The following is a 115,343-nucleotide window of genomic DNA, read 5'->3' on the forward strand; positions in this document are numbered from 1 at the left end:
TATTTCTACTGTGTTGTTACATGCTTATGTAGAATAACTACACCACACATGTGCCGCCTTGTATAAATCCGCTACAAACGGCTGCAGAAACAAACAACAAAGGTCAACAGACCCTAACAATAACTAGGATAAGAACAATGAAATTAACAGGTTTGCTTTTAGCTATTTTTTTATTGAGCCCTTGGGCTTACGCTGAACAAGCAAACCCTGTTATTCAAGACTTTGGTTACTTTTATCAGGTACCAGAGCATGCCACCATCGCTGCGGATACCCGCTTTAAAATCGCCTTCGATGTGGCCCCTGCGGCCAAAGCCGGTGAGCAGAACAACTACATTAACTCCCTGGCCCGCTTTATCAACATGCATGTGGCGCACGGAGTTAAGCCAGAAAACATTGAATTAGCCCTGGTTGTTCACGGCGGCGCCTCGGTCGATGTATTGAGCAATAAATACTACCAAGAGCGTTTTGGGGTGGATAACAAAAATCAGGCCTTGATCAAACAATTACTGAATAACAATACCCAGGTCTTTGTGTGCGGTCAGTCGGCAACCCATTATAAAATCAGTGCCGAACAGTTGATCCCCGGCGTGCAAATGGCGCTTTCCGCCATGACCGCCCATGCGCAACTGCAGCAGCAAGGCTACACAGTAAATCCATTTTAAGGCTGCCCCCTTTGGCGGCCATCAAACAACAAGATTATTTTAACTTTCGCGGGGCATCTGCCTTCGCACAACAACAAGTGAAAGGATAGGTAAAATAACTATGCGCAAGCTAACACTTATCGCCGCAGCCATCAGCGCCACACTGCTGGCCGGTTGTCAAAATACTCAAAACACCAATACTGCGGCCGCAGCGCCGGCACAGGTACAAGAGGTTGCTCAAAGCGAAGTAGAAAAAGCCAATGCTTTTTTTGAAGAGGTCTTTAACCGCAACATCATGCGTAGCCCTACATTCCAAACTTATATGGGTATTAAAAAAGACTATGATAAGTGGGATGACCAAAGCGAAGAGCGCGCCCTAGAAGACCTGGCTTTGGCCAAGGCAGATCTGGAAATGCTCAAAACCATCGACCGCAGCAAGCTTGATGCCACGACACAGGTCAGCTACGACCTAATGCAACAGAATCTGGAAGAAAGCATTAATGATTTCCAATGGCGCTACCACACCTACCCGGTGAACCAGATGTATGGTACTCACTCCATGGTGGCGGCGTTTTTAATTAACCAGCACAGCATCGCCAATGTAGAAGAAGCAAAGGCGTATATCGCCCGTTTAAATGGCGTGCCTAAATTGTTTGCCCAGCTTGAAAAAAACCTGGAAACCCGTGCCAGCAAGGGGATCATTGCGCCTAAGTTTGTGTTCCCTCACGTGATTGAAGCAAGCCAAAACATCATTACCGGCGCGCCGTTTGGTGGCGAGCAGGACTCAACTCTGCTGGCCGACTTTAAACGCAAAATCGACAAGCTAGAGATCGACACAGAGCAAAAACAAGCACTTATCGATGAGGCCATCGAAGCCCTTAAGGTCTCGGTGAAACCGGCCTACGCCAGCCTTATCGGCTACCTGCAACAGCTTGAAAAGCGTGCCGATGAGCGCGACGGTGCCTGGAAATTCCCAGACGGTAAAACTTTCTACAACACCATGCTTGAGCGCACCACCACCACAGACCTAACGGCGGATGAAATTCATGCCATCGGCCTTGCCGAGGTGCAGCGTATCCATGATGAAATGCGTGCGATCAAGGAAAAGGTGGGTTTCGAGGGCGATCTCAAAGCCTTTATGGAATTTATGAAAACCGACAAGCAGTTCTACTACCCGGATACCCAAGAAGGTCGCGATGCTTACTTGGCCGAAGCGGTACGCGTAATCGATGATATGAAGAGTCGTTTGGACGAGCTGTTTATCGTGAAGCCTAAGGCAGATTTGACCGTGAAGGCAGTAGAAGCTTTCCGTGAAAAGTCTGCGGGCAAAGCCTTCTATCAGCAGCCTGCGCCGGATGGATCACGCCCGGGCGTTTACTACGCCAACCTGTACGATATGGAAGCCATGCCGACCTATCAGTTGGAAGCCCTGGCGTATCACGAAGGGATCCCAGGTCACCATATGCAAATCGCCATTGCCCAAGAGCTTGAAGGCGTACCTAGTTTCCGTAAGTTTGGCCGCTTCACCGCCTACACCGAGGGCTGGGGACTGTACTCTGAGCTACTGCCAAAAGAAATGGGCCTATACCAAGACCCTTACTCGGACTTCGGTCGCCTGGCCATGGAATTATGGCGCGCCTGTCGCTTGGTTGTTGATACCGGCATCCACGCCAAACGTTGGACGCGTCAGCAAGGCATCGACTTCTACGTAAACAACACACCGAATGCCACCTCGGATGCGGTGAAAATGGTTGAGCGTCATATCGTAATGCCATCACAAGCCACAGCCTACAAGGTCGGCATGCTCAAGATCGTTGAGCTGCGTGAGCAAGCGAAAAAGGCTCTGGGTGACAAGTTCGATATTCGTCAATTCCACGACGTGGTATTGAAAAACGGCCCGGTACCGTTAAACCTGCTTGAAGAAATGGTGGCCGAATGGGTTGCTAAGAAGCAAGCCGCCTAATCTTACCATTGAGATTGGAATGAACAACGCCGGTTACTGACCGGCGTTTTTTATTTTCGGCCCCGCCACATCACCAGCCCGGAAACCACAAAGAATACCGGTAATAGGCTCAGCAACAACCAGAGCACCTGCACTAGGGGCCCGGCAAAATCACCGATATGAAACTTGTATTTAAAATTCCATACCTGAGTCGGCAGATTGGCGGCGGCGCCATCGAAACTATTAATCACTTGCGCGCTGTAAGGATTCACCCAGACCCAGGAATAGGCATGGCTTTCACCAGGCTGTTTGAGACGCAGCGCCAAAGGCTTTTCCGGGCTTTTGGGGAAATAAATGCGAAACAAGGCAGCTTCCGGAAACACGGCCAGGCCCTTTTTAAATGCCTCTTGGAAGTGCGTTTGCGCCATGGGGGTAATGTCATCAACCCGAGGGCGAGATTCAACCTGCCCCGGCAGCACGGCGTTGACCACGGCCTGTGTCGGCGCCTGCCAATTAAAGGCAATGCCGGAGAAGGCAATAAGAACCAAGGGCAAGCAGGTATACACGCCGAGCACATGATGCACCTGGCGGTTAATGACCCGGGCCTTGGCGCGTCGATTTATCTTTAGCCGTTTTAGTCGCTGCTTGGGTTTAACCCAGAGGTAAAAGCCGACCAAGAGCACCAGCATAAAGCCCAGCGCCATGGTCGACACCCAATTACGCAGCGGCATCTTGCCCTTATCATCGCGCCATAATAACCAGCGGTGCAAACCCATGGTAAAGCCGTACAAGGTGTCGTAATAATCGTAGCGATACAGTACCTCACCCGTGCCTGGCTCCAGGCTCGCATAACTGCCATCGGCCAGCCGTGCCTGCCAGGCCCAGCGGCTATCTTCCTCTATGCTGATAAACTCTATCTTCTGCCCGCTCTGCTCCTGTACTTTTTGATACAGGGTATCCAGATCCAAGGGCGCCTCAGAGGTGGCGCGCTGCCACAGCTCGGGATTCACCGCCAGTTGGATATCCTTGGCATAGATCAAAAGCGCCCCGGTGAGTGACAAGAGCACTAAAAAAGCGCTGCTCACCAGCGCCAGGGTCAAATGAATTTTTCGTGCTACGCGTTTCAAACTGCAATTCCATTAGCTAACAACCTAGTTATTCTAAATGATAACTAGTATCATTTAAATATTTTGTTTTTCTTCGGTGTTGCAGTGGGGGGAAAGCCAAGAGCATGCTCTCCCCATGGCAAGTTTTAGGGCTTGTGTTTAACCTAAGCGAACCTTAGTGTATATCCAGGCGCGACAGAGCATTACATGCAAGTACTAGTCAGAACCTTGTGCTTGCTGGCGGATTTCCTTGCAGTGCGCTTTATACGTTTGATAATTAGCGGATTCTGAGCCGCTATAACGCACGCTCATTTCACAGTGGGAAAGCGCTTTGTCTAATTGCCCATCGGCCTTATAAATCTGTGCCAAACCATCGTGTACCCTGTCGGATGAAGGATTTAAATTAACAAGGTAGTTTAATATCTCGATGCCTTTACTCAAATCACCATTCGACCACATATGATACATACCGGCATTAGATAATCTCCCCAAAGTCGGGTTGATTTTGATGCCAACTTCCTCCGATAACTCTTGGTAATGCTGATTGATTGCCGTCAGTCCTTGCTTAACTATTGCCGTGGGTAAAGGGTACTTTCGATACAAGGAACGCAATGCGTAAAAGGTTCCGATAACCACGGTAGACGCGTGATATTCCTCCTCCATGTGTTTAGAGACAAACCTAAATTTTTCAGGGGCGTTGTGCTCAATAAATGTCACTAAATCCATGTAGCCATCGCGCATTGCTATGGAGTTATCATAGGGGTCATCCAGGCCCTCGTTACCCATATTCATATACAAAAAGTTATGGTATTGCGTTTTAGATGTTAGCAGTGCTTTCACAGATTTAACCGTTGTTTGCTTGTCCCAATACAAGGAAGGGCTGAAAGCAAAATAGGCGTTAAAAAGATCCGGCTTGGCTTGCATAGCATGAAGCGTAAACAATCCGCCAAAGGAATGCCCAGCTAAAATTTGAAAACCGTTGGTTTGATAACCCTTATCAATACGAGGGATCAGTTCCTGTTCAATAAACTGTAAGAACTTATCGGCGCCGCCGGTACCGGGATGGCTTTCGATACCCGTTGGGGTGAGATCCCGTATTCTTTGTTTATGTTCAACACCGACGAGAATAAATTCGGGTGTTAAGCCCCCCCCTGACAGTGCGTCTGACACATTAAAAAAGTGCTGCACATAAGCGTCGCCATCGAGAAGGTAAATTACCGGGTAGGTGTGTTTTGAGCCTTCTTTGTATGTCGTTGGCAGTTTGACGAAAAAGTTTCGATCAACGCCATAGATGCTCGATTTAATGCTGTGCTTGGTAATGCCCGTGTCGGCAGACCAAGCCTTACCAGCACACAAGACAAATAAAAAAGTTGAGATAACGAAAAGACTTGTACGGCGCATAATTTAATTCCCTCTGTTATTAATTTAGTCCGTTTGCTTTGTACAGTATCCGAGCGACCAGTAAAAAGAAATCTATTTTGTTCAAGACGTTAAGTTATTGCCGGAGCACCGGCTTCGGTTTTACCTTGTTGATTTGTCGCGGTGGCGACTTTGAGGAAATAGAGATAATGGCGCTCACAATTCATCAATGAAGCTGGGTTCCTGTTCGTGACGAAGTTACGGTATCCCCGTTCCTCACAGAGCTCGTCACCTTCAAGCGGCGAGAGTGAAACTATTCACTCTCTTTTTTCCGCTTTCAGCCATGCCTCCACCTTCGAGCATTGCGAAGCGGTGCTTCGGTCACTCGTCGCCCAGACCCCATTAGTCCACCAAATAATACTCGACTGTACTCACCACCCTTACCTTCTTCAGGTGCGGCGAGCTTGAATCTCGATCGCTGATACTAAACTGCCCTTGGCGCGCCGATTTAATTTTGCCGAGCGTCGAGTCCGAGTCGCGGGCAAATTTAAGCGCCACTTCGCGGGCGTTGCGGGTAGCCTGCTCTATCATCTGCGGCTTTATATCGTTTAGGCCGGTAAACAGGTATTCGATACGATTGGTATAGCGATCACCGCCAATTGCGATACCCTGCTTAGCCAGTTCGCTGATCTGACTACTGGCATGACGCCACCTGATTAGGGCTTTGGCTATACACAGACATATTGGCACTTACCAGATAGCGCAGGCCGACTTGCTCCGGGCCATATTGCTGCGCCTTTTTATCGATTACGGTCACCTGGCCGAAGGAGATTTCCTCATCACTAAAGCCATGCAGCTTTAAAAACGCCACCACCGCGTCTTGTTTTTGCTCCACCGCGGCGGTGACCTGCTCAAGCTGATCACCGGCCTCGGTAAAAACAATGGGCCAAATGGCAGTGTCCGCCTGCACCTGCTGCTCTGCTAATCCCTTCACCACCACGGTGCGGTCCATGGCCTTAAACGCGACGATGGCATTACCGAGTAAAATGCCAATAGAGGCAAGCCCCAAGGCCAGGAGAAAAGCGGGTAAAATATTGATGTGCGTTATACTTTTGTGCATTGAAGCTTCCTTTTTGCAGCAAGTATGAGACTATATTTTGGTATCCAATGTACCAAAAAGAGTAAGCTATGAGCGTAAAACGCATTAGTCAGTTCTTCAACCCTAAATCCATAGCTGTTGTCGGCGCCTCGAACAATCCCATGCGCCCTGGCTACATTGTGATGCGCAACCTGCTTCAGGGCGGCTTTAACGGCCCCATTATGCCGGTCACCCCAAAATATGACGCGGTACACGGGGTGCTGGCCTACGCCGATATCGCAGCGCTACCGCAAACACCGGACATTGCCATTATCTGTACCAACAAGGCCACCCTGTTGCCGCTGATCAGCGATCTTGCCAAACAAGGCTGTCGCAACGTTATCGTGGTCGCGGCCGGCCTCAGCGAAGAGCAAAAAATCGAGTTACAACAGCATTGTAAAACCCTGCAAGTGAATTTAATGGGGCCCAATTGTTTGGGTCTGATGATCCCCCATCTCGGCGTTAATGCCAGTTTCTCCCATACCGTAACCCGGCCCGGTAAGGTTGCCTTTATTTCTCAGTCGGCGGCGGTGTGCTCAACCATTTTGGACTGGGCGCAGCATAAGGACATCGGCTTTTCTTATTTTATCTCCGTGGGCGACTGTCTGGATATCGACTTTGGTGAGCTGTTAGATTTTCTTGGCCGCGACGCCCGAACCAAAGCGGTGCTCTTATACATAGATAACCTAAAAGATATTCGTGGCTTTATTTCCGCAGCCCGAGCCGCCGCCTTCAGTAAACCTGTGATCGTCATTAAAACAGGACGTACCGACGCCGGTGCCCAGGCCGCCTTGGCACACACCGGCGGCGCCAGCGGCTGCGATGCGGTGTACGATGCGCTTATTCAGCGTGCTGGTATGCTTAGGGTAAATGATTTACGCGAGTTGTTTGCCGCCACACAAACGCTGGCGCTGCACCCAAAATTGCTCAAAGTGGAACCCCTGTGCATTCTTACCAATGGCGGTGGTCCGGCGGTGATGGCCGTCGACAGCCTGGTACAAAGCTCGGGCAAACTCTGTGAGCTTAGCGAGGCCACGTTGCAGGCGTTAAACGAGGTGATCCCCCAGGCCGACAGCACCCATAATCCGGTGGATATTTTCGGTGACTCAGACCCAATGCGTTATCAACGGGCGCTGAAAATACTGCTTGAGGCCAAGGAAGTGGAAAATCTGCTGATCATTCACACCCCGTCGGCCTTGGCGCCGAGTGCCGACTATGCCCGCATCATAGTGGACACTCTGGCGCAAATCGACGCCCGCAAGCGTCCCTTTGTGATGACCAACTTTATGGGTGAAGACGCCGCCTATGAGGCCAGGCGCATTTGCGCCCAGGGCGGCATCCCCACCTATCGCACCCCGGAGGGCGCGGTCGGTGCCTATATGCATTTAATTAATTACCGCCGTAACCAAAAACACCTGACGCAAACCCCTGAGTCCATCGTCGATGAACTGGATATCCAGGTCGAAGCGGCGCAGGCGGCAATCAGCGCCCATCTGGATCGCAACGAGCACTACCTGAGCACTCATCAGGCGGCGCCGCTGTTGGCCTATTACGGCATAGATACGGTGACCACATATATCGCCACCACCCCGAGTGAAGCGGCGGAAGTCGCCGCCGAATGCGGCTTCCCCGTAGTGCTCAAGCTGATCAGCCCGGATATCGCCAGTAAATCCGAGGTTGGCGGCGTGGTGCTTAACCTCAGCGACGAACAAGAGGTCGAGCAAGCGGCGTTTGCCATTTTGCTGCGTATAAACCAGGTGTACCCCGAAGCCCGCATCGATGGCTTTGCCATTCAGCCCATGGCACCCCGTGCCGGGGCCCACGAACTGCGCATCGCCATAAAAACCGATCCGCAGTTTGGCCCGGTGATTTTACTCGGTGAGGCCGGCAGTGCCCTGGATTATTCTCAGGCTGCGGTGGCCTTGCCGCCGCTGAATATGAATCTGGCCAAGTATCTAATTGCCAATGCTCAGGATAAGGGGGTGCTCAAAGAGCGCACCTTACCGGAGAAGGTCGACAAGTATCGCTTATGTGCCCTGCTCACCCGGGTTTCGCAGTTAATAGTCGATCAACCCGACATCCACAGCCTGGAGCTCAATCCCCTGCTGGCCACCCAGGGACAGTTTTTAGTGCTCGATGCCAGCATAGGGATCAGCCGCTACCAACGTCTGGCCCATCGTAAGCGCCTGGCCATTCGCCCCTACCCTAAAGAACTGGAGCGCTGGGTGACGCTAAAAGATGGCTCTAGCGCCTTATTGCGCCCCATCCGCCCGGAAGATGAGCAGGCTCACCGTCGCTTCGACGAGTCGCTGAGTAAGGAAGACAGATACCGGCGCTTTTTCGGCGAAATGCCGCACTTTAGCCATGAGCAATTGGCAAAGATGACGCAGATAGACTATGACAGAGAAATGGCCTTTATTGTCACCCGTAAACAGGGCGCGGAAGATGTCACCCTGGGGGTCTCCCGGGTGTTGATGGACCCGGATAACCTGGTCGGAGAATTTGCCATCGTGGTCAGCTCTCAATCACAGGGGCTGGGGCTTGGACGCATTCTTCTTGGTGCCGCCATCGATTATTGTCAGCAACAGGGCGTCGGCAGCATTGAGGGTATGACGCTGTGGGAGAACTCAGGCATGATAGAACTGGCGCGTAAGTTAGGGTTTACTATCGCCCGTGACTTTGAAGAAGGAACCATTCATATGCGTCGTGTACTCAATGAAAGAACACAAGATGACTGAAAAAATAAGAACGACACTGGCCGATGTGTTTGAAGCACGCGGTAAATCGAAGCGCTACGGTTATGCCTTCGATGCCTTTTTGATGACCTTAATTTTTGCCAATGTGCTCGCCATAGTGATGGAGTCGGTGCCCAGCATGGCGCATAAACATACACAGTTTTTTACCTACTTTGAGCTGGTGTCTGTGCTTATCTTCACCGTTGAATATCTGGCTCGGGTATGGACCAGCGTCGATTTAAACCGTTTTGCCGACAGCCCATTAAGCCCAACCAAACGTCGTCTGCGCTATTTGGTTTCACCCATGGCCATCATCGACTTAATCGCCATCTTGCCGTCGTTACTGATGTTTATAGCGCCCTTCGACCTGCGCTTCTTGCGGGTGCTGCGGTTGCTGCGTATTTTCAAACTCACCCGCTACTCGCGCGCCATGCAACTGATGCTCACCACCATACAGGAAGAAGCGAGCTCCTTACTGGCTGCGTTTTTTATTATGACGGTGATCCTAATTATCGCCGCCAGTGGTATTTATCTGCTCGAACATGATGTGCAGCCAGATAAGTTTGGCTCTATTCCCGCCGCCATGTGGTGGGCCATTATCACGTTAACCACGGTGGGTTATGGCGATACCGTGCCGGTTACCCTGGTAGGGAAAATCTTCGGTGGCATTATTACCATATTAAGCATGGGCATGGTTGCCATACCCACAGGTATTTTAGCCTCAAGCTTTTCGGAACAATTGCGCAAGCGACGCAGAACCTACAGCGAGATGGCGCACCAGTTGATGGAAGACGGCATTATCTGCCATCCTGAGCGGATCAAGCTCAATGAATTGCGTCTTGAGCTTGGATTAAGTGTACAAGAGGCCGCGCACATAGAGGAGCAGGTGCGCGAGCAGCATCCCTTGCTTAAGCGCTTTTGTCCCCAGTGCGGTCATCATCTGGAATAATACAGGTCTTACCGAGTAAATCGACCACCCCATCACCATGGCAGGGCTGCTGCAGAGCATCGCTTTGCATCAGGGTGCAGCCGAGGCTTAACAGCTGGCGTTGCTGTTTGTCATCGGCCACGCCAAGGGCAAGTACCTCGATATTCATAGCGCTGAAAATGGACATGTAACGGCTTACCTTGTTATAGGCCTTATAGTCCACACACAACAGGGCGCAGAGATCGGCACCAAACTTCACCTGTTGAAATAACTCGTCAACTAATTCAGGCACGCTAAAATCGTCCAACGCCTTAATATGCAAAGACAGGTGCACCCCTTCAACCACCAGCTCCTGCAGCACTTGTCTGGCTTCGCCATCGAGGCGCTGCCAATCATGCACCGATATCTCTAGCACCAAACAAGCAATTGGGAAGTCGTAGCTGTGCAGCAGATGGATAATATCGCCCATGCTGCCCGGCTGGCTAAATTCGCGACCATTGATCGCCAATGACAACCGCAAATGCGGCTGTTGCCTATGCCATAGACGACATTCGAGCACGGCTCGCTCCAGGGTTTGCAATAAGAGTTTTGACCACAGTCGGGTTTGGCGGATATGGGGGAAATAGTCGTGCGGCGCTAACAGCTGGTCATCATATTGCCAGTAGGGCAAGACCTCAAAACCGTGCAAGTGTCCGCTTTGCATCCCGTAGATTCCCTGATAGTGGTTGATAAACTGGCATTGCTCGGCGGCGACCATCAAGGCTTGTTCGGTAGCCAAACTGCGTTGCACCTGGGCATTGATCTCCGGCTGGAAGAAATGGAACTGGTTGCGACCACTGCGCTTGGCCTGGTACAGCGCCAATTCGGCGCCCTTAAGCAGGGCCTCTCCCTGGTGACCATCCTCGGGAAACAGTGCCACGCCAACACTGGCGTTGGCGGCACCCAGCATGCCCTGACAGGGTCGCATCAGCACTTCCTGCACCTTGCGGCACACTGCCAACACTTGTTCCAGCTCATCAATGTCTTCGAGTAGCAGGGCAAATTGCTCCGGCTCGATACGCCCCAAACTGTCTTGCGAGCGCACCGCCCGTTGCAGACGATAAACCAGGCTCAGCAGTTGCTGTTCGCCGGCGATATCCTCTGTCCCCCCGACAACCGGCAAGGGCACATGGATCAACAACAACGCACAGCCGCGGTTGTCCCGCTGCGCTTGTTCAAGGGCATGTTCGACTCGGTCCATAAACAAAGGACGATTAGGAAAGCCGGTCAGGCTATCGTAGTGCGCCTGCTGTTGCTGGGTCACCAGGGTATTTTTCGCTTCGCTGATGTCGGTCAACATAACTATATAACAGGTACTGTGCTGCTCACTGTCGGCAACGGCGCTCATTTTTAACAGCACGGGAACCTGCTCGCCGGTTTTAAGTACCACCTGCTCTTCGCACTGGTAATGCTCACCAACGCGCAATCCCTTAAGAATACGCAGATAGTTGATGCGCACATTTTTCGATAGACCCAGGTTGAGGCGTCTCGAGGACGGACTGCTGGTACTGTAATCGAAGTTATCCCGCAATGCCTGGTTGGTCGCGACGATGCGCAGCTTGGAGTCGAAAATAATCAGCCAGTCGCTGGCCTGCTCAAAGGCGGCACCAAACATGCGAGCGTTTTCTTCCAGCACCAGCTCCCGGGTCATATTGGTGTAGGTGCCCGCAACCTGGACCGGATGGGCACCATCCCATTGCATCACCTTGCCAAAGTCTTTGTACCAACGCCACTGTCCACTGTTATGACGCAGGCGATAAACACAGTTAAAGTAGCCCTTGTCGGTGGATAAGAACTCCAGCCATTCAATGCGGAATTTTTGCCGCTCATCCGGGTGGATCAACGCCAGATATTGGTCAAGCTGACAATGCTCATAGTCATAGCCCAGTTCCTCACGCAGCCGCGGCTGGTAAATCTTACTCTCATGCTGGTGCCAATCCCACACCCCCGAGTGACTGCCTTCGAGTGCCAGCTTAAGGCGCGCCGCCGATTCCTTACTTTGCTTATGGGCGGCCATCAGCATTTTTTGAATGCGATTACGGCGATAGATCCACATGGCTATCAAGCTCAGGGTAACCACCCCGTACAAAGTGATAAATCCGGGTGAACTCCACGGTGGGTAAGCAACACTAATGCTCAGTTTCGCCGGCTTGGTAGACTCGCCGGTAAACGGGTCACGTGCCCACACCTGTAACAGGTGATCACCGGGGTTAAGCTTAGGGAACACCACGCGATTATTGTCCCGGGTGAAGCTTTTTTGGCTGCCATCGAGCTGGTACTCGTAAATAACCCGGTCCTGATAATTAAAAGCCATGGCACTGAAGGTGATCTCTAACCCGATATCGTCATGAGCCAGATGAACCTGGGTTAAGGGCCCCATGGTCGGTAAGGCTAGCTCACGATACATCAACTCGGCCGAGGTAAAGTTTACCCCTTGCAGCAGGGCACGCTGTGGCATATTTAGCTCTGGGTAGAAGAGTGTTGCGCCCTTGACCGAGCCAAAAACCAGGCGACCATCGTTACGACGACTCACCGAGCCAAGGTTAAATTCGTTGGTGGCCAGGCCTTCCTCGGTGGTGTATTGAAAAAAGTGCTCATTTTGCGGGTTAAAACGCCACAACCCCTTGTGGCTACTCATCCACACCATGCCCGTTTCATCGAGCATGAGATCATACATCAGGTTACCCAGGCCGCGGCGCTGCAGATCAATGCGCTTAATAAAACTAAAGTTGCTGGCGTTTAAGGCCACCAGCCCATAATTAGAAAACGACAGCCAGAGGATATTGTTATTGTCCACCACATAACCGTTGAGATTGATGGCCAAGCTACCTTGGGATCGCGGTACCTGATAAAGCAGTTGCAGGGTTTGCGTTTGAGCATTAAAACGTAACAACTGGCCACCGGAGAAAAACAATGGCTGCAGCGGCTGATCCGCTAACGGCGCGCTGAACCCCAGGGCCAAAAAGGGGTCATGGTTATCCAAGTCGCCACCTAAGGGCTGCACCCGTAGCTCAGCCAAGTCAAAGTAGAAAAAGCCCTGATTTTGATTAACCGCATACAAACGACCGTCTTCGGTCAGGTGCAGGCCATGCAAGTAGCCCTCAAGATAGGCCTGAGAATCTGGCTCTTTGGCCTGCAATTTCGTGACTTGCTGCGTGTCTTTGTTAAAGCTGAACAAGCCGCGGGTGGTGTTCATCAGCAACTGCTGACGATAAGGGATCAGGGTATAAATGCTAAAGACATTGTCGAGTTCGTCGCTGAGATAACTTTTAAATTTCACCTCGCTTTGCATTGTCGCCAGATCCACTATGGTCAAACCATTATGGGTCCCCAAATACAGGGTGTCGCCACTTTGTGCCGAGCTCCAGATATTATGATGGGATAGGCCGTCGCCGCCAAGGGTGTCGGCAGTGATATTTTGAAAATCAAAACGCTTATTAGGCAGGAAAAAGGCGCCATCGCTTTTGGTGCCCAGCCACATATCGCCCTGCTCCGTTTCCACCAATTTGATAATACTGGGATCCGACAAACTGTAGGGACTCTCGGCGAGCCGTTGTTGCTTACGCAGACGGTTTACTTGCCAGTCATATTCAAATAAGCCCTTATCCGTGGCCAATAGCAGTGTTTGCTGGTCCAAGGGTTTGATCTGCCAAATATTCAGATCCGGCAGTAACACCTTGCTTTGAAATGGCCGCTGTGGCTCGTTAAACAAGGCATCGAGCTCGGCGATATCTGTGATATACAGGCCCTTCACCGTTCCTATCAACAACTTGCTGTTGTCGAGCAAGGCGAAGGACTTTACATTCTCGGTGTGTATGCCACTGCTGCCCGACGGAAATGCTGCAAAGGCCTCATCCGAAGGCTATTGAGGTCATAAACAAAGGCACCGTTGGTGGTGCCGATGAAAATATAATGCTGATATTGAAAAAACACCCGAACCAAGGCGCGGTTTTCATCATCACTTACCTTAAATAAGCTGGTGATAGCACCGCTTTTCGGGTTAAGGACGGCAACATCGCCGCCTCGGCCAAGCAGCATATTATTCTCGTCCAGGGAGTGCATGGAAAATACGGCGGTGGCAAAATCTGGGTCCAGTTCTTTTGGCGGCGCCACCACCCGTTCAAGCACCCCCTTGCCGCTATCATAGCGATACAGGCCGCTAAGAATTGAGGAGGTCCAAATTTGCCCTTGTTTATCCATATGCAGGGCATCGATCATGGCATCATCAAGTTCGCCCTTGCTGTCGCTGATAATTTTTACCTGATAGCCATCGTATTTATTTAAGCCACTCTCGGTGGCCAGCCACAGATACCCTTGGTGGTCGATGACCATATTGCCGACATAGCTTTGAGACAGCCCCTCACTGGGTGACAAACGCTGCACCTTGGCTCCCGCGGTAGCGACCAGGAACAAGCTCAATAACAACAGCCAGCAATTACGCATCGGCGGATTCCTTATAGCAATAAGGCAACACATCCCGCCCCTGACGTCGATAGCTGTGCAAACGCGACGCCAGATGCTCGGGCAGGGTCGCCACGGCGGCAAAGCCTAATTGTTCATACAAGGGACTGAGGTGCTGATAAATAAAACTATAGATGGGCCCGTTTAACTCGGTACATACCTGGCGAATTAAGGTGCCGGCCAACCCCTGACGGCGATGACTGGCGGCGACAAACACGCCGCACAGGAATTGCTGCTCTTCGAGGCGACTGACTCTGGCCGCCGCCACGATTTCATTGTCGCAACGCACCACCCAAAGCTGGTCTTGCTTGTTGGCGCGACCCCGGGCACCGACCCGATCATAAAACTTGTTCACCAAGGGCGTAGCCAGGGCGGGTAAGCGTTGCGCCAAAGGGGGGCTCATCGCGAGGCACTCATCATCGCCAAGAAATGTTCAAACTGCTGCTTAAGATAGCTTTGCTCCGAGACAGGACGCATGTTGATGGCTTCATAGACCTTATCCCGGGCATTTTTACCACGAATAATTTGATACGCCCAAAATGACGCCTCGTAATCCAATTGAATTCTGTACTTCTCTTCTCGTGGAAGTCGACAAAGATTGACACTCATCGCTGCAACACTATTTAATAACTGATACGACCTATACTATAACAGATAGTACCCAGGGTGTATGGAACCCAGCCTAAGCTAAAGCTGGTATTTCTACCCTAGTTTACCTAAAATAGAAAAATACATCACATAAATTTAACAATGTGATTAATGAAAATAATGATAACCACTGCCCCCTTATTCCGCTAATTTTTTCTTCAAGGTCGCAGTGTTACGCCAGCAGGTATTTATGCATCACATCTTTGCCTTAGTGCTGCCGCGATTGCTGCTAATGGCTCTCTGTTGCACCCTAGGTAACGCCTACGGGGCAAGCAACAGCACTAAGATGACCTTTAACAGGCCTATGGACACGGCCCAGGCGCGCTTTGTCATCGACCTGATGTCACATGCTTATGCCCAACTCGGCTATGAGCTGGAGATCATTGATTTTGATCACCCGCTGGCCTTAGCGGCGGCAGACAAGGGGGAGTTAGACGGTCAGTTGGGGCGGATTGCCAATATCGAATCGCGCTACGAGAATCTGTTGCGGGTGGATTTCCCCTTGTTTAAGTTTGAGCTCTTTATGCTTACCCGCTGTCACTATTGCAACCTGCAGGAGCTTTCACGGGTCGCTATTCGCAATGGTTATCCGGTCACCGAGCAATACCTGCATAGCAATAACTTCACTGGACAAATCATTAAACTGGAAAGTGTCGCGGCGCAGTTGAATCTCTTGGCTCAAAATCAGGTGGATGCGGTGGTGCTCCTCGATTTCCACCTGCAGCGACGCTTCCAATATCGCGCCGAGCAACCCTTTGCCCGCCATCATCTGCAAGATTATTACAGCTATCATTATGTGCATAAGCGCCATAAGGATAAAATTCCCAAGCTCTTGGCCGTCTTGCAGGGCTTAGAGGCAAGTGGTGTGGTGGCGCAATTGCGCAAAAAACACGGCTTATAAGTCTAATTCGCCCTGCTCCATGGGCGGTGGCTGCTGTCCTTGCTCCTGCTGGCGCGCTAAGAAACGTTTATAACGCTGCTGGCACAGCATATTGACATGGCGCTTTTGCGCATCGGTTAACTGATTCCAATGAAAGCGCTCTTCTCGCGACCGATAACAACCACGACAATAGCCGCGACTATTGACCTGGCAGATCCCCTTGCAGGGGCTATCGATGGAGAATATTTCAAGCTGTTGCATAGGCACATCATTGCATTAACCCTATCTCTAACGTTAATGCCTGACGCGCCTAATTGCCAGTGAAACTTACCTGTCCATTTCTTCTTTGCGTAATACCGGCTTGGCGTAAATGGCGGTAACCAGATCACGCAGATGCTCAGGGATCGCCTCCATACGCTCGGCAAAGGCCTTCACATCCTTGGATTCTGAGTCGACCACCGCATTGGCATGCTTAGCAGCAATGTAGTTGCCCGGATGCAGGTAGAAGGACTCCACGATCTGCTTATCTATGGTTTTTGCCAGGTCTTCCGGGGTGCTGCAATCACAGCTAATGGGCTGACCAAAGGCAAGATGCACATGGCCCTTATCGCTGGTAAAGCCTTCCACTATGCTTTCGATGTCTTCACCGGCCGACTTTACATATTCGCCATGATGCTTTTTATGATACAACTCCTTGGCTTTTGACAGGGCACAGGGTTCGTACTGGTAGGAGATAGACACAGGCACAATTTTGAGCTCGCGCACGTACTCGGCAAAGTCTTTCTTTTGCTTGCGGCCATTGAGCTGCAGCATTTTCAATAGCGCCGGATCGGTTTGGTCGAAACCGTCTTTGGTGCGCCCTTCACGCTGGGCAATCCAGATGCTATGCCCCTCGCTCAGAGAGTCATAAATATAGGCCGACAACTGGGTCAGGGCCTTAAGCATTTCTTTTGGTGCCTTGGCCGAGCGCTTTACGATAAAGCTCTTATTTAAGCGCATTAATTCGGTGATATAAGGGATTTGCAGCAGGTTATCGCCGATGGCAATGCGCACCGTATTCATGTCGTGCTGATGCAAACCAAAGTTCACCAAGGCCGGGTCCAGAACGATATCGCGGTGATTGGAGATAAATAAATAAGCCTGGTTTTTATCCAACTCATCAAGGCCGGAAAAGGTCACCTTGGCCGTAGTGTTATTCACTATCTGCTCCAGGTAGTGCACCACTTCAAGCTGCACCTGCTCTACGGAGCTAACCTGACCCCATTTGCGCTGTAACTGCCTACGTACCAGCGGTCGCGAAATAAGACGCAACGACGCCAACCAAGCGGGCAAGTTGTGCTTAGCAATGAGATCAACAAAGGCATTATCGGCAATCAGCCGAGCTACGGCTGCCGCCACTTCGTCATCGTTGTAAGGTCTTATATCTGCATACTTATCCACGGTGCTCACCTTATTACTGCAGGCAAAAAAACGGCGCCTATTGTATCGCGCCCTTTATTTATTCGCTAAGTTTATCAACTCTTACCAGTGAGAGCGACTGAATTTTAGCCACAGTAAACGTAGCAGTAAAAGGCTCAAGATAACCGCGGAGCCTTGCTCCAACCAGGGCGGCAACACCTCATGATACTGCCCACCCAGTGGCGTCACCTCAAAGCCGAATTCGTAAACCAGGTAATCGGTGATTAAGCCAAACAACAAGGCCACGCCTATCACCCCGGTTAAATAAGCGGCAACGGCGCGACGGCCCAGCTCCTTACCAACTACCCCTAAGGTGGCGATATTGGTAGCCGGTCCGGCCAACATAAAGACCAGCACCGCTCCGGGCGACACTCCAGCCAACAGTAAACCGGCGGCAATCGGCGTAGAAGCGGTGGCACAAATATACATGGGGATGCTGATCAGCACCATCACAGTCATGGCCAAAATACCATTGCCCCATTGGCTTAAATAAGAGGTGGGTACATAGGTTTGCACCAGGGCCGCGAAAAACAGACCAATCATCAACCATAAGGCTGTGTCGCTCAAAAGCTTGGTGGCGCTAAAGTGCAGCGCTTGCTTGAACTTGGTGAAAGCAGCTGCTTGAGCAGGTTTTGTCGGTGCTAAAGCCTCTGCATCGGCGCGACAACAAGCGGGTTCTTCTCGTGTAGGCTGAGCTTGAGAGGGGCAACAGCTGACTGCTTGCTCATCGGGCTGAACCCGGACGGCGCTGCAACTCGCAGGGCTCTCGACAAACGTCGCCTTGGCCGTGGAAGCACAGCACGCACTTTCCTTAGGTGTCGAACTTTCAGTTACGCTTTGCTCCGAGCTGCCCTCACGCCCCACCAGTAAACCGGCGGTAATAGCGCTAAAAACGGCGGCGATCGGCCGGATCATCGCCATAAACGGGCCCAATAACGCATAGGAAACGGACACCGAGTCGACCCCGGTTTCCGGCGTCGAGACTAAAAAGGATGTAGTCGCACTTTTTGACGCTCCCGCCCTTCTGAGTCCGACTGCCGCCGGGATAACCCCGCAGGAGCAGAGCGGCATGGGCGCTCCGATCAGCGCCGCCTTAACCGTGGTCCAGAGGCCCTCTTTGCCGAGGTGACGATTAAGAAAGTTAGCGGGCAAATACACATTGATTAATCCGGCAAGCAGCAACCCCAGCATCAGCCAAGGCGCCGACAGTACAAACAGTTGCCAGAAATTACTGAGTAAGTCCATCTATGTCCTCCAGGGCAGTAAGAATCGAACAATGTTGTGCCGGTGCGCTACTGCCGCAGCATTGCTCTGCGAGTTGCGACAGCGAGGCATGGAAACGTTGTAACTCGGCGATGCGCTCGGCCACCAACTCACGCTTTTTCAGGGTTAAATCTTTCACTTCCTGACAGCTGTGCTGTTCCTTTTCGAAGTTTATCTTTAACAGCTCGGCAATTTCCTCCAAACTAAAACCAACATCCTTGGCACGACGAATAAAACGCAATTGCGCCATATGCTTGCGCCCGTATTGACGGTAGCCACTGGCATTACGCAGAGGCGCGCTCAATAGCCCTTGCTGCTCATAGTAACGCAGCGCGTCCGTACTCATATCCACCTGCTTGGCCAATTCACCTATGCGCATCTAGACTCTCCCCCTGTGCTGTTCAATTAGTGGCCATTATAAACCTTAGAGTTAACACTAAGGTCAAGGATTAATTTTGCGCTAATCGCCGGTCCATGAAAAACTAGCGCCAATAGCCTATTTGGAGAGCACAAATGAACATCGTCATGTTAGACGCCGACACCTTAGGAGCAAACTCACTGGCACCGATTGCCGCTTTAGGTGAATTTCACAGCCATGCACTCACATCGACACGGGATGTCGTTGCGCGCTGCGCCGACGCCGAGGTGGTGATCACCAACAAGGTGCAGCTTGGCGCCGAGCAGCTAAAGGCACTGCCAAAACTAAAACTCATTTGCGTCGCCGCTACCGGTACCAACAACATAGATATTGCCGCCGCCAAAGAACAAGGCATTGTGGTGTGCAATGTCGCCGGCTACTCCACCGCCAGCGTGGTGCAGCATACCTTTACCCTTATCTCTTTGCTGCTTAATAACCTGCATAGGTATATTGACGATTGTCGTCGCGGTGCATGGCAACAAAGCGAGATGTTCTGCCGCCTTGATTATGATATCGCCGAGCTCGCGGGTAAAAAAATCGCCATTATTGGTCATGGTGAACTGGGTCAGGCCGTGGCCAGGGTGGCCAACGCCTTTGATATGCATGTGCTCATTGCCGAGCGCCGCGGTCACGCCCCTCGTCCCGGTCGCATCGCCTTTGAAGAAGCTCTGGCGCAGGCGGACATCGTCAGTATTCACTGCCCACTCAATAGCGAGACCGAGCAATTAATCAACCGCGACACCCTGGCCTTAATGCAGCCCAGTGCCGTGCTGGTCAATACCGCTCGTGGCGCCATTATTAACGAAGCCGATCTGGCGGCGGCCTTGGCCGACGGAACCCTGGGCGGCGCGGCCTTAGACGTGCTCAGTGAAGAACCGGCCAACCCGGCAAACCCTTTGGTACGCTATCAGGGTGACAACCTGCTACTGACGCCACATATTGCCTGGGCCTCGGCACAAGCCAGAGACCGGCTTATCCATCAGTTGGCCTTAAATATTCGTGCCTTTGCCAATGGTGAAGTTCGTAACCGCGTTGGTTAAATTCACTAACTCTTTAGTAATAGCACCAAGCAGACTAGAGCGAAAAAATTCAACCCATTGAAAAATATAGAAATAAAAATCTGGCACTGTATTTGATTAGTCACTGCCTACCAGATAATAAAAAATTGGATAACACAATGAAAAAAGCACTTCTTTGCGCCCTTGTCAGCCTACCTCTGCTAGGAGGTTGTATCGTTTCCGTGAATGACGGTGAAGCAGACGCCCATTGGGCATCAAGCGACTGGCAAAAACAACAGCGACAAAATCGCGATTATATTGCCCATCTTGATCTAGGTAACAGCGCCATGGTAGTCAAAGAAACTCTGGGCACACCGGATTTCAGTGAGTCCTTTGCCCATCAGGGAGAAGAATATCAGGTGCTGTTTTATGCCACGCAAAGCGTTAAATCCGATGGCAAGATCGGCAAAAACGAATGCACGCCCTTAGTATTTAAAGCCGGCCGTTTGATCAGTGTTGGCGAAAGCGCTTATCAGGCTTTGGTCGGTAAGCTGTAAAGAAAGGAACCAGGCCGCCGTATATAACCCGGCGGCCTTTTTTTTTAACCGTAGAAAGCAGCGCCATTGCGCCCTTGTTGCTTGGCCTGATACATGCCCTTATCGGCATTTTCGATCAAGGCCATTTCGCAGCTGTCGCTGTTGTCGCCATTAAAAGTGGTGGCGCCAATGCTGATGGTGATGTGCTCGGCAATGGGTGAGTCAATATGAGGAATATTCAGCTCGCTGATAACCCGGCATAGCTTATTGGCTAATGCCATGGCGGTATGCTCCTCACTGCCGGGCAAAACAGCCACAAACTCTTCACCGCCGTAACGGGCGATGAAATCACTGCCACGCTGACAATTGTTGACCAAGGCGGAGGCCACCTTCTTCAAACACTCATCCCCCTTTTGATGGCCATAACTGTCGTTGTAACGCTTAAAGTAATCGATGTCGATCAAAAGCACAGACAGGGGCAAACCGGCACGCACGCTGCGGCGCCATTCTCGGGCAAAGTGCTCATCAAAATAACGGCGATTAGGGATTTCCGTTAAACCATCGATACTGGCCAGCATTTCCAACAGGTCATTTTTTTGTTTGATGGTAAGTTGGTTTTTCACCCGGGCACGCACAATGGCGCTGCCAAAGGGCTTAGTAATATAGTCCATGGCGCCCAATTCAAGACCCTTGGCTTCATCGCCGCAGGAATCATTTGCGGAGATAATAATGACGGGAATGGGCTGCGTTTTATCATCGTGTTTTAACTGCCTCAGTGCCTCGTAGCCATCCATGCCCGGCATCATGATATCCAGCAAGATTAAATCGGCGGTGTTTTCCTCGAGCCAAGCAAACATGGCCTCGGCATCATTCACGCAATGCACCTGATATTGAGGGGTGAGGGTTTTGGTTAAAATCACTTGGTTTAATTCGTCATCGTCGACAATGAGAATTTTTGCTGACTTCATGAGCCTTCCTGTTTGCTATACCTTGCCCAACAATCCGTCCCGTGCAGGCCTACCGCTGAGCTGTATTTGTTATTTGTTTAGCGCACCTTTGCTACCAGTTTAGACCGAGTTAGTGATCTTTACTTGGTATTTTTACGGTAGTTTTTGTTACCAAGGTGGTTTTTTGCTTAATCTAGCATGCCAATAAGTCACTGGCATGGTACCGCTGTGGAGCTAACCATACCTTATTAATGGACAAAAGCAATGCGTACACCGCCTATAATAGACGGTGTACTGTACTGATAGCTATAGGTTTTCTTCTGCAAAGGAGGCTAAACGACTGCGCACCACGCCATTAAGGTTAACCGTCGCACTGCCCTCAAAGTCCTTAAAGCGCTCAACAATGTAGGTTAAACCCGAAGTCAGCGGGGTTAAATAGCTGCTGTCGATTTGCGCCAGGTTGCCGGAACAAATCAGTTTGGTGCCGGCGCCACAGCGGGTAATAATGGTTTTTAACTGTGAGGCGGTAAGGTTTTGGCTCTCATCCAACAGCACCACGGCATTCTGAATACTGCGCCCACGCATAAAGTTCACCGACTTAAACTGAATGTTGGCCTTTTCCATAATGTAATTACGGCTGGATATGGGGTTTTCATCACTTTTGTGTAACACCTCCAAAGAGTCGGTGATCGCCGCCAGCCAGGGCGCCATTTTTTCTTCCTCTGTACCCGGCAGGAAACCGATGGACTCGGCTATTTCCGGAGTGTTACGAGTTACAATCAGTTTATCGTACACGCCTTTTTCGATGATCATTTCCAGTGCACAGGCCAATGCTAAAATGGTTTTACCACAGCCAGCCGGGCCGGTCAGCAGCACCAACTCAACATCGGGGTCGAGTAAGGCATCCATGGCCATGCCCTGGTAGATGTTCTTCGGCTTAACGCCCCAGGCATTACGCGACATTAAGCGTTCCACGCCGAGATCTTTTAAGGTGATATGGGTATCGTTATACTCCACCACTCGAGCGGCAAAGTGCCCGGTTTCATCAAGTAGATATTCATTGGCAAAGACATCCGGCACCAACTCACGAGACACATGATGCAAGGCATCGCGCCCTTGCTGCTCGGTCTCACACTCGCCAACTCGCTGCCAAAAATCCCCTTCCATCTTTTTATAGCCTGAGGTCAACAAGGCCACATCGTCGATCAACTGATCGGTGCGGTAGTCCTCAACATAATGCAGCCCGGCACCCTTGGCCTTTAAGCGCATATTGATGTCCTTGGTGACCAATACCACCTTGGCATCGCTGTATTGTTTTTGCAGATAGACCGCACAGTTAATAATCCGATGGTCATTTTCATTGCCCGGCAAACCGGAAATGCTGTCGGCAAACAGGTGGTCGTTAACTATGATCAGCTTGCCGCGCGGCTGCTCCGGCGCCCGCTTGTCGTCCGGCAATAACACCCCCTTGAGCATTTGCTCCGGAGTGGCATCACGCAACACTTCGTCGAGGGAGCGAATGGCAACACGGGCATCGCGGCTGACATCGCGTTTTCGGTCCTTAATATGGTCGAGCTCTTCGAGTACCGTCATAGGAATGACGACGGCGTGTTCTTTGAAACAGAGGAATGCAAGGGGGTCGTGAAGTAGTACGTTGGTGTCGAGCACATACATTTTACTGCTTTTAACGAGGCGGTCTTTATCCATAGCGCGTTCCTAATTTGTCTTTATTATAACTGCACCTTTACAGCTACACTAACAAGGTGGTTATGCCTTAGTGGCATACTTCAAGTTTAGTCTATGGTCACAAAAAGACGCTTTGATGACGGCAAAAAAGTAGAGAAAAAGTGCCGTTTTGCATTTGCAAAAAGCGCCGTCTTTTGCTGCTGTATGTTTTCTAAACAAGCACCACACTATTTATCAGTTTTCAGGTGATAATCACCAAGTTGCACGCTAATATAGCCGCCTTTTTTTGCTCGGGCCGCCACGGCCCAAGCCTAGATAACCCATAGTCGAGATTGAGCACGAAATGAATTTTTCCTTAGGTCAACGTTGGATCAGTGATACCGAGTCGGATTTAGGATTAGGTACCGTAGTTGCATTGGAAGGACGCCAAGTTAACATCTTATTCCCCGCCAGCGGCGAGAGCCGAGTTTATGCCCAGGCCGAAGCGCCGGTCACCCGAGTGCTATTTAACCCCGGCGATGTGATCCGCAGTGCCGACGAGTGGGAACTCACGGTCAGCGAGGTGATCGAGCAAGATGGTCTGTATACCTATAAAGGCACGCGCGTTGACAATGAAGAGCCGACCGAGCTTAAGGAAACTTTTCTTGACCACTTTATTAAGTTCAATAAGCCGCAGGACCGCCTTTTTGCCGGCCAAATTGACCGCTTTGACCGCTATACCCTGCGTTACAACACCTGGCAGCATAGGTTTCACCGCGACCAGTCGCCTCTAAAGGGCCTGATCGGCCAACGCGCCAGCCTAATTGAACACCAGTTGCACATTGCCCGTGAAGTCGGCCAACGTTTCGCCCCTCGGGTTTTACTCAGCGACGAGGTGGGGCTAGGTAAAACCATCGAAGCGGGGATGATCTTACATCAGCAATTGCTGACCGGTCGTGCCAGCCGAGTACTGATCGTGGTGCCGGAAAACCTGCAACACCAGTGGTTGGTAGAAATGCTGCGCCGCTTCAATCTGAAATTTGCCATTTTCGATGAAGAGCGCTGCGCCGAGGCCTTTGCCGACAGTGCCAATGTATTTGAGACCGAGCAGTTGGTGCTGACCAGCCTGGAGTTTCTGACCAAGAAAAAACGCTGGTTCGAACAGGCCACCCTGGCCGATTGGGATCTGCTTGTGGTTGACGAAGCGCACCACCTAAGCTGGTCGGTGGATAAACCCAGCACCGAATACCTCCGCATCGAGGAACTTAGCCGAGATATTGCCGGCCTCATCCTGTTGACGGCCACCCCGGATCAGCTCGGTCATCAAAGCCATTTTGCCCGTTTGAAATTACTCGACCCGGATCGCTTCTACGACTACGACGCCTTCGTTGAGCAAGAACGTCACTATAAAGACATAGCCGATGCCGCCAATGGTATATTACAAGAGCAAGCGCTTAACTCAGAACAACAGCAAGTACTTACCAACTTGCTTGGCAGCCAGGGTGAAAAACTATTGGCGCAATTTAACGAGGGCGATAGCCAAGCCAAGGAACAGATACTCGAGCAACTGCTGGATAGACACGGCACCGGACGTATTTTGTTCCGCAACAGCCGCAGTGGTATCAGCGGCTATCCGCAGCGCATCCTGCACAGCTATCCCATGACCATGCCGAGCCAATATAAAACCGCAATGAACGTGATGGGCAGTCTAGGCAATAACGGCCCCATCGAACTCAGTGCCATTCGTGCCCTATTCCCGGAAAAGATCTTCCAGGAATTCGAAGGCGCCAATGCCAGCTGGACACAATTTGACCCGCGGGTGCAATGGCTGATCGATACCCTCAACAGCAACAAGCCCGAGAAGATGCTGGTGATCTGTGCCAAGGCCGAAACGGCACTGAGCCTCGAGCAAGCACTGCGCGAGCGCGAGGGCATCAAAGCGGCGGTCTTCCATGAAGGCATGAGCATCATTGAGCGCGATCGTGCGGCGGCTTTCTTTGCCGACATAGAAGACAGCGCTCAGGTGTTGATCTGTTCTGAAATCGGCTCCGAGGGTCGTAACTTCCAGTTTGCCCACCATTTAGCGCTGTTCGATCTGCCGCTTAACCCGGACTTGCTGGAACAACGCATCGGTCGTCTTGACCGTATCGGTCAAACCCAGGACATTAAAATTCATGTGCCTTACTTCGAGCACAGCGCCCAGCACACCCTGCTACGCTGGTATCACGAAGGGTTGCATGCCTTCGAGCACACCTCAACCACGGGCCATATGCTTAACCAGGAATTTGGCGATGAGTTGCTGCAGTTGCTTGCCCACAATAGCTATCAGGATGAGGTGTTAAGCGAGTTGGTTGAACGCGTTGATGGCCGTTATGGTGAGCTGAAGGCGCAAATGGAGTCCGGTCGTGATCGCCTGCTGGAGCTACACTCCAGTGGTCAGGGTAAGTCCGAGCATCTGGTAGAAGATATTAAGGTGGTCGATAACAGTTTTGAGCTGCCCACCTATATGATCAATGTGTTTGATACCTGGGGCGTCAACCAGGAAGACAAGGGCGAGAACAGTATTGTGCTCAAACCCACCGAGCACATGCTCGGGGCTAATTTCCCAAGCCTGAAGGATGAGGGCATGAGTATCACCTTTGACCGTGATACCGCCCTGGCTCAGGAAGATTTGCATTTTATCAGCTGGGATCACCCCATGGTTGAAGGGGCGATGGAAATGATCTGCGACGACGATTTCGGAACCGCGTCTGTGGCCTTGCTGAAAAACAAGAAGCTGCCGGCGGGCACCTATTTTGTCGAGCTGATTTATATCGCCGAGGCCATGGCGCCGAAATCACTGCAACTGGGGCGTTACCTGCCACCAACTCCGGTGCGCGTACTGCTTGATAAAGGCGGTAATAACCTGGCGGAAAATGTGGCCTTCGATGCCTTTAATCAACAGCTCAATGCGGTTGGCAGACAAACCGCCTCTAAGCTGGTGAATGCCCTGCAAAGCGCCATTCACCCGCTTATTGAGCAAGGTAACACCCTGGCGCAAACGCAAATGGAGCAATTACGTGCGACCGCCAAAACCGCCATGCATCAGGCCGTTGATAGCGAGCTGGAGCGCTTAACTAGCCTCAAAGAGATCAACCCCAATATTCGCGATGAAGAGCTTAAACATTTTCAGCGCAGCCGCGCCGAGATGGATGACTATATCGATAAAGCCAAGGTAAAACTCGACGCCATTCGCTTAATCGTTGTCAGTCACTAGGCATTTCTTTAAAATGGCCGGCCAAGGGTCTGTTGACCCTAGCTAGAGGTCGGCCATGCTTTTAAACTACAATCCCCCACGTTTCCCCTATCTGCAGATCATCTATCAGGATGACGACCTGCTGATCCTGGATAAGCCCAGCGGCCTGCTCACGGTGCCGGGAAAAGACCCTAAACATGCCGATAGCCTGATTCGACGAGCCAATGTCGTCTTTCCCAGCGCCAAAATCGTGCACCGTTTGGATATGGCAACCTCGGGGGTAATTTGCCTGGCGCTCAATAAAGAAGCGCACCGCAACCTCAGCATGCAGTTTCAAGATAGACAAACGGCCAAGGAATACATCGCCATTGTCGATGGCCATCTTAAAGAACAGGCGGGTTCGGTGGATTTGCCGCTGATCTGCGATTGGCCTAATCGCCCCAAGCAGATGGTCGATATGGAAAAGGGCAAGCCATCGCTAACCCATTATGAGGTGCTCGAATACGGTGAGAACAACAGCCGGGTCCGTCTAACCCCCATAACCGGTCGCAGCCACCAGCTGAGGGTGCATATGCTCTCCCTTGGCCATGTGATCCTTGGCGATCGCCTCTACGCCTATCCCGAAGCCAAAGCCCGCGCACCGCGTTTGCAATTACATGCCCACTGGCTGACCCTGAATCATCCCATTAGCGGCGAAAGCATGACCTTTACCGCCCCCTGCCCCTTCTAACCGCAACGGGGAATCCTTCACTAGACCTAAACTATTTCCGGGTACGGTCGATAACGGGCGTATGGATTTTCTTGGGATTGAATTATGCTCCAATGCTTACTTCTGTTATGCCTATCTATGACGGCGCCGTTGTTTGCCAATGAGGTCGCCAGCAATGAGCAATCGGTTACGCTGTTGGCTCAGGGTGAAGAGTTTCAAATAATACATCGTCCGGCCATGGCGGCAGAGCACCGCGGTGCGGTGATCCTCATCCCTTCCCTGCATGACCCCTACGGTAATCGCCAGGGCTTCGCGCGCTTACGTCTGGCACTTAGCGAACAGGGGTACAGCAGCTATTTGGTAGTTAACACGCGCATGGAACAAAAGGAAATCGAGCCACTCGGCACGGTTGAGTCTACAAGAAAGATACCCGAACAGGAGACTCTGCCTAAAAACCAAAGCCCAGCCCATGGCAATAAGCCCACCTATGTTCCGCCCTATCAACAAGCCATCACGGAAAAAGCACTCAATACCCATCGGCGCCTACTTGAGGCCCGCCTCGAAGCCACCTTTGCCCATGCTCAAGCCAGCGGTCGCCCCATTAGTCTTATCGCCGTGGGGCAAAATGCCGGTCTGTTAAGTGAATTCCTGAGCGATTATCCGGATATGCAACTCCAGGCCTTTATCAGTATCGGAGCTTATTTAAGCGATCCACAGCGCCACCAGCATATTGGTGCTAATTTATCAGTGTTGGCCACGGCGGTGTTGGATGTGCACAACCCGGGGCAACATCCTTGGGCCTTGGCACAAAGAGCTCAGCGCCAGCAATGGGCACAAAAGAATCATAAGCTGGACTATCGCCAGATCTGGTTTTCCGCAGATCTGATTGATGCGCAGCAAACAGAGCGCTTAAGCCGCGAGATAGACGGTTTCTTACGCCGCCTTTTTTAGGTATTCGTAAGCCGCCTGAATATCCTGGCTCTTCTTTTGTGCCAGGCGCATCATGTGCTCTGGCAAACCTTGAGAAACTAGCTTGTCCGGATGGTGTTGTGCCATCAGCTTGCGATAGGCTTTTTTCACCGTTGAGGCATCGACGCCTTCTTCCAGTCCTAAGATATGCAGTGCCTGAGCCCGGCTCATGCCACTACTGGCACCGCTGGGTGTACGCTGCTGCTGGTGTTGCCGATGAAACCTCTGCTGTTGCTGGCGAAAAGCGAACTCGGCCTGATAGCGCTTGAGAATAAAGCTAAAATGCGTTTTGCTGACGCCCAGTCCCTTAGCCACTTGCTCCAGCAACACTTTTTCCTGTGCCGCCAGGTGACCATCACTGAAGGCCATTTGAATCTGAATCTCTAAAAATAACTGGATCAGGTCGAAGCGTCCGGCAAAATGCTCACGAAACTCCCGCAAGGTGACGTTCATGGAAAAATCATCGGCTTTACCGGCGTTAAACGCCAGTTGTGCTTCGCGCTTGTCCTCACCGGTCAGGCCCATTTCTTCCATAAAGGCGGTGGCGGCGCGAATATGCAGCTCGTTCACTCGGCCATTGGACTTGGCTATATGCCCCATCACCGCAAAGCAGCTGGAGAAAAACAATGCCTGGCGCTCGGATACATCGTCGTTATTAAAGAAACCACGAAATCCACCGGCATTATCAAAATCCTGTTTCAGACTTTTATCAAACAGATGACCAATAAACAGGCCTAGGAATAAACCAAAAAAACGGCCAAACATAAAGCCAAAACAGGCACCGAGCACCTTACCCCACATTCGCGCTAACCCTTGTTATTTGAATTTGCCCCCACATAGTGACTAAAAATCATCGAACTAACAAGCACAAGCAAGCATCAATTGAGACAGATATTGACCATAAAAATGACGTATTTGTGGGTACTTGGCGGATGTAATTAGCCAAAAATTGCTTTATTATGTCATGCTTAATTCTAGGGTCTGTTTATCTTTGTGGTTTACTTTATATTCAGCCTAAACGCAGAAAAAACAATAAAGGTCAACAGACCTAATACTTCTGGCAACTAAGCTAAGGTGAGTCAATGAATAAATTATGGGGCATGATAGCTATAGCCCTATATGGAACCCAAGCCAGTGTCGCACTTGCCGCTGTGGAACAGGCGATGGATGCCAAGGTACCCGCTTCCGAACAAAAAAAGTTCACCGCGCCTGTACAGGCCTCTGGACACATCCCCCATTGCCTTGCAGTGACCCGTCCGGCCCCCTGGCAAGCGCCCGATTTACCCTTAGGGGTGATTGAAATCGTCGCCGATGATGTCGAGTTAATCGGTCAGGCCAGCGCCCAGTTTGACGGCGATGTAGACATCAGCAGCAGCACCATGATCCTTAACGCCCGCTCGGCGTTAATTGATAAACAACAGGGTCTGCTTAATGCGCAGGGGCCACTCACCTATCGCGATGGTGTCGCCATTATTACCAGCCGCGGCTTAAATGCCAGCCTGGATGACTCCAATATCAAGTTACTGGCCGCCGACTATCAGTTGACCGAACAACAAGGCCGAGGTGGCGCCGAACAATTGCAGGTGTCGCAAGAGGGACTGACCCTGAGCAATGCCAGCTTTACTACTTGCCCGGTGGATGACGAAACCTGGTCTATTAATGCCGATAAAATTATTTTGTCGCAGCAACAAGGCTGGGGTGAGACCTATGGCGCCACGCTAAAAATCTACAATACCCCGGTCCTGTATTTGCCCTATTTTACCTTCCCCATTGACGATCAGCGTAAAACCGGCTTTTTAGCGCCCCAGCTATCAAGCTCGAATCGTTATGGTGTGGAAACCATTACCCCTTATTACATTAACCTGGCGCCTAATTACGACCTTACTCTGACGCCCCGTTATATGTCGAAAAAGGGCCTGCAGATAAAATCGGATTTCCGTTATCTCACCGAGACCAGCCAGGGCCGCCTCGGCTTGGAATACCTCGACTCGGATAAGACCGAGCGTGAGCTGGGCAGTCGCTACCTTTATCACTGGCAGCAGCAAAGCTATTTTAACGACCAGTGGCGTGCCGGGGTCGATATCACTAACGTCAGTGACGATAACTATCTCACAGACTTAGGCTCTAGTTACGCCAGCAAAACCGACACCCACTTGGCACGCTCGGGCATTCTCACTCATTTAGGTGAGCGCTGGCGTACCGATATACAGATTCAGGACTATGAAGTACTCGGTGATCATCTCGAGTCCTACACCGCCCTGCCGCGTATTAATTTTGCTCAGACTCAGGCCTATCAACTGGGCTGGTTTGACGCCAGCATCAATGGCGAAATCAGCCATTTCCGTAATAGTACCCGGGTCATAGACGAAGCAACCCGTCTGCATATAGAGCCTAAGTTGCGCTTCAGTGAAGAGCGTTATGCCTGGTCTTTCTTGTCCGAGTTCAGCCTGTTGCATACCTATTATGATCAGCAAGGAGAGCTCTTAGGCAGCGAATTTGAGCAAACGGTGCATCGCACCTTGCCCAAGGTACGCCTGTACAGCCAGTTGAATTTTGAGCGCGACACCAGCTTGTTCGTTGATAACGGGATTCAGACTTTGGAACCACAAATCCAGTACCTGTATACCCCGAACAAGGATCAAAACAACATCGGCTTGTTCGACACCACCAAGCTGCAGGACGACTTTTTCGGCCTGTTCCGCGACCGTCGCTTTTCTGGGGTCGACCGAGTCGCCGCGGCAAACCAGATCACCTTGGGGGCCACCACTCGAGTGTTCGATCATCAAAACGAAGAAGTGTTTAACCTAAGCGCCGGTCAGATCTTTTATTTGTCGGACTCAGCCAAACCCACGGCCCAGGATTTTGCCGACGAAACCAGCTACGACTCGCTGTTTGCCAGCGAAGCCATGTGGCACTGGCATCGCCGTTGGTACCTGTCCGGCGGAATTCAATACGACATTGACGGCAGTCAAATGATTCAATCGCATCTGACCTTAGACTATAAGGGTGATGACAATGAGCTGGTGCAATTGAACCATCGCTATGCAAACGATGTCTCAGGGAATACAATTGAGCAAGTCGGCATGTTTACCAGTGTGCCCATCGATAATAATTGGCAATTAGTTGCCAGCTACCACCGCGATATCGAATCCGGGCGTAGCATCGAGGTATACACTGGAGTACAGTACGAGTCGTGTTGTTGGGCGGTACAGATCACCGGACGCAGACAAATCGAAACAGACTTGAATCAGAGTATTAACCAAGAGCAAGCGGTCTTCGACTCGGGGATCGGCATCAAATTTGTCCTTAAGGGACTCGGAGGCAAGAGCAGTTATGATGCACAAGAAATTCTTAAAGAAGGCATTTTTGGCTACCGTCGCCCCTACTTCCTTACTAATTAAAGCAATAACAACTATGAATTTTAGACGTTTTTTAGCAACCAGTATTCTCGCCCTTGGCCTTAGCCAAGGCGCCATTGCCAAACCGCAACTGATCGATCAGGTGGTGGGCACAGTCAATGAAGGGGTCATTTTACAAAGTGAAGTTGACGCCATTATCAACCGAGTTAAAAGCCAGGCCAAGGCCAGCGGCCAGGAGCTTCCAAGTGACGAGGCCCTGCGCGTGCAGGCCATTGAGCGCCTGATCGACCAAACCCTGCTGCTGCAAATGGGTGAGCGCATGGGCATGGAAATTTCCGATGGTCAGCTTGACCAAACCTTGGCCAATATGGCCCGCGATCAGGGTGGCACCATTGCCGATATGCGCGCCTCCGTCGAAGCTGAAGGAGAAAGCTTCCAACAGTTCCGTGAAGATATTCGTAAAGAAATCACCACTCAGCAGGTACTGCGTGCCAACGTTGACCGCCGCATTTATATCAGCTTGCAAGAAATTGACAACTTGCTGAAAATCATGGACCAGCAAGGTGGTAACGCCGAAGAATACGACATCGGCCACATTCTTATCGATATCCCAAGCGGCGCTAACGCCAAAGAAATTGCCAGCTCTCAAGAGCGCGCCACCAAGGTCATGGAGATGCTCAACGATGGCCAGGAATTTAAGCGTATCGCCATCGCCTCATCAAGCGGTTCAAAAGCCCTGGAGGGCGGCCAGTTAGGCTGGATGAGCACCAATGAAATGCCCTCTTTGTTTGCAGAAGCGGTGAAGGGCAAGAAAAAGGGCGAAATCATAGGTCCACTGCGCAGTGGCGCCGGTTTCCATATTATCAAGGTACAAGACGTACGCGGTCGTCAGGTTGTGGAAACCGTAGAGGTTCGCTCGCGTCATATCCTGTTAAAGCCATCGATTATCCTCAGCGAGGAAAAAGCGCGCTCTATGCTGGCCGGTTTTATTAAAGACCTGCGTGCGGGCGAGGCCGACTTCGCCGAATTAGCGAAAGAATATTCGGAAGACCCGGGCTCGGCGCTTAAGGGCGGCGAGTACGACTGGACCGATCCAACCACTTATGTACCGGCCTTCCGCGATACCCTGATGGCATTGGAAAAAGACGAAATCAGTGAGCCGTTTCGCACGACCTACGGTTGGCATATAGTGCAACTGCTTGATAAGCGTGTCGCCGATAAAACCGATCTGGCCAAGAAAAACCGCGCGCAGCAGTTGTTGTACAACCGCAAATTCAAAGAAGAAAGCTTTGCTTTCCAACAGGAAATTCGCGAACAAGCACACATTGATATTTTCGTAGAGGAATAAGGGCCATGACGTTGCGTATCGCTATCACCCCAGGTGAACCGGCTGGCGTGGGTCCAGACTTGCTGATTGCTCTGGCACAGCAAGATTGGGACGCACAATTAGTTGCCATTGCCGATGCGCAATTGCTACAACAGCGGGCCGCCATCTTGGGCCTGCCGCTGACCCTTATCCCTTTTGACGAGCAAGCCCAGGCGCAACCAACGGCGGCCGGGACCTTGTTTTATCATCAGGTAGACATGGCGGTCGAATCCATTCCAGGCCAGCTGGATGAACAAAATGGCGAGTATGTACTCGACACCCTGCGCATTGCCTGCGAAAAAAATATGGACGGCACCTTCGATGCCGTAGTCACGGGACCGGTGCACAAGGGCATTATCAATAAGGCGGGTATTTCCTTTAGCGGCCACACCGAATATTTCGCTCAACAATCGAATACCCCGGATGTGGTTATGATGTTGGCCACCGAGGGTCTGCGTGTGGCCCTAGTGACCACCCATATTCCGCTGGCCTATGTATCCAAAGCCATTACTCCTGAACGCCTCGCCAAGGTGATCGGTATCCTAGATCACGATTTGCGCACCAAGTTTGCCATCGAGCAGCCGCGTATTTTAGTGTGCGGATTGAATCCTCATGCGGGCGAAGGCGGACACTTGGGGCGCGAAGAAATCGAGGTGATGACCCCAACCCTTGATGCCCTTAATAACCAGGGCATGCACCTGATCGGCCCATTACCAGCAGACACCCTGTTTCAAGACAAATACCTTAATGAAGCGGACGCAGTGCTGGCTATGTATCACGATCAGGGGTTACCTGTGTTAAAATATAAGGGTTTTGGAAATTCAGTAAATATCACCCTTGGCCTTCCCTTTATTCGGACCTCCGTCGATCATGGTACAGCCTTAGATCTGGCGGCCAGCGGCCAAGCAGATGCCGGCAGTTTTCGTGTTGCCTTGAGTGAAGCGATCAAACTGGCGAGCAAAAAAGCGCAGAGACAATGACAGATAAAGTACATTTAGGACACCGAGCGAGAAAGCGCTTCGGACAAAACTTCCTCCATGATGAAACCATCATCGACAAGATCGTCACCGCGATCGATCCACGCCCAGGCGATAACCTGGTCGAGATCGGCCCAGGTTTAGGTGCGATCACCGAGCCGGTAACCGAGCTTACCGACCATCTTAACGTGGTAGAACTGGATAAAGATCTGGCCGAGCGCCTTATTCACCATCCCTTTATGGCACCGAAACTCACCGTTCACCAAGGCGATGCGATGAAGTTTGACTTCTCTAGCCTGCTTAACGACGAGCGCAAGCTGAAGATCTTCGGTAATCTGCCCTATAATGTGTCGACCCCCTTACTGTTTCACTTGTTCGAGTACGTCGACAATGTTGAGCACATGCACTTTATGCTGCAAAAAGAAGTGGTTAACCGCATGGTTGCAAGCCCGGGCTCAAAAGCCTTTGGCCGCCTTAGCGTAATGACTCAGTATTATTGTCACGCCATTCCGGTCATTGAAGTACCACCGAGCTGCTTTAAGCCGGCACCCAAAGTGGATTCGGCCGTGGTTCGCCTGGTACCTAAAGCACCAGAGCAACGCACCGCCAAAAGCACTAAGCTGCTTAATACCGTGTGCCTTGAAGCCTTCAATCAACGTCGTAAGACTCTGCGCAATAGCCTGGCAAACCTGCTTGATGCCGAGCAGTTACAAGCCTTAGGCATAGACCCGAGCGTGCGCGCAGAAAGTTTAACGCTACAGCAGTTTATCGATATCGCGAATTGGTTATATGACAACAAGCAGTAACTCAGAGTCGGCCATTAAAGTCATGGTAGAGACCTTCTATGTTGAGGGTCAATCCGAGCCGGAGCATGACAAATATGTGTTTGCCTATAACATCACCATCAAAAACCACAGCCTGAGCAGTGCTAAACTGCTTAGCCGCTACTGGCTGATCACCGACGCCAACGGCAAGGAAGTCGAGGTCGAAGGCGAAGGCGTGGTTGGCGAGCAACCGACCATAGGACCAGGCGAAAGCTACAGCTATACCAGTGGCGCGGTGTTAGACACGCCGGTGGGCACCATGCAGGGCTATTATGTGATGCGCAGCGAATTCGGTAACGAATTCCAGGCACCTATCGATGTATTCCGTCTTAGTTGCCCGAATATTCTGCACTAAGCCATGGCCCAGTATGCACTTGGCGACATCCAGGGTTGCTATCAAGAATTAGATGCGCTGCTAAAGCGCATCGACTTCAATCCAAGTAAAGATCACCTTTATTGCGTCGGCGATATCGTTGCTCGCGGCCCGGACTCCCTCGCCTGCTTGCGACGTCTGCATGCCATGGAACACGCCGTGAGCATTACCTTAGGCAATCACGACCTGCATCTGCTCGCCACCGTGGCGCTGGGCAAAAAAGCCAACCCCAAGGATAGACTCGCTCCCCTGTTAGCGGCTCCAGACTGCCCACAATTGTTAGCCTTCTTACAACGCCAACCCCTGGCCATCTGGCTGGAAAAACGCCGTATCCTGCTAAGCCATGCCGGCCTCTCGCCACAATGGTCGCTGGCCCAGGCGCTGCAGCAAGCCCGTTTTGCCGAGCAGTGCTACCAGGGTGAGGAAGCGGCTTACTACTTTGAACGCATGTATCAAAATGCGCCGAGCCAGTGGGCGGAGGCCAGCAGCCAGGTGGATAAATTTATCTACACCATCAACGCCTTTACCCGCATGCGCTTCGTTGACCAACAAGGGGCGCTGAATCTCAGTGACAAGGGCGCACCGAATCAAAGCAGCCCGCTTATACCTTGGTTTAAACATCCTAATCGTGGCCAGGAAGATTTTGATATTGTCTTTGGCCATTGGGCGGCGCTCGAAGGCCATACCGGCATCGCCCATATCCATGCCTTGGATACCGGCTGTGTCTGGGGTGGCAGCATGACGGCTATGAATTTGAAAAATAAAAACAAAGTATCGATACCAGCCTACCTTTCATCGTAATAAACAGCGCTCCATGGTAAAAATTGTTACATTTTCGCTATAAACCCCTCAACTTTTCGTGCCTGTAGCCGATAAGTTATCTAGTCCAATGTAGTTAGGAATTTGTATGCAGCTTACCGTGAGTCAACGTATCTGGGGTGGTTTCATTATCATCACCTTGTTACTGCTAACAATTGGTGGTAACTCACTGTTTCGTATAGCCAATATTGATAGCTCAACACAAAGTGTAAATCAGCTTTCACTACCGGCGCTGGAAAAAAGCTCCGAGTTACAGGTTGAATTTGCACTGATGAGCAAGGCCGCCCTGGGTGCCTATTACAGTGAAGATTTAGCACAACTTGGCGCACTCAAAAAGAACTACCAGGAACAGCAAAAAAAATTCCATGCCAGTATGGACAGCTTACAGCAGGTGGTCACCGAGCAGCCAAAACTAGCCGCCTTGGCTAAGCAGGTAAAGCAAATCTACGGCAAATCGGAAAGCCAGGTCGCTCAGCTATTTAGCGATAAGGATCGAGCCCTTACCCTAAGCACTAAGTTGCGCGAGCAATTCGACACCATAGATCTAAATGTAGAAGACGCCATTGCCGTGACCCTGGATATTGCCGATCTCGACGGCTTAGAAAAATCGGCGCCCCGTGCCTTTGAAGCGAACCGGCAAATTGAAAACCACCTAGGTTCCATAACCACCACCAGCAATGACCTATTAACTCTAAACAGCCTGCAAACCCTGGACATAGTCAAAAATGATCAGCTCTTTTATCTTACCGAGCTAGAGCGCTCCTTAACCTTGATTGAGCCTGAGGTCAGCGCCAAAGACGAGGGTTTATTCAATGACTTGAAGGGGTACCTGATGAGCATTCGTGAGCAGCTCCAGGGTGACAACTCTTTGGCTCAGAATAAGGCGGCGCTATTGCAAACCCAGGCCCAGGCCAAGGCCAATTTAGATGGTTCAGAAACCACCAATGCTAAGGCGATCGCCGCGCTGGCAGCGCTGGTTGAGCAGGTTCATGAGTTGGCCACAACACAACAACAAGGCGTTCGCAGCGATGTCACCAAGGCCAATGTCTGGACCTGGTTAGGCATGCTAATTGCCACCCTGATCGCCATAGTCGTTGCCTTTATCACCGTCAGTCGTATCACCAAGCCATTGGATGAAGTGAACCGCGTGCTCAATATCGTCGCCTCTGGCGATATGACCCAGCGCCTTGATGACAGCGGCAAAGACGAATTTGCCGAACTGGCACAAAGTTGCAATACGCTGATCGACAGCCTGCGCTCGCTGATCCAAAGCATTATTTCCCGTTCCACACAACTAGCGGCGGCCTCGGAGCAAACCTCGACCATTACCAGCGAGTCGAGCCAGGCCATCGAATCACAGCGCGCCCAGGTTGAACAAGCAGCCACAGCAACCACAGAAATGAGCAGCACCTCGCAAGCGGTGAACGACAGCGCCCAACAGGCATTGATTGAAATTAAAAATGCCGATGCCGAAGCCAATCGAGTGAAGGGAATTTCTAACCAGAATAAGCTCACCATAGAGCAACTGGCCAGTGAAGTGGATAACGCCTCTCAGGTGATCAATCAGTTGCACCAAGACAGCGCCTCCATCGGCGGCATTCTCGACGTGATCCGTGGTATCGCCGAACAGACCAACCTGCTGGCGTTAAACGCCGCCATTGAAGCGGCGCGGGCAGGTGAACAAGGCCGTGGTTTTGCCGTCGTTGCAGACGAGGTGCGCTCGCTGGCAAGCAAGACACAAGAGTCAACGCAGGAAATCCAAACCATGATCGAATCGCTCCAAAGCGGTGCGCAAGCGGCGGTTGAAGCCATGTCCAAGGGCCGCCTGCAAGCCGAGTCCTGCGTCGAGCAAAGCGAGCACGCCAACGCTGCGCTCGACTCCATTACCCATGCGGTGGCCACCGCCCATGATGTCAGCGATCAAATCTCCTCGGCGGCCATGGAGCAGCACCAGGTCTCCCAAGAGATCAGCGAACGTCTTGAGCAGATCGTTGCCATCGCCGAACAAACCGCCCAGGGCGCGAACCAAACCTCGGAATCCAGCTCAGAGGTCGCCAAACTGGCAGAAGAGCTGCGCTTATCCGTGGATGGCTTTAGGGTTTAAAACTCAACCGGAAGACCGGCCTACCCGGTCTTCCTCTCTCTCCCGATCTTCTCCTAATCACTTCTCTCCTGACAGGCATCGTGTTTGTTGTCGCTGTGGATATTTATTTGCTACAGTCATTTCTCTGCCAAGGAGGAAAATATCCATGAAAAACAAGCTTATTGCGCTAATGATAACGACGCTGATGCCCTTTAGCACCCTGGCCGGCACCACTGTGGTGTACAACGCCAAGGGCTATACCCCAACTCAGGATGGCGAGCTCGCCCACTTTAGCACCCTGGTGATTAAAGACGGTCGCGTGCTTAATCGCGGCGATCAGCAACTAGCCAAAAGCTACCCCGATGCCGAGCGCATAGATGCCAAAGGTAAGGTGTTGCTGCCAGGATTAATCGACGCTCACGGTCATGTGATTGGCCTAGGTCAAAACCTGATGCGTTTGGATTTACGCGACACCCAGTCGGTGGAGCAAATTGGTGAAAAGTTAAAAGCCTTTGCGGCGCAATCGAACCAAGAGTGGATTATTGGCCGCGGCTGGAACCAGGAGAACTGGCCCACAAAGCGCTTTGCCACGGCGACGGACTTGGACAAATATGTCAGCGACCGCCCGGTTGTCCTAACCCGCATCGATGGTCATGCCATCTGGGTCAACACCAAAGCCATGGAACTGGCCGGCTTTAAAGGCACCGAGCCAAGCCCCGAGGGCGGCGAAATCATTCGTAATGACCAAGGACAAGCTACTGGGGTCTTCATTGACAAGGCTGAAAACCTGATCACCCCCCATATTCCCAAAGCCGATGCTCGGGCTCTGTCCACTGCCTTGGACAAGGCCGGCGCCCATTTACTAAGCCTCGGCATTACCAGCACCCATGATGCCGGCATAAGCAAAGACACCTGGCAGCTATACCGCCAGCGCGCCGCACAAAATAACTTACCGCTGCGCATCTATGCCATGCTGAGCGCCGCCGAACCTCAACTGGTAAGCATGCTTAAGGCCGGTAAGGTCAGCGATGCCAACGACATGCTCTCCATTCGCAGCGTTAAAGTCTATGCCGATGGCGCCCTGGGCTCCCGCGGAGCGGCGCTGCTTGATGATTATGCCGACCGCAAAGGCCATCGCGGCCTGATGCTGGAAAGCCAGGAGCAGTTAGAAGAGATTTTCAAAACCTGTTTTGCCCATGGCTTCTCCGCGCACACCCATGCCATTGGCGATCGCGCCAACCGCGATGTGCTCAATGCCTATGAAAGCGTGTTTAAAAGCACCGGCGGCAAGTTACTGCGTAATCGTATCGAGCATGCGCAAATTGTCGCCCCAAGCGATATCCCTCGCTTTAAAGAGCTGAAAATCATTCCTTCCATGCAACCGGTGCACGCCACCTCGGATATGCATATGGCCGAGCTACGCTTAAACGAGCAACAATTAAGTGGTGCTTATGCCTGGCAGACATTTTTAGCGCAGGGCTCTAAGGTCGCCGCTGGCTCCGATTTCCCGGTGGAATTAGCCAATCCCTTCCACGGTCTTTACAGCGCCATTACCCGCCAGGACCATAACGGTCAGCCGCAAGCCGGATGGCGCCCACAGGAATTATTGACCAGAGAGCAGGCACTGCGCGCCTTTACTTTGGATGCGGCTTATAGTGCCCATCAGGAGTTTAAGCTTGGCAGTTTAGAAAAAGGCAAATGGGCGGACTTTATTATCGTCGATACCGATATTATGACCGCCCCGGTGCAGGACATTTGGCAAACCCAGGTATTACAAACCTGGCTTGGCGGTGAAAAACGCTATGAGCGCAGCGGCTCGGCTGCACCTTGAAGGCGCCTTAACTTGTAAAGGTGGTAGAGGTTAACCAGGGCCAGCACGGCATTGGTTAACGCCACCGGCCAGGCATCAATAGCCAGACCATAACAACTAAAGGCGATACATCCGGCAAGATTAAACCAACGCAGCTTATAAACATCACTCATAGCCAGAGAGGCAACGAGCAGCGCCGAGGCAAAATACCCTAAATATTCCCACGCCATTTGTCCTCTCCTTCGCTTTACGTTAGCATTGATAAACCGCTGTGAAAGCAAGGACCCGCATGCATCACAGGGCGATTACAGAGAATAAAAAGGTCAATTCACACCACCGAGTAATAAACCGAACAATAAACACGGGAATCGTTATGCTAAGGAACAACCCGGTTATAATGTGTAAATTGACATAAAATACGTTAGACCTTCATGCTAGCGTCATATGGTTGTAACAAAAAGGACAATTGTCCCAGCAGGCTTTGACAATGTTTCAGTATCATTTTTCGACGGATCTCGTTGAGCAGCTTCTTAATTATGCTGGTAGTTATTATCAGCAGGAGAAAAAAGAAGTCTTGCTGCACCAGGATCAACCACTACAAAAGTTAGTGCTGGTTCGCAGCGGTACTGTGTCTTTTAGTTATGATGTGGGTAACGGCCGCCGTCTTTTGCTTGGCCAGCTTGATTGTAACAACACCTTGATCGGTGAAATTGAGGCATTGAATAACCAGCCCTGCATCTATACCGTCACCTGCTTTAGCGATGTCAGCTATAACCTGATCGAACTAAAACATTGGCGCCAGGTATTGTTGGCTAACCCGCAGTTGAGCCTGTATACGGCGCAGACCATTGCCGCTAAGTTTCAGGAGAACCAAAAGGTTAACCTCGACAAACTGCTGTTGCCCCTGAGCTATAACATTGCCAAGGACTGCCTGATGCGGGCCCAAAACACCAACCCGACCTTGTTGCGTGCCTACCCTACGGTGAGTGCCGAAGCGGAGCGTTTTGCCACCACGGAGCGTGCCTACCGCCGGGTGGTAACCGAGCTGGTCGACCGGGGCCTGATCGTACGCTCAAAAGAGGGCTTGCAAGCCATCGACATTCCCGCCCTCTCGGCCTTTGTCGACAGCTTTATCTAATACCAATTCACTTAAATAGCTAATCATTCTAGCGGGCTAAATATCATGCTCACATATTTAACAGAATTGGTATAAGCATAAAAAAAGCAGCCTAGGCTGCTTTTTATTTCACTGTCTATTACACAAACAGATCTTTAATATTGGCAAGATCGGATTTACCTTCCTGCAACTCTTCAGGCGTCAATCCCGACAACTCGTGCGGGAACACTAACCACTCATCAGAGTCATGAATGTAGTAGTCCGGCTTCATTGGCACCTTGGTATTCTTCGGCTTGTAATAAGGACAAGCAACACGAATATCCTGAGGCAGGTTTAAACGCATCAGTTCGGCCAGCTTTTCCTTGAGTGCGTAAATGCTGCGGCCCGAATCGAATACATCGTCAACAATCAACAATGAGTTGTTGGCATTGGCATTTTCAATGATGTAGTGCAGACCATGCACCTTGATCTCTTTCGACTGCTTGCCGATACCATAGTAAGACGAGGTACGTACGGCGATATGATCCGTGTCGATACCCTTGTAGTCGTAGTACTCTTGCACGGCGATACCTATAGGTGCGCCGCCACGCCAAATACCAATGATGAAATCGGGTCGAAAGCCATCTTCATAGACTTGTGCTGCGACGCGGAATGAATCTTCCAGCAGCTGTTGCGCGGTAATATAACGCTTATCTGACATAGGAGTGCCCCTAATAATTAAATGGCGATAGTGCCTGCATATTGCACTCTGCCACCATGATCTTGAAAGACTAAAGGCGGCAGATTCTAACTTATTTATGGAACAAATGCTCTAGGCGATTAATCCTAGCCGTCATTTTGTTCCGATTCTGCCTGATGCTCGGGTAACAACAAATTTAGTAGTATGCCAAAGATGGCACATAGGCTAACCCCTTGCAGGGCAAATTCATTGCCGCCTATCTGCATGCCGCCAATTCCGAAGACCAAAATTAAGGCAATGATCACCAGATTTCGGGGTGCACTTACATCCAGATCCGCCTTCATCAGGGTCTTTAGGCCCACCACGGCAATGGAGCCGAAAAGCAAGATCATTATGCCGCCCATCACAGGCACAGGAATAGTTTGCAGTCCGGCACCCATCTTGCCGATAAAGGCCAGCACCACGGCGATAATGGCGGTCCAGGTCATCACTCTGGGGTTAAAGTTTTTCGTTAACATCACCGCCCCGGTCACTTCCGAATAGGTGGTATTGGGCGGTCCGCCGACGCTAGCCGCCAAGGTGGTGGCGACCCCATCCCCCATCAGGGTGCGATGTAGGCCAGGCTTTTTCAAAAAGTCTTTACCGGTGACATTGCTGATGGCCATCATATCGCCGATATGCTCAATGGCCGGCGCCACGGCCACCGGGATCATAAAGGCAATGGCCTGCCACTTAAACTCAGGTGCGCTAAAGGCCGGCGCTGCAAGCCAAGAAGCCTGTTGCACCGCGCTAAAGTCGACCACACCAAACGCCAGGGCACACAGATACCCAGTGATCACCCCGGCGAGAATTGGCACCAAACGCCAAATACCGCCGCCAAACACCGAAACCACCAAGGTGGCAACCAGTGCCGACATGGAGATCCACACCGCATCATGGTAGGTAACCAATTGTGCCGTACCATCGCCGCTTTTACCCATGGCCATGTTCACCGCCACCGGCGCCAAGGCCAGACCGATAACCATGATCACCGGGCCAACCACCACGGGTGGTAACACCTTGTGCAGCATGTCCGTGCCCTTTAAGCGCACCATCACAGCCAGCAACATATAGGCGCCACCGGCAGCCATCAGCGCGCCCATGGTAGCGGCACTGCCATACAACTGATTACAGGCGATAATGGGAGCGATAAAGGCAAAGGACGAGGCCAAAAATACAGGGACCTGACCGCGTGTGATCCATTGAAATGCCAAGGTGCCAAGACCGGCGGTAAAGAGCGCGACATTGGCATCTAACCCAGTTAACAAGGGCACCAAGACCAGGGCGCCAAAGGCTACAAAGAGCATTTGCGCGCCGGTGATCATGGTCTTAGGGGATAAAAATGCACTCATTAAACGGTACCGAAGATCTTATCGCCGGCATCGCCCAGTCCTGGCACTATGTATCCTTTTTCATTTAAATGGCTGTCTAATGAGGCGGTATAAATATCCACATCCGGGTGCGCTGCCACCGTTTTCTCTATGCCTTCCGGCGCCGCCACCAATACGATCACCTTGATCTGCTTACAGCCTGCCTTTTTAAGCATATCCAGCGTAGCTATCATAGAACCACCGGTGGCCAGCATAGGATCGATAACCAAGCTTAAGCGCTCATCGATATTGCCAACCAGTTTTTCAAAATACGGAACCGGCTCAAGCGTTTCTTCGTTACGCTCAAGACCAACAACGCTGACCTTGGCACCGGGGATCAGGTGCATCACACCGTCAAGCATACCTAGACCCGCACGCAAAATTGGCACCACGGTAATTTTCTTCCCTTTAATACTTTTAACGGTGAGCTCATTTCCCTGCCAACCTGTGATTGAGGTATCCGCCAGTTCAAGCGTTTTCGTTGCTTCGTAGGTCAGTAAGGTGCCGACTTCCGAAGCAAGCTCGCGAAAACTTTTAGTGCTAATGCCTTGCTGACGCATTAAACCTAGTTTGTGTTGTACTAAAGGGTGATCAATTACGTGAATTGCCATAGAAAGACCTAGTTGGAAAAATTTGCGCTATTTTAACCAGTATAGGGCGTGAACTGAATTAGATTTAAAACCAAAAACAAAAAAACCACGGTAAGAACCGTGGTTTTTGTGCTTTTTTAGCGAATTTTGCATCAATAGCAATAATTCTATCGGTATTATAAACCCGCGCGTTCTTTTAACACGGCAATAAGCGGCGAATCCCCATAGCCATTGCTTGTTGCCCAGTTAAGGTCGGCGCCATCTTCAAGTGCACTCTTAGGCAGGCTCTTGATGATGTATTCGCCGGTATCCACCGCCTGACTCGCTACGGCGTGACGTACCAGGTTATTGCCATTACATTGCACGCTGTCGCTCACATCACGAAGCTTAATACGTGCGCTACGCAAAGTTTTGCGCAGGCGGTTTTTATCATTGGCGGCAATGTATTCGCAGATGGTTACGGCGAGTCGATCATTGGCACTGGCTGGCGCCGTATAAAACGCCGAGCCGGCCAATATGGCCGTTGCGATTACCCCAGTTAATAATTTCATTAGTTGCACCCTTTTAATACTTTTTTATTACAAAGTAGACAAATAGTTTACCAATTGGGGTCATATTTAGCAATTAGCTCACACTTCCTTACTAAGCGTGACGAACTCATAATTATGTGGATTCGTCTCATCCTGACCATGCTGTTCACGCTCTATACAGTGCCACGGCCCTACGGCTTCATAGTCTGGAAAGCAAGTATCGCCGGCGACATCCAAATCGATAAAGGTTAAATAAAGGGTGTGGCACAAGGGCAAACATTGACTGTAAATATTACCGCCGCCGATAATCATCACCTCTTCAACCCCTTCTACCAGGCTTAGCGCCTGTTCAACCGAAGTTGCCGTTTCGGCGCCGGGAAATTGATAGTCGCCATTACGGCTGATCACTATATTGCGCCGTCCTGGCAGGGCTCGGCCAATAGACTCCAGGGTTTTACGCCCCATAATAACGGGTTTACCTAGGGTCACTTGTTTAAAATGCTTCAGGTCGGCGGGTAAATGCCAAGGCATATCATTGTCTTTGCCTATCACCCGGTTATGGGCCATCGCCGCTATCATGGAGATTTTCACTGCTGATTCCTTTACTTCACTCATAAAAAAGGGCGCAAGCGCCCTTATGGTAATCTATTAACGTTCGTAAATGACCTCGACATCATAGTCGTCGTCATCCCAATCGTCCCAATCATCGTCGTTGTCATTATCTTTGGTTGCGTGACGGTGATAGGTGTCCCACTTAAATTCGACTTCTTCTTGCTCTTGGTGCTGCTCGAACTTGTCTTTTGGCATAGATTCAAGCAACTGCATGATATCTTGACACAGTTCCTGCGTATTCACCTTACTCGCGGCACTGATTTTATAGATATCCTGCTCGACGCCTAACTCCTCGGCGATACGGGCACAGGTTTCCTCGACTTCATCCTCGGGAAGAAGATCGATTTTATTGAATACCAGCCAGCGCGGCTTATCGGCCAATTTCGGGCTGTACTGATGCAGCTCATTGACAATAGCAAAGGCATTATCAACTGGATCCGAGCCGTCAATTGGCATCACATCGATGATGTGCAACAACACGCGACAACGCTCAAGGTGTTTTAAGAAGCGAATACCCAAGCCAGCACCGTCGGATGCGCCTTCGATCAATCCCGGGATATCGGCGATAACAAAAGATTGCCCCGCAGCCGGACGTACCACACCCAGGTTCGGCACCAGGGTGGTAAATGGATAATCTGCAACCTTAGGTTTGGCCGCCGACACACTGCGAATAAAGGTCGACTTACCGGCATTCGGTAGACCTAGCAAGCCCACATCCGCTAGCAACATCAGTTCGAGCTTAAGATTACGCACCTCACCCGGTGTGCCTAAGGTCTTCTGCCGAGGCGCACGGTTAGTACTGGACTTAAAGCGAGTATTCCCCAAGCCATGGAAGCCACCCTTGGCGACGATCAGCTTCTGTCCATGCTTGGTTAAATCACCTAAGGATTCTTCTGTATCAACATCGGTTACGCGCGTACCAACCGGTACCTTCAGGACTAAATCAGCGCCCTTCTTACCGGTACAATTACGGCTTTGGCCATTGGTACCGCGCTCGGCGCGATGAAAGCGCTCAAATTGGTAATCGATCAGGGTATTGAGGTTTTCGTCGGCCTCTAGGTAGACACTGCCGCCGTCACCGCCGTCGCCGCCATCCGGGCCGCCATCGGGTACGTATTTTTCGCGACGAAAAGAGACTACGCCACTGCCACCGTCGCCGGCTTCTGCACGGATTTCGACTTCATCAACAAATTTCATGATTTTTCACTTAGCGGATCTGCGATTGAATGTTTCTATTATTATATCAATTGCTAATGATTAATGCTCACTAACAGTGAGATTAGACAAAAGAACTCAACCTCATTGGCAAAGCTCCAGCAATTGAAAACAAAAAACCCCGCAAGAGCGGGGTTTTTCAGTAAGTCTGTAAGCCGATTATTCAGCTACGATGCTCACGTATTTACGGTTCAAAGGACCTTTCTGTTCAAACTGAACTTTACCATTTGCAGTTGCAAATAGAGTGTGGTCTTTACCCATGCCTACGTTTGAGCCAGCGTGGAACTTAGTACCACGTTGACGAACAATGATGTTACCCGCTAGTACAGATTCACCACCGAAACGCTTAACACCTAGGCGTTTGCTTTCTGAATCACGACCGTTACGAGTACTACCAGCTGCCTTCTTATGTGCCATCTTTCTGTACCTCTAAATTAAGCGCTAATGCCAGTGATTTTAACTTCAGTGAACCACTGACGGTGGCCCATCTGCTTACGAGAATGCTTACGACGTCTAAATTTAACAATCTTCACTTTCTCGCCACGACCGTGAGAAACAACTTCAGCTGTTACCTTACCACCGTTTACGAACGGTGTACCGATCTCGATTTTCTCACCATTAGCAACTAAAAGTACTGTGTCAAATCAACTGCTGCACCAGTTTCAACGTCTAGCTTCTCTAGACGAATCGTTTGACCTTCAGTCACACGGTGCTGTTTACCACCACTTTGGAAAACCGCGTACATAATTAACTCCGTCTGTGCGCCCTCAAATCGACGCAACTAAATATTCTTCAATAGGGCGCGAAGTCTACGCTAAAACACCCTTCTTGACAAGCGTCTTTTTCAATAAATTATTTGAAAAAATGGCGCCGATGAGGACATGAAAAAATTTTCCCTATTTTATCCTTTTTTAGGCGCTTGCCAAGTTCATTACGCACTTTTTAAGCAATTAATTTGCCTTTGGTCGTTTTTTTGCTACTTAGGCAATAAAAAAGCCCCTTTATGGGGAAAGTGTCGAGCTGAAGCTAAAATTAATGTACAATTCCCCGCGCATTTCCTCGGACAAACGACGTGGCACGGAGTTAAATGGATATAAAGGCTATCCAGACGCTTATCGCTGACGATATGAACAGCGTCAACCAGTTAATATATGCGCAGATGCAATCTGATGTTGCTCTGGTCAATCAACTTGGCCTCTATATAGTCAACAGCGGTGGCAAGCGTGTTAGACCCATGCTGGCCCTGTTAGCAGCGCGCGCACTGGGCTATCAAGGTGATAAACACATCACTTTAGCAACCATAGTGGAATTTATTCACACCGCAACCCTGTTGCATGACGACGTGGTCGACGAATCGGCCCTGCGCCGAGGTGAGCCAACGGCCAATGCCGAATTTGGCAATGCCGCTAGCGTCTTGGTGGGCGACTTTATCTATACCCGCTCATTCCAGTTGATGGTCGGCCTAGGTCAAATGCGCATCATGGATATCCTCGCCGATGCCACCAATGTGATTGCCGAAGGCGAAGTGTTGCAGCTCATGAACTGCAACGATCCGGATACCACAGAGCAAAGTTATATGCAGGTGATTTACTCGAAAACGGCCAAGCTGTTCGAGGCCGCAACTCAGTTAGCAGCGGTGATCACCGAGCAAGATGCCGACGTCGAAGAGGCGTTGCGCCTATACGGTATGCACCTGGGCACCGCCTTCCAATTGGTAGACGATGTGCTTGATTATAGTGCCGATGCCGAGACTCTGGGCAAAAACATTGGTGACGATCTCGCCGAAGGAAAACCCACTCTGCCGCTTATTTATGCCATGACCCGAGCGGAACCGGCTCAGGTCGAACAAATTCGCACCGCTATCGAGCAGGGAAATGGTTTAGATCACCTTGACGACATTCTTGCCACCCTGGCACAAACCAAGGCCTTGGAATTCACCATGGAGCGCGCCCAGAAAGAAGCGGATAAAGCCATTGCCGTTCTCGACTTTATGCCCGCCAGCGAGTTTAAAGACGCCTTAGTGGCACTGGCCAATATTGCCGTTAAACGCGATCACTGAGCATAGCAATACACATATAACGAAAAAGGCCAGCAAATGCTGGCCTTTCTCATGTCTGTTACTCGCTTAAGCTTATGCCATGGCGTTTTGTAGTTTCTTCATCGCGCTTTTCTCAAGCTGACGAACACGCTCCGCAGAAACCTGATACTTTTCAGCCAGCTCTTGTAGCGTCGCCTTTTCATCGGCCAACCAACGCGATGACACTATATCTTGTGAACGTTCGTCCAGGGTTTTTAGCGCCGAGAATAATCGCGTATGCGACTGCTCTTGCCACTGCTCCTGCTCTACCGACTCGGCTAAATCCGAACTGTTGTCGGTCAGGTATTGGACCGGTGAATAGCTCTGACCAAGGCTGCTATCGTCTTCATCGTTGGTAAGATCAAAACCCATATCCTGGCCGCTCATACGCGACTCCATCTCACGGACTTCTTTTTCGCTCACACCTAGCTCATTAGCTACCGTGGTCACTTCTTCTTGATTGAACCAACCAAGACGCTTTTTATTCTTTCGCAGGTTAAAAAACAACTTACGCTGCGCTTTCGTGGTTGCAACCTTAACGATGCGCCAGTTCTTTAACACATATTCGTGAATTTCGGCCTTAATCCAATGCACCGCAAATGATACCAAGCGCACGCCGACACTCGGGTCGAAACGCTTAACCGCCTTCATCAGACCGATATTGCCTTCTTGAATCAGATCCGCCTGCGGTAAACCATAGCCGCTATAGCTTTTGGCAATGTGCGCAACAAAACGCAGATGCGACATGATCAACTGCTTTGCAGCGCTTAGGTCACCCTCATCCTGAAGCCTGGTTGCCAAACGGCGCTCTTCCTCGGCCTCGAGCATAGGGATGGTGCTAACAGCCTGCAAATATCCTTCGATGCTCGCGCTTTGTTGGCTTACCGGTAATGCTAGTGCATTTAAATTTGTGCTCATTATTCACCTCGGATGATAAATCTTCATCTAATTTAGCACTCTTTTAGCGAGAGTGCTAAAGCATTGTAACCTTTGACCGCGCGCTTATCAAGAAGTTCTCAAAGATCAATAAAACAGGCGTAACACACTGTTTTTATTGGTTTAAATTACCAATAGCACAGTTTCTAAATATGACAATTTGATAACAGCTTAAGTTCAGACGAAGAAAATGAGCGCGCTGGCAGTGAACATTAAGTGAACTTTAGCAGTCGTCAGCCAGCTTAACAACAATGGCTAACGACTGCAGAAGTGATTAAACCTTATCCGGTTCGATTTCTTTAATATAGCGACGTACAGACAGGTAAGAGCCACTGAAGCCGAGCACCACGGCCAGACCAATTAGGGTAATGAACTCATCGGCGCTGAGCCCTTGCAGTATAAAGCTGGATTGATAAATGCCGGTCACCTGCGCTACCGCTGATTCCAGCCACCACATCATCAGCAGGTTACAGATCAGTGCCACAAAGCCACCAACCACCCCATACCAGATGCCGGTCCATAAGAATGGCGCCTGGATAAACCCATTGGTGGCACCGACCAGCTTCATCACCTGGATTTCACTGCGCTTGTCCATGATAGAAAGACGGATGGTGTTGCCTATGATCAAGATCACCGAGGTCAATAACAACACGGCGATGGTGATCACACTTTCCTTGAGCAGATTAAGAATGGCGTTAAGTCGCTCCAGCCACTCAATATCGAGCTTACCGAAGTCGACCTCGCGCTCTTGCTGCAGCTTACGTAGCAGGACTTTAGCCGCCTGAGGTTGACGGTGGCGTTCGGTGGGGGTTACCAACACCACATCGGGAAGCGGGTTAGCATCAAGATAGTCCAAGGCATTCGCAAACCCCGATACCTGTTTAAACTCTTCCAAGGCCTCGGTTTTACTAATAAAGCGCACATCTTCCACTTCACTGAATAGTGCCAGGCGCTTTACCAAGGTTTGCACTTGCTGCGCCGACATATTCTGTTTTACAAACAGGGAAATTTCCGCGGCATTGTCAAAACCACTGCTCACCTTTTGCACATTTTTGACTACCAGGTATAAAGTAGAAGGTAAGGTGAGACTTAACCCTAACACTAAAATGGTCATCATAGACGCCGCCGGTGTGCGCCACATTTCCCCGAGGCTTTGAATGCCCTGGCGAATGGTATTAAAGAGGCTAAAGTACCAGCGTGTTAAAAAGGAGTGGCCCGTGCGTTGATATTCAGTTTTTCGGCCTTTAAACAATAAACTCATAGCGCTGCCTCCGGTGCTAGGGGATCGCTAAGCAGACGACCATTTTTCAACGTCAGGCTGCGGTATTTCATTCGTGCAATCAGACCCAGATCATGGGTGGCGATCAACACCGAGGTACCGTGCTTATTAAAGTCTTCAAATAGTTTAAGGATTTCCATCGACAACTCGGGGTCCAGGTTACCGGTCGGCTCATCGGCCAGCAATATGGGTGGTGAATTAACGATGGCACGGGCAATGCCGACTCGCTGCTGCTCACCACCGGACAGGGTCAGCGGATTACAACGGGCTTTATCCCCTAACCCCACTTTTTCCAGTGCCGCCGACACGCGCTTTTCAATTTGTTTACGGTGCGCGCCTTCGATCACCAGCGGCAGGGCCACGTTATCAAACACTGAATATCTGTCTAATAAGCGGTGGTTTTGAAAAATAATGCCGATATCGCGGCGCACATAGGGTATTTGCTGCTGCTTAATCGCACTGAGGTCGACGCCGTTAATGGCCACACTGCCCGCCGAGGGGCGTTCCATTAGGCTGATCAGTTTTAGCAGGGTACTTTTACCAGCACCACTGTGACCGGTTAAAAAGGCAAGCTCCCCCTTTTTAATATGAAAGCTTACCTTTTCAAGGGCTAAGTGGCCGCCGGGGTAGGTTTTACTCACATCTTGGAATTTTATCATTATTATTATGTCCCAATTTGTACTAACCGTTATTGCTCACCGCTAAAGAGTGCCTCAATAAAGTCATTGCTGTTAAAGGTACGAAGGTCATCGATACCCTCGCCCACACCTATATAACGAATCGGTGTTTTAAATTGATCGGCGATGGCAAAGATCACCCCACCCTTGGCTGTACCATCAAGCTTGGTCAGAGTAATACCGGTTAAACCCACGGCTTGGTCAAATAACTTCACCTGACTAATGGCATTTTGACCTGTACCCGCATCTATGGTCAACATCACTTCGTGTGGAGCGTCAGGATCTATCTTCTTCATAACTCGAGCAATTTTTTCCAGCTCTTGCATTAAGTTGTCTTTATTCTGTAAGCGCCCAGCGGTATCGGCGATAAGTACATCAACATTACGGGCCTTGGCGGCCTGGAAGGCATCGAATACCACTGAAGCACTGTCGGCACCAGTATGCTGAGCTATCACCGGAATCTCATTACGCTCGCCCCACACCTGCAATTGCTCAACGGCGGCGGCACGGAAGGTGTCACCGGCGGCCAGCATCACGGATTTACCCTGCTGCTGATACTGCTTCGCCAACTTACCTATGGTGGTGGTTTTACCTACACCGTTAACACCTACCATCAAGATCACGAAGGGGCCGTCTTTTTTATCAATATCTAACGGCTTCTCGGCGCTGGCCAGCAACTCCGACATTTCCTGCTTCAATAATTCATAAAGCGCGTCACCGTCCTTAAGTTGCTTGCGATCGGCGGCATCGGTCAAATTATCAATCAGTTTCACCGTGGTCTCTACGCCGACATCGGCGGTGAGCAGCTGGGTCTCTAATTCTTCAAATAGTTCGTCGTCGATTTTCTTGCCGGCAAACAGGGAAGCAAAGCCGGAGCCTATATTCAACTTGGTTTTTAATAGACCTTTCTTAAGTCGCGAGAAAAAGCCTGCTTTTTTTGGTTCCGCCGTTTCTTGCTCGGTTTGCTCTTGAGCCAGACGTTCTTGCTCAGCACGTTCTTCCACCTGCGCTTCTTCAGCTAAACGCTCTTGCTCTTGACGCGCTACTTCGGCGGCCAAACGTTCTTGCTCCGCTTTTTCTCGCGCTGCTCCTTCGGCGGCCAGACGTTCCTGCTCCGCTTTCTCACGCGCCGCTTCTTCGGCGGCCAGACGTTCCTGCTCCGCTTTCTCACGCGCCGCTTCTTCGGCGGCCACACGTTCCTGCTCCGCTTTCTCACGCGCCGCTTCTTCGGCGGCCATACGCTCCTGCTCCGCTTTCTCACGCGCTGCTTCTTCGGCGGCCAGACGTTCCTGCTCCGCTTTCTCACGCGCCGCTTCTTCGGCGGCCAGACGTTCCTGCTCCGCTTTCTCACGCGCCGCTTCTTCGGCGGCCACACGTTCCTGCTCCGCTTTCTCACGCGCTGCGGCTTCGGCGGCCAGACGTTCCTGCTCTGCTTTTTCGCGCGCCGCTTCTTCGGCAGCCAGACGTTCCTGCTCAGCTTTATCTCGCGCCGCTTCTTCGGCAGCCACTCGTTCCTGTTCTGCTTTTTCGCGCGCCGCTTCTTCGGCAGCCATACGCTCCTGCTCTGCTTTTTCGTGCGCTGCGGCTTCGGCGGCCACACGTTCCTGCTCAGCTTTATCTCGCGCCGCTTCTTCGGCAGCCACTCGTTCCTGCTCTGCTTTTTCTCGCGCTTCCTGTTCGGCGAGCTGTTCGGCACGTTCTTCGGCTAGGCGTTGTTGCTCTAGCTCTTGTTGTTCCTGCTTCTCTTTTTTACCTAAACCGAACCAAGACAGAAACTTACTTTTTTTAGCCATAATCTGAAACCGTAAACTCAATATTGACGTGGGCCATGGGTCTAATTACACAGGTCACTGCCTGCCAATATCGACCGCCTCTACTCGGGCCGCTGTTGCTGGCCACAAATATTATTTATAATTGCGCGTTATATTATCATTTTCCCCGCACATGGAAAAAGCATAAGTGAGTAAAAGCATGATCGGCCGACGAAAAACGGTAAAAAGCAGCCCTAAAAATCACTCTGGTGCCGGACAAATCCGTATTATCGGTGGTCAGCATAGAGGCCGAAAGCTACCGGTTCATGACGTGATTGGCTTACGTCCAACAACAGATCGCCTTAAAGAAACCATTTTTAACTGGTTAATGATGGATGTGCGCGATGCCCGAGTGTTAGATTGCTTTGCCGGAGCCGGAAGTCTGAGTTTTGAAGCCCTTTCACGCTTTGCCAATCAGGCAACCTTGCTTGAACTCGATGCCAAGGCGGCTAAGCAACTCGACGAAAATGCAAAGTTATTAAAACTGACTAATGTCGAAATCGTCCGTGGCGATGCTATAGCTTATTTACAACGTCCGGCCAGCAGCCAATATGATCTGGTGTTTGTTGACCCGCCCTTTCATCAGAACCTCAGTACGCCCTGCTGCGCCGCCTTGGAACAACAAAGCTGGCTGAGCGAACAGGCGCTTATTTATGTCGAAGTGGAAAGTGGTAATCAGGACTTTTGCGCCCCCGCCAACTGGCAGTTGCTAAAGGAAAAACAGGCAGGGCAAGTTTGGTGTCGACTGTATCAACGTGCTTAGCAGACCTAGCGCTAGCTAAGCCTGCTAAAGGCAATTAAATCTCTACGCCGATATTGGTTTGGCCATCGGCTACGGCCAGTTGACGCAGCGCCTTGGCACTGTCTTTATCGAGTCGTGTGATGGCCGCAACGAAGTCGATTAGCTCCCCAAGCACCTCAATTTCGTATTCCATCAATGGGTGCTGATTCACATCCTGTGCGCTGTAAGGCTGTTCTTCTAGCTCAAATTGGTATTCAATTAGGCGGGCAACGGTGCCTTGCGCTATCTTACATACGCTCACATATTCTTGTTCGTCTTTACTTTGCAGCCCCTGAAGCAAAGTCAGAAGTGCGGTGGCGGCATCTATGGCGGGATAAACGCCAAAGACATCAAAGTCGTTCACCTCGGGCACGTTTGGCTCTACCTTTTCGACCAATTTTTCTATGCTGATCTTACTCTTGGGTAGCAGGATCTTTTCCCAGCACAAGGCCAGAGCATTGCGCAGCACCTCGGGCTCACCAAACTCAAGGGCCTCACTAAAGAGCGTATAGTTAGGCAACATGCGTTCTAATAAAGCCGCCGCTAGGGCTGCCTTTTGCACCGTATTCAATTCACGAATACGCTGAAAGTTATTGGGCTTCTTCATTTTTATCTTTCATACAGGACCAGCACAAATCGAAGCTAGCGGGGTTCCACTGCTGGCAGAACTGACACTGCCACTTTGCTGCTGATGTTTTTGATTGACGGTATTCTAGCAAGATTTCTTTGGCTGCGGGCAGTTTTATATCGTATACCCAAACACTGACGGTGGCCTCGGTGAAGGGGATCTCACCGAGCGCCCCTTGCAGGGCCTCACCCTTGAGTTGACATTGAATGCCGGCATGTTCAAGCATGCCTTTAACAATGTTGGCCTCGACGCTGTGCTCAGCGTCAAAGGCCTTTACCCATTTAAAGCTCATTAGCGCAAGCCGGTTTAGGCATCGCTTTGTAACTGCTTCTGGGCGTAATCAAACTTAAGTTTATATTCCATCATTTTTTCTTGCGCCTGCTCAAGCTCGTCTTTTAGCTCAAGATGTTCAGTGCGCAAGCTGTCGAAGGCCTGACGTGCTTGTTTCGAGTCATTATCGATACGCGAGCGCAGGCTTTCATTGCGCTGCTGTTCGTCGCGATGACGCGATCCCAACTCTTCAATTTGAGCTCTTAACTGCTCGATTTCCTGGCTTTCTTGTTCGCTGCGACTTTGTATCTGCTCAAGCTCTGCACTCATGGCGCTTTTCTCTTCATCGAGTGCCTGATTTTGCTCTTCCAGCTCTGCTAAGCGCTGCTCCAGATCGGCATGCTGTTGCTGCCATTGCTCTTGCTCTTGCTGCAATAGGCTGTGCTGTTGCTCGGCTTGCTCTTGAAGCGCCTGCTCGTGCTTCTGCTCTTGCTCTTGCAATTGCTGCTGTAATTCATCGATGGCCGCAAGTTGCTCACTCAAGCTGGCAACTTCTTGCTGCGCTTGCTGATATTGTTGCTCTATTTCCTGGTGCTGTGCCTGGAATTCGGCCAATTGTTGGCTAAGCTGCTCGTTTACCGCTTTTTGCTCGGCTAATTGCTCCTGCTCGGCATTTAGCTCATTGCGCAACTCTTCACCTAAGTTCTTTAAGCGCTGCACCATTACCTTCTGGTTTTCACCTTCTTCGCTCGATTCATTCAACTGCTCGGACAAATCCGAAAGTTGTTGATTTTGGCGGCTTACCAATTGCTCGTAATGAGCAAGTTGTTCTGAAATGGCTTCATTTTCTTTCTGCAATTCAACAAGCTGCTGCGCCGCTTGCTCACTGCCTTGCTGTTGTTCAGCCATTTCCTTAAGCTTTTCTTGCCAAGCGATATTGCTCTGACGTTGACTTTCTAGCGCTTCTTTCAGTGCCTTATTATCTTTTTCAAAGGCCGCTTTTTGTTCTCTTAAGGTCGCTACCGCGCCCAGTAACTCTTCACGCTCACCTTGAGAGTTATAGTTGTCGCTTTCCAGCTCGGTTAGTTTGTGCTTAAGCGCCGCCAGCTCATGTTGTTTTTGCTTTAGCTGCACGTGTTCATCGGCATACTGAGCATTTTCTTGTTGAGCTTCGAGTAGTTGGCGATTCTGCGTAGCATAACGCTCTTTTAAGGCGGCTAGTTCACCACGCGCCTCTTCGAGTTGCCCGGCATCAACGGCATTGGCATTATTGCCTAATTGTGCGGCCACAAGAGCGATACTTAATTGTTGACTTAGTTGTGCGGCGAATTGACGCAGCTGTTGATTATCAGAAGATTCAGCCAGGGCGTTATTTAATTGCTCCGGCTCAACGTTAAATAAATCTGCACAGCGCTGTGCGAACTCCTGTGCCAATTTATCTGGTACCTCTTGCTGTTGAGGTTTACCATTGTTGATAGCCATTTTTCCCCCTTAACATAGACGTATGGTGCTGCATTTACTACTTAAACCGAACATCTATTTGCATATATATATGCTTGATTAAACTTGTCTAATGCCTTAGTTTCTAAGGCCGACAGCAAAATTGTTAATATTAAGCCTGTTATTTGTAAAAAAGTCTAGCCTATAGTTAACATTCCACTATTATAAACGTCAATAATGGAAAAAAGATGACATTAACCACTCCCGCACTACTTTTTCCTGCCATCTCTCTACTACTTTTGGCTTACACAAATAGGTTTTTAGTGCTGGCGCAATTAATCCGCGAACTTAACGCCCGTGAGGGTGAGCACATAAGGCCTTTTGTGGCTCAGCAAATCGATAATTTAAAGAAACGAATTCGCCTTATTCGTACCATGCAGGTATGGGGTGTCGCCTCTTTTTTATTATGCACTTTGGCAATGTTTGCGCTATTTGTACAGATTAATTTAGTCGGCACAGTTTTATTTGGTATCAGTTTAGTCGCTTTGATCATATCCCTGCTAACTTCCCTGTATGAAATACATATTTCCTGTGACGCCATTGCCATTGAGCTCGAATCCATCGGGCAAAAAAAGTAAGACTTTAGCATTAAAAGAAGATGAATAACTCGGCTAGACTATAAGGCCCAAAAAATCCAGTAAATATCGGCCAAATCGGAGTATAAAATACTCACTTTCGGGACGCTTATTTAGGTTTGTTACGCTCCTCGAAAAACGACTTTTTAGCAGCCCCCCTATTTATTTGGGGTACAATGTACTAATATTGAACTCGGCTACAAAGCAAAGACCTATATACTTACTTTAAGGGATTTAAAAGTGAGATTTGAACAATTAAAGCAGTTTTTAGCACTCGGCTCGTTACGCCATTTTCGTCAGGCCGCAGAACAAACCAACATCAGCACCTCAGCATTAACCCGCAGTATTCAGACATTAGAACAAGAAGTGGGTCATCAACTGGTAAAACGCTCCACTCGCTCGGTAATATTAACCGAGCAGGGAGAAATGTTCCTGCATTTTTGCAGACGCACACTGGACGAATATAACCAGATAATTCAGCGTTTAGATCATAGCCAAGGCAAGCGTGATAATCGCTTAGTGGTCGGTTACACCAACTCCGCAAGCTCCATAGTCCCCATTTCCTGTGGCCAATTTATGGCAAGGCATCCGGAAATAAAAATTGAGATGCAGTTGCAAGAAAGTGAAGCGCTTTACTCCATGCTGAAGCGTGGCGAGATAGACATTTATGTCAGCGAAGAAGACCAAGACAGCAATACCATAGATATCCATCTTCCCGATCAACTGCTGCTGTTCGCCCGTAAAGATCACCCCCTTGCCAGCCAAGATTGTATTACCTTGGAGGATCTCGCTCCCTACCCCTTATTTGGCTGTTTTTCACAGAGCCTGCATGTACAAAGCATGATAGGTGAAGCGGCGCAGCTGCTGAACAAGGGCGATGACATTCGCCTTGGTAGCCTAGGCGAAATTATTAATTGCGTGAATAACAATCACAATATTGCTATTGCCGCCATAGAACATGCTAAAGCCTTAAGCGCTCACCCTGAATTGGTACAAATTCGTTCCAATAGCAACGCCACTGAGGCCCGTTTTGTGGTTAAAACCCAACAAACCGCACAACCACACAGCCACCTTGATGAGTTACTTAAAGTCATCACGCAAACAGCCAATGCGCAAGGAATAGAGGCATAGTAGTTATACCGTTGATAAAGTACTCACTGCTTTGCTTTTTCAGCGGTATACTTAGCCACCATTAATTTCCATGTCTACTATGTGAATACGGAATCCTTATTTAGTCGTGTCCTTGATGATGTCCATCAGCAAGGCTATGCCGTCATTGAGCAGGCGCTATGCCCAAACCTTACCGCACAACTTTATGCCACCGCACAAGCGCAGCTCTCGGCTTTCTCCCCTGCGGCCATAGGCCGACAGGACGAGTTGCAACTTAATAACCAGGTAAGAAAGGATAAGACCCTGTGGTTTAGTGGCGACTGCGCTGCAGAACGCGATTACCTATCGATCATGGAATCATTGCGTTTAACCGTAAACCGGCACTTCTTTTTGGGGCTATTTGATTATGAATGTCACTTTGCCTACTACCAAGCAGGTGATTTCTATAAAAAACACTATGATGCCTTTAAGGGACGGTCGAATCGGGTGTTAACCACGGTTTTTTATCTCAATACCCCACCACAAGGCGGCGAGTTGGTGATTTATAAACCCCGCTCCAAGGAGGTTGCCGAGCAGGTGTCGCCCAAGGCCGGCACCTTGGTGGTATTCGAAAGCGAGCGCTTTATGCATGAGGTATTGGCGGCGCAGCAGCCGCGTTTTTCCATCGCCGGCTGGTTTAGGAAAAACAACTCCATTGCCGGGGTCATAGACCCGCCGCGCTAGTAAATGCTATAGGTAACGCGCCCAATAGGGGCGCTTTATCAAAACAGACTGATAGCCAGGCCGATAAAGATGGCCATACCCACATAATGATTATTCAAAAACGCCGCAAAGCAGGCATCCCGATCACGCTGACGGCTTAAATAAAGCTGTCGTATCAACAACAGCACCGCCACCAAAAGCCCAAGCCAATATGGCCAAGCTAATTGCGCCGAGTAACCTATGTACACAAGTATGGCCATAAATAGGGCATTCAGAAGCGCCACCATGGCCAAATCAAAGCGACCAAATAGAATCGCCGTGGACTTAATGCCGATTTTCACATCATCATCCCTATCCACCATGGCGTATAGGGTATCGTAGGCTACCGTCCACAGCAGATTGGCTATAAACAACAACCAGGCCTGCATAGGCACGGTTTCCAACGTAGCCATATAGGCCATTGGAATAGCCCAGCTAAAGGCTGCTCCCAGCACCACCTGAGGTAAATGGGTATAGCGCTTCATAAAGGGATAACAAGCCGCCAAAGCCAGAGCCGCAAAAGACAGGGCCAGGGTTTGCCAGTTGAGCAGCAACACCAGCATAAAGGCTATGCTCACCAGCAAGGCAAAGAGACTCAGGGCCTCACCGGCGCTGACCTTGCCAGCGGCCAGGGGCCGGGCCTGAGTTCGAGCTACGGCACCATCGACCTTACGATCGGCAAAATCGTTGATCACACAGCCGGCACTGCGCATTACAAACACCCCGGCGGAAAATATCACTATCAACTCAAGAGCCGGCCATCCTTCCGCCGCCAGCCACAGAGCCCACAAGGTAGGCCACAACAGCAATAAGGTGCCTATGGGCTTATCGGTGCGCATAAGTTGTTGGTAGTGAGGCCTGTGCGCCCAGTGCAATGCTGCTAACTTCATAGGTACGGATAGGCTCCCGGTAAAAACACTTCGCACACCATAATTTGTTGCCCGGTCAGGTTAAAACGACTGCGACGCCCCCATAAGGGCTGGGTCGGCAAATTAAAGGACAGGGTCAAGGCTTGAAGGTCGCTATTGGCGCTGAAATCGGCGACCTGCAATTGCTGACGAGACAACTGGGGATCCTGGAAAATCACTTCGCCCAAGGGCTTATCGCCAAGGTGCGTAAGGTCCACCCCCTGCTCCGCATGAGCATGACAGGGGATCCAGCTTTGGGCATAAACCATAGGCTGACTATCACAAAACAAGATTACTTCACGCACACGTAACTGCGCGGTAGTGCAGGTAAAGATGTCGCTTTGGTAAGTCTCGGCGGCAACAAGGCGCTCGCTCAGCACCTCAACGGCAAACTGTTCGGATAAAGATTTAAGCCGCTGGGTGAGCGAGTTAGGCTCGACTAACCAGTCAAGCAATTGCTCTGATACGGCGACGCGCTCGACATCTTGCCATTGCGCCTGCAACGAAAGAGGGTAAGTAGGCAAAGGACCACTCAAATGAATCAAAAAACACCGTGGGATCATACCACCGCTCAGGCAAGGGCTAAAGAGATGTGTTTACCGCCGGGTTGTTACATTTGCCCTAGACGCAAAAACGACAAGCACGTAAAGTAACGCTAATGGAATTTATAATAACGACCACACATTATGCGCTTTGCAACTAACCTGCTGTTCGCACTAATTTTATTACTTACAATTGGAGCGCCAAAAAAGGCTGCGGCCGATGTTGGCTATTATGGTTTTGAACCAGACATAGTCGCTAACTACATCAGCATATCGGGACGTAAACTCGGCTATGTGCGCGTCACCGTCGATTTAATGCTAGAAGATATCAACAACCTGGCGGTGGTGGAGCATCATATGCCCTTGCTGCGCGATGCCATAGTCGAAATTCTATCCCAGGAGCCGGAAGAAAAAATCAAAAGCCTGAGCGGGCGTGAAGAGATCCGACAAAAATGCCTTGAGCGCATTAACACCCTGCTGCAGCAGGAAACCGGCCAGGATATTATCCGCGACCTCCTCTTTACCAAGTATCTCTACCATTAGTAGAAAGTAAAAAAGCGACCCTAGGTCGCTTTTTTACTGCCGCTCAGTATTGCGACTCAATGCCATAAACACCGCAATCAGCATCCCGCTGAGCAGGCCACCTAAGTGCGCCCAATTGGCCATGGGCATAAAGAAGGTATCGGTAAAACCGAAGGCCAACCACAGCAATAAAAAGCCTATCATGCCCTTGGTCATCATCGGCCTGGTCTTTGCCAGCAAGGGATATATCCAGCAAAAGCCGACCTGGGCATACACCACCCCGGAAAGGCCACCAAAATTGGGCCCCACCATTAGATACTGTGCCCAGCTGCTGACCAAGGAGCCGATAATAAACAGGCTTACCAGTGTCAGTTTTGAGGTCTGCCGCTCAATGGCCGGGCCCAGAGTCAGCCACCATAACACATTAAAAATCAGATGAATGGCAGAGAAATGGACGATAGAGGGCGTCAACCAGGATAAGGGCTGTGCGGGGTTAAACTGCAACAGCGGGAAAATCTCGGCGAATTGACCGAGCAAGAACAAGGCGTAGATCAGCACACTCACAATACTGATACCCTTAACCAGCAGGCTTAATTGGTTAAAGCGCTGCAACAGGTTCAGCTTGGTGCCGCCGTAAACCAGGCCCGAGTCGGTACGGCCACTTTGCCAGGCGGCATCGGCATAACGAGGATGATCCGGTTGTGCCTGAAATTCTTGCCATAACGGTTGGACCTGATGAAAGTGCTCCGGGGCAACGCCAATAATCACATGGCCCTGCTCGCCTTGTCTTAGTGCGCCCACAAAGCCCTTTGTGCCGATATAATCGACAAAGCCTTGCGCCGCGCGCACATTATTGGTGCTGCCAAGCTCTATCATTTTTCAACCAGTTCCGGAAATTGTGTGGCCCAGGCCGAGAAGCCGCCATCCATGGTATAGACATCATCAAAGCCCTGCTCGGCCAGATAACCCGCCGCGCCTTGTGAGCTAATACCATGATAGCAAACAACAATAATTGGCTGGTCATACTCTTTATGAAGCATAAACTCACCGATATTACTATTGCTTAGGTGCTCGGCCTTGGGAATATGTCCGGCCGCAAAGGAGTTGGGATCGCGAATATCCGCAATCACCACATTTTCATCATTTAACAGGGCCTGGGTCTGCGCCACTGAAATATGTTTGTATGCCATAGTGCTGTAACTACTCTTCTAAAACAAAAGGCGGCCTCAGCCGCCTTATTTTTGCTCATTATGCCCAGTCTAGAATGACTTTACCAGACTGACCGCTAAGCATGGTATCGAAGCCTTCCTGGAAGTCATCGATATTAAATTCATGGGTAATGATGGGCGAAATATCCAGACCCGACTGGATCAGGCTGGCCATCTTGTACCAGGTTTCGAACATTTCTCGACCGTAAATACCCTTGATGATCAAGCCCTTGAAAATAACCTGGTTCCAATCAACGGCCATGTCCGAAGGTGGAATACCCAGCATGGCAATTTTACCGCCATGGTTCATGTTATTCAGCATAGAGTTGAAGGCCACCGGCACACCCGACATTTCCAGACCCACGTCGAAGCCTTCGGTCATACCCAGCTCTTTCATCACGTCTTCGAGCTTTTCCTGACTTACGTTAACGGCGCGGGTAGCACCCATTTTCTTAGCCAGATCAAGACGGTACTCGTTAATGTCGGTGATCACCACGTTGCGGGCACCCACGTGCTTAGCAACCGCGGCGGCCATAATACCGATAGGACCGGCACCGGTGATCAACACGTCTTCACCCACCAGGTCGAAAGACAGCGCCGTGTGCACCGCATTACCGAACGGGTCGAAGATAGACGCCAATTCATCCGGGATATTGTCTGGAATTTTAAAGGCATTGAATGCCGGAATAACCAGGTACTCTGCGAAGCTACCCTCGCGGTTTACGCCCACACCGATAGTGTTGCGGCACAGGTGTACACGACCGGCTCGGCAGTTACGGCAGTGGCCACAGGTAATATGGCCTTCGCCAGAAACACGGTCGCCAATTTCGAAGCCGCGCACTTCCTGGCCCATGTCCACCACTTCGCCCACATATTCATGCCCCACAACCATGGGCACAGGAATGGTGTTTTGCGCCCATTCATCCCAGTTGTAGATATGTACATCGGTACCACAGATGGCGGTTTTACGAATTTTGATCAGCAGATCGTTATGACCTACTTCCGGCTTAGGGGCATCCGTCATCCAGATGCCTTTTTCTGCCTTAAGTTTTGATAATGCTTTCATCGATGCGCTCCTTAAATAACGCCCAACTCTTTACCGATACGGGTAAAGGCTGCAATCGCTTTATCAAGCTGCTCTTTGGTGTGGGCAGCCGAAATCTGCGTACGAATACGCGCCTGGCCCTTAGGTACCACAGGGAAAGAGAAGCCAGTAACATAAATGCCTTCGGCAAGAAGCTTATCAGCCATTTCACCTGCCAGTTTTGCATCGCCCAGCATCACCGGAATGATGGCGTGGTCTTTACCCGCACAGGTAAAGCCTGCGGCTTCCATTTGCTCGCGGAAATAAGCGGCATTTGACCACAGAGTATCGCGCAGCTCTTTGCCGTCGGCCAGCATCTCTAATACCTTGATAGAGGCGGTGACGATCGACGGTGCCAAAGAGTTCGAGAACAAATACGGGCGCGAACGCTGACGTAACCACTCAACAATCTCTTTCTTACCCGAAGTATAGCCGCCCGAGGCGCCACCCAGTGCTTTACCTAGGGTACCCGTGATAATGTCGACACGGTCCATGACGCCACAGTATTCCGGCGTACCACGACCGTTTTCACCCACAAAACCAACGGCGTGAGAATCATCCACCATCACCAGGGCATCGTATTTGTCGGCCAGGTCACAAACGGCTTTAAGATTACAGATCACACCGTCCATCGAGAATACGCCATCGGTGGCGATCAGCTTGGTTTTAGCACCCGCTTCGTCGGCGGCGATCAATTGCTGCTCAAGGTCCGCCATGTCGTTGTTAGCATAACGGAAGCGCTTGGCTTTACACAGACGCACACCGTCGATGATGGAAGCGTGGTTTAATGAATCTGAGATAATGGCATCGTCGGCACCAAGAATGGTTTCGAACAGGCCGGCGTTGGCGTCAAAACACGACGAGTACAAAATAGTGTCTTCGGTTTGTAGAAACTCGCTGATTTTCGCTTCAAGAGTTTTATGAATGTCCTGCGTACCACAGATAAAGCGTACCGAGGCCACGCCGAAACCGTGATCGCTCAAACCTTGCTGTGCCGCTTTGATCAGCTCAGGGTGGTTAGCTAAACCCAGGTAGTTGTTGGCACAAAAGTTAATAACTTTATCGCCACTGGCTACTTGAATCTCGGCTTGCTGTTGCGAGGTGATAATACGCTCACTTTTGTACAGACCATCGGCTTTCACTTGCTCGATTTGTGCTTGCAGCTGGCTATAAAACGCAGAAGCTCTCATAAATTTCTCCAATACTTGAACCGACTCTCTTGGCCGGGCCGGTTCAGCGGTTAATAAATATTTGGGGTATTGTAAAAGGTTCGCGGCACAATTGCATCGTTTGTCGTTCATCGCAGTGCAGATAAAGATGCACCCTGTGAGCATAGATATTTACACTTGGGTTTGTGCCAGGGCTTTCGGTCAGGCCTTCAACTAAGCCGTCGGTAAAGCCTGTACTAACGCCGGCACCTCGGCAAGAGAGTCACAGACCAGATCGGCATCGGCCAACGCCTGCTCGGCAAACTCCTGACCACTGCGCACCAGAATTTTAGTACCTATACCACAGCGTTTGGCCGCCAGCATATCGCCATGCTTATCGCCGACCATGATGCAGCGACTAGGCTCTAAATCAAATGCCTCTATACCCCGTTGCAACATGCCCGGCTCGGGTTTACGACAATCGCAGTCAACACCGTACTCACCCTGACCCTTAGTGGGGTGATGGGGGCAATAATAAATGGCATCGAGCTGGACGCCGTGCTCGGCGAATTGCGCCGTCATCCACTCGCTGAGCTCGGCAAATTGTGCCTCGTTGTAATAACCCCGGCCAATGCCCGACTGGTTGGTGACCACGATTAAATGATAGCCCATCTGCTGTAAGGCCAGACAGGCAGCAAACACGCCGTCGATAAATTCAAAGTCTTCGGCCTTGTGGACATAGGCATGATCGACGTTGATCACCCCGTCCCTATCTAAAAATACCGCTTTATTGCTCATAATCGGTGCTCTCGTACTACCTTATCGAACATGGCAATCACATCGTCCACGGCAATGCGGTCCATCAGCTCACCCTTGGCACGCACGCCCCAGGGAAGCTCACTGGCCGGCTTACCGTATTGCTCTTGCACCGCCTGGTTATACACCTCAACCACATAATCCTGATACAGATAAGGCCCGGTGCGTTTTGGGTTGGAATGAGCGTAAAGGCCGATCACCGGCGTCCCCTGAGTCACGGCCATATGCGCTGGACCGGTATCCGGAGCCAACACTAAGGTCGCCAGACCCAACACACAGGTTAATTCTTTTAAGCTGGTTTTACCCACCAGGTTGAGCACCGGCTGCTGACAATGATTGATAATCTGCTCGGCCAGCTGTTGTTCCATCGCCGTGGGTCCGCCACTAATAGCGACACGAAAACCCTGCGCCATAGCATGCTCGGCCACCGCGGCATAACGCTCCGGCAACCAGTTGCGCTCGGCCTTGCTCGCCGCGGGGCTTATCACCAGCAGGGGCTCACCGTCATCGCCCACCAGCTTCATGGCGTTTTGCTTGTCGGTGTCGCTGAGCGGCAATTGCCAATGGGGCGTAAAGTCGGTGACACCCAATTGCTCGGCAAACTGCATAAAGCCTTCTAACACATGCGGCTGCTCTTTGGCATCAATACGGCGATTAATAAACCAGCTATGCAACTCTTTAGAGCGTGCCTTGTCGAAGCCGATTTTGACCTTGGCGCGAATACAGCGACTCGCCAGCCCGGCGCGAAAGGCCACCTGCATATTCAGCAGCACATCGAATTGTCGCCCGTTAAGCTGCTCACGCAGGGTTTTAAACGCCTGGCGCCCCTGCTTTTTATCAAACACCACAAACTCAACGCCGGGTAAACCGTCGAGCAACATGGCCTCGACCTTACCTATCACCCAGGTGATTTTGGCTTCGGGATGCACCCGCTGGATGGCTTGTACGGCGGCCACCGCGTGACAGACATCACCGATGGCAGATAAACGAAGAATACAGATAGATTGCACGGAATTGAGTTGCAAAACGAGCGTCCTAAAGCAAAAGTCTGAGCAAATGTTAAAGCAACGCCAGCGCATTGCAAGTTCATTAAGAAGTTTACCCAGCGAGTTTATCGTTGGGGCAAAAAAAGCTACACTGGCAAGCACCTGCAGCCAATCTGTTTATTAGGGTCTGTTTATTATGCAACTGACTCCCCTAGCCCCGAACAAAACCCTGTTTACCGCAAATGCCAATGTTGGCGAGATCACCGAACTATGGTTTTCTCCTGAACACTGGTTGGCCCAGGATAAGGTGTACGCACAAAAAACCGGACGTGCCACCGCCTACTTTTTTGCCGAGGGAGATTTACGCGCCGTGCTCCGTCATTATTGGCGCGGCGGTCTAGTTGGTAAGGTGCTGCAAGATCAGTACCTCTATACCGGTATCAAAAACACCCGAGTCTACCGCGAATTTGACCTGATGTGCGACCTGTATCAGCAAGGCCTGCCCGTGGTTGAGCCCATTGCCGCCTTGGTTAAACGTTCGGGTCTGATTTACCGCGGCGACATCATTACCCGTGCCTTAGAAGGGGCACAAAGTCTGTGTGAACGCCTTCAGGCCGACTCCTTAAGCGAACAAACGATACAGGGTATTGGCCAGACCATCGCCCGTTTCCATAACGCCGGCGTCTATCACGCCGATTTAAATATCAATAATATTCTCTTTGATACTCAGGATGATGTGTACATCATTGATTTTGACAGAGGGGAATTGCGCCAGCCAGAACCACAGTGGCAACAGCAGAATATGGCCAGATTAGCGCGCAGCTTTGCCAAGGAAGCCGGTCGTCAAAGCACCTTTCATTGGCAGGAAAAAGACTGGCGATGTTTGATGAGTGCCTATCAGCAAGCACTGGCCTGCTGATAGGGCTCGGGCTCAAGAGGTGCTACGAGCGGATTTTGCTGATCACGTTGGACGTTGAGCAGCCGTTTAGAAACTCCAGCACCTCAACCTGACCACCGTGACGCAGCACATGCTCGGCACCGGCGATCTCTTCAACCTTGTAATCCCCGCCCTTAACGAGAATATCCGGGCTTACCTGCTCGATAAGCTTGGCCGGGGTATCGTTTTCTTCCACCTTACCAAAGGGGATCACCCAGTCCACCGAGGCCAGGGCGCTAAGCACCATGGCACGCTCTTCAAGCGGGTTGATAGGGCGCTCCGGGCCCTTTAAGCGGGCAATGGAATCATCGGTATTTAATCCCACCACCAGGCGGTCACCCATGGCTTTGGCCTGGGCTAGATAACGCACATGGCCGGCATGAAGAATATCGAAACAGCCATTGGTGAAAACGATTTTCTCACCATTTTGCTTGGCAAATTCAATATGCTGCAACACGGACTCAAACGGCGCCTGATAATGCTCGCCATTTTCGCGCAGGTATTGTCCCAGCTTACGGCTGAGCTCTTCCGGCGATACCGTAGCGGCACCGAGTTTGCTCACCGCAATACCGGCGGCGATATTAGCCAGCTCCACCGCATCTGCCGGGGCCATGCCGGCACCTAGCATCACGGTCAGGGTGGCGATCACCGTATCACCGGCACCGGTGACATCGCTGACCTCGCGCACCTGGGCGGCAAAGTCATGTTTTTCGGTGGCGCTGATCAGCGACATCCCCTGCTCGGAGCGGGTTAGCAGCATAGCACCAATGCCGGCCTCGCGAATGAGCGCCCGAGCACTGGCGGTCAACGCCTGCTCGTCGCTGCTGTCACCACCGGCTAGCCTGAACTCATTGAGGTTCGGAGTGATATAATCGGCGCCACGATACAGGCTAAGCTGCGGCGATTTTGGGTCTACCAACACGGTTTTACCGGCATCCTTGGCAACGCGGATCATCGCCTCAATCAGGGTCAGTGACCCCTTGTTGTAATCGGAGAAGAGCACAAAGTCATAGTCGTCCACCACGCGCTCAAGACGCTGTAGCAACAGTTGTGAATGCTCTTTATTGAACTGCTCTTCCTGATCCAGACGCACCACCTGCTGATGGCGGCTGATCACCCGCATTTTCGCTATGGTCGGCAGCTCCACCACCTGCACCAGCTGCGAGTCGATGTGTTCTTGCGCCAAAATGCGCTGCAGGGTTTGCCCGCTTTCGTCATCGCCGATCAAACCGAGCAAGGCCACCTGGCCGTCGAGTCGGGCAATGTTTTTAGCGACGTTAGCGGCACCACCGGCCTTGTCTTCAAGGCGGTTTACCTTCACCACCGGCACCGGGGCCTCCGGTGAAATACGTCCGGAGTCGCCATGCCAGTAGCGGTCAAGCATCACATCGCCAACCACCAACACCTTGGCTTTATTCAGATTTTTAAGTAATCCCAGATCCATGCTTACTCCGCTACCAGCATATCGAGCGCTTCACACAGCCAGTGGCCGATAAACATATGCGCTTCTTGAATGCGAGCGGTTTCATCGTTGGCGATGATAATCGGCAACTTGGCGATGTTTTTCACCTCGCCCCCGTCTCTGCCGGTTAAGGCCACGGTGTAAGCACCGATTTCATTGGCGGCCTGTAACGCCAGATTGATATTGGCACTGGTGCCCGACGTGGTCAGGCCGATCACCAGGTCTTCCGGCTTACACAAAGCCTGCACCTGGCGCGCAAACACGGTATCGAAGTGATAGTCGTTAGAGTGAGCAGTGAGGATCGAAGTGTCCGTGGTCAGGGCGATCGACGCCAAGGGGCCACGCTCTTTTTTATAGCGCACTACAAATTCAGCGGCCAAATGCTGGGCATCGGCGGCACTGCCACCATTACCAAACCAGATCACTTTGCCGCCGGCTTGCAATGCCTGATGACAGGCGGCCAGTAATTCGGTTGCTTGCTGTTGATACGTATCCATGACTTCAAAAAGCGCACGATGGCGGGCAAGGCTATCCTGGTAGGAAGCCGCTAGATTGTCGGTATTGACCATTTTCGATCCTCATTCACGAGTTTTAACGGCATTATTCCAAAGAGTATTTAGAATTGCACGTTTTTGTCTTAGATTGACGGCCAGCGCTGGGCATTCATCCTGTGGCTGCCCACACGCAAAATGAGTTAATAAAGCTTAACTGTTAACTTAAATGCCACATTTGGGTACTGCCATTGCCACCCCGGCTTTGTTATTATTGGCCGGTATTGAATTAAATCAGGCTTAATTAAGTGACCCAGCACGGAAGTAATCCCTTAATCGGCGCAGCCCAATTACAACAAGCGAAGCGCATATTATATATGAGCCATCTGGCGCTGGGTGATTACGTCTATCAAGGGGTGTTTTTGCAGCAGCTGGCCGCCACTTACCCGCATTTAGAGATAGATGTGTGGTTCGATGACTGCCGCGAGCAACGTAAAAGCTGGCACGGCGGGCGCAATCAAATTTTAGGCCAGTGGCTCGAAAGTGAGCCCAATATCAGCCATATCTACGCCAACCCAGATTCCGAGCAACAGCGCCAACAACAAATACAAGATGCACAGCAGCGCCACTATGATCTGGTGTTTTTTATCGCCACCACGCGCAGCGAGCGCTTCTGTCATTATGCCCGACTGATAGCCGGCGACGGCTGCGCAGTGGGGGCCTATGCGCTCAATGCGGTGCAACGCTGGCAGCACAAAGAGGCCATTGCTGCCCTCGATGCCAGTATAAAGGTCAGTAAAAGCACCCGCTTCGATCATATTAGCGAGTTTTACCGCCATCACTTTCACGCCCTGGTTGCCATGGACTCCCCGGCACGGGCATTTCAGCAATTACGCGTACCACAACTTTATTTGGATGCGCTGCAAAATAGCGACGAGCTGGATAATTTCGTTTTTATCAATCATCTGTCGACCACGGAAAAGCGTGACTGGCAACTGGCCCAGGTGTTTGAATGCATCGCCACCTTACACCAGGCGCAACCGACCTTACGCTTTGTGATCAACGCCACCAATGAGCAGGTAACGCAGTTGCAACATCAGGTGCAAAGCAACAACCAGCTTAGGGATATTAATATCAGTACCTTCAGCGCTAAGCGTCATTTTTACGAGTTACCGGCGATGATCAGCCGCGCTCGTTTAGTGATCAGTGTGGAAACGGCGATTATGCATTTAGCCGCCGCCTTAAACGTGCCGGCGCTGGCGCTGATCCGTGCCAAAGCGCATCAATGGCGCCCCTTGGGTCCGGGTGAAATCCTGGTCGGCGGTAAGCGCGTCGACAGCATCAGCGCGCAAACCGTGGCCGATAAGGCCCTGGCGCTATTAGCCAAGGCCCAGGCTGAGCCTCACCGACCGCTCAATTACCAGTAAAGCGAGATAGAGGCGTGGCCGTAACTTTCGTCAAACACGTCGTTGCCATAGGTCACCTGAGTTTCCACTCGATACCCATCAATCATGCTGCTGTTAAGTAGCTGAAGTTCCTGAGCACCGCTGTACTGGGTCGAATCATTATCCTGCAGGGTCAGCTTAAGCTGCCATAATGAGTCCATATCCTGCTGATAATCCAGCACCAGGGCATGCACTTCGGCGGGCACACCGTCGCCAAAGATACGTCTGTCGCCGGCATAGTGACCAAACACGAAGCCATCGTTGGTGTTACCAAACTTATACAAGCCATTGGTATACCAGGATGTTTTCCATTTGTTGTATTCGTAACGCAAGGCAACATCCGAGGTCAACTGAGGCAGATAGGCACCAAAGGAAGTAACCTGATTGCCCAGGCTAAAGTTGCTGCCACCCTGAGTGTCTTCGCCGCCGTACTCAAAGTAGATTTCGGTGGGCATGCCCCAATCGAAATAGAAGGTAGAGGTTACCGAGGCCAATTGGTCACCCAATTCGGTGTCTTTTTCTTCTGCGCTATAGCTGTTATCGCTGCCGGCAGGGTCGAAAAAGGCATCCAGCACATCGCCAAAGTCCACATCGCGGGGACCACCACCAAATTGCATAATACGGTTAAAGCCCAGTTTCCAGCCACTTAGCGGTTCAAGGCTGATATGGGTACCGGCTACACGCGGCTTACCATCGTACCATTCGCCCTGATATTGAATGCCCTCTTTAACCTCTTCCAGCTCGGTGTAAAAGAGTTCAAAATCAAAATTCCACCAGTTATGCGCCGGCGCCACCATACCCAATGAGATGGAAGGCGAGGCTTTGGCATTAGTCGAGATCATCTGAGCGCTTGTTTTAAACGGAGAAAACCAATGCTCCTTGTAGCCAATATTAAGCTGGAGATCTTCACCGGCAATAGCCACAAAAGTGTTATAAGGCACCAGGTCGCCAGCTTCGGCACGGTATTCCAGACCGACTTGCATCAACATCATATTGTTCGGGCGCCAAATGCCCTCGAACATCACCTGGCCCCACTCATCCGTGGTTAAACCCCGTTGATTGGCCAAAGGTGTGGTTTGGTCATGCTCATAACGCAGGGTCACACCGGCACGGGTGATGTTGTCATCGCCGCGATAACGCGCGAGTTTGTCACTGATGGAGCGAAAGAGCGCCGGGTTTTGCTCTTTTAGCTGGGCTAAAGCCTTATCGATATCACTAAAGCGATAGGGCTTGCTCATGGGCGTACCCGTGGTTTGCACAAACATGCGATCCAATTGCTGTTCTAAATTTACGTCATAGCCTACCGGCAGGTATGCCGTGGGCTTGGCCGCGGCCGCACCACTGAATGCCAATAGCAGTGCCGCACCTGCCACAGAGGTGGCGAGTTTATGTCCTTTCATGCGATTTCCTAACGCCTTTAAATAATGCGAAATATTACCAAATTCATGGCCATTACTCAGCAGTTAAATTGTAAAGTTTTGGCACCGGGGTGAACTCGGGTTACACTAACGCTTTGCAATTTCTGGCCAGTGATTCTTTTGTTTGCACGCTTTTTATATTCCCTTATTCTGCTGATTCTTATGCCCTTGGCCTGCTTTTATTTGTATGTACTACGTGGGCGCAAAAACCCGGGCTACAGACAAGACTTTGGCGAACGCTTCGGCTTTACCGACGCCAGCGGCGACATCATCTTGCATTGCGCCTCCGTCGGCGAGGTGCTGGCCACACTGCCATTAATTAAGGCGCTGCTGGCCGATAAACATCAATACCGCTTGGTGATCAGCACCAACACGCCGACCGGACGAGAGCAAATTAACCAGCTGCTGGCCAAAGACATTGCCGCCGCCCGAGTGCAGGTCTGTTACCTGCCCTTTGACTTGCCCCTGGCTCAGCGCCGCTTTATTCGCCGCTCTGGGGCGCGCCTGCTGGCGGTGATTGAAACCGAACTCTGGCCTAACCTCTTGCACCGAGCCAAACGAGCCGGACTCAACACCTTGATTATCAACGCCCGTCTGTCAGAGAAATCAGCACAAGGTTATGCCCGGGTCGCGCCGCTTACACGCAGCATTTTGAGCGATATAGACAGGCTCGCCTGCCACCATCAGGCCGATGGTGAGCGCTTTATTAACCTAGGTTTGGATAAAGATAGGCTTGAGGTGACCGGTTCAATCAAGTTCGATATCGACGTCAGCGAACAACAGGCAACGCAGGCCAAGCAACTTAAGGCCAGCCTGGGGCAAACGCCAATCTGGATAGCCGGCTCTACACACCCGGGCGAGCCCGAGCTGCTGCTTGGTGCTCATGAGCAAGTGAGAAAAAGTTACCCCGATGCCTTACTTATTATCGCCCCGCGTCATCCGGAGCAATTCGACAAGGTCGCCGAGCAACTCACAGCTCAAGGCATGAACTTTTCCCGTCGCAGGAAGGGCGAACATCAAGGTGAGGCAGTACTGCTGGCCGACACCCTGGGCGAGCTCACCATGCTCTATGGCGCCGCCGATGTCGCCTTTATTGGCGGCAGCCTGATTGAGCGCGGTGGCCACAACCCGCTCGAGGCCTGTGCCCACGGCATACCTGTGCTTAGCGGTCAGCATACCTTTAACTTTGACCATGTCTATCCTGCCTTGATTGACCAAGGCGGCGCCCTCTGGGTTGATGAGCACAACCTGGTCGACACCCTAAACAGCCTGTTTAGCGAGCCGCAAAAACGTGCCGACATGGGTGCCTGTGGCCTTAAGGTGGTACAGCAAAATCAGGGCGCTATTAATAAAACCCTGGCGCTAATCGAGGAGCAAATTAATGCATAAATGTGAAGCGGCCATGCGCCAATGGGTGAGCTCGGTCATAGTCAAATACAACTTCTGCCCCTTTGCCCGCCAGGAAGTGGAAAATAACGCCATTCGCTATTATCTAAGCGAGGCCACCGAGCTCGAAGAGGCGGTGCTCGACACCTTAGAGCAATGCCGAGAGCTGGATAATCACCCGGAAATTGAAACCACCTTGGTATGCTTTACCCAGGGTTTTAGCGATTTCGACCAGTTCTTAGATCTGATCGATTTAGCCAATGCGCTGTTAGTCGCCCAGGGCTTTGAAGGCACCTATCAGCTCGCCCACTTTCACCCCGATTATGTGTTCGCCGATGCCGATGAGGACGACGCCGCCAATTACACCAACCGCGCCCCCGCTCCCTGTTTGCATATTATCCGCGAAGAAAGCATGGAACAGGCTCTGGCCAACTATGACGAACCGGAAAGCATCCCCGAGCACAATATGCGTTTGGCGCGCCGCAAAGGCGCGGACTTTTGGCAAGCACTACTTGAGAAGTGTGGGCACAAAACACAAAAGTAACCAACACTATTAGTTTCAAATTAGGCTTAATTTGACAGGTTAGATAAGCCTTCAAATTTAGATCTTGTCGGGTCGCCGACTTCGACTTAGAGGAAATGCTAAGTTCAGTGTTAATAATTCATCCCTGAAGCTGGGTTCCTGTTCGTGACGAAGTTACGGCATCAATGCCTCCACCTCCTCGTGCTGCGAAGCCATGCTTCGGTCACTCGTCGCCCCTAAGAACCCCGAGGCGCCCCAACATTGCATTATTTCCTCAACGCGCTGCGAGAAATGAACGTAACCAACATGCACAGCCCAATCCCCCTCCTCGTAGAACTCGTCGCCTTCAAGCGGCGGGAGTGAAATTATTCACTCCCTTGTTTCCGCTTTCAGCCATTTCCTGAGCATGTTTTCGCCCGCAGTCCCCCTCCTCACAGAGCTCGTCGCCTTCAAGCGGCGAGAGTGAAACTGTTCACTCTCTAATTTCCGCTTTCAGCCAACGGGCGATTACTCTTCTCGCACCCCGTTTTGGATGCAATGTAAGGGGATTAGGCTGGTACACCTGCGTTCTACAGAAAGTCTAATAAAATCTGTAATTCCGAAAAGAGCGACATCTAGTCTTCCACCCAAATCACTGTGTATACATCCATAATCGTTGAGTTTCTCCCATAGTCAGGAAAACGACCCAATCGCTCGATATTAAATTGTTATGCTACAAGGAGAGTTCAGTGTATAAATTAATCTCTACTATAATTTCGTTGTTATTTGTGACTTCGTGCGCATCAACTACCCCACAGCTTAACTCAGGTACTCCTGTTAATATTTATGGTGTTTCTTCGTTATCACCTAAAAATGGCAGTTGGTCTGTCATTACTTCAACGGGGTATCAGCTTGCTCTCGGAACTAAGCTGACTGATGACAGTAGTGGCATTATTAATTTGTCACTCTATCAAATTCCCGAATTCCCCTCGGATGAAGAGTTTCTTTCTCATGTTGTTAAACATAGAGCAGCCTCACCGGATATTGGCAGGTTTGACCTTGTGGAAAACTCAGAAGAGCTGGTAGAACTTAATGGTGCAACATGCGTAAAGCACAGAACTATTTCTCAAGATAACAGTGCTAAAGTCAGTGGCAATAAAACAGCCGTAATGCAAATAGAGTATCTTGGATATAATTGTATACATCCATTTAAAAAATCAATTGGTGTGCATACGGAATACTCTCTGCGTCACTACAAGGGTAAAGAATATCCTGAGTTAGCTCGAAATGCAGAAGAGTTTTTTAGTGACATACAGTTTAAAGCGTTTTAGTAGCATAACAAGCGCATAAAGTGGTGGGACTGCTAACGCTTGGCTCGGTTCCGCTTCGCTTCACAAGTATAGCCAAGCATTATCAGCCCCTTATGCGGGCGTTAGGTGACTATGGGTACTGAGATATTATCAATTTTTATTTTAGCTCCACTTGTTGTTGGCTTAGTTGATTTGATAAAAGTAATAAGTGATAAAAACCGCTTAAAGCACTCTATATTATTGGTGGCTTCTCTCAGCTTAATTGGCTACCTTTCTCTGGATTCATATTTAAGTGGCTTTAATCCAATACAAGGTGTTCTTATAGGTAGTTTATTTTATATTCCTGGCTACTTAATATTGTATTTCGCGTTAACCGCTTATTTTAGAAAAGTGGAAATTGAGAAAAACGTCACCTAACAAGCGCCTCATATTACTCGTAAACTCGATGGGACAAATTTTCGCGGTCTGTTTGCTTCGCTCAAGTTTAGTCCACTCAATTTGCCCCATAGGCGGGCGTTAGCCAACTGGAGGTAATTTGAAGTTTCAAGTTAGATACAACCCACATTCAGATCTGGCGAATTTAGCTCAATATCAACTTGATTGCATTGAGACAAAAAGTAGTTCTGGTCATTCCAATGGTCTCAGTATGGATATGCAAGCATGTTTAATCTCACATGCATTTCTGGCTGAGGCGTTAATAAATATGGCGGGTTTTGGCTTGTTCCAAGAAAGTTTCAAGGAAAAGAAACCGTATCATTGGAAACGAAAAAAAGTTTTCTCAATTTTAAATGTCGAGCATATCGAAGGACTACATGAAGTCCTTGATGCACTTCAAAATGCCAGAAACAGCTTGGCACATGCAAAGCCCGATAGATATGAATACGATCTGGGTGACAGTGAAGACGAATTTGCAGTGTTTAAGCGACCTTATGAAGAACTCTTGACGATTGAATTTCTCAAGCATGCAAACTCAGCTCTCGATGAGCTCTGGTATGTAATGGGAAACAATGAGGATATAGAGGACTACGGGTTAATTACTTCTGCGGTAGAAGTTGGCTAACAAATTGTTTAAGAGTGATTCGGCACGCGTGGCATTTTTACTATGCGTTAGATTTAGTGGTTAAGGTGGTATGCGGAGGCTTAGGTATTGCGTGCCTCACACCTTAACAAAGCGTTACCATCGTCCGCAATTGGCTTAGCGGCCTATCGGATATCTCAAAACTAACAGGTATCGATCCCCCCGTTTAGATTCGCGCTAGAGAAATCGGCTTTTGTTGTGGAGTGTGCTTGAAACAACGGAGCATGGATGCGCAGTTAGGTTTACCGAGGTAGGACACCTCGTTAAACCGCGTTTGAAGCTAAACGCAGCGTTTAACAAAACGCTGAGTTCGTAAGCGTTAGCGAATCACGGGCGCCTTGGGGTTCCAAGGGGCGGTTGGCGCAAACCGCCCTTTGGTTGGAGTCTCCGGCCCCTCGCTGGCTCAAGGCGTTCGCTTGCTAAAAATAGTCCACCGGACTATTTTCTTAACGCGCTCACCCAACGCGACAAGATCTATCAACAAACGCCATTTTAGGTGGCTCGACAATATCAATCTATTGGCATCTTTGTCGGCGCAAAGCACCGACCTACAAAAAAGCGCTTGTTGGCGCCCCAACAAACAAAAAAGGCCAATGCTTTCACATTGACCCTTTAAAACCGCATTAGTCGGCGTTCCCACGAACGATAACGCCGCGGTCGGCGTCTCGACGAACCAAAAGCGCCCTGTCGGCGCCCCGACCCGAATTACGCAGGTTTCAGCGCTGCCTTCTTCTCATTGTAGCCACGGATCAACTCATCCACGGTATCCTGACAGTATTCGCGAATACCCGAGACCAGCATGTGCTTCTCACCACGGCCAATTACTTCGCCATTTTCAATCAGGTCAAAGCGCAAGATGATCTTGCCGCGCTTGCCTTCATAGCTGAACTCGTGCTCTCCTTCGCGCAACTCGGGAGCGTGAGCATCAAGGGTGTCCATATGAATGCTCATGGACTCATAGATGATCATCGGGCGCGCCGGGTTAATCATCACATCTTGCTTACCCATCAGCGGGATCACCACGTGTGGGAAGGCCTTACCCGAGAATTCCACATAGTTCTTGATCAGCGCGTTGGTCAGGGTCTTACAGGCACTGTTAGCGCCTTCACGAGCCACGCTCAAATAGCATTTTTCGCCATCTTTAATATCGAACTGGTCGCTGCCCTCTGGCATGCCCAGTTTAACGCCTTCGTCGACCATGTTGGCGAAGGTGAAGCGCATCTGCTCATTAATTCCGTACTTATCAAGCACTACTGAAAACAGTAAATCTCCTGGCACACAGAATTTTTTCGCTTCAACGTCATGAAGTGGATTGAAATCATCGGCCACGGCTTTGGCAAAACGACTGCCCTGTTCACGGGTGATACACACGTGGGTGCCAAAATCTTGATAATACTGCTCTAACATAGCTGCTCTACTTGAGTACAAAAAAACTGCGGCAGTGTAACAAAATTTACGCACTGAGAGGTCGTATCTGTTGCTTTTTCCTTTAAAAAGGCACAAAAAAGGCCACTTTGCGGGGCAAGGCAGCCTTTTTTCTTAGAGTGCGACCTAGTTAAAGTCGCGGTAGGCTTTTTCTAGCTTTTTCGCCTGCTTTTTCGACACACCAAGGTGCTCTAACGCCAAACGCAGGCGTGCACGGGACATGTCCGAACCCAGGATTTCCATGGCATCTAGCACAGAAGTTGACGACTTCTTGCCGGTAATTGCCACGAAAATAGGCTCAAGGAAGTCTTTAATCTTCAGCTCGTGGAAGGTCGCAACCTTTTTAGCAATGGCGAAGATTTCCGATTTTTCCCAATGGCGCAGCGTTTCCAGCTCCCAGATAAAGAATTGCAATGCCTGACGCACCACATCTTCTTCAACCTTACCATCGGTTAGCAGCGCCGGATCATAGTGCGGCATACCGGCAACAAAGTGCCCGGCCAGGTCAACCAGATCAGAAAGCGTATCGATACGGGCTTTCGCTTCCGGCAAAATGCGGCGCAGCATGTCGCCATTGTATTTCCAGTCAACGAAGCGCTGAATTAGTTGCTCGTCGCTGAAGTCTTCACGTAACCAGGTGCCATTCAGCCATTTCAGCTTCTCGATATCGAATACCGGGCCGCCCAGAGAAACGCGTTTCATATCGAAGTGCTCGATCATCTCTGCCAGGGTGAACTTTTCACGCTCGTCCGGCATCGACCAGCCCATGCGGCCCAGGTAGTTCAGCACCGCTTCCGGCAAGAAGCCCATTTCTTTGTAGTAGTTGATAGAGGTCGGGTTCTTACGCTTGGACAGCTTAGACTTATCCGGGTTACGCAGTAACGGCAGGTGACCCAGTACCGGCGCTTGCCAGCCAAAGTCTTCGTATAGCTTAAGCAGTTTTGGCGCCGAGTTGATCCACTCTTCACCACGGAAGATGTGGCTGATCTGCATATGGTGGTCGTCCACCACATTGGCTAGGAAGTAAGTCGGGAAGCCGTCTTGCTTCAACAGCACCTGCATATCAACGTTTTCCCATGGGATCTCAATCTCACCGCGCAGGTAGTCGTTAAATTTAAAGCTGCCTTCGGCAGGGATTTTCATACGGATAACGTAGGGTTTGCCCGCTTCCAGGTTTGCCTTCACTTCGTCGTCGCTTAGCAACAAGCCACGGCCATCGTATTTAGGGCGCAGGCCCTCGGCCATTTGCTGCTCACGCATTTCGTCCAGCTCTTCGGCGGTGGCGAAACAGTAAAACGCCTTGCCCTCTTCAACCAACTGGTGCGCATATTTTTTATATAGATCAGAGCGCTCAGACTGACGATAGGGGCCGAACTCGCCGCCCACATCCGGACCATGATCCCACTGCAGACCTAACCACTGCAGGCTGTCCATAATGGCTTGTTCCGACTCCGGCGTACTGCGCACCTGATCCGTATCTTCGATACGTAAAACAAACTCACCGCCTTGCTGCTTGGCAAAACAATAGTTAAATAGGGCGATATAGGCAGTGCCTAGGTGCGGATCACCGGTCGGTGACGGGGCAACACGGGTACGAACAGTCGTGCTCTGGGTCATGCTAGCGTCTCTTTCAATTAGCAACTAAAAATTTGCTGCAAATGCTAGCACAATGGCGGGTAATTTCGTAGAGGAAAACGCCGCGACAGGGCACCTGAGTGCGAGAAATTTCAGCACCCAGGGGAAATATTGGAATCTTAAGGTTAAGCGGCAATTTTATCCAGATAGGCGACGATATCCGAAGATTCGTACATCCACTGCACCTGACCATCTTCTTCAATGCGCAAACAAGGCACTTTCACCTTGCCACCCTGCTCCGCCAGCTCCTGACGGTAGGCGTTATCGCCTTTGGCATCGCGGGTTTCAATGTTCAGACCGTTACGCTTAATAGAGCGGCGCACCTTTACGCAAAACGGACAGGCATGGAATTGATACAGTGCCATGTTGGCGGTCTGCGTATCCAGCTGTTGCTGCGCTTGCGGGTCGCGCTTTTTGCTGCGCGGGGTAAAGATAAAATTAAAGAATAAAATAATGCGGCCTAACAACCAGCGAATGACTTTCATAACAACTCTCATCACGACAAAATCAAAGGCGCGAGTGTATCACGCGGTTAAAATTGCGCCAAGGGAAGTGCACGCCCCTGGCTCCTGTCGAAAGTTATTACCGAAAACGGCTGCTGTAAGCTGTCGCTAAGAGCTAATCCCGAAAGCTGACAAAGTCATCGCGATGGATCAGCATAGCGCCATTGTCATAGCCCAACACCTGCGCCTTAGACTGCTCCGGGTTCGCCAGCGCTGCTGCAACTCCTCACTGTGATAACGGGCCACGCCCTTACCCACACTGCAGCCCTGACTGTCGAATACCTGCACCAGATCGCCGCGGCTAAACTCGCCGGCAAAACGGGCAATACCAACGATCAGCAAACTGGCGCCTTGCTGTCTGAGCGCCTTCGCCGCACCATCATCCACATAAATGGCTGCCTTGCTGATGGGGCCGGCCAACAGCCAACGTTTGCGGGTGTCTTTGGGTGCCGTCAGGCTGACAAAGCGGGTGCCCAGCTGCTGAGTCAAACAGTTGCTGATCACGTCCTCGCCATGACCGGCACTGATGATCACATCGACCCCGGCATGGCGGGCAATGCTCGCCGCCTCGATTTTCGTAGCCATGCCGCCGGTGCCCACCGCCGTGCCACTGCCGCCGGCCAAGGCCTTAATGGAGTCATCGATATGACGAATTTCCGGGATAAGCTCGGCATCCGGGTTGGTGCGCGGATCGGCGCTAAAAAGCCCGGGCTGATCGGTCAACAGCAGCAGTTTATCCGCATCCGCCAACACCGCCACGCGGGCCGATAGGTTGTCGTTATCGCCCACCTTGATCTGCGCCGTCGCCACCGCATCGTTTTCATTGATAATGGGCACCGCCCCTTCTTTAAGCAGTGCCATCAGGGTATCGCGGGCATTGAGATAGCGTTCGCGATCATCAAGATCGGCACGGGTTAACAGCAACTGCCCCACCGGCACATTATAAAGAGCAAACAGGGTTTGCCAGGTGTGAACCAGCTGGCTTTGGCCTATGGCCGCCAGCATCTGCTTTTGTGCCAATGTTTCATTACCGGCGCTGCGCCCCAGTAATTCACGCCCTGCGGCCACGGCGCCGCTGGATACCAGCACGATACGGTTGCCGGCCTTTTGCAGCTGCACGCATTGGCGCACTAACTCCACCATATGCGCCCTGTCCAGTCCCTGGCCGTTATTGGTAAGCACACTGGTGCCTAATTTGATCACTATGGTTTGCACCGTGTTTAGCCCTGTTGATAGTTAAAAGAAGTTCATTTTTACCCCAAGCTTGGGCGATTAAACAAGTTAAATTAATTCAACTGTGCTAGCATCGCCGCACATTTTCACCACACTAGTTATCTCTTATGCCAGCGAGCCTTTGCCTGATCATTGCCACCTTTTTATGGGGAAGCTCTTTTATCTCTTTAAAGTATGCGGTGGGAGTCTATGACCCTACTGTGGTGATTTTTTTGCGCATGCTCACCACCCTGGCGGTGTGCCTGTGCTTATGGCGTTTTGTAAAACGCTTTGAATACCAAAGTGGTGACTGGAAATACCTGCTGGGCATGAGTCTGGCCGAGCCCTGTTTATACTTTTTATTCGAAGGCCACGCCATGGAATACACCTCGGCGTCTCAGGCTGGGGTGATAGTCTCCTGTTTACCGCTGATCGTCGCATTCTTGGCCTTTTTTATGCTCAAAGAGCACATTAGCCGCGCCATTATCGTCGGCTTTACCCTGTGTATCGGCGGCAGTGTGCTGCTGACCCTGGTCTCGCCAAGCTCGGAGCAAGCGCCCAACCCCTTACTAGGCAACACCTTGGAATTCCTGGCCATGGTCTGCGCCGCCTTTTACACCGTGAGCGTAAAACGCCTGTGCAGCCGCTATGCGCCGCTTACGCTTATTGCCTTGCAGGGTCTGGCCGGCTCGCTTTTCTTTGCGCCCTTTTTACTCTTTGTGGAAATGCCGCAGCAACACGACCCGGTGGCCTTTGCCCATATTCTTTACCTGGGCACCTTTGTTACCCTGGGCGGCTACGGCATGTATAACTATGCCATCAGCAAGGTATCCGTGCTGACAGCGGCGGCCTACTCAAACCTTATCCCCATCTTCACCCTGCTGCTGTCGGCCATAGTGCTGAGCGAGATCCTGACCCTGTGGCAATGGCTCAGCATCGCCGTGGTTTTTGTCGGGGTGATGATAAGCCAGCGCCATCAGGCATTGGTGGTCGACCTCGACGAAGAGGATATCAGCGAGGCCGACACCAGCAAACGCAACTCGGTCCCGGCTACCGGCGAGTTAAAGGGATAACAGGTCACCAGATGCAGGCCGCTGGCTGCGGCGGCCTGAGTATCGCTTTGATGCACCACCTGTTTGCTGTCGATGCGATAACTCAGGGTGCGACCATCGCGCAGCGTCAGGCTTAATTCATCGCCCACCTGCACATGGCGTAAAAACGCGAAGTGAGTGTCGTTATGGGCGGCAATCACACTGGCGCCCTCACCTCCAAGCGGCCCAAAGGCCTCATCATGAGTTGGTGCAAACGCGAGATTACGGCCGCTGCTGCCGGCCAGCACAAAACGCTGTAGCGCCAAGTGGGGCACGCTCAATTTGGCCACCACATGGGTGTCGGCATAATACCAGGGCGGAATATTGGCTCCGGGCGCTGCCAGGCTTTGCTGCCAGGCCCGCTCAATCAACCATTGCGCCAACCAGGCCTTGCTCTGCATATAAGCGCCCTGAGCAAAAAAGCTTGCCCCCAACGCAAACAGGGCAATGGCGCCGTAGCGCCAATAACTTGCCCGGGCCGCTACTCGCTTTCCCTTAGCCATGAGCCTGTCTCCGCTCTCGTCTCAACCAAGCGGCCGTGCTTAACATCAAGAGTGCGCCCAATAATAAGTGCCACAGGGATTGCCCGTCGGTTTGCGCAAAGCGTTGCACCCGCTGGCCGCTGGCGACGTTATTGGCCACCTGCTCCTTATGCTGTGCCACGGTCGATGTGGCCACCTCTTCAACGGCAATAAAGGCGGTAAAGGGACTTAGCAACTGATGTTTCAGGGCCAAATCCAGCACCTGTGGGCGTACCGCTTCGGCCGGGTTATAAAGCAAGAGCGAGGCAATTTGCTGACGCGCCCACAAGCGGGCAATGGCTTCGCTGTGCGGATAGGTTTGACCGGTCTCGTGCATGGGCATGGTTAAGCGCAACGGTCCATGCTGGGTGTTGGCGTCGATATACATATCCTGTTGCTGCGGTGCCAGTTTGATCGCCACCATCAGCGGCTCACCAAAGTAGAGATCCGGCAAGGGCTGCGGCCAATAGGACAATTCCTTGGCGCGCGCCGCGCTTAGGCGTACATCGCGCAGCGCCGGGTTTTGCAGGCGTTCAAACAGGTCCTGCATCTGGGTTTTCACCTCGTTGCCATCGCTGATAAAGGTATAGCTGCCGCGGCCAACATGGGCGGCACGACGCATAAAGTAGCCATTGGGGGCACTGCCTATGCCCACGGTAAACAGCCGGTTATCAACAAGTTGCCTCTGCACCAAATCAAACAGGGCTTGCTCGTTGCCGACGCTGCCGTCGGTTAAAAACACCACCTGACGCACATAATTGGGATGCGTTTTGCCATCGAGGGCCAAGTCCAGCGCCTGCGCCATTTCCGTACCGCCATCGGCCTGTAATTGATAGACAAAGCGCTCGGCATCGGCGCGGTTAAAGGCATTGGCCGCCACCGCCTGAGGGCGGAATAAGCGCGCACTGCTGTCAAAGTCGATAATGTTAAAACTGTCGTTTTCATCCAGGTTATCAAGTGCATAGAAAAGAGCCTGCTTGGCCGCATCCATGGAGCTGCCGTGCATGGAGCCGGAGCTGTCGATCACAAAGATAAGCTCTCGGGCCAGGCGCTGCTGGGCGCTAAACTGGTCGCTTGGCGGCAACAGCATCAGCAGTCCATAGTCGCCGCTTTGCGCCGTTTGTCGAAAGAAGGCCGCCTGCGCCTGCTGACTCGGCGACACCTTGGCACGCAGCACAAAATCGCGATTCATGGCATCGTCACGTAATTGCACCCGGTAACGGCCAAAATCCAGATTACTCACCTGAGCCTGGTAGTGAGGCGTGCGGATCTGCTCCAGCTGCAAACCAAAATCTATCTCTATATCCAATTGCAGTAAGGGCTCACGCGAACTGTCGATAAAGTCCTGCTGCTGTGCCAGTTGCTCAACAAATTTAGGCGCCAGCCAGCCCTGCGCGCCATTATTGGTGGCGTTTGCAGTGGCTCGTAATTCTTCCACGGCATAACTACGAGGATGATAGCGCGGTGTAAAGGTCATCGGCAGACGCACGCTGAGCTCGGCATCGCGAAAACGGATCATTTCCTGATAACTCAGAGTGATTTCCACCCGCTCTCCGGGGCCAAGATTAGCAACCCGCGAGGAAAACATATTGGCGCGCTGCTGCTTTACCAGCGCCGCCCGCTTACCGGCGCGCTGGGCGGCGCGATATTGACGCTCCGCCTGCTGCTTCTCGGCAATTTTACCCACTATGGTGCGTTCGCCGACCTTCATGGTCATGGCATGCACCGCGCTTTCGCTTGGCAGTGGAAACAGGTACTGGGCGTTGACCGCAAAGGGGTGGCGGTTCACAAACACCTGGGTCACCTGCACCTGGTTGATCAGCCCAGTGATCTGCATGGACGCTCGGGTACTCAAAAGGACGCCGGGCGCCACATCCACACCCCGGGCATCGCTAAATTGCAGTTGCGCCTGGCCTTCGGAGAAGGCACTGGCATTAACGGGGGTAAAGAAAATTAGGCATAAAAGGCTCACAGCGAGAGCTGTGAGCACTTTGTTAGGACAACTCAACATAATTTGGTCCTCGGGTTGCGGTGGCTTAGTTTTTCGCCATGCGGTTTTGCTGCGCACCGCGGGCCGTCAAGGTTACGCGACGATCAAAGAAGTTCGTTTCATATTCGTTACCATTGGCGACAATTTTCTGCTCACCTCGCCCTTCGGCGAACAGCTGGGTGGCGGCCACGCCTTGCTTTACCAGGTACTGCTGCACCGCATCGGCACGGCGCTGAGACAGGTCTAGATTCGCTTGCTCATCCCCTTGCACATCGGCATAGCCATTGAGGTTAAGGTTTAAGTCCGGCTTGCGCTTAAGGATCTGCGCAAGGTGATCCAGCTGCTCGGCAAAGTGGGGTTCGATGTGCGCCGAGCCGGAGCGAAACTGCACCGTCATGGCTAAAAGGTTGTCGATACGGGCTTGCTCTAAACGATTTTGCTCATCTTCCAAGGCGTTGATTTGCGCAGTCAGCGCGCGGTTTTGCTCCAGGGTACTGTGCAACTGTTGCTCCGTGTCCTGGTATTGGCTCAGCTGCACTTGCTGTGACTTGATGGTGCTGTGCGCCGCTTCCTTTTCGCCGATAATGCCGCCGATAAAGGCTCCGGCAAAGGCACCGATAGGACCGCCAACAATGGCCCCTACCGTGGCACCGGCGCCCAGACCCCAGGCGGTCTCGGTGGCCAGCTCTTTTTGCTCTTTTGCCATCGCTGGCGCCGCTACCAAAGTTGATACTAATGCAGTTACTAAAATGTGTTTTTTCATCGTCGTCATCCTTCAATTCTTAATGGGTTGGGGCAAGAACAGAAGTGGTTGCTTCCTCGCCTTGCTTGGTAGTTATTAAAACAAGGCACAGTGGCAACAAAGGGGCGCAAAAATGGAAAAACAGAGGGCAATTATGGCAACAAAGTGGCAAGCCTGACCGCCAACTTAACAGGCTTTAAAACAAGGAGTTAAAGCGGGCTAACCGAGCTCAGCGCAGGATAAGTGCAAGGGGGTAATTACAGGGTTTTCAACACTCGGCCACAGCACCTGTATCTGGGCGCTAAAGCGCTGACTGTCACCACTGGTGAGCAAACGTACTCGACCCGGCGTTGCGCTGGGCTGCGTTCCTAACTGATAGCTTGGCGCTAAACGGCGCTGTAATTGCAAGGCCACCGCCTGCTCGGTGGTGATCAGGCTAACGCCCGAGGGCAGAATGCGTCTTAGCAAGGGGGCAATAAAGGCGTAATGAGTGCAGCCCAAGACCAGCACATCCACCCCCTGGCTCAGTAGAGGCTCACAATAACGGCGCAATAGTGCCTCCGTGTGATCACTGTCGAGATGCAGGGCTTCTATGGTCGCCGCCAATTCGGGACAAGGTTGAAAAACAATGCGCCCCAGGTCTTCGGCCTGTTGCCGGCACAGGCGCTGAAAGCTCTGCGACGCTATGGTACTGGGGGTGGCCAGCACGCCAATAACGCCACTTTTACTTTGCTGCAATGCGGGTTTCACGCCGGGCTCGACGCCAACTATAGGTAAGGAATAATGCGCGCGTAGTGAGCCAATGGCCGCCATGGTGGCGGTATTACAGGCCACCACCACCGCCTTGGCGCCCTGGGTCGCCATATAATCGACTATGGCATGGCAGCGCCCGCGTATTTCGTCCTGCGTTTTACTGCCATAGGGCATAAAGCCGGAGTCGGCGATATAAAGCAGGTCTTCGCTCGGCAGCAACTGATGCACCGCCTGGGCCACGGCAAGGCCGCCGACGCCGGAGTCAAAAATACCTATCGCTTGCTTATTCATGGACGAGTTACGCATTATCTGGAGGGTAAACCTTTGGGTGGCAAATTTTAGGGCCTTTGGCGGTCAAAGCCAAGTCCAATCACGGCATCGCCCCCTTTCCTCTCGTCCGCCTTCGGCAGAACCTTCGGTATAACCTTGCCTAAATGCCAATAGCTGCTAAAAATTAATGCTTACTGCGCGTAAATTCAAAGAGTAATGCGCATTCTATTTTCATAATCAAACACCGCATCAGGGAGAGTCCCCAATGAGTAAGGATGTATATATCACGGTTCGTATTAATGATAAGTGTCAGCCCATAGACCGCGGCGACACCTATGAAGACCCGTTGGATGAGGTATTGCAGCGACTGCAATTAGGGGAAGTCACAGGGGCCGGCACCCAGCTAAATGCAGAAAACCAAATCGAGTATTGTGAGCTTGACGTCTTGGTCAGCGGCGATATCGACCAGGCCAAGCGCGCCATTATCGACACTCTGGAGGGGATCGGTTTGCCCAAGGGCTCTAAGCTGTTTATTGACCGCGACGAATTTGCCATCGGCAATCATGAGGTGCTGGCCCTGCATTTCGATAACCTCACCCTGCCCGAGACCATTTACGAGCAACACGATATCAACGATGTGCTCGCCGAAGTAGAAACCCTGCTGGCCCACAGCGGCAAACGCAATTGCCACAGCAGCACCCATCACGAAACCATCGTCTACTATGGCGGCCCCTGCTTTACCACCATGGAGCAGCGCATCCTCGACTATGTGCGCCAACATCCGCTGTGCCAAAACGGTAGGATCACCCAGGCGGCGTAAGTTACTAGGATTGAATTAAAAAGGGTGACGCTTAGGTCACCCTTTTTATTAATCTTGTCTTTTGTGGGAAAGCCTAACAATACTGCCCACAGGCGAAGCCGCAGCTCCAGGCATATTGGAAGTTGTAGCCGCCGAGCCAGCCGGTGACGTCGGTGACTTCACCAATAAAGTATAGGCCCGGTGCTTTTTTTGCTTCAAAGGTTTTTGAGCTGAGCTCATCCGTATCCACGCCGCCTAATGTCACTTCGGCGGTGCGATAGCCTTCGGTGCCATTGGGTTTGATTTGCCAGTTATGCAGGTAGTCATGCAACGCGGCAATTTGGCCGTGAGTCAGCTGATTGATATTGGCCTCAGGAATGGCCTTGGTGTCGTGCAGCATTTCCACAAAGCGTTTCGGTAAAATAGTCGCCAAGGCATTTTTCAATGACTTTTGTGCGCTTTGCTGGCGTTGTTGTTCTAACCATTCTGTGATGTTTAGGGTTGGAAGTAAGTTAATACTCACTGCCTGCCCTGCGCGCCAAAATGAGCTAATCTGCAAAATGGCCGGACCCGATAAGCCGCGGTGAGTAAAGAGAATATTCTCGCGAAATTGGGTACCACATTCACTTGTCACCAGGCAATCGACGCTGATGCCCGAGAGGCCATCAAAACGGTCTTTATCATGCTGGTGCAGGGTAAATGGCACCAAGGCAGCCATGGTAGGCAACACCTTTAAGCCGAACTGCTCGGCAATTTTATAACCGATTGGCGTGGCGCCGAGTTTTGGCATGGTAAGGCCACCAGAAGCCACCACCAAAGATTCACATTCATAGGTGTGCGTGCCTGTGTTGACTATGTAGCCTTGCTCGGTTTTTTCCACACTAATGACTTCGCTGCGCAATTGTACGCTTACGCCCGCCCATTCACATTCGGTCATAAGAATATCGACGATGTCTTGGGCGCTGTTATCACAGAACAATTGGCCGAGGGTTTTGTGGTGGTATTGCAGGCCGTGGCGGTCGACCAGGTCGATAAAGTCGCGCTGGGTGTAGCGACTCAAGCAGGATTTTACGAAGTGCGGGTTGGCACAGAGGTAATTTTCAGGGCTGGCATTTTCGTTGGTAAAGTTACAACGACCACCGCCGCTGATCAGGATCTTACGGCCGGGCTTTTTGCCCATATCGACCACTACCACATCGCGGCCACGGTAACCCGCTTGCGCTGCACACATTAAACCCGCAGCACCGGCACCAATAATCACCACATCTTTTTTAATCACAATATCACCCCTAGAAAAACCGCCGCTATTCTACCAAGCCAGGGCCGACAAAGATATTTACCCGGGTTAATTAAACGCGCCGAATGCCAGACAAGAGCACCGAATTTAAACGCAGGTTGAAATTGCACCCAAAGCAACAATAGAACAAAAACCAGCCAACCAAAAATAAAACAAAAGCATTAATAAAAATAAAAACAAAGATACTAAATAATTAATTTTAACCGTATATACGGCCAGATATAACAACTTGTACCCTTTTTATTTCCAAAAGTTATTACAAATATATTAACAAATAATTTACCATCCTCTGCGAAGTGTACCATTTGGGTACAAACTAAAAATAAATGGGGACTCTTATGACAACTAGAAAAACACTCCTCGCGCTAGCAATCCCGATGGCTCTTAGCTCATCGGCCCTCTACGCGAATGACATTCAAGAAGTGACGGCGCCGCAACAGGCAACACTGGCACAAACTCAGGCCAAGCTAAAAGGCCAATCGCCATTAACCACGCGCTTTATCATCAAGTACAAAGACAACGCCGAGCTAGGCACCAGTGCTGCGACCATGCCAGGCAATGGCAAGGCGCGTGCAAAGAAATTTGTTGATGGCTTTAAAACCAATCGTGGCCAGGCTCGCGCTCAATACGTGCGAGAAATGGCCCTGCAAAATCACCACGTGATCCGTACAGATAAGAAATTATCGGCGCAAGAAGCACAGCAGTTCATGCAAGACATGGTTGCCAGCGGCGAAGTGGAATACATCGAAATCGACCAGATGTTAAAGCCGTTCGCCACACCGAACGACCCGCGCTACGGCGATCAGTGGCACTACTATGAAGCGGCCGCAGGCATTAACGCACCAGCGGCATGGGACTCAGCAACCGGTGCCGGTGTAACCGTGGCCGTGCTTGATACGGGTTACCGCCCACACGCCGACTTAAACGCCAATATCCTCCCTGGTTATGACATGATCTCCGACACCTTCGTTGCCAACGATGGCGGCGGTCGTGATAGCGATGCTCAGGATCCGGGTGATGCCATTACCGCAAACGAGTGTGGTTACACACACGGTGCACAAGGTTCAAGCTGGCACGGCACTCACGTAGCGGGTACGGTAGCGGCCGTTGCCAACAATGGCGAAGGGGTAACGGGTGTTGCCTATGACGCCAAAGTTGTGCCGGTTCGTGTACTGGGTAAATGTGGTGGTTTAACATCAGACATCGCCGATGCCATCGTATGGGCATCAGGTGGTTCGGTATCGGGCGTACCAGCCAACGCTAACCCTGCCGATGTGATCAACATGAGTCTAGGTGGCAGCGGTTCATGTAGCTCTACTACCCAAAACGCCATCAACCAGGCACGTGCCAACGGCACTGCGATTGTTATCGCCGCCGGTAACGACAACGACAATTCGGCAAACTACAACCCGGGTAACTGTAGCGGTGTAATCAACGTGGCCTCGGTGGGCCGTAACGGTGGTCGAGCCTACTACTCAAACTATGGTTCAAACATCGATGTGGCGGCACCGGGTGGCGCACAAAGCTTCGCTAACGACCCTGAAGGTATCTTATCTACCCACAACTCGGGCTCAACCTCACCTTCAAGCGACAGCTACCACTACTCGCAAGGCACCTCTATGGCGGCGCCTCACGTAGCGGGTGTGGCTGCACTTATCAAACAAGCTAAACCCACGGCGACACCGGATGAAATAGAAAGCATCCTGAAGTCGACCACCAAGGGCTTTAGCGCAACCTGTACCAGCTGTGGTACCGGTATCGTTGATGCGGCGGCTGCGGTTGCTCAGGCAAGCGGCGGTACACCACCACCAAGCGGTGGCAATGAGCTGACACCAGGCACGGCAGAAACTGGTTTAAGCGGCGCAGCCGGCTCTGAAACAACCTACACCATGACGGTACCTTCGGGCGCCACTAACGTGACCTTCACCACCAGCGGTGGCAGCGGCGACCTGGACATGTATGTTAAGGCGGGCAGCGCGCCAACCACATCAAGCTATGATTGCCGTCCATATGAGAACGGTAACAACGAAACCTGTAGCATCGACAACCCAACGGCGGGCACCTACTACGTGATGCTGCGCGGTTACAGCGCCTACAGCAATGCATCGCTATTGGGTGAGCTAACTACCTCAGGTGGCGGCACGGGCACCGGCGGTGGCGGTACCGTAGCCGATATTTCAGCATCGGCGGGTCAGTGGAAACACTACACATTGGAAGTGCCTGCGGGCATGAGCACCTTGGATGTAAATATCTCCGGTGGTACAGGTGATGCCGACCTATTTGTTCGCTTTGGCGCACAGCCTACGGCAAGCAGCTATGACTGTCGTCCTTATAAAGGCGGCAACAACGAAAGCTGTAGCTTTAGCAACCCACAAGCGGGTACCTGGCATATTAGCCTTAATGCTTACCAGACCTTCTCTGGTGTGACATTAAACGCGCAATATAACCCTTAGGATATTCTCCTACCCAGCAAAAAGGCCGCGTGATGCGGCCTTTTTTATGCAAGCAAAACGAACCCTTATTAAAGGTTCGCCAGTACATGCTCGGCTTTAGATACTTCAAACTGCTTGTCTTCTTCCACAAACAGCTGGGTAACCACGCCATTGTCTACCACCATGGCATAGCGTGTTGAACGCACGCCACCGAAGTCACCCGTGTCTTTATCCAGCCCCAGGGCCTTGGTAAAGCTGGCATCGCCATCGGCCAGCATGCGAATACGATCGGCATTCTGGCTCTCGCCCCAGGCCTTCATAACAAAGGCATCGTTCACCGACACACACATGACTTCGTCAACGCCTTTTGCAGTAAACTCTTCGCGCAGAACAACAAAGCCTGGCAAATGCGCCGCCGAGCAGGTCGGTGTAAAAGCGCCGGGTACGGCAAACAGTACCACTTTTTTATTGGCGAACAACTCGTCGGTAGTGAAATGGTTCAGCCCCTGCTCGCCTAGTTGTGTCAGGCTTGCGGCTGGAATTTTTTGACCTTGGGCAATCATAATGACTTCCTTCTTTTATAGAATCAGGGTAGATCTTGGGCCATTATCACGCTTTTAAACCCAGACTCTCACGAATTGTCTGCATTTGTTGCTGCAAGCTTTGATAAATGCCCTTCACCTTGCTGTCGGAGCTCTCGATTTGCGTCTGCATTGCCTGCATCGATGACTCAAACTCACTCAGCATTTCCTGCTGACGCTGGGCGTAATCGGTGGCCTGTGCCGCCACGTCATTGGCCTGGGCGGCGCTTTGCGATACGTCTTCGGCGGTGCGTTTAAGCTCCTGGGCATTATCCGTTTGCGTTTGCGCCTGGGTCGCCAGCTCGCAGATGTTTTGCGACACCCGTTGCGAATGACCACTGAGTTCGCCCAGTTGGGCATGAATATCGCCCAGCGATTGCTGTGTTTGCTGCGCCAGTTTACGCACTTCATCGGCGACCACGGCGAAACCGCGGCCATGCTCGCCGGCCCGCGCCGACTCGATGGCGGCGTTGAGCGCCAGCAGGTTGGTTTGCTCGGCAATATTGTTGATCACATCCAACACCTTAGACACATCGTCCACACCGGCCAGCAACTGACGCAGGCTCTGCATGCCATCGTCGATACGCTGCTCCGTGGTTGCCGAAGCATGCAACATGGCCTCGGCAACACTCACGCTCTGCGCCATGGACGCATGGGTCTGCTGAGCATTGGCCGCCACCTGGGCATTCACACTGTTGACGTCATCACCCAGGTGCTGCACCTGAGTCAACAGGCTTTGACTATGGCCGGCCAGTGCCGTACTTTGCTCCGCACCCTGACTGATGTGTTCCAGGTTTTCACTCATTTCACGCATAAACTCGTTGATCACCTGCAGCATCTGCTGTCGGGCCTGGGCTTGTGCCTGCTGGCGCTGCAACAGTTGATTAAAATAGGCGGCGATTTCCCCCACCTCGGTGTGGGCATTTTTACTGATGATGGGCGCCGGCTCGTTGCTGTCGAGCAAGTCAGCAAAGCCATCACGAAGCTGGCGCAAGGGGTTCAGCACCTGAGAGCGCTGCAACAAATACACCGCCCCCGCCAACAGCAATAAGCCACCAATCGCCGCACCAAAGAAGAAAAGTACACGGGTTTTCACCGCCTCCTGCTCGGCTAACAACTGCTGCTCGGCAGCCACCACCACCTCGGCAATGCCCGCCACTTCGGCGCGTAACTGCTGCATGCCTTGCTGACGCGTTTGTCCCTGCTCTAAGGTGCCTTGTAAATCGCGAGGAAAACGCTTCGGCCAGGAGCGGATCTCCGCTTTAATTTCAGCGGCCAGATCTTCGGGCTCGGCGTCAAAGAACAACTCGTCTTCATCAACCTCACTCATCACTCCCAGGTTATCCAGGGCCTCGATGTCTGCGGCCAAGGCATTAAGTTGTGCCAGCGCCTGATTGACGTTTGCTTCTTTTTCACTGCTGTAATCCTGATACAGGGCCTGAGTGGCCAGACTCAGGGTCAGCACGCTTTGATAATAATCGCCGGCCAGGGCGATATATTCGGTGGCTAAGGCGCGCTTGTCGGGCTGCGCCTGACGGGCATAATTAAGCAGTGAATTGGCCGAGCCGGCCATTTGTCTAAGGGCATTGTCCAACAATGCACTGCTGTTACCCGAGAGTTTACCCAGGGCACGGTAATCCCCTTCTATGCCTTTAACCAACTGGGTTAACAGCGGCGCAAGCTGTTGCTCCAAGGTTGGGGATAAGCCGGGGAGTTGCTCCGTTTGCATGCGCTTTAACCTATGCTCGGCATTGAGCAGGTACTGGGCATCGCCGGCACTTAGGTAGTCTTCAATGTCCGCGGTCAGCGCTAGGGTGATGTCGTTTTTGAGTAAGCCGTATTGGCTGCTTTGCTGTTCCAGGGTTTGCAGAGTTGCAAACGCCCACCACAGGGTCACTACCAGCATTAAACTGGCCAAAGAAAGCAGTAACGCGAGCAATCGCGTAAAGGTTGAGACGCGCATGCCTATCTCTTAGGTCGATAACAATGCGCGTAGAATATTAATTATTTATGACAAGGATATGAAAATAATACAAAAATAAGATATTACCCAATTCGAAAACAGGTTATTTCATGGCCGCATTCACGTACACATCGAAACGGTTTTTCTTGGTCTTGATCTGAGTGCTGGGGGTGCGTTCGTTTAAAAACGGCGCATAATCCGGGCGTTTAACCACCACCCTTTTGCTCGCCAGTTGCAGCGCCGGCGTCAGCAGATCATCGGCATCGCCGTCATCCCCCACCAGGGATTGGAACACCCGCATTTCCTTTTTGACCAAAGCGGATTTTTCCCGATGCGGGAACATGGGGTCGAGGTACACCACATCAACTTCCCCCTCGGAAAGGGGTTGCTTCTCTAACAGCACATGGCTGCTGCCATGATGCAGGTGCATGCGCTCCTTCATCCAGGAGCCGATTTCCGCATCCAGGTAGGCGCGTTCCAGGCCATCATACAGCAAGGCCGCAACCACGGGGTGGCGTTCAAACAGGGTGACCTTGCAGCCGAGCGAAGCCAGTACAAAAGCATCACGGCCAAGTCCGGCGGTGGCATCGAGCACATGGGGCGTGGCGCCCTTATTCAGGCCGACGGCCTTGGCAATGGCCTGGCCTTTGCCGCCACCAAACTTACGGCGGTGAGCCGCGGCACCTTCGACAAAGTCGACACGAATGGGCGTGAGCTTGGGCTCGTCACGCTTGCATAAGGCCAATCCCAACTCATCGTATTGCAGGTAAAATTGCTCATCGAGTGGACATTCATCCAACTTAAAGCGCTGGCTTAGGGTATCGCAATAGGCTTGCGCGGTATCGATACGGCAATAGATGTGCACGACTTTCTCCGTGGAAATGGCTGTTGAGGGGGTATGATATCAGGATTTTTAGCCGCATCGATCACTTAAATACAGTGAAAAGTGCGGCTAAATATTTGGCTACGCCATTGGCAATGCTTTCGGCATAGCCTTAAGCAGCAATGCCACTGTGACGCAGCAGGGCATCCACGCTTGGCGCACGGCCACGGAAACGCTCAAACAACACCGCCGGCTCCTCCGAGCCACCCTGCTCAAGGATATGGGTTAAGAAGGCACGGCCGGTGTCGGCGTTAAAGATCCCTTCTTCCTCAAATTTAGAGAAGGCATCGGCCGAGAGCACTTCCGCCCATTTGTAAGAGTAATAGCCGGCGCTGTAGCCACCGGCAAAAATGTGGCTAAAGCTATGCTGGAAACGATTAAAGCTTGGCGCCTTAACAACCGAAACCTGCTCACGCACGCGATCGAGAATTGCCTGTATTTCACTGCCCTTGCTCGGGTCGTAGTCCGCATGAATATGAAAATCAAACAAGGAGAACTCAAGCTGACGCACCATCTGCATCGCCGACTGGTAGTTCTTCGCCGCCAATAGTTTATCCAGCAGCTCCTTAGGCAAAGGCTCATGAGTTTCATAATGACCCGAGATAAAGGCCAGCGCCTCCTGCTCGTAACACCAGTTTTCTAAAAACTGACTTGGCAGCTCCACCGCATCCCAGGCGACACCGTTAATGCCGGCAACGGCGGCGGCGTCTACCTGAGTCAGCATATGGTGCAGACCATGGCCAAACTCATGGAACAGGGTAACCACTTCGTCATGGGTAAACAGCGCCGGCTTATCGCCCACCGGACGGTTAAAGTTACACACCAAGTAGGCCACTGGCGTTTGCAATTGTCCGCCTAAACGCACCTTGCGGCCCATGCAGTCGTCCATCCAGGCGCCGCCACGTTTGTGCTCGCGGGCATAGAGGTCGAGGTAGAAGCGGCCACGCAGGGCATCACTGCTGTCGTAAATCTCGAAAAAGCGTACGTCTTTATGGTAGGTATCAAATTCTTTTTGCTCTTCAACACGAATGGCAAACAGCTTTTCAACGGTTTTAAACAAGCCGCTCAGAACCCTGTCTTCGGGGAAGTACGGACGCAGTTGCTCGTCGCTGATGGCATATTTTTCCTGCTTTAGCTTTTCGCTGTAATAGGCATAATCCCAGGCTTCCAGCGCCGTTACACCGTGAGTTTGCTCGGCATAGCTGCGCAGCTCCTCTAAGTCTTGTTGCGCCTGCGGCTTAGACTTGGCGGCCAGGTCGTTGAGGAAGCCAAATACCTGCTCCGTTGAGTCAGCCATCTTGGTTGCCAGTGACTTTTGGGCATAATTCTCAAAGCCTAACAACTGCGCCAGTTCATGACGTAGTTTCAGCTCTTCGTCCATAATGGCGCTGTTGTCATATTCACCGGCGTTAGGGCCCTGATCCGAGGCACGAGTAACAAAGGCGGTGTACGCTTCTTCACGTAGTTCGCGGTTATCCGCATGGGTCATGATCGGCAGGTACGAGGGGATATCCAGGGTAAACAACCAGCCTTCTAATTCTTTGCTTTGGGCGGTGTGTGCCGCCAGGTCTTTTGCCGACTCGGGCAAACCGGCCAGCTCACTCTCATCGGTGATATGCTTTTGCCAGGCCAAGGTGGCATCCATTACATTATTGCCAAACTTGGCGCTCAGCTCACTCAGGCGACTGACGATTTCGCCATAGCGCTTTTTATCTTCGTCATTCAAAGCAATGCCCGAGAGTTTAAAGTCGCGCAGGGCGTTATCTATGACCTTCTTTTGCGCCTTGCTTAGGCGAGTGTATTCATCGCTGTTGGCCAGTGCCGTATAGGCATCGAACAGACCCTGATGTTGACCCACAAAGGTGCTGTATTCGCTCAACAGTGGCAATACCGTGTCGTACGCTTCGCGCAGCTCAGGGGTGTTTACCACCGAGTGCATATGGGAGACGGGTGAAAACAATCGGCCCAGTTTGTCATCGGCCTCTTCCAGAGGCATCACCAGGCCTTTCCAGGTAAAATCCTGCGCTTCAAGAACCTGGGCTATGGTGTCTTTACATTCTTTGATGCCATGTTCGACGGCCGGTTGCACATGCTCGGGCTTAATTTTTGAAAACGGCGGCAAGCCTTCGAGGGCGATCAAGGGGTTAGTCATAACTGAGTCTCATAATACGATTAATACCTACATTCTTGGGGCAATACGGCAAAATACAAGTGCAGATCAGCGCCTTCATTTCTGCTATGGTATGGCAAACCAAATATGACAGTAAAAGTTCATAGGAATAAACAACATGTCTCAACACTTTGATTATATTTGTATCGGTGGCGGCAGTGGTGGTATCGCCTCGGCTAACCGTGCCGCCATGCGCGGTGCCAAGGTGGCCCTGATTGAAGCCACTCACCTGGGCGGCACCTGCGTAAACGTAGGTTGCGTACCGAAAAAAGTAATGTGGCACGGCGCCCAAATTGCCGAAGCCATTAAACTCTACGCACCGGATTATGGCTTTGATGTTGAGCTAAAAGACTTTAACTGGCAAAAACTGGTGGAAAGCCGCGAAGCCTATATTGGCCGCATCCACCAGGGTTACAATAAATACCTGGCCAGCAATGGCGTTACCGTGATCAATGGCTTTGCCAAGTTTGTCGATAACAAAACCGTTGAAGTGAATGGCGAGCACTACAGCGCCGACCATATTCTTGTGGCCGTCGGTGGTCGCCCTACCATTCCTAATATTCCCGGCGCCGAGTATGGCATCGACTCTAACGGCTTCTTTGAATTAAACGAGCAACCCAAGCGCGTTGCCGTCGTGGGCGCCGGCTATATCGCCGTGGAAATTGCCGGTGTATTAAATAGTTTGGGCACAGAGACTCACCTCTTTGTGCGTCGCCATGCGCCGCTGCGCACCTTTGACGGCATGCTGGTTGACACCCTGGTCGAGGTAATGAAAAAAGAAGGCCCGACCCTGCACACCGAGTGCTCACCGAAAGAAGTGGTTAAAGAAGCGGATGGCAGCCTGACCCTACACTTCGAAAATGGTCACAGTCAGAATGTCGACCAGGTGATCTGGGCCATTGGCCGTACGCCAACCACGGATGCCATTAATATTGCCGCGGCGGGTGTGGAAGTGACCGAGTCTGGTTATGTGAAAGTCGACGAATATCAAAACACCACGGCCGAAGGCGTGTATGCAGTGGGCGATATTATCGAAGGCGGTATCGAGCTGACGCCGGTGGCGGTTAAGGCCGGCCGTATTCTTTCCGAGCGCCTGTTTAATGATGAGCTGCCTAATGATATGAAGATGGACTATAACCTGGTCCCTACCGTGGTCTTTAGCCACCCGCCCATCGGCACCATAGGCCTAAGCGAAGAGCAGGCCATTGCCGAGCACGGTGAGGACAATATCAAGGTGTATACCTCAAACTTTGCCGCCATGTATACCGCAGTGACTCAGCACCGTCAGCCTTGTGCCATGAAGCTGGTATGCCTGGGCAAGGAAGAGAAGATCATCGGCCTGCACGGCATAGGGTTTGCCGTGGACGAAATGATCCAGGGCTTTGCCGTGGCGATGAAGATGGGCGCAACCAAGGCCGACTTTGATGCGGTGGTGGCGATACACCCAACAGGCTCTGAAGAATTTGTGACTATGAGATAGAAAGGCTTGGGCTATCATCCCTGATGGTACGCCCGGCTCGACATCCCATGTCTCGCGTTCAAGCCTAAAAGAGCTACGCGCTCTCGCTCTTTTCGAGCAGCTTTCACCCAACAGGTTCGGAAGAGTTTGTTACTATGCGCTAAGAGTGTGTGAACAATTCACCTAAAAAAAGGGCCACTAGGCCCTTTTTTTATCTTAAGAAATCTTTCCTGCCCCAGCCACCATTCCCCTTAACCCCGTTCCTTTTCCGCCAGATAACTCCCCAGCACTAAACGCAGTTCATTTACCGTTGCCTCGACGCTGTTCGGCTCGAGCAAATATGCTTGCTGCATGGTACCGGCGGTGATGTTCTGGACCATAATCGCCAGAAATTGACTGTCTTGTGGCGATAAATCCGGGTTACGCAAGGCCACTATCTTGGTCATAAAGAGAATAAATTCGGAGTTTTTATGAGGCTGACGCACTTCTTGCACAACCGGTAAATAATCGCCGTGCTGCCACACATAATTGGCAAAGGGCAGCAACAACTTATCAACCAGCTCATAGGGAGACAGGGTTAACCACAGCTGATCATCCACCTCTTCCAGGGTACGCACTATATCGCCAATGGACTCTTCGTGTCGCTCGAACAAGGCTTTGAGTACCGCATCCCGGTCGGAGAAGAAATGATAAAGGGAGCCGATAGAGGTGTGCGCCATTTTCGCCAGGTTTTGCATGGTCAAGTTTGCCAATCCATCAGCTTCAATTATTTTGGCGGCGGCATCTAGTAACATTTGCACACGGCGAAATCCCCTTTCCTGCTGGGGAGTGCGTTGGGCTGTGCTTTTAGCATTCGAATTTGTCATAGACTCTTTTACTGACTTGGGTCCTGCTGGACATTAAAAACATTTGAGCACAACCAGGCGATGAAAAACAAGAAAATTAGATGACACCCTCTAGTTTTAAAACTAGAATACCCCCTCTATTTTATTACTCTAGTTGCGAGCAATGCGTTATGAGTATCTGGTACCTACTTTGCCTGCTGTCGACCCTGGCAGTATTAATCGCCTTCAGTAACCAGTTTCTGGTGAAAACTCAGCCCACCATTGCCATCACGGCCGGGTCCTTGTTGATGTCGATGTTGCTTATTCTTGCCGGTAAGGTCTTTGGTACCGACGCTACACAGGAACTCTTTAACTTGGTTGCCGAAATAGATTTTAAGCAATTTCTACTGGATGGCGTTCTGGGGGTGTTACTCTTTGCCGGAGCGCTGGAAATTGACCTTAGGGTGATGAAAAAGCAACGCAAAGAAATAGCCGTCCTGGTGCTGTTTTCAACCCTGGTCTCTACCTTTATCGTGGCTTATCTCAGTTATCAGTTACTGGGCTTTATGGGTTGGCCCGTGCCCTTTATCTACTGCTTACTTTTTGGGGCGCTGATCAGCCCTACCGACCCCATCGCCGTGCTGGCCATCATCAAGCAGATGAAGGCGCCGGAAAACATTTCCATTCAGGTAGAGGGCGAGTCGCTGTTTAATGACGGTGTCGGCCTGGTGCTGTTTACCACCATTTTAGCCGTGGCCTTGTCGGGCACCGCGCCGACCGCAGCCGGGGTTGCCCACCTGTTTTTGGTCGACGCTATTGGCGGTATCGCCTTTGGCCTGGTACTCGCCTTCGTCTCCCATGTACTGATCATAAAAAGCCGTGAAGCCAATATTCGCCTGCTGCTCACCATCTGTATTCCCACCGCTGGCTTTGCCACCGCGAATCTGCTCGGAATATCCGGGGCCTTGGCCATGGTGGTCAGTGGTATCTTTATTGGTAATGTAACCCGAGGAAAAGCGGCGACCATGTCGCGCTACACCAGCGTTCGCAACGTTCGTAACTTCTGGCATGCCATCGAAGGCGCCTTAAATGCGCTCTTGTTCCTCTTGATTGGCCTGCTGTTAGTCACTCTGCCCTTTACCTGGGAAGAAATAAGCATAGGCTTAATCATGATACCCATTGTCCTGCTGGCGCGTTTTATCAGTGTATCGCTGCCCTACCTCGCTTTTCGTCGCTTCCGCCAGTACGACGTGAACTCTGTGCGCATTCTCACCTGGGGTGGTTTGCGAGGCGGACTCGCGCTGGCGATGGCGGCCTCCATTCCCGCGGGCCAGGCCGTGATTAATGGCACGGATATTAAAACCCTGTTGGTGACCTTAACCTACGTGGTGGTGATCTTCTCCATTATTGTTCAGGCGTCCACCATTCGCCCCCTGATCGAGGGCAGTATCCGCGCCTCGGCAAACAAGGATTCCTGAACCCAGGCACACGTTCAGGGTTAATCTAGGCTCACCCAGATTAGCCCTGATCCTTCTTCGGCAAACGCCGCCCCAGCAACCATTCGTTTTTTTAGAATGGTAAGCGCTAATTTTACTAATTTTCGTTCTTATAAATTGAGTCTATTATTTCCTTATCGCAACACAGAGACCTAATTAAGGAAACGAAGATGAACTTACACCCACTTATTAACAGCAGCGAGACTCTCAACAACGTCAGTGCCCTATTCGGGCGCTTTGGTTTAACTGCACTCTTTGTGCTTACAGGCTTAAGTAAAATCGAATTCTACGATGCCACGGCCCAGTACATGGCCTCGGTTGGCGTCCCCGGCATGTTACTACCGCTGGTTATTTTATTGGAGGTCGTTGGCGGCATCATGATTATTGCCGGCCTGCTGACTCGCTTAACTGCCTTGGCCTTTGCACTCTTTAGTGTGGTGAGCGCCCTGCTGTTCCACTTTCAGCTTGACGACCAAACCCAGTTTTTAATGTTCTATAAGAACATCGCCATTGCCGGTGGCTTCCTTGCCCTGGCGGCTTCGGGAGCAGGCAAGTTCAGCCTGGATGCGCTGCTAAGTCGCCGTCAGGCCAAATAACCGAAAATGAATCAACGGCCCGCACCCTGCGGGCCTTTTTGCCGCTTATCAGCCGGGTGAGACCTTTCTTTTTACCCAGCGCATGTTAGGGTTAGGCTATGATTAATCGTCCTTTTTAGCTCATGCTCAGGATCACCTTAGAACAGTGGCGGATGTTTCGCGCCGTCGTCGAATCTGGCGGCTTTAATCAGGCCGCACAGAGCGTGCACAAAAGCCAATCAAGCGTACACAGTGCGGTCGCAAAAATTGAGGCCGCCTTCGGCGTTAAGCTCTTTCATATAGAGGGGCGGCGCACCGTACTCACCGACGCCGGAAAAATGCTGCTCAGACGCGCCGAATATTTGTTGGAAGAAGCGGCCAAGGTCGAAGCCATAGGCCACACCTTGGGCGACGGCATTGAGTCGCGTCTGCGTATCGCCGTCGACCAAACCCTGCCACAGCATCTTCTCTATGCCGTGCTCGAAGCCACCAGCAGCCAGTATCCGTTATTACGCATTGAGTTGTTTGAGTCCATTTTGACCGGCGCCTTGGAGTTAGTGCAAAACGATCAGGTAGAACTGGCTGTTTCCCCCTACTCTGGCGATGGCTTTAGCGAGCAGCTTTGCAGCATCGACTTTATCGCCGTGGCACACCCGCGGCATGCACTGCATCATCTGGGTCGAGCGCTGACCCGTGAAGATTTAAAAGCCCACCGCCAAATAGTTGTCCGCGACTCCGCCCTTCAGGGGAAACAAGATGCCGGCTGGCTGGGTGCCGATCAGCGTTGGACGGTTAGTCAGATCAACACCTCCATCGACATGATAGGCAATGGCCTGGGCTTTGCGTGGTTACCCAAGCATGCCATTACCCATGCCCTTGCCGATGGCACCTTAAAACCCCTGCCGTTAAGTAGCGGCGCACAGCGCACCCATCCACTGTATCTCTTGTTTAAAGACGGCGATAACCTGGGGCCGGCGGCACGGACTTTTATCGGCGAGTTACGCAGCCGGGTATAAATCGCAGTCCCAACAAGCGTTCGCTTAAAACGAAAGATATGTGCTTTTTATACTCATTTTAATCTCTTTAGCGGGATATTAGACTGGCTTCAACACCTCAAGTTTGGAGCACATCTTATGAAATATTTTCGCAAAGCCACTGAACGCGGAACGGTTGATCTCGGTTGGCTAAAAAGCCAACATAGCTTTTCATTTGGCCATTATTACGACCCCGCCCATATGGGCATCTCGGCGCTCAGGGTGATTAACGAAGACAGGGTTCAGCCAGGGCAAGGCTTCGACACCCATGGCCATCGCGATATGGAAATTATCTCCTATGTGATCAGTGGAGCCTTGAAGCATAAGGACAGCCAGGGCAATGAATTTATTGTTCCTGCTGGAGAAGTGCAGCGTATGAGTGCCGGCAGCGGCATTATGCACAGTGAATATAACGCCTCGGACAGCGAGCTGGTGCACTTTTTACAAATTTGGATCCAGCCAAAATTCCGTGGCATTGCACCCAGCTATGAGCAGATGCAAGTTCATCAGCACGGTGCAATGACGCCACTGGTGACGCCGACCGGGGAGCCGGGCACCCTGAGCATAAATCAGGATGCACGCATCTCGCGGCTGCAGCTAAAACCGGGAGCGCAATACAAGTTGACTAGCGCCGGTACGGGTTATTTGCACCTGGTTAGTGGCCACGCCCACAGCCAGGAGTTGACCTTAAATGCCGGCGATGCCTTTGCAACAGATAAGGATGAAACAGTGACTATTTATGCCGATTCGGCCCTTGAAGCGCTTTGGTTTGAGTTGCCCTAATGACGCTCACCACGCTTCTCGTTATCGCCGCAGTGGTGATGCTCACCGGCATTTCCAAATCGGGATTTGCCGGCGCCCTGGGTATTTTTGCCGTCCCCTTACTACTGCTGGTGATGCCCGCCCTTGATGCCATCGCCTTGATGTTGCCGATTCTCATCATTGCCGATGTCTTTAGCTTAAAAAGCTATTGGCGCCAATGGCAAAACGAGCTGATCCGCCTGCTGCTGCCCGGCGTTGTTGTCGGGGTCTTGATAGCGCAATGGCTGATTCAAATTATTCCCGCCGCCTGGCTCAGTGCCGCCATCGCCACCCTGAGCCTGCTGTTTGCCCTGCGCAGCTTATTTTTTGCCAAGATACGTTACGGCTTTTTGGCAAGCGATTGGGGCGGACGCGTTATGGCTACCTTATCCGGACTGGCCAGCACCTTGGTCCATGCCGGCGGACCGCCGTTGATCATTTACTTCACCGCCAAGGCTCTAGCCCCGCGCCAGTATGTGGCCACCGCGGCAGCGCTATTTGCACTGATGAATGGCGTTAAACTCGCGGCCTTTAGTGCCCAGGGACTGCTCACCCTGGATCTGCTGTTCACCGCCTTAGCCTTTGTGCCATTAGCCCTGCTAGGCAATTGGTTGGGAGTGAAAATTCAGCAAAAGTTCAATCCCCAGCATTTTTTACGGGTGATGAACTGGCTCTTGCTGCTGTTGGCTTTAGTCCTCTATGCCAAGCTCATGCTTAGCTAGGGGAGCGCAAGACTTCCTCCCCGTCTGCCGCTGGGCGCGCCAAACTTTTTACTCATTCTCGTGTGCATCCACCATACTGATAGTTTGTAACCTTCACAGGAGCAAAGCCATGGCCCTGAATCTTCACGTCATTATTTGCAGCGTCCGACCCGGCAGAGTCGGCCCATCCGTCGCCAACTGGTTTTACGAGTTTGCCAAGGAGCAAAGCAACTTTGATGTTTCCCTGGTGGATATTGCCGCCTTTAACCTGCCCATGTACGACGAACCCAAGCATCCGCGCCTGCAGGAATACCAGCATGAACATACCAAGGCCTGGTCGCGCAGTGTGGCCCGGGCCGATGCCTATGTGTTCGTGCTGCCCGAATACAACTTTTGCCCACCCTCGTCCTTCACCAACGCTCTGGATTATGTTTATAACGAATGGAATTACAAACCCTGTGGCTTCGTCAGTTATGGCGGCGTCTCCGGCGGCTTGCGATCCACCCAGGTAGCCAAACAGTTAGTGACCACCTTAAAGATGATGCCCATGATGGAGAGCGTAATGGTACAAATGCCCTGGAACCTGCTCGATGAGGATAAACATTTTGTTGCCAATGAACACCATACCGCCTCCGGCAAATCCCTGTTAGAAGAGCTGGAAAAATGGGCCAAAGCGCTAAAAACCATGCGCTGATCTCCGGGCTATTTCCATCACCGTACCAGGAGCCAGACCATGAGCATCAAACTCACTAAAACGGCCGACGGCCAATATCGCCAGCAAGTACAAATCGGCCCACATCGGCTCTTTGCCGATGCCCGTATCGATACCCAGAGCGACAGCGCGCCGGACCCTCACGACATTTACGACTCGGCCCTGGCGGCATGTAAGGCCATTACCCTGCTTATGTATGCACAAAGAGCGGGGATCCCATTAACGGATGTGGCCGTGAACATCACCCGGGATGCCAGTGAGGAACGCCAGGGACGCTACCAGTTGCACCTAGACCTTATGCTGGGCGGTGAGCTGGATGCGGCGCAGCGGGAGAAGCTGGCGCAAATTGCCGATAAATGCCCAATTCATAAACTTATGACCCAGGTAGAAACCATCATCACCACGGACTGCAAATAGGAGCCCATATGAGCAATCTAACCAATGACACCCGCAATGACTGTGAGCTAATGGACGCCTGCGGCGCGGTGAAAATGGTGTTAAAGCCCAAGGACACAGATCTGGGCGGTTTTTCCGTCCGTCGGTTGTTACCAACGGCGCAATTAAAAATGATAGGCCCGTGGATCTTTTTCGATCATATGGGCCCGGCCAGCTTTGCCCCTGGCCCAGGCATCAATGTTCGCCCCCATCCCCATATCGGCATTGCCACCGTCACCTATTTGTTTGCAGGTGAGATCCTTCATCGCGATTCTTTGGCCAGTGTGCAGCCCATTAAGCCGGGGGATATCAACCTGATGGTCAGCGGCAGCGGCATAGTCCACTCCGAGCGCGAGCGCCCCGAAGCCACCGAGCACGCACGCAACCTTAACGGCCTGCAACTCTGGCTTGCCCTGCCTAAGGAGCAAGAAGAAATGGAGCCGGCCTTCTATCACTACTCGGCCACCAGCGTGCCCCTGGTCCATATTGATGGCGTGCCCGTGCGAGTCATGATGGGCAGCGCCTATGGCGTCGAGTCGCCGGTGCGCACCTTTTCCAATACCCTGTATTTGGAAGCCGTGCTTAAACCCGGCGAGTCATTAACCCTGCCACCATGCGCGGAGCTCGGCCTGTATGTGGTGCGCGGTCACTTACAAGCGAAAGACACCGACATCCCCGAGCACTGCCTGGCGGTGTTTTCCGATACCCACGACATAAGCGCTGGCGTTACGGTCACCGCCAGCCAAGACTCGCGCATCGCCCTTATCGGCGGTGAGCCGCTGGGCAAACGTTTTATCGAGTGGAACTTTGTTTCCAGTCGCAAGGAACGCATTGACCAAGCCAAAGACGACTGGCAAAACGGGCGCTTTGCCAAGGTTCCCGGCGATGAGCAGGAGTTTATTCCGCTGCCCTAACAAGCATATGATGTTACCACTTATCGCCATCCCCTTTCTTTTTTTACCGGCTTGACGCATGCTAGGCCGAGTAAAAACTCTAAGGAGCCGAGAGATGTCCAATCAAGATGCATTTTTAGAACGTTTTCCCAAGGCCTGTGAAATCAAGGTAGCCTGGGGTGATATGGATGCGCTGCAGCATGTCAATAACACCCTCTACTTCAAATACTTTGAAATTGCCCGTATCGATTTTTTAAATCAGGCCGGCATACTTGAACACCTTGCCACAGAGCAGGTCGGCCCTGTACTGGCCGACAATTACGCCAAATATAAGCGCCCGGTGACCTTTCCCGACACCCTGCTGATCGGCGTTAGTATCAGTGACATAGGCAACAGCAGCTTTACCACCCACTACAGCGTGTTTTCCAGTGCGCAGCAATGCGTAGTGACCGAGGGTCAGGCAATGTTGGTGATGTTTGACTTCAAAACAATGCAAAAAGCGCCATTGAATGATAGCTTGTTATCATTCCTGCACTTAAACCTAAAGGGCTAATCATGGACTATGCAAAGCTCGGCCGCAGCGGCTTAAAGGTATCACGCGTCTGTCTTGGTACCATGACCTGGGGCAAACAAAACACCCAAAGCGATGCCGATGAGCAACTCAATTATGCGCTTGCACAAGGCGTTAATTTTATCGATACCGCCGAAATGTATGCCGTGCCACCGAGTCCCGATACCTATGGTAAGACCGAAACCATTATCGGTGACTGGCTCTCTCGTCATCAAGAAAAACGTAAGGATCTGGTGCTCGCGACCAAGATAGCGGGCAACGGCTTAAAGTGGGTCCGCGGTGGCGGCGACATCAGCAAAGAAGCAGTGATAACCGCCGTTGACCAATCCCTTAAGCGCTTGCAGACCGATTATATCGATCTTTTCCAGTTGCATTGGCCTAACCGCACTTCACCGCATTTTGCCAAACAATGGCCGGGCATGGTGGATATCAAGAGCGTGGATAAAAGCACCGAACGCGCGCAAATGCATGCCATTTTAGAGGGTTTAGATACTTGTGTTCGCGCCGGTAAAATCCGCCATTGCGGACTTTCCAACGAAACTCCCTGGGGTCTGAGCCAGTACCTGGACCTCGCCAAGCAGTATTCGCTGCCAGCGATGGTGTCGATGCAAAACGAGTTTAGCCTGGTGCATGGCAAGGATTGGCCTTATTTAATCGAGCAATGCCATCATGAAGACGTAGCCTACCTGCCCTGGTCACCACTGGCCGGCGGTATGCTTAGCGGCAAGTATCTAGGTGGTGCGCGCCCGGCGGGCTCGCGCTGGACCATAGCTCAGCGCAATGGCCTGTTTCGCGATACCGAGCAAGGCCAGCAAGCGGTGGCCCGCTATCAGGAAATTGCCAAGCAACAAGGGATCACCACGGCACAGCTGGCACTGGCCTGGTGTAACCAGGTGCAGGGCGTCACTTCGACCATTATCGGCGCCACCAGCATGGCCCAACTGCAGGAAAATATTGACGCCTTTGCGCTTACCCTCGACGAGGAGACCTTGGCGCAAATCGATGCGGTATTTAGGGAGTATCCGGCGCCCTATTAGGGCTGACAAAAGCACCCTGACGACATAAAAAAGGCTTGCAACATGCAAGCCTTTTTTAACTCTTAGAGCCATTGACGCAGCAACACGGTGAGCGCCAGGAAGGTAAAGGCCACGGCCAGTAGTTTATTGATAATTAGTTGATTACGTTCCAGCCAGACATAAAAACGCGGGTGACTGCAAAGCATGGCCACCACGCAATACCAGAGCGCATCGATAACGGTCGGCGTTGCCACCATCACCGCCTGCTGTTGCCATTGCATGGGCTCGGCGGGAATAAAGGGTGAAAACAGGGCAACAAAGAAAATCGCCAGTTTGGGATTTAAAAAGGCAATGGCAAAGCCGTCTTGTATGGCGTTAAGACGCTGCTTGGTGCCGGCTTCTTCGATTTTGAGTTTGGTGGCGCTGCTACGCCAGCTATTAAAGGCCAGATACAACAAATACAACGCACCGGCATAAATCAGGATCTGATACAACATGGGTATTTGTTGCTGTAAGGTGCCCAGGCCTAAAATGGCCAACAAGGCATACACACCCACTCCAAAGCCATGACTAAGGGCGCAGGCAATACCGCCGGAGCGACCACTGTGCAGACAGTGCTTTAAAACCACCGCCAGGCTCGGACCCGGAGACATGGCCCCCATTAAACAAATGCCTACCAAGGCCAGCCAGTTTGTTAACTCCATTATTTTTGCCTTTGTTCTTGTATTAATTCAAATAATTGTACCGTGGCCAGGGTGTCATTAATAGCGCGGTGATGCCCCTGAAGGTCAATACCCAGCTCCTTGCACAGCTTACCCAGGGAATAAGAGGCATATCCCGGCAGGTACTTGCGTGCCAAACGCACGGTGCACAGCTTAGGTAAAATTAAATTTCTGTCGGTACGGGCAAACTCGGCGCGTAAAAAGCCGTAGTCAAAATTGACATTGTGAGCAACAAAAATGGCCCCCTGTAAAAACTGCCACAGCGACGGAGCAATCTGCGCAAAGGTCGGCGCCTCGGCCACCAAGGCATTGTCTATGCCGGTCAACTCGGTAATATGGCGCGGAATATGACGTTCGGGGTTGATCAGTGAATGCCAGCGCGCCACCTCCTCGCCGTTCACCAGCTTGATAGCGGCGATTTCGGTCACCCTGTGCGCATTCTTTTGCCCACCTGTGGTTTCAATATCCACCACCACATAGGGCTGCTCGGGGTTAACCTGCCAGCAAACGCTTTGCACTTGTACCTCGAAGCCGGCTCGTTGCAACTGGCGAATGGCGATCAGCTGATTGCGGCGCAGGCTATCGCCCGGCGCCTTAACCTCTTCAAAGCGCAGCTTGCCTTGCGCTAACACCATCAAATCCGGGTAGCCGTCTTTGGCATTGACGAAATCCTTGGCCATCACGGTCAATTGCGCATAAATGGCCGACAAGGGTGCATGCTCAATCAGGCTCAGTAAGGGATCAAGCAGGTTTTCATGCCAGCGGATAAAGGCATTGGGCTGCTGGTAGTGCCGGGTGGCGTTAGCGGTAATATGATGCACCAGCTTGGACTTAGTATCACAAGCGGTAAACAGCGCCGCTATGGTGTCGCCATGCAACTGATAAAAACGCCCGTCGCGCAAACTGCTTGGGAATACATCAAACTCGGTGCACACGCCGCCCTCGGCACCGACAAAAAGCACATCCCAAAAGCACAGGGCAAAGAGATGGAGCCACAATTGGTTCTCGCAATGCAGCGCCTCGCTCCCCTGTTGACGATATAAATCGATGACCCCCTGCTCTACGTGGTGAGAGTAGGCCTCGTCTATGGCCAGAGGCTCGCCATCGCGCAATAGATCGGTCAAGGTGCTGGTACGCTTGCCCTGAAATTTAAGGGCATAAAAGTCCTGGGCAAAAAACAACACCTGCTCACAGCTGGGATCCTCGATTAAGGCCAACAACCGAGCCTCGACCCAGTCTTTATCACCGCGCTTATAGCGCTGGCGTACCACCAACTCCACAGCCTGAGGGTGTTCGCTCTGGGCCAGCAAGTCCAGCGCACCTTGCTCATAACACTCTCCCAAAGCCAACAGTTTTTTACCCAGCACATACAGGGTTTCATGGCGGTAACGCTGTGCCAGAGCCCCATGTGCCTGCGGCGCCTGAGTTAAGGTTTGCGCCAAGGCGAGCAAATGGGGCTCCTCCTCCAAGGTTTTTGCCTGAGCGCGTACGTCACCAAAGAAAAAGGCACTTTTAGCCTCGTCGAGCTCATTAAAGCGCGCTCCGGTCTCCCCCTTGTTGGTGCGGCGAATACCGAGATCGCGCAATGAAAATTGCGTCATCGAGCTATTGATGCGACCAAAGAAGACAAACAGCAGGTATTGCAGCACCGGATTATGGCTGTGTACCAGATAACTTAAAAACAGTTGGCTATGGCGCACATGACCAAAACTCAGGGTTTGCTGACAATAGGCCAGCCACATCGGCTTTTTTGCGGAGAGGGCGATACCCGGTAACTCAAGCTCCTTACACAGATTAACCAACTCCAGCTTAGTAAGGGATTCAAGCCAGGCGGCAAACTCATGCTCCTGCACATAGCGCACCCACTGGCGACGTTTAAGCAACGCCAATGCCAGCGGCACATGGTCGATTTCTTCGTAATGTAGGCTGCTTTGCTCAACAAAGTCGGACTTACGGTTATACATGCGCACCAGCACACACTGGGCATGCTCGGGCAGGCTCAGAAATTCACTGATATAGCCGCGCTCGGCATCCGCACATAGATGCCAGGCGTGCTGCTGATGATAGTGGAGAAACTCTTTAAAATGCGCCAAGTAATAGCGTGGCGGTAGGACTTTCTTATCCATGCAAGCACACAGTTAGGTAAAACTAACCGTGAGATTAACACTGTTTATTTATACAGTAAACTATTGAGCTTGCCATTGTTTTGCGACCAGGACCTGCTCGTCGAGTAACACCTGCCCTTCGAATACCTGCCCCGTGCGCACCTCACCCACTCCCTTGGGTGTGCCGGATAACAACCAGTCACCGTCTTGCAAACGCTGCCAGCTGGCCAGCTCATCAATGGCCGCTTGCACTGGATACAACATCTGCGTGGTCTGGCCCTCTTGTATCAGCTCGCCGTCGATATACAAACGCAGCGACAGCCGAGCGATATCGGTCTCGTCGATGGCGACAAAGTCACTGGCCAGCACGGCGCCGTCAAAACTTTTTGCCCGCTCCCAGGGCAAGCCCTTGGCCTTTAGCTCGCTTTGCAGGGCCCGCTTGGTGAGGTCCAAAGCAAAGGCCACGGCAACGGGGCGATTGTTTTTAATGGCAAAACACAGCTCCCCTTCATAGTGCAGAGCCTCATTTTGATGCTGCGATTGCAACACATCGGCCAGTGCCGAAGGTGGCTTGTTGAAGATCACCATGGCATCGGGCATGGCATTATCCAGCTCCTTGATATGCTCAACATAATTACGACCTATGCAGGTGATTTTACCGGGTTTGGTGACCATTACTTTATCTCGTCTGTTGATTTTGCTTCAGTGTATGGCGCCACTTGCACCATCGCAAGCACCTGAGCTCGGCCGCACACATTTTTGCAATCGACGCGACTACTGCGCTGGATCAAACCCATAAAGTCGGTTTTTTGGTTAACTAGTATCAGGAGCTGACTCGGGAGAAACTCATGCCCAGGCTTTCCACCTTAACCCTACTCAAGGTCATTATTGTTTTTGGCGTACTGCTGATCATCGGCGGTCATACCTTGCTGGTGACGGACTCGTTTCGTGATTATTTTGGCATTTACAGCTTTATGATTGGCGCTGTCTGTATTGCACTGGGCTTAATCATGTCTTTGCCGACTAAGATCTATCTGACCATCTTGTTGATGCGCAATGAGGGCAAGGAGAGTAAATTTAAGTGAGGTAACGACTCACTGAGCCGCTACCTCTCGGTCGATTACGACTTTTCTTGTAGTGTGCGAGCTACGGTACGCATACCCAGGGTGGTTGCGCCGGCAGACCATAGGCTGGTTGGGCTGTTTTGGAAGGCCGCTGCCAGGTCCATATGCACCCATCCCTTACCTTCGTCGCGAACAAAGCGTGATAAGAAGCCCGCAGCATTCGAAGCGCCACCAAAGCCACCGCCTTTTTGCGGACGACTGTTTGCTGTGTCGGCATAAGGTGAAGGACAGTTGTTCTGGTGGAATTTCTCCAACGGCAGTGGCCACGCGCCTTCAAATTCTTCGCTGGCAAAGCCTTCAACGTCACGCACCATGTCTTTATCCAGACCGAATAGCGCATTGTATTCCTGACCTACCGCAACCAAAGCCGCACCGGTTAGGGTTGCTGCGTTGATAATGGTGGCTGCACCCGTTTCACTGGCAGCCATTAGGCCATCGGCCAATACCAAACGACCTTCGGCATCGGTGTTAACGATTTCAACCGTGGTGCCATTTTTGTAGGTAAGAATGTCGCCCAGCTTGTAGGCATGACCCGAGATCAGGTTCTCGGCACAACATAGGAACAGCTTAACACGCTTGTCCAGACCGCGATTAATCGCCAGTGCCAGACCGGCAGTAACCGTTGCTGCACCGCCCATGTCACACTTCATGGTCAGCATGCCTTCGCTTGGCTTGATTGAGTAACCGCCGGAATCGAAGGTGATACCCTTACCAACCAGGGCCGAAGCCACAGGGGCGTTATCATCGCCGGTTGGGTTAAAGTCGAGCTCAAGCAAAACCGGTGGACGCTCACTGCCGCGACCTACCTCGTAGATACCAATCCATTGCTGCTCTTTTAGCGCTTCGCCCTTGATGATCTGGTAGCTCACGTGCTCAGGAGCAAGTGACTGGATAAACTCACCGGCTTTTTCTGCCAGGCTTTCCGGGTAGATGTCTTCGGCGGTGCCGTTGATCATCTGACGCATCCAGATGGCCGACTGCTTAAGTGCCGCCAGCTCTTTTAAATCACTTTGCTCGTTATCAACGAATTCAACGCCATCTAGTACTTTTGGGCTCACAAAACCTTGGTAGAAAGCCCACTGACTTTCTGTGCACCAGGCATCACCCACTAGAGTGACGGCTTTTACACCCTGATTGGCAACGGCACGACCGGCCTTTTGCACATTGATCAGGGTGTCGGTTTCGCTTAGGTGCACGATTGCACCTTGCTCATTGAAAGAAAGGTTTGCTGCCTCACCCCAATGACCTGGGGCTGCCTGCTCGCTTAGTTGTACTAAAAATTGTTGACTCATAGGGGTCCTCTTGGACTGTGATTACAATTACCAGCAGTTTACACTAGGGTCATGCAGTTCTAAAGCGAAGTACGATTAATGTTGTTTCTACCGCCTCTTCAAACCGCCACCCTGTTAAAACGTTATAAACGGTTTTTAGTGGATTTACGCCATTCCGATGGCCATGAATTTACCGTGCACTGCGCCAATACCGGCAAGATGACCGGCTGCGCCGAACCCGGTGTGATGGCCTACTATTCCACCAGCGACAATGCCAAGCGCAAATATGCGCACTCCTTGGAGCTATCAAGTAATCAAGCCGGCGACTTAATCTGTGTGAACACCGCCGTGGCCAACAAGGTGGCCATCGAAGCCATTGAAAAGGGCGTGATTGACGAACTGCAAGGCTATACTGAGCTGCTTAGTGAGGTGAAATATGGCGATGAAAACAGTCGTATCGATATTTTACTGCGCGATGCCAACAAGCCGGATTGCTATATTGAAGTGAAGTCGGTGACCTTATTGGAAAAAACGGCCAAGGCTATTTCCCCGATGCACAAACCCTGCGAGGGCAAAAACACTTGCGGGAACTTATGGCAATGAAGGCGCAGGGATACCGAGCCGTACTTTTGTTCGCCGTGCTGCACACCGGCATCGAACGCGTTAGCGCTGCGGCACATATAGATCCCACCTATGCAGAGCTATTACACCAGGCGGTTGAAGCCGGCGTCGAGGTTCTCGCCTATAAGGCAAATATCAGTGCCGAAGAGGTCGTCTTAAACCTGTCTGTGCCCTATGCTTTATATAAGCCATAAAATAAATTGGATAAGGCACTCTAACACTTGTAGCTGCTGCGGGGGCCCTTAAGCGCTGCTTTCACAACGACCTTAAGCGGTATTTTTACATTAACAAGCTCTTGAAATAAATTCGGACGGCCCAATATAAAGGCGAATTAAAAAACCAGCCCCCGGCTGGCGGCTCGGCTGAAAGCAAGAGCCGCAGCCAAGCCAAGGCAAGGTACTAAAATAAAAAGTGTTTGCTAAGGGGGTGGTATTTTGCTATTTATAGCCGCCGGTATTTACCGGGGACTTGGTATTAAGGATTTAGGAGATAGTTATGCCAGAGCAGCGTAAATTAGGTTTGATCGCTCAGGCGGGGTTAGAGCCGTATCAGGAACAGCCAGGCGAAGAGTACATGAATGAAAAGCAACGTGCTCACTTTCGCAAAATTCTGGAGTCATGGCGTAACGATCTAAGAAATGAAGTGGATCGCACAAAAACGCACATGCAAGACGAAGCTGCGAATTTCCCTGATCCGGTCGACCGTGCAGCCCAAGAAGAAGAATTCTCATTAGAGCTGCGTACTCGTGACCGCGAGCGTAAACTGATTAAGAAAATTGAAAAAACTCTAACCCTGATCGACGAAGACGATTTTGGTTATTGTGAATCGTGCGGCATCGAAATCGGTATCCGCCGTCTTGAAGCTCGCCCTACGGCCGACCTGTGTGTTGACTGTAAAGCCTTGGCGGAAATCAAAGAGAAACAATCGGGTCGCGGTTAACACACCATGACCCACTTGGATGGGGATCACGGCGCCACAGCCTATGTCGGCCGCTTTGCCCCTTCCCCTTCAGGCCCTCTTCACTTTGGCTCACTGGTTGCCGCCCTCGGCAGCTACCTTGACGCACATGCACATCAAGGACAGTGGCTGGTTCGTATTGAAGACATAGACACCCCCCGTGTGCGCCCCGGCGCCGACAGCGATATTCTCCATACCCTAGAAGCCTATGGCCTGCACTGGCACGGCGAAGTGATCTGGCAAAGCCAGCGGCTACCACGTTATGCCCAGGTGACCCAGCAGCTGATGGAACAAGGCCAGGTGTATGGCTGCCAATGTACCCGCAAAGAAATTAAAGCCTTAGGTGGTGTTTATAAGGGTCATTGCCGCAACTTACAGTTGCGCGGTGAACATTTGGCGCTGCGCTTGAAGCAGCAACAGCCGGTGTATCATTATCTGGATGCACTGCAAGGTCGGGTCGATATTGCCGCCTTGGAAGCCGAAGAAGACTACATAATTAAGCGCCGTGATGGCTTATTTGCCTATCAACTCGTGGTGGTGGTTGATGATATGGACCAGGGTATTACCCATGTGGTTCGTGGTGCCGACCTGCTTATTCCGACAGCACGCCAAATCGGCCTGTTCCAGCAACTCGGATACCCAGCGCCGCAGTATATGCACCTGCCTCTGGCGGTCGCCAGTCCGGGCTTTAAGCTATCGAAACAAAATTATGCCCCGGCCATCGACAGGCAAAATCCTCAACCCGCATTGCTTGATGCCCTGCGCTTTCTCGGTTTTGCGCCCGATCCTGAGTTAGTCACCTACCCGGTTGCCGACATTCTTAGTTGGGCCCTTAGTCAATATCAACGCCAGTCTCTGCGCCGCGCCCTCGAAGTACAGGTTAGCGCAGACGCCAACGGCAAGACCCAAATTCAGCAGCTATAACTGGCGCCAAGGCGTTAGCACAGCTATTTTTATTCGCGCTCGCTTAATTTTTCTGCCGTGCTGGTATATTATAAGCCACTTTCACAATCGCCATAACTGTAGCCTAGGAGAGCGATTATCATTTCTAAACTGTTTCAGCTATGCCGGCAGGTGTTGTCCGCAAAAGACGCAAGTGATGCCGAGCAAGGGCAAATCACCACCTTAAACGAGCCGGTTATCATTCCTCGAAGTGAGCACGGTATTTCCCGTAGCCAGTTTAGCCCCAATGCCCTGAAGGTATTGTACCGCCTAAAAGACGGCGGTTATGAGGCTTATCTGGTTGGCGGCTGTGTGCGCGATCTCCTGTTAGGCTTACAACCGAAAGACTTCGACGTAGTCACCAACGCCACCCCGGAGCAGGTTAAAAAGCTGTTTCGCAATTGCCGCTTGATTGGCCGTCGTTTTCGTCTTGCTCATATCGTTTTTGGTCGCGAAATTATCGAAGTAGCCACCATGCGTGGTCACCACGGTGGTTCCGGCGGCGGTAAAAACAATATCAGCCAGGCATCGGAACACGGCCAGTTATTGCGCGATAATGTCTACGGCACCATAGATGAAGATGCCGAGCGCCGCGATTTCACTATCAATGCGCTGTATTACTCGATTCAAGACTTTTGCATTTACGATTATGCCAATGGCGTCAAAGCCATAAAGAATCGTCGTATTGAGCTGATTGGCGATCCGGAAACCCGTTATCGCGAAGACCCGGTGCGCATGCTGCGCGCCATTCGTTTTGCTACCAAACTGGATATGTCTATTTCCGCCGCCACGGCCAAGCCGATAATGGAGCTGGCGGACTTGCTTTCCAATATTCCGCCGGCACGCTTATTCGAAGAATGCTTGAAGCTGTTTTTAAGCGGCAAGGCCGAGGCCAACTTTAAGGCTCTGCGTGAGTTTGGTTTGTTCAAGCATCTATTCCCTGCCTTGGATAAGATCCTTGATGCCAACCCGGACTCGCAGCAAGAACGCTTTATTACCCAGATGTTTATCAATACCGATGCGCGCATCAATAATGATAAGAAGGTAACCCCGGCGTTTATCTTTGCCGCCTTGTTATGGTTCCCGCTGCTGCAGCGTTGCCAGGAACTGATGCAGCGTGAGCAGTTGCCTCATTTCGATGCGCTGGCAGCGGCTATGAACCAGGTATTGAGCGAAAGCGCCCAACAGGTCGCGGTGCCGAAACGCTTTACCCTGGGCGCCCGCGATATTTGGCATATTCAACATCGCTTCGATAAGCGTAGCGGTCAACGCGCGTACCGTTTAAGCCAGCAGCCGCGCTTTAAAGCCGCCTATGACTTTATGCTGTTGTTGGTCGACAGCGGGCAGGACG

At 51.5% G+C, this 115,343-nt stretch carries 106 protein-coding genes and 4 pseudogenes (1 of these 110 only partly in view); 51 read left to right on the top strand and 59 right to left on the bottom strand.

All coding sequences use genetic code 11. From position 1 onward, the window contains the following. Positions 1 to 137: 137 nt before the first annotated feature. Both C2M29_RS02625 and C2M29_RS02630 read left to right on the top strand, forming a co-directional pair. Positions 138 to 662 (top strand): DsrE family protein, encoded by a 525-nt coding sequence (locus C2M29_RS02625; RefSeq protein WP_199774847.1) that lies wholly within the window; start codon positions 138 to 140, stop codon positions 660 to 662. Positions 663 to 762: 100 nt separating this feature from the next. After that, a complete protein-coding gene (locus tag C2M29_RS02630; protein ID WP_105188255.1) occupies positions 763 to 2,604 on the top strand; it encodes a DUF885 domain-containing protein in 1,842 nt (613 codons plus the stop codon). A gap of 50 nt (positions 2,605 to 2,654) precedes the next feature. Here the strand turns inward: C2M29_RS02630 and C2M29_RS02635 are convergent, their stop codons facing one another. The 3 genes and pseudogenes from C2M29_RS02635 to C2M29_RS02645 form a co-directional block, all read right to left on the bottom strand. Continuing rightward, positions 2,655 to 3,710 carry a PepSY-associated TM helix domain-containing protein gene (locus tag C2M29_RS02635; RefSeq protein ID WP_105188256.1) on the bottom strand — a complete coding sequence of 352 codons (1,056 nt, stop codon included), beginning with the start codon at positions 3,708 to 3,710 and terminating at the stop codon, positions 2,655 to 2,657. A gap of 195 nt (positions 3,711 to 3,905) precedes the next feature. After that, on the bottom strand, positions 3,906 to 5,090 hold the full coding sequence (locus C2M29_RS02640) for an alpha/beta hydrolase-fold protein (RefSeq protein ID WP_105188257.1): 1,185 nt from the start codon (positions 5,088 to 5,090) through the stop codon (positions 3,906 to 3,908). Between the two features lie 360 nt (positions 5,091 to 5,450). After that, a pseudogene (locus C2M29_RS02645) lies at positions 5,451 to 6,168 on the bottom strand (SIMPL domain-containing protein). Between the two features lie 68 nt (positions 6,169 to 6,236). Here C2M29_RS02645 and C2M29_RS02650 point away from each other — a divergent pair. Together C2M29_RS02650 and C2M29_RS02655 are read left to right on the top strand one after the other, a co-directional pair. Further along, positions 6,237 to 8,924, top strand: a complete 2,688-nt coding sequence (locus C2M29_RS02650) for a bifunctional acetate--CoA ligase family protein/GNAT family N-acetyltransferase (protein ID WP_105188258.1) — start codon at positions 6,237 to 6,239, stop codon at positions 8,922 to 8,924. Further along, a complete protein-coding gene (locus C2M29_RS02655; RefSeq protein ID WP_105188259.1) occupies positions 8,917 to 9,870 on the top strand; it encodes an ion transporter in 954 nt (317 codons plus the stop codon). Before C2M29_RS02650 ends, C2M29_RS02655 begins: the two co-directional genes overlap by 8 nt. On the opposite strand, the gene C2M29_RS02660 is transcribed toward C2M29_RS02655, so the two are convergent. From C2M29_RS02660 to C2M29_RS02675, 4 genes are read right to left on the bottom strand one after another with little or no spacing between them, the layout of a single operon-like run. Further along, positions 9,830 to 13,675, bottom strand: coding sequence for an EAL domain-containing protein (locus C2M29_RS02660; RefSeq protein ID WP_158684631.1), 3,846 nt, complete (start codon positions 13,673 to 13,675; stop codon positions 9,830 to 9,832). The genes C2M29_RS02655 and C2M29_RS02660 overlap by 41 nt on opposite strands. 11 nt (positions 13,676 to 13,686) lie before the next feature. Further along, a complete protein-coding gene (locus C2M29_RS02665) occupies positions 13,687 to 14,331 on the bottom strand; it encodes a ligand-binding sensor domain-containing protein (protein ID WP_105188261.1) in 645 nt (214 codons plus the stop codon). After that, on the bottom strand, positions 14,324 to 14,752 hold the full coding sequence (locus tag C2M29_RS02670; protein WP_105188262.1) for a GNAT family N-acetyltransferase: 429 nt from the start codon (positions 14,750 to 14,752) through the stop codon (positions 14,324 to 14,326). The genes C2M29_RS02665 and C2M29_RS02670 overlap by 8 nt, the downstream gene beginning before the upstream one ends. Next, positions 14,749 to 14,958, bottom strand: coding sequence for a DUF3283 family protein (locus C2M29_RS02675; RefSeq protein WP_105188263.1), 210 nt, complete (start codon positions 14,956 to 14,958; stop codon positions 14,749 to 14,751). Before C2M29_RS02675 ends, C2M29_RS02670 begins: the two co-directional genes overlap by 4 nt. 229 nt (positions 14,959 to 15,187) lie before the next feature. On the opposite strand from C2M29_RS02675, the gene C2M29_RS02680 reads away from it, so the two are divergent. Beyond that, positions 15,188 to 15,898 (top strand): substrate-binding periplasmic protein, encoded by a 711-nt coding sequence (locus C2M29_RS02680; RefSeq protein WP_105188264.1) that lies wholly within the window; start codon positions 15,188 to 15,190, stop codon positions 15,896 to 15,898. Here C2M29_RS02680 and C2M29_RS02685 read toward each other — a convergent pair. The 4 genes from C2M29_RS02685 to zntR form a co-directional block, all read right to left on the bottom strand. After that, positions 15,893 to 16,138, bottom strand: coding sequence for a DUF1289 domain-containing protein (locus tag C2M29_RS02685; protein WP_105188265.1), 246 nt, complete (start codon positions 16,136 to 16,138; stop codon positions 15,893 to 15,895). The genes C2M29_RS02680 and C2M29_RS02685 overlap by 6 nt on opposite strands. A 66-nt stretch (positions 16,139 to 16,204) precedes the next feature. Beyond that, positions 16,205 to 17,317 (bottom strand): 1-acyl-sn-glycerol-3-phosphate acyltransferase, encoded by a 1,113-nt coding sequence (locus tag C2M29_RS02690; protein WP_105188618.1) that lies wholly within the window; start codon positions 17,315 to 17,317, stop codon positions 16,205 to 16,207. Between the two features lie 81 nt (positions 17,318 to 17,398). After that, positions 17,399 to 18,580 (bottom strand): SO_0444 family Cu/Zn efflux transporter, encoded by a 1,182-nt coding sequence (locus C2M29_RS02695; RefSeq protein ID WP_105188266.1) that lies wholly within the window; start codon positions 18,578 to 18,580, stop codon positions 17,399 to 17,401. Continuing rightward, entirely contained in the window at positions 18,564 to 18,977 is a 414-nt protein-coding gene (gene zntR / locus C2M29_RS02700; RefSeq protein ID WP_105188267.1) for a Zn(2+)-responsive transcriptional regulator, read from the bottom strand. Before zntR ends, C2M29_RS02695 begins: the two co-directional genes overlap by 17 nt. Before the next feature lie 134 nt (positions 18,978 to 19,111). Here zntR and C2M29_RS02705 point away from each other — a divergent pair, with 134 nt between their 5' ends. Beyond that, a complete protein-coding gene (locus C2M29_RS02705; protein WP_105188268.1) occupies positions 19,112 to 20,056 on the top strand; it encodes a D-2-hydroxyacid dehydrogenase in 945 nt (314 codons plus the stop codon). Between the two features lie 137 nt (positions 20,057 to 20,193). Then, positions 20,194 to 20,571 (top strand): DUF3192 domain-containing protein, encoded by a 378-nt coding sequence (locus C2M29_RS02710; protein WP_105188269.1) that lies wholly within the window; start codon positions 20,194 to 20,196, stop codon positions 20,569 to 20,571. Positions 20,572 to 20,615: 44 nt separating this feature from the next. Here C2M29_RS02710 and C2M29_RS02715 read toward each other — a convergent pair whose 3' ends face one another. Together C2M29_RS02715 and C2M29_RS02720 are read right to left on the bottom strand one after the other, a co-directional pair. Continuing rightward, positions 20,616 to 21,518: a diguanylate cyclase gene (locus C2M29_RS02715; protein WP_105188270.1), complete on the bottom strand. Its 903-nt coding sequence runs from the start codon at positions 21,516 to 21,518 to the stop codon at positions 20,616 to 20,618. Positions 21,519 to 21,803: 285 nt separating this feature from the next. Continuing rightward, positions 21,804 to 23,204, bottom strand: a complete 1,401-nt coding sequence (locus tag C2M29_RS02720; RefSeq protein WP_105188271.1) for a PhoH family protein — start codon at positions 23,202 to 23,204, stop codon at positions 21,804 to 21,806. 322 nt (positions 23,205 to 23,526) lie between these two features. On the opposite strand from C2M29_RS02720, the gene rapA reads away from it, so the two are divergent. The 3 genes from rapA to C2M29_RS02735 all read left to right on the top strand — a co-directional run bounded on the left by rapA (position 23,527) and on the right by C2M29_RS02735 (position 28,057). Next, the gene (gene rapA / locus C2M29_RS02725) at positions 23,527 to 26,418 is read left to right on the top strand and encodes an RNA polymerase-associated protein RapA (RefSeq protein ID WP_105188272.1); all 2,892 of its coding nucleotides are present in this window, start codon (positions 23,527 to 23,529) and stop codon (positions 26,416 to 26,418) included. 55 nt (positions 26,419 to 26,473) lie between these two features. After that, positions 26,474 to 27,127, top strand: a complete 654-nt coding sequence (gene rluA, locus C2M29_RS02730) for a bifunctional tRNA pseudouridine(32) synthase/23S rRNA pseudouridine(746) synthase RluA (protein WP_105188273.1) — start codon at positions 26,474 to 26,476, stop codon at positions 27,125 to 27,127. An 84-nt stretch (positions 27,128 to 27,211) separates the two neighbouring features. Continuing rightward, on the top strand, positions 27,212 to 28,057 hold the full coding sequence (locus C2M29_RS02735) for a DUF3530 family protein (RefSeq protein ID WP_105188274.1): 846 nt from the start codon (positions 27,212 to 27,214) through the stop codon (positions 28,055 to 28,057). On the opposite strand, the gene djlA is transcribed toward C2M29_RS02735, so the two are convergent. Further along, entirely contained in the window at positions 28,040 to 28,876 is an 837-nt protein-coding gene (gene djlA, locus C2M29_RS02740; RefSeq protein WP_105188275.1) for a co-chaperone DjlA, read from the bottom strand. The genes C2M29_RS02735 and djlA overlap by 18 nt on opposite strands. A gap of 362 nt (positions 28,877 to 29,238) precedes the next feature. Here djlA and lptD point away from each other — a divergent pair, with 362 nt between their 5' ends. From lptD to C2M29_RS02780, 8 genes are all read left to right on the top strand, one after another. After that, positions 29,239 to 31,476, top strand: coding sequence for an LPS assembly protein LptD (gene lptD / locus C2M29_RS02745; RefSeq protein ID WP_105188619.1), 2,238 nt, complete (start codon positions 29,239 to 29,241; stop codon positions 31,474 to 31,476). Positions 31,477 to 31,489: 13 nt separating this feature from the next. Continuing rightward, positions 31,490 to 32,782: a peptidylprolyl isomerase SurA gene (gene surA / locus C2M29_RS02750; RefSeq protein ID WP_105188276.1), complete on the top strand. Its 1,293-nt coding sequence runs from the start codon at positions 31,490 to 31,492 to the stop codon at positions 32,780 to 32,782. A 5-nt stretch (positions 32,783 to 32,787) separates the two neighbouring features. Then, positions 32,788 to 33,780: a 4-hydroxythreonine-4-phosphate dehydrogenase PdxA gene (gene pdxA, locus C2M29_RS02755; RefSeq protein ID WP_105188277.1), complete on the top strand. Its 993-nt coding sequence runs from the start codon at positions 32,788 to 32,790 to the stop codon at positions 33,778 to 33,780. Next, the gene (gene rsmA, locus C2M29_RS02760) at positions 33,777 to 34,583 is read left to right on the top strand and encodes a 16S rRNA (adenine(1518)-N(6)/adenine(1519)-N(6))-dimethyltransferase RsmA (protein ID WP_105188278.1); all 807 of its coding nucleotides are present in this window, start codon (positions 33,777 to 33,779) and stop codon (positions 34,581 to 34,583) included. The genes pdxA and rsmA overlap by 4 nt, the downstream gene beginning before the upstream one ends. Further along, positions 34,567 to 34,956 (top strand): Co2+/Mg2+ efflux protein ApaG, encoded by a 390-nt coding sequence (gene apaG / locus C2M29_RS02765; RefSeq protein WP_105188279.1) that lies wholly within the window; start codon positions 34,567 to 34,569, stop codon positions 34,954 to 34,956. Before rsmA ends, apaG begins: the two co-directional genes overlap by 17 nt. 3 nt (positions 34,957 to 34,959) lie before the next feature. Continuing rightward, positions 34,960 to 35,775 (top strand): symmetrical bis(5'-nucleosyl)-tetraphosphatase, encoded by an 816-nt coding sequence (locus C2M29_RS02770; RefSeq protein ID WP_105188280.1) that lies wholly within the window; start codon positions 34,960 to 34,962, stop codon positions 35,773 to 35,775. Between the two features lie 106 nt (positions 35,776 to 35,881). Further along, the gene (locus C2M29_RS02775) at positions 35,882 to 37,897 is read left to right on the top strand and encodes a methyl-accepting chemotaxis protein (protein ID WP_105188281.1); all 2,016 of its coding nucleotides are present in this window, start codon (positions 35,882 to 35,884) and stop codon (positions 37,895 to 37,897) included. Positions 37,898 to 38,042: 145 nt separating this feature from the next. Then, on the top strand, positions 38,043 to 39,707 hold the full coding sequence (locus tag C2M29_RS02780) for an amidohydrolase (RefSeq protein WP_105188282.1): 1,665 nt from the start codon (positions 38,043 to 38,045) through the stop codon (positions 39,705 to 39,707). On the opposite strand, the gene C2M29_RS02785 is transcribed toward C2M29_RS02780, so the two are convergent. Next, complete coding sequence (locus tag C2M29_RS02785) at positions 39,677 to 39,916, bottom strand: YgjV family protein (RefSeq protein WP_105188283.1); 240 nt, start codon at positions 39,914 to 39,916, stop codon at positions 39,677 to 39,679. The genes C2M29_RS02780 and C2M29_RS02785 overlap by 31 nt on opposite strands. 257 nt (positions 39,917 to 40,173) lie before the next feature. On the opposite strand from C2M29_RS02785, the gene C2M29_RS02790 reads away from it, so the two are divergent. Beyond that, positions 40,174 to 40,824 (top strand): Crp/Fnr family transcriptional regulator, encoded by a 651-nt coding sequence (locus tag C2M29_RS02790; protein WP_105188284.1) that lies wholly within the window; start codon positions 40,174 to 40,176, stop codon positions 40,822 to 40,824. Between the two features lie 118 nt (positions 40,825 to 40,942). Here the strand turns inward: C2M29_RS02790 and C2M29_RS02795 are convergent, their stop codons facing one another. The 8 genes and pseudogenes from C2M29_RS02795 to rplU all read right to left on the bottom strand — a co-directional run bounded on the left by C2M29_RS02795 (position 40,943) and on the right by rplU (position 46,583). Further along, the gene (locus C2M29_RS02795) at positions 40,943 to 41,503 is read right to left on the bottom strand and encodes a phosphoribosyltransferase (protein ID WP_105188285.1); all 561 of its coding nucleotides are present in this window, start codon (positions 41,501 to 41,503) and stop codon (positions 40,943 to 40,945) included. A 125-nt stretch (positions 41,504 to 41,628) separates the two neighbouring features. After that, positions 41,629 to 42,873 (bottom strand): uracil-xanthine permease family protein, encoded by a 1,245-nt coding sequence (locus C2M29_RS02800; RefSeq protein WP_105188286.1) that lies wholly within the window; start codon positions 42,871 to 42,873, stop codon positions 41,629 to 41,631. Beyond that, positions 42,873 to 43,502, bottom strand: a complete 630-nt coding sequence (gene upp / locus C2M29_RS02805; RefSeq protein ID WP_105188287.1) for a uracil phosphoribosyltransferase — start codon at positions 43,500 to 43,502, stop codon at positions 42,873 to 42,875. The genes C2M29_RS02800 and upp overlap by 1 nt, the downstream gene beginning before the upstream one ends. Positions 43,503 to 43,657: 155 nt before the next feature. Further along, positions 43,658 to 44,032 (bottom strand): DUF3718 domain-containing protein, encoded by a 375-nt coding sequence (locus C2M29_RS02810; protein WP_105188288.1) that lies wholly within the window; start codon positions 44,030 to 44,032, stop codon positions 43,658 to 43,660. 78 nt (positions 44,033 to 44,110) lie between these two features. Then, entirely contained in the window at positions 44,111 to 44,590 is a 480-nt protein-coding gene (gene folA / locus C2M29_RS02815) for a type 3 dihydrofolate reductase (RefSeq protein ID WP_105188620.1), read from the bottom strand. 69 nt (positions 44,591 to 44,659) lie between these two features. Then, positions 44,660 to 45,820 carry an Obg family GTPase CgtA gene (cgtA, locus tag C2M29_RS02820; RefSeq protein ID WP_105188289.1) on the bottom strand — a complete coding sequence of 387 codons (1,161 nt, stop codon included), beginning with the start codon at positions 45,818 to 45,820 and terminating at the stop codon, positions 44,660 to 44,662. A gap of 177 nt (positions 45,821 to 45,997) precedes the next feature. After that, positions 45,998 to 46,255, bottom strand: a complete 258-nt coding sequence (gene rpmA, locus C2M29_RS02825; RefSeq protein ID WP_105188290.1) for a 50S ribosomal protein L27 — start codon at positions 46,253 to 46,255, stop codon at positions 45,998 to 46,000. 17 nt (positions 46,256 to 46,272) lie between these two features. Next, a pseudogene (rplU, locus tag C2M29_RS02830) lies at positions 46,273 to 46,583 on the bottom strand (50S ribosomal protein L21). 342 nt (positions 46,584 to 46,925) lie between these two features. Between rplU and ispB the strand changes: the two are divergent. Then, on the top strand, positions 46,926 to 47,897 hold the full coding sequence (ispB, locus tag C2M29_RS02835) for an octaprenyl diphosphate synthase (protein ID WP_105188291.1): 972 nt from the start codon (positions 46,926 to 46,928) through the stop codon (positions 47,895 to 47,897). Between the two features lie 72 nt (positions 47,898 to 47,969). Here the strand turns inward: ispB and rpoH are convergent, their stop codons facing one another. The 4 genes from rpoH to ftsY form a co-directional block, all read right to left on the bottom strand. After that, complete coding sequence (gene rpoH, locus C2M29_RS02840; RefSeq protein WP_105188292.1) at positions 47,970 to 48,833, bottom strand: RNA polymerase sigma factor RpoH; 864 nt, start codon at positions 48,831 to 48,833, stop codon at positions 47,970 to 47,972. A 292-nt stretch (positions 48,834 to 49,125) separates the two neighbouring features. Continuing rightward, the gene (gene ftsX / locus C2M29_RS02845; protein WP_105188293.1) at positions 49,126 to 50,112 is read right to left on the bottom strand and encodes a permease-like cell division protein FtsX; all 987 of its coding nucleotides are present in this window, start codon (positions 50,110 to 50,112) and stop codon (positions 49,126 to 49,128) included. Next, positions 50,109 to 50,789, bottom strand: a complete 681-nt coding sequence (gene ftsE, locus C2M29_RS02850) for a cell division ATP-binding protein FtsE (RefSeq protein ID WP_105188294.1) — start codon at positions 50,787 to 50,789, stop codon at positions 50,109 to 50,111. The genes ftsX and ftsE overlap by 4 nt, the downstream gene beginning before the upstream one ends. A gap of 29 nt (positions 50,790 to 50,818) precedes the next feature. Further along, positions 50,819 to 52,600: a signal recognition particle-docking protein FtsY gene (gene ftsY / locus C2M29_RS02855; protein ID WP_105188295.1), complete on the bottom strand. Its 1,782-nt coding sequence runs from the start codon at positions 52,598 to 52,600 to the stop codon at positions 50,819 to 50,821. A 178-nt stretch (positions 52,601 to 52,778) separates the two neighbouring features. Between ftsY and rsmD the strand changes: the two genes are divergently transcribed. Then, positions 52,779 to 53,381, top strand: a complete 603-nt coding sequence (gene rsmD, locus C2M29_RS02860) for a 16S rRNA (guanine(966)-N(2))-methyltransferase RsmD (protein WP_105188296.1) — start codon at positions 52,779 to 52,781, stop codon at positions 53,379 to 53,381. A gap of 34 nt (positions 53,382 to 53,415) precedes the next feature. Here the strand turns inward: rsmD and C2M29_RS02865 are convergent, their stop codons facing one another. From C2M29_RS02865 to C2M29_RS02875, 3 genes are read right to left on the bottom strand one after another with little or no spacing between them, the layout of a single operon-like run. Further along, positions 53,416 to 54,006, bottom strand: a complete 591-nt coding sequence (locus C2M29_RS02865; RefSeq protein ID WP_105188297.1) for a YjaG family protein — start codon at positions 54,004 to 54,006, stop codon at positions 53,416 to 53,418. Further along, the gene (locus C2M29_RS02870) at positions 53,990 to 54,319 is read right to left on the bottom strand and encodes a putative signal transducing protein (protein ID WP_105188298.1); all 330 of its coding nucleotides are present in this window, start codon (positions 54,317 to 54,319) and stop codon (positions 53,990 to 53,992) included. Before C2M29_RS02870 ends, C2M29_RS02865 begins: the two co-directional genes overlap by 17 nt. Positions 54,320 to 54,333: 14 nt before the next feature. Beyond that, positions 54,334 to 55,779 (bottom strand): hypothetical protein, encoded by a 1,446-nt coding sequence (locus C2M29_RS02875; protein WP_105188299.1) that lies wholly within the window; start codon positions 55,777 to 55,779, stop codon positions 54,334 to 54,336. Between the two features lie 206 nt (positions 55,780 to 55,985). On the opposite strand from C2M29_RS02875, the gene C2M29_RS02880 reads away from it, so the two are divergent. The 3 genes from C2M29_RS02880 to C2M29_RS02890 all read left to right on the top strand — a co-directional run bounded on the left by C2M29_RS02880 (position 55,986) and on the right by C2M29_RS02890 (position 58,205). Then, positions 55,986 to 56,375 (top strand): DUF2721 domain-containing protein, encoded by a 390-nt coding sequence (locus tag C2M29_RS02880; RefSeq protein WP_105188300.1) that lies wholly within the window; start codon positions 55,986 to 55,988, stop codon positions 56,373 to 56,375. 237 nt (positions 56,376 to 56,612) lie between these two features. Then, complete coding sequence (locus C2M29_RS02885) at positions 56,613 to 57,503, top strand: LysR family transcriptional regulator (RefSeq protein WP_105188301.1); 891 nt, start codon at positions 56,613 to 56,615, stop codon at positions 57,501 to 57,503. An 81-nt stretch (positions 57,504 to 57,584) separates the two neighbouring features. Continuing rightward, positions 57,585 to 58,205, top strand: coding sequence for a 2OG-Fe(II) oxygenase (locus tag C2M29_RS02890; protein ID WP_105188302.1), 621 nt, complete (start codon positions 57,585 to 57,587; stop codon positions 58,203 to 58,205). 38 nt (positions 58,206 to 58,243) lie between these two features. Here the strand turns inward: C2M29_RS02890 and ubiA are convergent, their stop codons facing one another. Together ubiA and C2M29_RS02900 are read right to left on the bottom strand one after the other, a co-directional pair. Beyond that, the gene (ubiA, locus tag C2M29_RS02895) at positions 58,244 to 59,113 is read right to left on the bottom strand and encodes a 4-hydroxybenzoate octaprenyltransferase (RefSeq protein ID WP_105188303.1); all 870 of its coding nucleotides are present in this window, start codon (positions 59,111 to 59,113) and stop codon (positions 58,244 to 58,246) included. Further along, positions 59,110 to 59,676: a chorismate--pyruvate lyase family protein gene (locus C2M29_RS02900; protein WP_158684632.1), complete on the bottom strand. Its 567-nt coding sequence runs from the start codon at positions 59,674 to 59,676 to the stop codon at positions 59,110 to 59,112. The genes ubiA and C2M29_RS02900 overlap by 4 nt, the downstream gene beginning before the upstream one ends. 141 nt (positions 59,677 to 59,817) lie before the next feature. On the opposite strand from C2M29_RS02900, the gene C2M29_RS02905 reads away from it, so the two are divergent. After that, a complete protein-coding gene (locus C2M29_RS02905; protein WP_105188305.1) occupies positions 59,818 to 60,216 on the top strand; it encodes a flagellar basal body-associated protein FliL in 399 nt (132 codons plus the stop codon). Between the two features lie 33 nt (positions 60,217 to 60,249). Here the strand turns inward: C2M29_RS02905 and glpG are convergent, their stop codons facing one another. The 6 genes from glpG to C2M29_RS02935 all read right to left on the bottom strand — a co-directional run bounded on the left by glpG (position 60,250) and on the right by C2M29_RS02935 (position 65,530). Continuing rightward, positions 60,250 to 61,071, bottom strand: coding sequence for a rhomboid family intramembrane serine protease GlpG (glpG, locus tag C2M29_RS02910; RefSeq protein ID WP_105188306.1), 822 nt, complete (start codon positions 61,069 to 61,071; stop codon positions 60,250 to 60,252). Then, complete coding sequence (gene glpE, locus C2M29_RS02915) at positions 61,068 to 61,385, bottom strand: thiosulfate sulfurtransferase GlpE (protein WP_105188307.1); 318 nt, start codon at positions 61,383 to 61,385, stop codon at positions 61,068 to 61,070. Before glpE ends, glpG begins: the two co-directional genes overlap by 4 nt. 58 nt (positions 61,386 to 61,443) lie before the next feature. Then, positions 61,444 to 62,469, bottom strand: coding sequence for an L-threonine 3-dehydrogenase (gene tdh / locus C2M29_RS02920; RefSeq protein WP_105188308.1), 1,026 nt, complete (start codon positions 62,467 to 62,469; stop codon positions 61,444 to 61,446). Between the two features lie 11 nt (positions 62,470 to 62,480). Further along, entirely contained in the window at positions 62,481 to 63,677 is a 1,197-nt protein-coding gene (locus tag C2M29_RS02925) for a glycine C-acetyltransferase (RefSeq protein ID WP_105188309.1), read from the bottom strand. Positions 63,678 to 63,869: 192 nt separating this feature from the next. After that, a complete protein-coding gene (gene gmhB / locus C2M29_RS02930) occupies positions 63,870 to 64,433 on the bottom strand; it encodes a D-glycero-beta-D-manno-heptose 1,7-bisphosphate 7-phosphatase (protein WP_105188310.1) in 564 nt (187 codons plus the stop codon). Then, entirely contained in the window at positions 64,430 to 65,530 is a 1,101-nt protein-coding gene (locus C2M29_RS02935) for a glycosyltransferase family 9 protein (protein WP_105188621.1), read from the bottom strand. The genes gmhB and C2M29_RS02935 overlap by 4 nt, the downstream gene beginning before the upstream one ends. Positions 65,531 to 65,633: 103 nt before the next feature. Between C2M29_RS02935 and C2M29_RS02940 the strand changes: the two genes are divergently transcribed. Then, positions 65,634 to 66,356: a 3-deoxy-D-manno-octulosonic acid kinase gene (locus C2M29_RS02940; protein WP_105188311.1), complete on the top strand. Its 723-nt coding sequence runs from the start codon at positions 65,634 to 65,636 to the stop codon at positions 66,354 to 66,356. 22 nt (positions 66,357 to 66,378) lie between these two features. Here the strand turns inward: C2M29_RS02940 and hldE are convergent, their stop codons facing one another. Both hldE and C2M29_RS02950 read right to left on the bottom strand, forming a co-directional pair. Then, complete coding sequence (hldE, locus tag C2M29_RS02945; RefSeq protein ID WP_105188312.1) at positions 66,379 to 67,818, bottom strand: bifunctional D-glycero-beta-D-manno-heptose-7-phosphate kinase/D-glycero-beta-D-manno-heptose 1-phosphate adenylyltransferase HldE; 1,440 nt, start codon at positions 67,816 to 67,818, stop codon at positions 66,379 to 66,381. Between the two features lie 2 nt (positions 67,819 to 67,820). Continuing rightward, positions 67,821 to 68,405 carry a D-sedoheptulose-7-phosphate isomerase gene (locus C2M29_RS02950; protein ID WP_105188313.1) on the bottom strand — a complete coding sequence of 195 codons (585 nt, stop codon included), beginning with the start codon at positions 68,403 to 68,405 and terminating at the stop codon, positions 67,821 to 67,823. A gap of 299 nt (positions 68,406 to 68,704) precedes the next feature. Between C2M29_RS02950 and C2M29_RS02955 the strand changes: the two genes are divergently transcribed. Beyond that, positions 68,705 to 69,754, top strand: coding sequence for a glycosyltransferase family 9 protein (locus C2M29_RS02955; RefSeq protein ID WP_158684633.1), 1,050 nt, complete (start codon positions 68,705 to 68,707; stop codon positions 69,752 to 69,754). On the opposite strand, the gene C2M29_RS02960 is transcribed toward C2M29_RS02955, so the two are convergent. Further along, positions 69,745 to 71,172, bottom strand: coding sequence for a capsule assembly Wzi family protein (locus tag C2M29_RS02960; protein WP_105188315.1), 1,428 nt, complete (start codon positions 71,170 to 71,172; stop codon positions 69,745 to 69,747). The genes C2M29_RS02955 and C2M29_RS02960 overlap by 10 nt on opposite strands. Positions 71,173 to 71,304: 132 nt before the next feature. On the opposite strand from C2M29_RS02960, the gene waaA reads away from it, so the two are divergent. The 5 genes from waaA (at position 71,305) to C2M29_RS02985 (ending at position 75,448) form a co-directional block, all read left to right on the top strand. Further along, complete coding sequence (gene waaA, locus C2M29_RS02965) at positions 71,305 to 72,579, top strand: lipid IV(A) 3-deoxy-D-manno-octulosonic acid transferase (RefSeq protein ID WP_105188622.1); 1,275 nt, start codon at positions 71,305 to 71,307, stop codon at positions 72,577 to 72,579. Continuing rightward, positions 72,572 to 73,120 (top strand): DUF1415 domain-containing protein, encoded by a 549-nt coding sequence (locus tag C2M29_RS02970; RefSeq protein ID WP_105188316.1) that lies wholly within the window; start codon positions 72,572 to 72,574, stop codon positions 73,118 to 73,120. The genes waaA and C2M29_RS02970 overlap by 8 nt, the downstream gene beginning before the upstream one ends. Positions 73,121 to 73,827: 707 nt before the next feature. After that, on the top strand, positions 73,828 to 74,409 hold the full coding sequence (locus C2M29_RS02975) for a hypothetical protein (RefSeq protein WP_105188317.1): 582 nt from the start codon (positions 73,828 to 73,830) through the stop codon (positions 74,407 to 74,409). A 111-nt stretch (positions 74,410 to 74,520) separates the two neighbouring features. Further along, the gene (locus C2M29_RS02980) at positions 74,521 to 74,805 is read left to right on the top strand and encodes a hypothetical protein (RefSeq protein WP_105188318.1); all 285 of its coding nucleotides are present in this window, start codon (positions 74,521 to 74,523) and stop codon (positions 74,803 to 74,805) included. 118 nt (positions 74,806 to 74,923) lie between these two features. Next, positions 74,924 to 75,448, top strand: coding sequence for a hypothetical protein (locus tag C2M29_RS02985; protein WP_199774848.1), 525 nt, complete (start codon positions 74,924 to 74,926; stop codon positions 75,446 to 75,448). A gap of 723 nt (positions 75,449 to 76,171) precedes the next feature. Here the strand turns inward: C2M29_RS02985 and C2M29_RS02995 are convergent. The 4 genes and pseudogenes from C2M29_RS02995 to proB form a co-directional block, all read right to left on the bottom strand. After that, positions 76,172 to 76,873, bottom strand: coding sequence for a DUF3581 family protein (locus C2M29_RS02995; RefSeq protein WP_105188320.1), 702 nt, complete (start codon positions 76,871 to 76,873; stop codon positions 76,172 to 76,174). A gap of 144 nt (positions 76,874 to 77,017) precedes the next feature. Next, the gene (gltX, locus tag C2M29_RS03000; protein WP_105188321.1) at positions 77,018 to 78,508 is read right to left on the bottom strand and encodes a glutamate--tRNA ligase; all 1,491 of its coding nucleotides are present in this window, start codon (positions 78,506 to 78,508) and stop codon (positions 77,018 to 77,020) included. Positions 78,509 to 78,651: 143 nt separating this feature from the next. After that, positions 78,652 to 79,011: a glutaredoxin family protein gene (locus C2M29_RS03005; RefSeq protein WP_105188322.1), complete on the bottom strand. Its 360-nt coding sequence runs from the start codon at positions 79,009 to 79,011 to the stop codon at positions 78,652 to 78,654. A 133-nt stretch (positions 79,012 to 79,144) separates the two neighbouring features. Beyond that, positions 79,145 to 80,244, bottom strand: a pseudogene (gene proB / locus C2M29_RS03010) (glutamate 5-kinase). Positions 80,245 to 80,369: 125 nt separating this feature from the next. Here proB and C2M29_RS03015 point away from each other — a divergent pair. Further along, entirely contained in the window at positions 80,370 to 81,314 is a 945-nt protein-coding gene (locus C2M29_RS03015) for a DMT family transporter (protein WP_105188323.1), read from the top strand. On the opposite strand, the gene C2M29_RS03020 is transcribed toward C2M29_RS03015, so the two are convergent. From C2M29_RS03020 to murI, 4 genes are all read right to left on the bottom strand, one after another. Next, a complete protein-coding gene (locus tag C2M29_RS03020) occupies positions 81,218 to 81,835 on the bottom strand; it encodes a class GN sortase (protein WP_105188324.1) in 618 nt (205 codons plus the stop codon). The genes C2M29_RS03015 and C2M29_RS03020 overlap by 97 nt on opposite strands. Beyond that, positions 81,828 to 83,825, bottom strand: a complete 1,998-nt coding sequence (locus C2M29_RS03025; RefSeq protein WP_325050572.1) for a marine proteobacterial sortase target protein — start codon at positions 83,823 to 83,825, stop codon at positions 81,828 to 81,830. The genes C2M29_RS03020 and C2M29_RS03025 overlap by 8 nt, the downstream gene beginning before the upstream one ends. A 64-nt stretch (positions 83,826 to 83,889) precedes the next feature. Then, a complete protein-coding gene (gene pdsO / locus C2M29_RS03030) occupies positions 83,890 to 84,606 on the bottom strand; it encodes a sortase-associated OmpA-like protein PdsO (RefSeq protein WP_105188326.1) in 717 nt (238 codons plus the stop codon). Positions 84,607 to 84,804: 198 nt separating this feature from the next. Further along, complete coding sequence (murI, locus tag C2M29_RS03035) at positions 84,805 to 85,629, bottom strand: glutamate racemase (RefSeq protein WP_105188327.1); 825 nt, start codon at positions 85,627 to 85,629, stop codon at positions 84,805 to 84,807. Positions 85,630 to 85,873: 244 nt separating this feature from the next. Here murI and C2M29_RS03040 point away from each other — a divergent pair, with 244 nt between their 5' ends. Then, complete coding sequence (locus tag C2M29_RS03040; RefSeq protein ID WP_105188328.1) at positions 85,874 to 86,428, top strand: hypothetical protein; 555 nt, start codon at positions 85,874 to 85,876, stop codon at positions 86,426 to 86,428. Positions 86,429 to 86,501: 73 nt separating this feature from the next. Here C2M29_RS03040 and C2M29_RS03045 read toward each other — a convergent pair whose 3' ends face one another. Further along, positions 86,502 to 87,686, bottom strand: coding sequence for an NAD(P)/FAD-dependent oxidoreductase (locus tag C2M29_RS03045; RefSeq protein ID WP_105188329.1), 1,185 nt, complete (start codon positions 87,684 to 87,686; stop codon positions 86,502 to 86,504). A gap of 356 nt (positions 87,687 to 88,042) precedes the next feature. On the opposite strand from C2M29_RS03045, the gene C2M29_RS03050 reads away from it, so the two are divergent. Beyond that, positions 88,043 to 90,157 carry a S8 family peptidase gene (locus C2M29_RS03050; protein ID WP_199774849.1) on the top strand — a complete coding sequence of 705 codons (2,115 nt, stop codon included), beginning with the start codon at positions 88,043 to 88,045 and terminating at the stop codon, positions 90,155 to 90,157. A gap of 68 nt (positions 90,158 to 90,225) precedes the next feature. Here C2M29_RS03050 and C2M29_RS03055 read toward each other — a convergent pair whose 3' ends face one another. The 4 genes from C2M29_RS03055 to prlC form a co-directional block, all read right to left on the bottom strand. Next, positions 90,226 to 90,699: a peroxiredoxin gene (locus C2M29_RS03055; RefSeq protein WP_105188331.1), complete on the bottom strand. Its 474-nt coding sequence runs from the start codon at positions 90,697 to 90,699 to the stop codon at positions 90,226 to 90,228. A 46-nt stretch (positions 90,700 to 90,745) separates the two neighbouring features. Continuing rightward, on the bottom strand, positions 90,746 to 92,680 hold the full coding sequence (locus tag C2M29_RS03060) for a methyl-accepting chemotaxis protein (protein ID WP_105188332.1): 1,935 nt from the start codon (positions 92,678 to 92,680) through the stop codon (positions 90,746 to 90,748). A gap of 103 nt (positions 92,681 to 92,783) precedes the next feature. Further along, on the bottom strand, positions 92,784 to 93,545 hold the full coding sequence (locus tag C2M29_RS03065) for a class I SAM-dependent methyltransferase (protein ID WP_105188333.1): 762 nt from the start codon (positions 93,543 to 93,545) through the stop codon (positions 92,784 to 92,786). Positions 93,546 to 93,675: 130 nt separating this feature from the next. Next, positions 93,676 to 95,715, bottom strand: a complete 2,040-nt coding sequence (gene prlC, locus C2M29_RS03070; protein WP_105188334.1) for an oligopeptidase A — start codon at positions 95,713 to 95,715, stop codon at positions 93,676 to 93,678. Between the two features lie 136 nt (positions 95,716 to 95,851). On the opposite strand from prlC, the gene gorA reads away from it, so the two are divergent. Next, positions 95,852 to 97,213 (top strand): glutathione-disulfide reductase, encoded by a 1,362-nt coding sequence (gene gorA / locus C2M29_RS03075; RefSeq protein WP_105188335.1) that lies wholly within the window; start codon positions 95,852 to 95,854, stop codon positions 97,211 to 97,213. 230 nt (positions 97,214 to 97,443) lie between these two features. On the opposite strand, the gene C2M29_RS03080 is transcribed toward gorA, so the two are convergent. Next, entirely contained in the window at positions 97,444 to 97,986 is a 543-nt protein-coding gene (locus C2M29_RS03080; RefSeq protein WP_233998353.1) for a TetR/AcrR family transcriptional regulator, read from the bottom strand. Positions 97,987 to 98,207: 221 nt separating this feature from the next. On the opposite strand from C2M29_RS03080, the gene C2M29_RS03085 reads away from it, so the two are divergent. From C2M29_RS03085 to C2M29_RS03130, 10 genes are all read left to right on the top strand, one after another. Then, positions 98,208 to 99,494, top strand: coding sequence for a cation:proton antiporter (locus C2M29_RS03085; protein WP_105188337.1), 1,287 nt, complete (start codon positions 98,208 to 98,210; stop codon positions 99,492 to 99,494). A gap of 188 nt (positions 99,495 to 99,682) precedes the next feature. Continuing rightward, positions 99,683 to 100,108, top strand: a complete 426-nt coding sequence (locus C2M29_RS03090) for a DoxX family protein (protein ID WP_105188338.1) — start codon at positions 99,683 to 99,685, stop codon at positions 100,106 to 100,108. Between the two features lie 122 nt (positions 100,109 to 100,230). Continuing rightward, positions 100,231 to 101,103 carry a LysR family transcriptional regulator gene (locus C2M29_RS03095; protein WP_105188339.1) on the top strand — a complete coding sequence of 291 codons (873 nt, stop codon included), beginning with the start codon at positions 100,231 to 100,233 and terminating at the stop codon, positions 101,101 to 101,103. A 117-nt stretch (positions 101,104 to 101,220) separates the two neighbouring features. Beyond that, complete coding sequence (locus tag C2M29_RS03100) at positions 101,221 to 101,904, top strand: pirin family protein (RefSeq protein ID WP_105188340.1); 684 nt, start codon at positions 101,221 to 101,223, stop codon at positions 101,902 to 101,904. Further along, positions 101,904 to 102,644: a sulfite exporter TauE/SafE family protein gene (locus C2M29_RS03105; RefSeq protein ID WP_105188341.1), complete on the top strand. Its 741-nt coding sequence runs from the start codon at positions 101,904 to 101,906 to the stop codon at positions 102,642 to 102,644. The genes C2M29_RS03100 and C2M29_RS03105 overlap by 1 nt, the downstream gene beginning before the upstream one ends. 109 nt (positions 102,645 to 102,753) lie before the next feature. Next, positions 102,754 to 103,317, top strand: coding sequence for an NADPH-dependent FMN reductase (locus C2M29_RS03110; RefSeq protein WP_105188342.1), 564 nt, complete (start codon positions 102,754 to 102,756; stop codon positions 103,315 to 103,317). A 39-nt stretch (positions 103,318 to 103,356) separates the two neighbouring features. Next, positions 103,357 to 103,752: an OsmC family protein gene (locus C2M29_RS03115; protein ID WP_105188343.1), complete on the top strand. Its 396-nt coding sequence runs from the start codon at positions 103,357 to 103,359 to the stop codon at positions 103,750 to 103,752. 8 nt (positions 103,753 to 103,760) lie between these two features. Then, positions 103,761 to 104,684, top strand: a complete 924-nt coding sequence (locus C2M29_RS03120) for a pirin family protein (RefSeq protein ID WP_105188344.1) — start codon at positions 103,761 to 103,763, stop codon at positions 104,682 to 104,684. A gap of 94 nt (positions 104,685 to 104,778) precedes the next feature. Then, positions 104,779 to 105,216 carry an acyl-CoA thioesterase gene (locus tag C2M29_RS03125; RefSeq protein WP_105188345.1) on the top strand — a complete coding sequence of 146 codons (438 nt, stop codon included), beginning with the start codon at positions 104,779 to 104,781 and terminating at the stop codon, positions 105,214 to 105,216. A gap of 2 nt (positions 105,217 to 105,218) precedes the next feature. Continuing rightward, on the top strand, positions 105,219 to 106,271 hold the full coding sequence (locus C2M29_RS03130) for an aldo/keto reductase (RefSeq protein WP_105188346.1): 1,053 nt from the start codon (positions 105,219 to 105,221) through the stop codon (positions 106,269 to 106,271). 62 nt (positions 106,272 to 106,333) lie between these two features. Here the strand turns inward: C2M29_RS03130 and C2M29_RS03135 are convergent, their stop codons facing one another. The 3 genes from C2M29_RS03135 to C2M29_RS03145 are packed head-to-tail and all read right to left on the bottom strand — an operon-like array spanning position 106,334 to position 109,752. Next, positions 106,334 to 106,954, bottom strand: a complete 621-nt coding sequence (locus C2M29_RS03135; protein ID WP_105188347.1) for a LysE family translocator — start codon at positions 106,952 to 106,954, stop codon at positions 106,334 to 106,336. Continuing rightward, complete coding sequence (locus C2M29_RS03140) at positions 106,954 to 109,098, bottom strand: exonuclease domain-containing protein (protein ID WP_105188348.1); 2,145 nt, start codon at positions 109,096 to 109,098, stop codon at positions 106,954 to 106,956. The genes C2M29_RS03135 and C2M29_RS03140 overlap by 1 nt, the downstream gene beginning before the upstream one ends. 60 nt (positions 109,099 to 109,158) lie before the next feature. Continuing rightward, positions 109,159 to 109,752 carry a fumarylacetoacetate hydrolase family protein gene (locus C2M29_RS03145; RefSeq protein ID WP_105188349.1) on the bottom strand — a complete coding sequence of 198 codons (594 nt, stop codon included), beginning with the start codon at positions 109,750 to 109,752 and terminating at the stop codon, positions 109,159 to 109,161. Between the two features lie 173 nt (positions 109,753 to 109,925). Here C2M29_RS03145 and C2M29_RS03150 point away from each other — a divergent pair, with 173 nt between their 5' ends. Continuing rightward, positions 109,926 to 110,162, top strand: coding sequence for a hypothetical protein (locus tag C2M29_RS03150; protein WP_105188350.1), 237 nt, complete (start codon positions 109,926 to 109,928; stop codon positions 110,160 to 110,162). A gap of 35 nt (positions 110,163 to 110,197) precedes the next feature. Here C2M29_RS03150 and pepB read toward each other — a convergent pair whose 3' ends face one another. Then, positions 110,198 to 111,493: an aminopeptidase PepB gene (gene pepB / locus C2M29_RS03155; RefSeq protein ID WP_105188351.1), complete on the bottom strand. Its 1,296-nt coding sequence runs from the start codon at positions 111,491 to 111,493 to the stop codon at positions 110,198 to 110,200. A gap of 78 nt (positions 111,494 to 111,571) precedes the next feature. On the opposite strand from pepB, the pseudogene sfsA reads away from it, so the two are divergent. The 4 genes and pseudogenes from sfsA to pcnB form a co-directional block, all read left to right on the top strand. Beyond that, positions 111,572 to 112,287 (top strand): annotated as a pseudogene (sfsA, locus tag C2M29_RS03160) (DNA/RNA nuclease SfsA). A 301-nt stretch (positions 112,288 to 112,588) separates the two neighbouring features. Next, a complete protein-coding gene (gene dksA / locus C2M29_RS03165; protein WP_105188352.1) occupies positions 112,589 to 113,032 on the top strand; it encodes an RNA polymerase-binding protein DksA in 444 nt (147 codons plus the stop codon). A 6-nt stretch (positions 113,033 to 113,038) separates the two neighbouring features. Next, positions 113,039 to 113,974, top strand: coding sequence for a tRNA glutamyl-Q(34) synthetase GluQRS (gene gluQRS, locus C2M29_RS03170; RefSeq protein ID WP_105188353.1), 936 nt, complete (start codon positions 113,039 to 113,041; stop codon positions 113,972 to 113,974). 153 nt (positions 113,975 to 114,127) lie between these two features. Beyond that, positions 114,128 to 115,343 carry the 5' portion of a polynucleotide adenylyltransferase PcnB gene (gene pcnB / locus C2M29_RS03175; protein ID WP_233998340.1) on the top strand. 176 nt of this gene lie beyond the right edge of the window, so only the first 1,216 of its 1,392 coding nucleotides appear in the window; the start codon lies at positions 114,128 to 114,130; the stop codon falls past the right edge of the window.

The organism is Pseudoalteromonas sp. T1lg48 (assembly GCF_002964785.1).
In the GTDB taxonomy this organism is placed as follows: Bacteria; Pseudomonadota; Gammaproteobacteria; order Enterobacterales; family Alteromonadaceae; genus Pseudoalteromonas.

Excerpts from the sequence above, each read along its gene's own strand:
- C2M29_RS02955 (WP_158684633.1), top strand. The coding sequence starts at position 68,705 with ATGAGCCATCTGGCGCTGGGTGATTACGTCTATCAAGGGGTGTTTTTG.
- rsmA (WP_105188278.1), top strand. The coding sequence starts at position 33,777 with ATGACAGATAAAGTACATTTAGGACACCGAGCGAGAAAGCGCTTCGGA.
- C2M29_RS03090 (WP_105188338.1), top strand. The coding sequence starts at position 99,683 with ATGAACTTACACCCACTTATTAACAGCAGCGAGACTCTCAACAACGTC.
- C2M29_RS02695 (WP_105188266.1), bottom strand. The coding sequence starts at position 18,580 with ATGGACTTACTCAGTAATTTCTGGCAACTGTTTGTACTGTCGGCGCCT.
- rpoH (WP_105188292.1), bottom strand. The coding sequence starts at position 48,833 with ATGAGCACAAATTTAAATGCACTAGCATTACCGGTAAGCCAACAAAGC.
- C2M29_RS02865 (WP_105188297.1), bottom strand. The coding sequence starts at position 54,006 with ATGAAGAAGCCCAATAACTTTCAGCGTATTCGTGAATTGAATACGGTG.
- C2M29_RS02665 (WP_105188261.1), bottom strand. The coding sequence starts at position 14,331 with ATGCGTAATTGCTGGCTGTTGTTATTGAGCTTGTTCCTGGTCGCTACC.
- rpmA (WP_105188290.1), bottom strand. The coding sequence starts at position 46,255 with ATGGCACATAAGAAGGCAGCTGGTAGTACTCGTAACGGTCGTGATTCA.
- C2M29_RS02770 (WP_105188280.1), top strand. The coding sequence starts at position 34,960 with ATGGCCCAGTATGCACTTGGCGACATCCAGGGTTGCTATCAAGAATTA.
- C2M29_RS03105 (WP_105188341.1), top strand. The coding sequence starts at position 101,904 with ATGACGCTCACCACGCTTCTCGTTATCGCCGCAGTGGTGATGCTCACC.
- C2M29_RS02720 (WP_105188271.1), bottom strand. The coding sequence starts at position 23,204 with ATGGATAAAGACCGCCTCGTTAAAAGCAGTAAAATGTATGTGCTCGAC.
- murI (WP_105188327.1), bottom strand. The coding sequence starts at position 85,629 with ATGAATAAGCAAGCGATAGGTATTTTTGACTCCGGCGTCGGCGGCCTT.
- C2M29_RS02735 (WP_105188274.1), top strand. The coding sequence starts at position 27,212 with ATGCTCCAATGCTTACTTCTGTTATGCCTATCTATGACGGCGCCGTTG.
- C2M29_RS02780 (WP_105188282.1), top strand. The coding sequence starts at position 38,043 with ATGAAAAACAAGCTTATTGCGCTAATGATAACGACGCTGATGCCCTTT.
- ispB (WP_105188291.1), top strand. The coding sequence starts at position 46,926 with ATGGATATAAAGGCTATCCAGACGCTTATCGCTGACGATATGAACAGC.
- C2M29_RS02940 (WP_105188311.1), top strand. The coding sequence starts at position 65,634 with ATGCAACTGACTCCCCTAGCCCCGAACAAAACCCTGTTTACCGCAAAT.
- pdxA (WP_105188277.1), top strand. The coding sequence starts at position 32,788 with ATGACGTTGCGTATCGCTATCACCCCAGGTGAACCGGCTGGCGTGGGT.
- C2M29_RS02795 (WP_105188285.1), bottom strand. The coding sequence starts at position 41,503 with ATGTCAGATAAGCGTTATATTACCGCGCAACAGCTGCTGGAAGATTCA.
- surA (WP_105188276.1), top strand. The coding sequence starts at position 31,490 with ATGAATTTTAGACGTTTTTTAGCAACCAGTATTCTCGCCCTTGGCCTT.
- C2M29_RS02630 (WP_105188255.1), top strand. The coding sequence starts at position 763 with ATGCGCAAGCTAACACTTATCGCCGCAGCCATCAGCGCCACACTGCTG.
- C2M29_RS02680 (WP_105188264.1), top strand. The coding sequence starts at position 15,188 with ATGCATCACATCTTTGCCTTAGTGCTGCCGCGATTGCTGCTAATGGCT.
- C2M29_RS03060 (WP_105188332.1), bottom strand. The coding sequence starts at position 92,680 with ATGCGCGTCTCAACCTTTACGCGATTGCTCGCGTTACTGCTTTCTTTG.
- C2M29_RS02775 (WP_105188281.1), top strand. The coding sequence starts at position 35,882 with ATGCAGCTTACCGTGAGTCAACGTATCTGGGGTGGTTTCATTATCATC.
- C2M29_RS03145 (WP_105188349.1), bottom strand. The coding sequence starts at position 109,752 with ATGGTCACCAAACCCGGTAAAATCACCTGCATAGGTCGTAATTATGTT.
- C2M29_RS02670 (WP_105188262.1), bottom strand. The coding sequence starts at position 14,752 with ATGAGCCCCCCTTTGGCGCAACGCTTACCCGCCCTGGCTACGCCCTTG.
- C2M29_RS02790 (WP_105188284.1), top strand. The coding sequence starts at position 40,174 with ATGTTTCAGTATCATTTTTCGACGGATCTCGTTGAGCAGCTTCTTAAT.
- C2M29_RS03085 (WP_105188337.1), top strand. The coding sequence starts at position 98,208 with ATGAGTATCTGGTACCTACTTTGCCTGCTGTCGACCCTGGCAGTATTA.
- C2M29_RS02870 (WP_105188298.1), bottom strand. The coding sequence starts at position 54,319 with ATGAGCTTTAAATGGGTAAAGGCCTTTGACGCTGAGCACAGCGTCGAG.
- ftsX (WP_105188293.1), bottom strand. The coding sequence starts at position 50,112 with ATGAGTTTATTGTTTAAAGGCCGAAAAACTGAATATCAACGCACGGGC.
- rluA (WP_105188273.1), top strand. The coding sequence starts at position 26,474 with ATGCTTTTAAACTACAATCCCCCACGTTTCCCCTATCTGCAGATCATC.
- C2M29_RS02655 (WP_105188259.1), top strand. The coding sequence starts at position 8,917 with ATGACTGAAAAAATAAGAACGACACTGGCCGATGTGTTTGAAGCACGC.
- zntR (WP_105188267.1), bottom strand. The coding sequence starts at position 18,977 with ATGCGCATAGGTGAATTGGCCAAGCAGGTGGATATGAGTACGGACGCG.
- C2M29_RS03050 (WP_199774849.1), top strand. The coding sequence starts at position 88,043 with ATGACAACTAGAAAAACACTCCTCGCGCTAGCAATCCCGATGGCTCTT.
- C2M29_RS02980 (WP_105188318.1), top strand. The coding sequence starts at position 74,521 with ATGGGTACTGAGATATTATCAATTTTTATTTTAGCTCCACTTGTTGTT.
- gluQRS (WP_105188353.1), top strand. The coding sequence starts at position 113,039 with ATGACCCACTTGGATGGGGATCACGGCGCCACAGCCTATGTCGGCCGC.
- apaG (WP_105188279.1), top strand. The coding sequence starts at position 34,567 with ATGACAACAAGCAGTAACTCAGAGTCGGCCATTAAAGTCATGGTAGAG.
- rapA (WP_105188272.1), top strand. The coding sequence starts at position 23,527 with ATGAATTTTTCCTTAGGTCAACGTTGGATCAGTGATACCGAGTCGGAT.
- C2M29_RS02650 (WP_105188258.1), top strand. The coding sequence starts at position 6,237 with ATGAGCGTAAAACGCATTAGTCAGTTCTTCAACCCTAAATCCATAGCT.
- C2M29_RS03095 (WP_105188339.1), top strand. The coding sequence starts at position 100,231 with ATGCTCAGGATCACCTTAGAACAGTGGCGGATGTTTCGCGCCGTCGTC.
- C2M29_RS03020 (WP_105188324.1), bottom strand. The coding sequence starts at position 81,835 with ATGGCTAAGGGAAAGCGAGTAGCGGCCCGGGCAAGTTATTGGCGCTAC.
- C2M29_RS03100 (WP_105188340.1), top strand. The coding sequence starts at position 101,221 with ATGAAATATTTTCGCAAAGCCACTGAACGCGGAACGGTTGATCTCGGT.
- C2M29_RS03115 (WP_105188343.1), top strand. The coding sequence starts at position 103,357 with ATGAGCATCAAACTCACTAAAACGGCCGACGGCCAATATCGCCAGCAA.
- C2M29_RS02810 (WP_105188288.1), bottom strand. The coding sequence starts at position 44,032 with ATGAAATTATTAACTGGGGTAATCGCAACGGCCATATTGGCCGGCTCG.
- gorA (WP_105188335.1), top strand. The coding sequence starts at position 95,852 with ATGTCTCAACACTTTGATTATATTTGTATCGGTGGCGGCAGTGGTGGT.
- C2M29_RS02715 (WP_105188270.1), bottom strand. The coding sequence starts at position 21,518 with ATGAAGTCAGCAAAAATTCTCATTGTCGACGATGACGAATTAAACCAA.
- C2M29_RS03125 (WP_105188345.1), top strand. The coding sequence starts at position 104,779 with ATGTCCAATCAAGATGCATTTTTAGAACGTTTTCCCAAGGCCTGTGAA.
- C2M29_RS03150 (WP_105188350.1), top strand. The coding sequence starts at position 109,926 with ATGCCCAGGCTTTCCACCTTAACCCTACTCAAGGTCATTATTGTTTTT.
- ubiA (WP_105188303.1), bottom strand. The coding sequence starts at position 59,113 with ATGAAGTTAGCAGCATTGCACTGGGCGCACAGGCCTCACTACCAACAA.
- C2M29_RS02925 (WP_105188309.1), bottom strand. The coding sequence starts at position 63,677 with ATGAGAGCTTCTGCGTTTTATAGCCAGCTGCAAGCACAAATCGAGCAA.
- C2M29_RS02800 (WP_105188286.1), bottom strand. The coding sequence starts at position 42,873 with ATGAGTGCATTTTTATCCCCTAAGACCATGATCACCGGCGCGCAAATG.
- prlC (WP_105188334.1), bottom strand. The coding sequence starts at position 95,715 with ATGACTAACCCCTTGATCGCCCTCGAAGGCTTGCCGCCGTTTTCAAAA.
- C2M29_RS02625 (WP_199774847.1), top strand. The coding sequence starts at position 138 with ATGAAATTAACAGGTTTGCTTTTAGCTATTTTTTTATTGAGCCCTTGG.
- rsmD (WP_105188296.1), top strand. The coding sequence starts at position 52,779 with ATGATCGGCCGACGAAAAACGGTAAAAAGCAGCCCTAAAAATCACTCT.
- C2M29_RS03130 (WP_105188346.1), top strand. The coding sequence starts at position 105,219 with ATGGACTATGCAAAGCTCGGCCGCAGCGGCTTAAAGGTATCACGCGTC.
- tdh (WP_105188308.1), bottom strand. The coding sequence starts at position 62,469 with ATGAAAGCATTATCAAAACTTAAGGCAGAAAAAGGCATCTGGATGACG.
- C2M29_RS03140 (WP_105188348.1), bottom strand. The coding sequence starts at position 109,098 with ATGGATAAGAAAGTCCTACCGCCACGCTATTACTTGGCGCATTTTAAA.
- dksA (WP_105188352.1), top strand. The coding sequence starts at position 112,589 with ATGCCAGAGCAGCGTAAATTAGGTTTGATCGCTCAGGCGGGGTTAGAG.
- C2M29_RS03005 (WP_105188322.1), bottom strand. The coding sequence starts at position 79,011 with ATGAAAGTCATTCGCTGGTTGTTAGGCCGCATTATTTTATTCTTTAAT.
- ftsE (WP_105188294.1), bottom strand. The coding sequence starts at position 50,789 with ATGATAAAATTCCAAGATGTGAGTAAAACCTACCCCGGCGGCCACTTA.
- pdsO (WP_105188326.1), bottom strand. The coding sequence starts at position 84,606 with ATGAAAAAACACATTTTAGTAACTGCATTAGTATCAACTTTGGTAGCG.
- C2M29_RS02785 (WP_105188283.1), bottom strand. The coding sequence starts at position 39,916 with ATGGCGTGGGAATATTTAGGGTATTTTGCCTCGGCGCTGCTCGTTGCC.
- lptD (WP_105188619.1), top strand. The coding sequence starts at position 29,239 with ATGGATGCCAAGGTACCCGCTTCCGAACAAAAAAAGTTCACCGCGCCT.
- C2M29_RS03040 (WP_105188328.1), top strand. The coding sequence starts at position 85,874 with ATGAGTAAGGATGTATATATCACGGTTCGTATTAATGATAAGTGTCAG.
- C2M29_RS02960 (WP_105188315.1), bottom strand. The coding sequence starts at position 71,172 with ATGAAAGGACATAAACTCGCCACCTCTGTGGCAGGTGCGGCACTGCTA.
- C2M29_RS03015 (WP_105188323.1), top strand. The coding sequence starts at position 80,370 with ATGCCAGCGAGCCTTTGCCTGATCATTGCCACCTTTTTATGGGGAAGC.
- ftsY (WP_105188295.1), bottom strand. The coding sequence starts at position 52,600 with ATGGCTAAAAAAAGTAAGTTTCTGTCTTGGTTCGGTTTAGGTAAAAAA.
- C2M29_RS03055 (WP_105188331.1), bottom strand. The coding sequence starts at position 90,699 with ATGATTGCCCAAGGTCAAAAAATTCCAGCCGCAAGCCTGACACAACTA.
- folA (WP_105188620.1), bottom strand. The coding sequence starts at position 44,590 with ATGATAGCGGCGATGGCCCATAACCGGGTGATAGGCAAAGACAATGAT.
- C2M29_RS02995 (WP_105188320.1), bottom strand. The coding sequence starts at position 76,873 with ATGTTAGAGCAGTATTATCAAGATTTTGGCACCCACGTGTGTATCACC.
- hldE (WP_105188312.1), bottom strand. The coding sequence starts at position 67,818 with ATGGATCTGGGATTACTTAAAAATCTGAATAAAGCCAAGGTGTTGGTG.
- C2M29_RS03110 (WP_105188342.1), top strand. The coding sequence starts at position 102,754 with ATGGCCCTGAATCTTCACGTCATTATTTGCAGCGTCCGACCCGGCAGA.
- C2M29_RS03080 (WP_233998353.1), bottom strand. The coding sequence starts at position 97,986 with ATGTTACTAGATGCCGCCGCCAAAATAATTGAAGCTGATGGATTGGCA.
- gmhB (WP_105188310.1), bottom strand. The coding sequence starts at position 64,433 with ATGAGCAATAAAGCGGTATTTTTAGATAGGGACGGGGTGATCAACGTC.
- C2M29_RS02875 (WP_105188299.1), bottom strand. The coding sequence starts at position 55,779 with ATGGCTATCAACAATGGTAAACCTCAACAGCAAGAGGTACCAGATAAA.
- C2M29_RS02710 (WP_105188269.1), top strand. The coding sequence starts at position 20,194 with ATGAAAAAAGCACTTCTTTGCGCCCTTGTCAGCCTACCTCTGCTAGGA.
- upp (WP_105188287.1), bottom strand. The coding sequence starts at position 43,502 with ATGGCAATTCACGTAATTGATCACCCTTTAGTACAACACAAACTAGGT.
- C2M29_RS02685 (WP_105188265.1), bottom strand. The coding sequence starts at position 16,138 with ATGCAACAGCTTGAAATATTCTCCATCGATAGCCCCTGCAAGGGGATC.
- C2M29_RS03135 (WP_105188347.1), bottom strand. The coding sequence starts at position 106,954 with ATGGAGTTAACAAACTGGCTGGCCTTGGTAGGCATTTGTTTAATGGGG.
- C2M29_RS02880 (WP_105188300.1), top strand. The coding sequence starts at position 55,986 with ATGACATTAACCACTCCCGCACTACTTTTTCCTGCCATCTCTCTACTA.
- cgtA (WP_105188289.1), bottom strand. The coding sequence starts at position 45,820 with ATGAAATTTGTTGATGAAGTCGAAATCCGTGCAGAAGCCGGCGACGGT.
- C2M29_RS03120 (WP_105188344.1), top strand. The coding sequence starts at position 103,761 with ATGAGCAATCTAACCAATGACACCCGCAATGACTGTGAGCTAATGGAC.
- C2M29_RS02905 (WP_105188305.1), top strand. The coding sequence starts at position 59,818 with ATGCGCTTTGCAACTAACCTGCTGTTCGCACTAATTTTATTACTTACA.
- djlA (WP_105188275.1), bottom strand. The coding sequence starts at position 28,876 with ATGTGGGGTAAGGTGCTCGGTGCCTGTTTTGGCTTTATGTTTGGCCGT.
- C2M29_RS02705 (WP_105188268.1), top strand. The coding sequence starts at position 19,112 with ATGAACATCGTCATGTTAGACGCCGACACCTTAGGAGCAAACTCACTG.
- C2M29_RS02950 (WP_105188313.1), bottom strand. The coding sequence starts at position 68,405 with ATGGTCAATACCGACAATCTAGCGGCTTCCTACCAGGATAGCCTTGCC.
- glpG (WP_105188306.1), bottom strand. The coding sequence starts at position 61,071 with ATGATAGAGCTTGGCAGCACCAATAATGTGCGCGCGGCGCAAGGCTTT.
- gltX (WP_105188321.1), bottom strand. The coding sequence starts at position 78,508 with ATGACCCAGAGCACGACTGTTCGTACCCGTGTTGCCCCGTCACCGACC.
- C2M29_RS02970 (WP_105188316.1), top strand. The coding sequence starts at position 72,572 with ATGCATAAATGTGAAGCGGCCATGCGCCAATGGGTGAGCTCGGTCATA.
- C2M29_RS02675 (WP_105188263.1), bottom strand. The coding sequence starts at position 14,958 with ATGAGTGTCAATCTTTGTCGACTTCCACGAGAAGAGAAGTACAGAATT.
- pepB (WP_105188351.1), bottom strand. The coding sequence starts at position 111,493 with ATGAGTCAACAATTTTTAGTACAACTAAGCGAGCAGGCAGCCCCAGGT.
- C2M29_RS02640 (WP_105188257.1), bottom strand. The coding sequence starts at position 5,090 with ATGCGCCGTACAAGTCTTTTCGTTATCTCAACTTTTTTATTTGTCTTG.
- glpE (WP_105188307.1), bottom strand. The coding sequence starts at position 61,385 with ATGGCATACAAACATATTTCAGTGGCGCAGACCCAGGCCCTGTTAAAT.
- C2M29_RS02935 (WP_105188621.1), bottom strand. The coding sequence starts at position 65,530 with ATGCGCTGGCGTTGCTTTAACATTTGCTCAGACTTTTGCTTTAGGACG.